The organism is Paenibacillus sp. USHLN196 (assembly GCF_037144955.1).
Lineage (GTDB): Bacteria > Bacillota > Bacilli > Paenibacillales > Paenibacillaceae > Paenibacillus > Paenibacillus xylanexedens_C.
This window is the reverse complement of sequence record NZ_JBBCYH010000010.1, coordinates 115,343-230,685: the sequence shown is the minus strand read 5'-3', so window position 1 is coordinate 230,685 and position 115,343 is coordinate 115,343. Positions and strand designations below refer to the sequence as shown.

Here is a 115,343-nt window from a genome sequence, read left to right as displayed (position 1 = left end):
CTTCATACTCTCATATTGTTCGGCCAGTAACCTGGCATCCCCGTACATCTCATAGATTGTCCATGGACAGATGACTGCTGCATCACCCCAAGCGGCAGAAGAATGACTGGTGTCTCCCCATCCTTCTGACGTGGAACTTCTCAGGTCCGGAACAAAGAATGGAATACCGCCATCTTCTCCCTGGTCCGCTTCCAGATCCCGCAGCCATTTAGTGAAGAAGGGAGCCGTGTTCATAAGGTAAGACGACGTGCGGACAAACATCTGCGCATCGCCGGTCCATCCGAGCCGTTCATCCCTCTGTGGACAGTCTGTCGGCACATCAAGGAAATTCCCCTTTTGCCCCCACAATATATTGTGGTGCAGCTGGTTCACCAGTGGGCTGGAGCATGAAAACTGACCTGTTTGCTCCATATTCGAGTGCAGCACTATTCCGGTGAATTCATCCAGAGGAACGTGTTCCGGGAAGCCAACCAGCTTCACATATCGGAACCCTTGGAACGTAAAATGCGGTTCAAATGTTTCCACTCCATCCCCCTTGCAGGTGTAGCGAATACACTGCTTGGCAGCGCGAAGATTATCGGTGTAGAAGTTGCCTTCATGATCCAATATCTCTGCATGATGCAACTCAACCGTATGACACGCCTCACCTTGAAGGCTGAATCTCACCCATCCCACCATATTCTGCCCCATGTCTATTACACGATCTCCCTGTGGGGTTGTTAACAATGCGATTGGCTGTAGCTGTTCGACTTGGGTAACGGGTACGTTCTCCTGCGCAACGATGATATCTTTCGGATGTTCCAGTACGTTCACGGGTGACCAATTCGTCTGAGATGAATCCAACCAATCGGACTCCAGTCGCGCATCATACGTCTCTCCCATATAGATGTCCGACATGAGAATGGCACTTGGAGCAGACGTCCAATCCCCATTAGATAAAATCCATTCCTCCGAACCATCTGCATATTTCATATGCAATTCCAACAGCAATGCAGATGTCGAACCAAATATCTCCCGTTCTTTGTTCCAGCCAAGATATCCTAGGTACCAACCATCACCCAGATAAGCGCCCAATATGTTCTGCCCATCCTGAAGTAGGTGTGTTACATCATAGGTTTGATATTGTAATCGTTTACGATAAGAAGTCCAGCCTGGTGTAAAATAATCTTCTCCTACTCTTGTGTTGTTCATATGCAACTCGTATAATCCAAGTGCTGTCACATATATTCTGGCAGACGTAACTGGTTGTTTCACATTAAACTGCTTGCGCATTCGCGGGCATGACCGTTCCGCATCGTCCGCTGGTTGAGCTGTAATCCATTCCGCTTTCCATCGGTTGTTGCTATCTATCAGTCCCATCTCGAAATAAGCCGTTTCGGACCAACCAGATTCCTTTCCTTCATCATCCCAGGCCCGAATTCGGTAGTAATATCGCGTTCGCGGAGAAGGCTGAAAATAGTTTAATTCCACATGTATGGATTGATCCGTGTTTTGTTCTCCTGAATCCCATGTAATCACTTTAAAATCTTCTGTCAACGACAGCTGAATCTGGTAAGCCGATTGCATACAGTTCCGACGATCGGATTGCAGCTGCCAGCTTAAACGCGGTGATTTTACGTCGAGACCAATCGGATTAATTTTGTACTCGCAACGAAGGTGACTAACGTTGAACATCAGCATATCGTCCTTTCCATCTTGGCTTCCCATTCGGGGTTACGATATAATTATATCGATCCTGTTGTCGTAAATACCCGGTAATCAGGACTATTTCATCCGGTAGTTCAGCCATCTCTGCAAGGAGGTTACTTGTGAATTCATCTGTACAACTTATGAAAAGTGAGTACTTTCTGCATAACCATCTGCAGCTTTTCGTCAATCGTTGCTCTGAAGATTTTGTACTTCCATTTCACGCACATGATTTTATTGAATATAGCTATGTTGCGGAAGGAAAGGGCTTTCATCATATCGGTGAAGATATCATTCCGGTGACGAAAGGGATGCTATTTGTCATTCCTGTCGGTGTCCCTCATGTTTTCCGTCCTGTGAGCACCAACGTAACCGAGCATCCGTTAATTCTATATAATTGCCTATTTAATGCTGAATTGATCAACACCCTGACATCCGTCATTCAGGAAAAAGAAATCATTCACCATCTGATGGATCTGGCACAAAATCAGATTCCTTATATATCCGTTGTGGATCACAACGACCAGATTGAAGAACTAATGGTGAAGCTGTATCGAGAATCCTCCGTTCCGGGAATCGGTTCGTCTACCATGTTATACACCCTTGTAAGCCAGTTGGTATTGATGACCTACAGACAACTCAATCAAGAGGTTCATGATGAAGAAATCCATTCCACCGATTTTGAGTACATTCTTCATTATCTCAAACAACACGTAAGCAATCGTATTCGAATGTCAGATCTCGTACGTGTAACCGGCTGGAGCGAAAAGCAGATCGGACGAATGTTTCTACGGCATACCGGACAGACCTTTAGCAGCCACCTGCAACATCTTCGTATACAAAAAAGCTGCGAATTGCTTAAGAGTTCAGGGCACAAAGTCAGCCTGATTGCAGAGCTTGTGGGATATCGGGATATGGATTCATTCTACGCTGCATTCAAAAAAATAACAGGCGAAACGCCACTGGCTTATCGCAAAAAATCCAGAGCACTGCGCTCTGGACAATAAAATTAACGTTTCAGACACTGACAACCTGTAACACTTCATCTATGTAAGCCTTGGCCTCTTTCCAAGAAGACATCAACGGAAAGTTGTATCGCTCACGCTCCTGTATGTTCCATGGATGCGGGATACAAATGACCTTCTTGCCATCCTCATGCGCGGGAATCAGGTTATGTGCTCCATCATCAATGAGCAGATCGAAGCTGAGCAGGTTTTTTCTTTTGCATGTGATAAACTGTTCTGCGCTTATAAAAGGCATGTGCTGCTGAAGCCAGTTCCACTTCTCAACGACTGTTCTTGGTTCTGCTGCCGTCACAACAATAACATCATAAGCATCGTTCAGCTTTCGCATCTCATCTACTACATACTCATCGTATAATTCCAATTCCTCGAACAGACCCGGCCGACCATAGAATACATCATGCGTGCTCTCCGGATGACGCAAATGGGATGTATCCCAATGGATCATATCCTCGTAGCGCAACGGATGGGTCGGGAAGTTGAGGTTGTTGTGATATATAGCCCGCTTGACCAGATGACATATCGTGTCATCCATATCTACAGCAATAATAGGCTTCTTCATGGTTATCCCTCCCCCAATACGAACACAGTATACCATCCAGAATGTTATGTAGTCATCTTTTTTACCTTGAAATGCCAATAGCGTTGATGAGGATACTACACAATCATATAAAAAAGGCGCCCCGGCGCCATAATACCAGCGACGCCCGGGGTGCCTATATAGGTTGATCTATTCAAATTTCTGATCTATTCCAAGTTCTCGCCATTCGAGGCAATGACTTTTTGGTACCAGCCAAAGCTCTTTTTCTTATACCGATTCAATGTGCCTTGTCCGTTGTCATCCTGATCCACGTAGATTACGCCATAACGCTTGGACATTTCCGAAGTGGATGCACTGATGATATCAATCGCTCCCCAGTTGGTATATCCCATCAGGTCTACACCATCCATAACGGCTTCTTTCATTTGTGTAATATGTTTTCTCAGATAATCAATCCGGTAATCATCGTTGATGGAACCGTCTGCTTCAACCGTATCTTTCGCGCCAAGGCCATTCTCCACCACAAACAGTGGCAATTGATAACGATCATACAGCTCTTTCAATGCAACGCGCAGACCGATCGGATCAAGCTGCCAGCCCCATTCCGTACGCTCCAGGTTCGGGTTCTTGATCGTACTGTACAGGTTGCCTCCAGTTACTCCATATTCCTCTGGATTAACTGCGGATACCAGGGATGTATAATAACTGAACGAGATGAAATCAACCGTATGCTCACGCAAGATCTGCTCATCTCCCGGTTCCATGGCAATCGTAATCCCGTTCTCTGCCCAGTACCGAGCCATAAACGTTGGATAACTACCGCGAACTTGTACATCCGTATGCAGCAGGTTTAGCTGATTATCGATCTGAGCTTGCAGCACATCCTCTGGTTTCGACGTCGCCGGGTAATGAATCATGCGAGCAAGCATACATCCGATCTGGAAGTTCGGGTTAATCTGACGTGCTTTCTCTGTCACCAGGCTGCTGGCTACAAATTGATGATGAAGTGCCTGATAAGAAGCTTGCATCGTGTTCTCAACTCGATCTTCAATAATACCGCCACCTGTAAAAGGTTCAATAATGGTTGTGTTAATCTCATTGAACGTCAACCAATATTTTACTTTGTCCTTGTACCGGGTCATCACGGTTTCCGCATATCTCACAAAATGTCCAATCACTTCGCGACCAGCCCAGCCGTTATATTTCAGGACAAGTGCCATAGGCATCTCATAATGCGAGAGGGTTACAAGTGGTTCGATATCGTATTTCCGGAGTTCATCGAACACTTCGTCATAGAAGCGCAGTCCCTCTTCATTCGGCTCGGCATCATAACCATTCGGGAAAATACGCGGCCAGTTGATGGACAGACGGAATGTCTTGAAGCCCAGCTCTGCGAAGAGCGCAATATCCTCTTTGAAACGGTGGTAAAAATCAATCCCGTAACGCTTCGGATAACCTTCTGCACTGTGATGTGCCATTGCTTTCTCAACCGTTGCACTGGTAACATGCATCAGTTCTCTAAGATTGGTGTAGTCCTTTTTCTCAAAATAAGGAACCATGTCGGCTGTGGACCATCCTTTGCCGCCAGCGTCGAATCCACCTTCAGCCTGATTGGCGGCAATAGCGCCGCCCCATAGAAATCCTTCTGGAAACCCTTGTCGATTGATCATTCGTATCTCTCCTTCTTTTGTTGATATTGTCCTTAGTCCGAAGACACAGTTTAGATTTCAGCTTTCAAGACGTCTTCACCCATCGTGATTTCACCCAATTTTACAGGTAAAACCGCCTTGTAATCAGCCGTATTAGTAACAACCATGGCGGTTGTAATGTCGTATTCTTTTGCAATCTCGGCCAGTTCAAATGTGAGTAACTTGTCTCCGGCCTGTACACGTGCTCCTGTAGCAACATATGCATCGAAGTACTGTCCACGCAGCTTCACCGTGTTAATTCCAACATGAATCAGCAATTCCATTCCGTTATCACTGCGGACAACGATCGCATGTTTCGTTTTGAACACATTCATGATGGTACCTGTCACTGGAGAAACCAATTCACCCACCGTTGGAACAAATGCTACACCTTTACCCATCAATTCATCACCGAATGTTGGATCATTGACTTCTTTAAGCGGAATCGATGTACCTGTCATCGGTGCAACAGCTACTGCATCACTCGTTGGTGTTGGAGCGCCCATCTCGTCCACATTTACGGTTGCTGCATCGTTGGAAACTACTTTTGCTGGTGCTGTAGAAGCACCCGGTGAGAATTGAGCCAACGCCTCTGCGTCGCCTTCTTCTTCTTTGATCCCGAACACAGTAGACATAATTGCCCCAACTACAAAGGCAAGAATCATACCGCCTAAGGAATACCAGAAGGTTTGTCCGATCAGGGCTGGCAGACCTGGAAGACCCCCATTACCCGCAAGCACATACGCTTTGGCTCCAAAAGCAAGAGCGAATCCGCCACCTACTGCACTACCAATCATCGCAGCGGCAAACGGTTTTTTATATTTCATGTTTACACCGTACATTGCTGGCTCGGTTACACCCATCAGAGCTGTAAAGCTCGTGGACAATGCGACGGTTTTAAGCTTTTTGTCTTTTGCACGGAAGAATACGCCCAAAGTCGCTCCGGCCTGACCCATATTGGAGATATACGTCAATGGCAAGAATTTATCGAAGCCCAGTGTGGCAATATTACTCAGGATGATCGGCACAAGTGCATAGTGCATTCCTGTCATAATAATGAGCGCCATCGCACCGCCCAGAACAATACCTGCAATCAATCCGCCTTCATTCAACAGCCAGTTGATACCGCCAGACAATCCGGTACCTACAAATGTACCCAATGGACCGATTGCAATCAGCGTCACCGGAACCATAACAAGCAAGGTAATCAGTGGCACAAGCAATAGCTTGAGTGCAGCAGGGATCACGCGGTCAACCCATTTCTCAACATAGGACATCAACCATACAGCGAGTAAAATCGGAATAACCGATGAAGCATAACTTACAGCTGTAACCGGGATTCCCAAAAATCCAACCGATTCACCGCTAGATAGCAATGCTGTCATGTCTGGATACATCAGTGCAGTACCTAGTGCAATCGCAACAAACGGGTTACTGCCGAATTTACGAGCAGCGCTGACTGCAATCAGTAAAGGCAGGTAGTGGAATACGCCGTCACCGATGGCTGAAAGAATACGATACGTATCCGTTCCAGCAGACATCCAACCTACGGACACGAATAGCGCAAGTAATCCCTTGAGCATACCTGCCGCAGTAATCGCTGGAAGCATCGGGGCAAAGACACCTGCGATTGTTTCAAAAATTTTCAGCACGACATTTTGTTTTTTATCCGACTTTGGCTCTTTATTTTCTGTAGTTTGCTGGATTGCCGGATTTTCCTTCACCATGGCATCGAACACTTTTGCCACATCATTACCGATAATGACTTGGAATTGATCGCCGGAAATATTTGTTCCCATGACCTTATCCAATTTCTTGAGTGAGCCATTGTCGACTTTCTCATTGTCTTTTAGATCAAAGCGCAAACGTGTGACGCAGTGATACACCGAGTTAATATTGCTTGTTCCCCCAACGGCTTTAATGATTTCCTGTGCCGTTTCCTGATGTTTCATGATGTTTTCCTCCTCATTTTTCCAATAAAAAATACCCGAACGAATCTAGCGCATATGGATGGCGCCATCTCATTCGGGTATTGCCTGATTGAACAGTAACAAGCCCATAGGATATCAAATTGTGGTTTAATCTATCGCGTTAACACTACATGTCCCGCTTGGTTTTCATCAAACGTTCCAGATGGAGCGTTAGATATAACTGCTCAGAGTGGGTCATGTCATACTGATAGTTCTTATGGATAAAAGTCTCGATCTTGCCAATACATTTGAAAGTCTCCGGATAGTTTTTCCGAACTACCTCGTACAAATACTCCTCGGCATCATCATGTGAAGAATGGGTAATAACCCGCTGACAGAAATATTTCAAATGGGTGATGAAGCGGAAATAGTTGACGCTATCTTCGTCCAATTCGATGTTGAAGTGATATTTGATGATATTCATGATCTCCTGCAACAGCTGCATTAGATGGGTGACATCGTTCATGGAATCATTCACTTCCGCATTGATGAAATGCAATGCAATATTACAGATTTCATCTTTGGGAAACTCAATATCCAGTCTTTCTTTCAACAAGGTCAATGCTTCTCTGGCTACATCATACTCCGCCTTATAGAAATGCTGAACTTCCCAGGAAAGTGGATTGCGAGTGATCATTCCTTTTTCCAAGCGTTGAACAGCAAAGTGAATGTGATCAGACAGCGAGACATAGATCCCGTCACTGATGGTTTTGTTCAATTGCGTTCGTGCCAGTGTCACAATATCATCTGTTGCCTGCAGAATCTCAATCGGCACTTCAGCTACGATGGATTTGAATTTCTCATAGATCGATGCATCCTGAAGACGAAATACCTTCTCAATCCGCTCTTCATCAATCTCATCGCCTGCTTTGAACTTGAATCCGATACCCCGGCCGAGGATCAGCAGTTCCTGATTTTTGTCATCCACGGTACTGACAATATTGTTATTAAATATCTGTTTAATAATCATTATGGACCCACCTGGTTTTTTTTGAGGAATAAAAAAGGGCAAAACCAAAACAGAAATAATAAAATCATTTCCATCGTGGTTTTGCCCGCATTACCGGTAACAAGCCTCGGATATAATTTATCATAACCTGAAAACGGTGTCAACCCAAAAATACTACTGCTGCTATTCCACTTCATTCCCTTACATGAGTCATTTCCCTAAGCTTCCACGTTTAAGGGTACATATGTTTTAATATTCACATTTTGATGCAGATTCAAACGGCGTCACCCAAGAACTTATCACTTGCTTCGAACAAACTGAAGACCCTTCTCTCGAAGGGCCTTTCATCATTGCTTGAAGGTCACATTAATCTGTACAATCTCCGAACGGCTACTCGTACGAATTGGAGGTCCCCAGAAGCCAAATCCTGAGGTTACAATGGAGTGCATGGAACCCTTTTGCAGATAACCCCAATCATTCTCGTAGATAGCCTGTGTGATGAACTGAGCCGGTGCAATCTGCCCACGGTGGGTGTGACCTGATACGACCAGATCTACGTTGTTCTGCTCCGCAATATCCAGGTCATACGGCTGGTGATCCATCATAAGTACCGGTTGGCTCAAGTCCGTATCTTGCATTAATGCAGCTACTTCTGCCCGATCCTTCTCTGTACGGTCTTTCCGTCCAATCAGAGTGATCTTGTCATCCAAAACGATCTTGTCATCGTACAGAACTTGCATGTTGCTCTTCTCCAGCGCAGCAATCAGATCTTCAATCGGACCATCGAACTTGTCGTGATTCCCGAGCGAAGCATAGACACCGTACGGAGCCTGAATGTCACTGATAATGTCAGCAATTCCGCTATTCAGATACATATCCAGATTGTCATCAATAATATCTCCAGGATACAGCACCAGATCTGGCTTCAGTGCATGGATCTCCTCCACCATGCGTTTGGCATGTGAAGGGCCAGATAGAAGTCCGAAGTGCATATCAGCAGCCATGACAATGTTGAGCTTGTCTACACCTTCTACTTTTTTATCAATCTGGATATTATATGTTCTCACTACCGGGGTGTAGGCGTTGAAAATTCCATAACCTAATGTGGACACTAACAACACCAGCGTAACGACACCTGCCCACTTCTGTGTGTGATGTCTTGGAATACGGGTTAATCTCAGCAGCCACATCGTCAGGTGAATGACGGGCAGGATCAGCAATAATAACGAGAAGATTGCCAGCCAGTAGGACCCGATGATACCGAGAAACGAGATGCTTCCAAATACTCGTGCCAAAATGAAGGAAGTGGCAAGGAATACAAGCGCTATAATATACAACCACCGAAATCTGGCGGACACGACTGGTTTCATCCAACTCCAACCGCTCCAGCCTATGTAGAACACTAATAAACCGTATACTACCAAAAACAATATACCCGCTAATACAAACATGCCCGGTCTAACCTCCACGTCAATAAGTTGTATTCTGAATTTTCAGCACGGACACAGGTCCGTCTGAACAAGTATAACGTAGTTGAAGGGTCAGATCACCTGTTTGAAAAAGCCATTTAGGTACATTTTATTACAATTTAATGATATTCAAATTCGAATCATTAACGAGAAAAAGCATTCCTGCAGTCGCCCTGAATTGTTAAATTCAAGGACAACTGCAGGAATGCTATATTTTCGGAATGAAATTTACTCGTTAGTGTCCATCCACTGGAAGTGGAATGAACCTTCTTTGTCCACACGTTTGAATGTGTGAGCACCGAAGTAGTCACGTTGTGCTTGCAGCAAGTTTGCTGGCAGACGCTCTGTACGGTAGCTGTCGTAGTAAGACAATGCGCTGGAGAATCCAGGTACCGGAATACCTTGTTTTACAGCAGCCGCTATAACTTCACGCCATGCGCCTTGATAAGATTCAACGATGTTTTGGAAGTAAGGATCAAGCAGCAGGTTTTTGAGTTCTGCATCTTTGTCATATGCTTCTTTAATGTTTTGCAAGAACTGCGAACGGATGATGCAACCACCACGGAAGATCATGGCAATGTTGCCGTATTTCAGATCCCAGCCATACTCATCGGAAGCTGCACGCATTTGTGCAAATCCTTGTGCATAGGATACGATTTTACTTGCAAACAGCGCTTTACGCACGTCCTCGATGAATGCTTTTTTGTCGCCAGAGAACGCTTCAGTCGCTGGTCCATTCAGGATTTTGCTAGCTGCTACACGCTCGTCCTTCATTGCAGACAAGAAACGGGAGAATACGGATTCTGTAATCATGGACAATGGTACACCGAGGTCAAGTGCACTTTGGCTTGTCCATTTACCTGTTCCTTTTTGTCCAGCAGCGTCCAAAATCACGTCAACCATTGGTTTACCGGTTTCTGGATCGTATTTGGAGAAGATATCTGCTGTGATTTCGATCAGGTAACTGTCCAGCTCTCCTTGATTCCATTCTGTAAAGATCTCATGCAGCTCTTCTACAGAAACATTCAATACGGATTTGAGCAAGTGATAAGCTTCACCAATCAACTGCATGTCTCCGTACTCGATACCGTTATGCACCATTTTCACATAGTGTCCAGCACCGTCAGGTCCGATGTACGTGCTGCAAGCGTCATCGCCAACTTTAGCGGAGATCGCTGTGAGGATCGGTTCTACGAGTTGATATGCACTTTCCTGACCGCCTGGCATGATTGCCGGGCCTTTCAATGCGCCTTCTTCACCACCGGATACACCTGCGCCGATAAAGCGGAAACCTTTTTCTTCCAGCTCTTTACTGCGACGTTGTGTGTCAGGGAAGTAAGCATTACCTCCGTCGATAATAATGTCGCCTTGATCCAGATGAGGAAGCAGTTGCTCAATCGTTGCATCTGTCGCTTTACCTGCTTGAACCATGATCAGAATTTTGCGCGGGGACTCCAAGGACTCCACGAATTCTTCAATGGTGAATGCACCTGACAGGTTTTTACCTTCTGCTTCTTTCAGAAGATCGTTCGTTTTCTCCGGGGAACGGTTAAAAACCGCTACCGAGAAACCTTTGCTTTCAATATTCAAAGCCAGGTTTTTACCCATTACTGCCAATCCAATAACACCAATCTGTTGTTTACTCATTATGTCCTCCCAATACTCCATTATTTATATAGTAAGTTGAAACGAATGAATGGTTATAGATTATTGTACTGTTTTTTTCCAGTCCGCTGCAAATTTGTCCATACCTTGATCTGTCAGCGGGTGTTTGGAGATCTGTTCGATGACGGAGAATGGAACAGTAGCAATATGTGCTCCAGCCATCGCTACACGTGTAACGTGATCCGGATGTCTTACAGAAGCAGCAATAATCTGTGCATCCAGGTTATGTGTACGGAACAATTCAGCAACTTTGGCAACCAATTGTACGCCATCTTCGGAGATATCATCAAGACGTCCCAGGAATGGAGATACATATGTTGCACCAGCACGAGCAGCCAGAAGTGCCTGGTTCACAGTGAAGATCAACGTTACGTTGGTTTTCACGCCTTTTTTGGTCAAGTAACGGCAAGCTTCAAGTCCTGCTAGTGTCATCGGCAATTTGATCGTGATGTTTTTGTCGCTGTTGTTAATTTTGATCAATTCGTCTGCTTGCGCGATCATTTCTTCAGCAGTAAGGGCATCTGGTGTCACTTCCGCAGAAACGGACTCAACTTCAGGTACCAAACGCAAGATTTCTTCGATACGATCTTCGAATTTCACGCCTTCTTTAGCTACCAAAGATGGGTTAGTTGTTACACCAGACAATACGCCGATTTTGTATGCTTTTTGAATATCTTCCACGTTAGCTGTATCGATAAAAAATTTCATGATTGAATTACCTCCAGATATATTTTTTATTATGGTTTAAAGATTTGCATTAACTGCCAAGGGGATGTTATCTGTAACTACAGACTCCTGATCCGCCGGCTCATCAAACCACCAGTGGTGACCTTCTGCTTCAAGCATAGCATCCGATTCAGTCGGTCCATAGCTACCCGCAGGATACAAGTGTAGTGGCAACAGATTTTCCTGGAATGCATCCAGAATCGGTTGCACCCAAGCCCAGGACAATTCTACTTCATCCCAGTGGGCAAAGAATGTTGGATCCCCGAGCAAAGCATCACGAATCAGGTTCTCGTAAGCTTCTGCGAGATCGCCTTTATCCGGAGAAAGATCAATATGAACCGGTTTGAATTCACCTTTATTCTCAGGATCACTTGCATTAAGCTGCAATGTCATGCTCTGATCAGGACTCATCTCGATAACGAGCAGGTTCGGCTTGGAGCCCTTGTTTTTCAGCACATTTGTCTGTCCTGAAGGTTCTTTGAATTCAATCACGATACGTGTTGACTTCTCCTTCATTCTTTTACCCGTGCGAATGTAAAACGGAACACCGCGCCAGAAGAAATCATCGATTTGCAATTTGGCAGCAATGAACGTGTCATTCATCGTATTCTCGGCTACACCCGGTTCAGCAGCGTATGCATTTACCGGTTTGCCTTGAATGTTACCTTCAGCATACTGTCCGCGGATGATGCTTGCACCTACAGTTTGCTTCTGTAATGGCTGGATCGATTCCATGATGTGTTTTTTCTTCAATCCAACTTTTTCGGAAGTACTGTTGTATGGAAGCTGAATCGCCATCATCATGAGCAATTGCAACATATGATTCTGGAACATGTCTCGCACTGCGCCTACATGATCATAATAGGATGCACGTTCTTCAACACCCACAGTCTCATTAGCCGTAATTTGCACATTGGAGATGTAACGATTGTTCCATAGCGCCTTCATGATCGGGTTACTCTGATGCAACGTCTCCAGACGCTGTACCATCGGTTTGCCCAAGTAATGGTCAATCCGATAAATTTCTTCCTCGGTAAACGATTCGCTTAATTTGCGATTAAGGTCTCTGGCAGACTGCAGATCGTGACCAAATGGCTTCTCGATGACGAGACGTTTCCAGCCCTCCGTGGAACCCAGTCCGCTTTCTTGAATGTTTTCGGCAATGGGTTCGAAGAATTCCGGACCAACCGAGAGATAAAACAAGCGATTGGACGGAATGCCAAGTTCAGCTTCTCTTTGTTCAACTAATCCTAACAGCTTTATATAATCTTCCTTATGACTTATATTCAATACACTGTAGCGAAAAGCTTTCACGAATGACTTCACAACTTCAGGATCAGCTTGGCGTCTGGAAAATTCATTTAGTGATTTTTCCACTTGTGCCTGAAAGAATTCATCAGACCACTCTCTACGCCCCAGACCAATCAATGAGAAGGTTTCCGGAAGCTTCTGCTCAAGATATAAGTTATATAAGGCAGGATATATTTTTCTTTTGGCTAAATCGCCAGTAGCACCAAATAAAACAATGGTAGTTGGTTCCATCTCACCGTTCTCCTTCCAAGTAACTCTGGTTTCTTTGTTGTAGTTACACTATAATACGTTTTATAGCCATACAAGTAATTAATATATTTCACAGGAGCTATAGACCACATCTATGACAACAAATTACGAACTATATAAAGTCTTTTATTGGGCCGCCAAAACAGGCAGTTTGACACAAGCTGCCAAAGCACTGTATATCACTCAACCGAGCGTCAGTCATGCCATCAAGCAGTTGGAAGAGAGCTTCGGTCTCACGTTGTTTTATCGAAATTCCAAGGGTGTAGCGTTGACACAGGAAGGTGTCAGTCTGTACTCCTATATTGAACAGTCCCAGATTTTGATCTCGCTTGCGGAAGAAAAGATGGCCGCACTGAAGAACCTCGACAATGGTGAATTGAGGATCGGTGGCAGCGACTCCCTGTTCAAACATTACATGTTGGCGTACCTTGAGGAATTCCACACCTTGTACCCTAACATCAAGCTGCATTTGAGCCATGGAACGACGCCGGAAGTTATTACTTTTCTGAAGGAGGGCAAGATCGACCTTGGTGTTGTTCGGATGCCCATTGTTGATCCACAGCTCGAAGTCAGGGAGAGCATTCAGTTGAAAGACTGCTTTGTAGCCGGGGAACGTTATGCTCAGTTGAAGGGTAAAGTGATGACACTTGAGATGCTTCTTGAGCATCAACTGATCCTTTTCTCCCGGAACAGCCGGGTTCGCATGGCTATAACCGAGTTGTTTAACAGCTATAATTACACGTTGAAGCCTGAGATTGAAGTCGGTAGCGTTGATTTGCTCATTGAATTTGCCCGTCGGGGATTGGGTATTTCCTATGTCACACGAGAATTCATCTCCAAAGAGTTGGAGGAAGGTTCTCTCTTCGAAATTCAGCTTGATGTTCCGCTTCCCCCTTCCCATGTGGGAATTATGACTAAACGTAATATGCCGATTTCTCTGGCAGCGAACCGCTTCATGGATCTTATTTTCAAAACGTGAATCAGCATAATCAAAAAAGTACAACAAAGAGCCTCGCCATCCAGTTATGGATGACGAGGCTCTTCAGCCTGCATAATATCTATAGCTAACAACTAATGACTAACCAGATAGGAAGCGTCCAATATAAGTGCAACTCTTCCGCTGCCCAAGATCTTTGCACCAGACAGATGGTTCATCGCACCCAGATACGTACCAAGCGTCTTAATCACCACTTCCTGATTCCCAATGATCTCATCTACTGCGTATGCTGCAATTTTGTCGACGGAACGCACGATCACCAGTGGAATCCGGTTCATTCCTCTCGAACTGTGCCACTTCATTTTCTTACAGTGAGTTTGGTATAAATTCTATGGATTCACACGAATAGAATTACGTGCCGTACAACTGCCCCAGTTCGACTAACCGGTACTTAATTCGCTGCGGGATAATACCAAACAATTGGTCCCAAGTCATAAACATTTCCGGTTTCAACAGATATTCTTCGAACTCCATGGCAGGCACAAACGCCTGGGTTTGCAGATAACGCATTACCTGAGCATCGATCTGCTCGTTCGTTTCAAAATACCCTCGGAATAACTCATTCACAAGTAGCCCATCACACCCAGCCCTGGCACCTGCTGCACTGTATAAGTCCGGTAATAATTCGAATACAACCGGCAATGGTGAGAAAGCATGTTTGCCAGGTTGCGAGTATAAACATACATGACGTCCAACCACATTGACTCGATCCTTCAGCAAACCCCGCAGCACTTTGCCATGAAAGCTAGCTTCACAGTCCACAACTTCACCGTCATGGCCCACATATATCCACACATGCTCCATCTCATACAGATGCCCAATCTCATAATCCCACCAGATGGCATATTCAATTACATATTGGACTGCTTCAGCCGGAAATTGAATATCCCTCCTGAATGAAGGCGAAGGACCTGAACGATCCAGCACAGTAATGCCAACAAAATCCGGATAGAAGGGTTCGTTCCGGTCAAACATCAATACAGGTGCATAACTCATAGCCGTTTCAAGCATTTCGGTCTCTGACATTGTCATGGATGCTATCCCCCATTTTCATCGATGTTAGAACTATATTAACAGAGATTTGTATAGGTGTTAACGTATAGAATAAGCCCGCAACTGGATGAGTTCCAAGCTGCAGGCGTGAATGTTTCTATTTTATTAGAGAGGATTTGCTCCTAATCTCTGGATCCTTCAGTTGGTTGGGGTGCATTGGATGGTTGAGTAGACAGGTCAGAAACAGCGGTATCACACCCTATAGGCGGTCCCAAAATAGCATCGTTTTTAATAGACGCAACGGCTCTGGCATATGCCTCTTCATCCAGACAATAGGCACGATGTGCCACTTCCGGTGGCGTTGCGGCTAGAAAATCAGCTCCAAAAACAATATCAGGGGTCGGCTGATCAAAAATAGTTAATACGTGTACATCATCAGTTTCGGCCACAAACCAGTGAAACCAGCCTTTGGGGAACACCGAAACCTGCCCCGGTTTCAACCGATACGTCAATCGCTCACGCGTGAATGGATTAAACACGGATGTTGTAACCTCGCCACTGATGACGATGACCATTTCTGTAACATTCGTGTGCCAATGAGGCTGTACAATAATCCCTTTGCTAAGATATACATTAAAGAAACCATTTTCAATCGTTGGCAGTTGCGCTCCGAACAGCTGGGTCACATAATTGCGCGGGTCCCTCCGATAATTAACAACAGCATTAGAATCAGCCGCCAGCTGCACGTTCGGGGATTGCAGAATGGGATTAATCATACGATTATTTCTCCTCCTTGGGCATACATCTCATTGTTGTACTGTATGCCGAAGAATGGAAAGATAATACCGTTGACACATGTTATACACGCTTTTTGATCCGAAAATGCAGGTTTCTTGCATCGTATCTTAAGGAACTAGACTTGACCGGGGGATCTCCCACCGGCTGCAATACCTTGGGGTGATATGCGATCAATCTGGTTCATCTCATCATCCGTAAGCGAAACCTGTAGCGCTCCCAAGTTCTCGTGAACTCTTTCCAGGTTGCGAGTTCCCGGGATCGGAACGATATGTTCCCATTTTCCAAGCAACCAAGCCAGAGCAAGTTGAGAGACCGTACATTCTTTTTGCTTAGCCATTTCTTGAATCAGTCCGACAACCTCCAGATTTTTCTGAAAGTTCTCACCTTGAAAACGTGGATAGTGACGACGATAATCATCTTCCGGCAAATCGTCCATAGATCGGATCTGACCTGTCAGGAAGCCACGTCCCAATGGGCTGTATGGAACCAAGCCAATGTTCAATTCATGCAGGACAGGCATGATCTCATCCTCAATCTCACGACTCCACAATGAATATTCCGTCTGCAACGCTGTAATCGGGTGAACAGCATGTGCACGCCGAATGATCTCTACTGGTGCTTCGGACAAACCAATATATCGAATCTTCCCCTGTTGAACCAGATCGGCAAGTGTGCCTACTGTCTCTTCAATGGGTGTATTGGGATCAGGACGATGTTGATAATACAGATCGATATAATCCATCCCCAGGTTGTAAAGACTCGCATCTACTGACTTCTTGATGTAGGCCGGATCTCCCTTGGGGCCCTGCGTGTGTGTTACACCAAATTTGGTAGCAACGATAGCCTCGGATCTTCGACCTTGAAGCGCGCGTCCAAGCAGCTTCTCATTCCCTCCAAATCGCTGTTTTTCATACTCTCCGTACAGATCCGCCGTATCAAACATGGTAACTCCTGCATCCAATGCACCCTGAATGGTATGTACCGATTCGTCATTATCCGGCATCATCATCACACCCAGGCCGAGCCCGGATATTCGTAATTTATCATTTCCCAGTGTTCTTGTTTTGAGCATGTGGCTCCCTCTTTTCATTTGAAATAGCAACGTTATATAGAAACGTTTGAACTTGAGTTCATTCTATTTCACTCCCGAGATTCCAACCACACGCTGTTTATGCTAGTAAAGAAATTACTAGGGTGATCGACCTTTTATACGGCAACAGGAACGTAAATACAACAATGAATGCCTGACTGGCTGTTCAGATTATTCATGGAAAAGATATCGTACGCATGCACAAAACCATCTACCCGATCTGTCGTTTCAAGCAGGACTCGATTGACTTGTTTCATTTCGACTTGGTGCAGGTTCCAGATCGTTTGGAAATCTACACTTTCTTCACTCAACTGTCTCACTATCCTGGAAAATTCGGGGTCATTCGGATACTTGTCATAGTACGTACGGAAAACAGCTACCGAGTGCCGCGCGAATTCCTCCCAATTGTGCATACGCTCCCTAAGCGCTGTATCCAGAAATAAAATCCGCATCATTAGACGCTCATTCACCTTCATCGAGGAAAAGTTGAAGAGTTTCGTATCTGCTGCTTCATTCCAGGCAAGTACTTCAGAACGTTCATTCGTAATAAAGGAAGGATGAGTTAACTGTCCAATAATGCTCTGCCACCCTGACTCCAGTTGAGAATACGAAGCAAGGAATTCATGTTCCGTATTGGGGTCCCATAAGTCAAACAGATGGCTCTTCTCTTCCAGCGTTAACTGAAGCGCGTTCGCTATGCTCTCCATCACTTCCCGCGAAGCCGCCAAATCCCTACCCTGTTCGAGCCACGTGTAGTACGTTGCACTCACACCAGCCAATACGGCCACTTCTTCCCTTCTTAGACCCGGTGTTCTTCGCTGTCCATAAGATCCCGACAACCCGACTTGTTCCGGTTGAATGCGGCTTCTCCGAGATTTCAAAAACTCACCCAATTTTTTGTTGCGACTCATACCTGTGTCCATAGACATCGTTCCTTTTTATAAAATTGCTCAAGCAAGACAGACTCTATCGCCAAATGGAAGTCTCTGAATGGCTTTGATATAATTCATCTATTATTAGTTCTGCAGAATACTAGGTTTACAAGTAGCTTAGCATCGATTGGTACAGAACGAAAGGAGCATAACATGATCCCCAAGGTTGGAGATGTATACTGTGTGTACGCGGAAGAATTACAACAATATGTCGCCTGCCAGGTAACTGGACTGAAACAAACAGAAGGTAAAACTTCCGATACGCTTGCCTCAGTCCTTCAATTGGATTGGACTGGTGATCAACTGCCTAATGAAATACAGCTTCACCAGATGAAGCCACTGATCTGTAATTTCTATTTCTGGAATGATCGAGTTGCCCACAGTTTCGTACATGCTAATGTTCCTCCACAGTATGAGCTCGCAGGCAACATCCCTCCTCTCTACACCGAGGAAACAAATACGTATGGCGGAGGCTGGCCGATTGGAGAAAGCTCTATCGCCAGCGTGAATGGGAAGGTATCGATGCGATCCGAAGAGCACAGTTCAAACAAGCTGCGAATGATGACGAAGAAGTCATGGTTGGCAATCGTGTAATACGGCGCAGTACGAGTACACTCCGCGATTTCAGCCCTGCATCTGCGGAAGATGTAGCCGAACTCGCCAAGCACCTTGTTTGACACATATTGAAGTGGATGGATATACGGAACCGATCTTTTCATTTATAGAGGAGAATCCATTCATCAATGAACTTCATATCATAAATCATGGTCAAACGATGCTGGATATCAGCAAGAGCCACCTGACCAAACTTATTGTAGATGTCAGCGGGTTGAAGGAGTTAATTTTGAACACGAAGATGAAAAGTCTGAATTTCACAGGAGAGCTGTCTCCTGATCTGCGTTGGTTGCTGGCGATGATGCGATTGCTCTATGGAATGAATTATCTGAAAAAGATAAAGAAGCTGTCCGTGATTTTGCTGAAAAGGGTGTTCCTTCAGTTGAAAAATTTGTGCAAGCAGATCTCTCTCAATCTACTCTTCAAAAGAATATTTCCGTTCTTTCTGAAGACCAAAGACTGGCTGTACTGATAAATCTTATCCAAGTTGGCTATAACGAGACAACAAACACCCCTATTTCTACACTTGCAACGGGCTATTCGGCAACGAAAACTTATACAGCAACTAACGTTTTTGGCGGTACTCTATATACATTGACACATAAGATCGCTTGGAACTCAGATGGAAGCTGGGTTGTATCTCCTGCTCTTCGAGAACGATTACTCCCCACAAACACAATTGGTTGGTCATATGAAGGGGCTACAGCTGATGATCAACGTGGCGGCGTAGGATACAATTTTTATGAATCTAACGTGGTTGGAAATTTCAAACTGACTGTTGTGTATGATGTACAAAATATCTACCCAAGAATTTTCCTTAAAGGATGGGCTAACGGGACATTCGACCATTCAGTTAGTGGATAATTTACTAATTATTGTAACATTTTTTACCCCAATAAATATAAAACTGTAAGTGTACTGAAGTTTTGGGCGGAAGGAGGGGCGAAATGAATTTAATTGGTTTCTTATTGCTTGCTGCTGCGCTAGTTCTGTTTTTTTCAAGTAACAACAAGCTAAAACGTTATGTTGCTTATGGTCTTGCAAGCGTTGCAGTAGTGACACTCGTGACAACTGGTCTTTTGATGGAAACAGGATTGAAGTCTAAGGAAGTTCAAGGTTTCGGTGAGAAGGCTACAGTAGTTGAACAAGTCGATACTGGCGAACAACAAAAACTAGCCTAATAAATCAAAAGGCATCTACTTCAGGAAGAGCACTGAAAAAGTCTTGGTTTTGTTGCCTGAAGCAACAAAGCCAAGACTTTTTTGTCATCCATTGCTTGCAGAGAACGGGGCTACCCAACTATCGAGCCACTTTTGGATTTGCCAGCTTCACCATTCGCTTCGCATTTACAGCATGGCGGTCAGGACTGCTTGTATTCGCATGCCAAGAAGGCCTCGGCTATAACTGTGAAATCGCCAGACCGTGATGGTTCTTCTGCTCAATCTTGTACCGCATCCGGTACCGTAGCTTGAAGGATTCAGATTCATGGTACTCCACCGCCTTTTGTTTAAAATCGGGCACGATGGGAACCGAGTATGTCTTGGAATCCGATCCTGGTTTGTAACAGCCTTTTTGAAGCGGACATGCCTTGCATTTATCAACGTCAAAAAAGAATGTCAACCTCTGGCATTCATTCCCATTTTTACGTCCCATTTTCGCTTTGCGAATACTGTGATGCCCTCTCGGGCATTCGACCGACTGCTATCTTTGTGGTAAACAAACTTCTCACGTTGCTCGTCTTGATGCCCGTACAGCATCATTTCATTCAGCCGAATGGTAGGAATTATGTTTTCCTTCGCGAGAAGTTTGAGGTTTGTAAAACTACCATAGGCCTTATCCGCGATTACTTCATCTACTACGAGTCCGGTTTCGGCGGTTTGCTTGATCAGGTCAGGGAATGCTTTAGGATCACTCGCGTTGCCCGGCTCAACTTTCATAGCCGTAATAATGCCATCTTCGGTCATAGCAATGCTTTCTTTGTAGCCGAAAAATGAGGTCGTCGCGCTTGTCCAGCCAAACCGGGCATCAGGATCAATTGCCGACTGTACCCCTTTCCAAGCTAATAATCGTTCATCGCTTACAATCTTCTTCGTTTCTTCCAGACGTGACCTCAACGATCCTTCGGCATCGGGAAGCAGTTGTTCCACGGTATCGCCGAGATCAGCAAGATAAGCAAGTGCCTGTTTTTCCTTATCCCCGGTTTCCCCCTCGAATTCAGGCATTTTGGGCAACTGCTTTAGCAGTTTGCTATTATGCTTTTTGACCGCTCGCTGTAAACGATTGGCGGCATGTTTCAGGACTTGAAGCGGTTTAGAGACTTCATATTTAGAATAGCTATGGGTTGCATCCACGAGGATAGCCGACGATTTCACAAGCCTTTTTTCTACGCATTGTTTAACGACCTCAGTCAGCAGATTTTCAACCTCACCGGCCCCAATTTTGTGAACACGAAAGATAGAAAGCAGCGAAGAGTCGGGCAAAGGATCTTCCGGGTAGCCCAATGAACCATTTGTACGCCAAATTAACTTTGGTTTCTTCAATGACTCTCTCATCGGAGAGGTTGTACAACTTTTGAATGAAGATCAATCGAAACAACATCTCGGGATCTTTCGCACACCTGCCATAAAAGAGGTTATATTGCTCTTGAACAAATTCAAGAATAAATGAAAAGTCGATAAGTTGATGAATCCGAATGAGTAAATGATCTTGGGGAATGAAATTATATAGCTCGCTATGAAAGGAGAGCGTTTGTTGTTTGTTAAGTTCTAACATTATGGTCACCTCAATTAATTATATCATATTGCCGCGGTGAATTAATAAAGCAGGCGGCAAAAAAAGAGACTGATGATTCGCTCATCAGCCTCACTTACATATTCTGTAATCGTTTTTCAGTGCTCTCCCTTCAGGAGATGCCTTTTTTACTGCGCTTATCTTCAGATAATAATGAAATATATGTCATCCAACATGCATTCTCCCTACAAGCACCCATTCCAGAAAATAGAATCTTCTGTTTTAAAATATATAGAGTTTGTTTCTATTGTGCTGTGTCCGGCTCTAACCTCAAATATCTTACTAATGCCCTTGAGCATCTGATAAACCTGATCAATTCACCTAAGATTCGCCGATTCATTTTCTTCCAGCTCCCTGACTTTACGCCATAAATACTGATTAAAGAGCATCAGATCCGCGCAGTGGCTTTCTAGACCTTGTTTTTCCATAAAAGACCATTAGACTTCTATATCCAATCCATCTTCCTGCCTTCAGGCTTCTATGATTGGCATAATTCGATCAGAAAGCCGATTTTATTCTCGGTGAAAGCTCCCAATGCTGTATATTATACAACCTATCTGTGATTCCTTTTTTTACTGTATACCTCAAATGTATTAATATTACGCCATATAATCAGGGAAACGATCTACGAAATCAAAGTCTGAAGTGATACTTTCACGTGTGATATCAATACCGTTATTGAGCACCAGTGATGATGTCAAAACGGTAAAGGAAATTGTAATCATCTAGATTCCGGAAACATTGGATGTTGTTTCGTGCGGGAAATATGGATAATACCGAAGCGGCTTACGGGTTATGAAATCACGGTCCAAGTAGTCTAAATGCAGTCCATTTTGAACGTGGCAGAAGAATTCCCGATGCAGACTGAAATGAAACGGCCAACTTCTCTACATCTAGTATTATTTTTTCAATTAGTAAATCATTGTTAAATGGTATGACCTCGGGTACCCCTACACCTTGGTTATATAAACAATTGGTCCACATCACTTCTTGCAATTGTTCTTGATATGTCTTGTAATTCGTTATTCAAACATAGAAACTACCCTTGTTTGATTGGCAACGGTACATTTCATTAGTTATGTCTTTTTACAGCATAAAAATGAATAGGATATGTTTCATTCAAAAACAGTAAGATTCTTTCATCCATTCGCTTCTCCTCCCCATGTTTCCGCATAAAAAACAGCCGATCGCGTTACACAACTACCTCATATTTTTATTGAGCTTCTATACCCTTACGTACATTGCATTACACAAATTACACGTTCAAAACATAAATTCGCAAGATCATCTTCATGGATCCAGTAATAAATTCTACCAACATCTCCCCACATCATCCCCGTCTTTTCTTCTTCCGAATCAATTTGGAGAAGTAATCGCCACTTTAGTGCAGAATGTATAACTTGATCTCGAATCTCTGGGTTATTGTTTTCAATCCACTTATGCGGTCCATAAGTTAGCTCACAACTAACTTGCATATCTCCCTGAATTGGATCGGGATGGCCCATAAGTCGGTTAATGTACCCTTTTGTACTCCAATATGGTAAAAATAATCTCCAATACTTCTCAAAATCCTCTAAGTTCCCATTCCAGCCGAGCCCTAGGCTCTCTAGATAAGCTGACTCAGAGGCTGGTACTGAAAATTTAGATTCAAATACAATCTCGTTAGGCTTTATTTTTTCTAAGGCAGTTAAACGATCGGGCGTGTCTCTTCGTACTAATTTTTTGAGACGGTCAGAGTCGAAGTAGAACACTCGGCATGTGGAGGGATCATGATAAAATTCCATGTCTTTATGCATAGGTTTAACAGCATAAAAAAAGGATAGGATCCCACTCCTAGGAAGAGACATGTGTTGTGGGCAATCTGCCAAATTAATTTGCGAGATAAAGGTCATATCATATTCTTTCCATTTTGGCCATTCTAGGTCTTCTGGAAGATCTGGATTACCGCCTACCTTACTTCCTCCCAAAGAAATATCAGAACCGGACATAGGCTTCAGGAATAGTTGAGCCGTCGGGAAAATCCAGTTGGCAATAGCATTGCTGTATGCTTTTAGACCCACTTGTTCGAGCTGTTGTATTACTTTTTCTTTGTTCATTATAAGGCCCCCAAAAGGTACTTTATTGTTTGCATGGTTAAATCATCGAAGCAGGGAACATTTCGGACTAAACGTTTTGCATTCATAATACAGTCCCAACAGCTTCGGGCAATATTCTCTCGTATTCTTTATGTAACACATAACGATGGACACCTCTTGAAGTATCAACTGCTTCCCTAGCATGCTGGATGGCCTTTTCGCGGCGACCTGCTTTAATTTCTATTTCCGCGAGTAATGCTGATCTCATCCAACGCTTTTTGATTGACTTAAGACGTTCTCGTGCTTCAGTACTTTTCTCATCCTCCGATAACAAAAGGGTTTCGTAATATGTACGGTAATCCGAAAAGCGGATATGCGGCACAGCTTCCCGAACATCATTCATATTCTTGAGATAAACCCCATAAGCTGCCTTGTACACTGCTTGTGCCTTTTCCTTTTTATGTTTGTTCATAATCTGCTCCATAACCATTCTTGATTCATCCTCGAATCTATTCGCAAGCACATAATTAATATAAAGTTCAGGCGTATTTTTCTGAATAAGTAAAAAGGACTCCACACGATCCATACGCTTTTCAAGAGCTAAAGGATAAAAGTAGTGGATGATAAACGCAATTAGGGCTGCACCCATACCAACCCCTACTGTCAGGATTCTTGAATACCCATTTAAACTCATAAATAGGACAAGCAGGAACACGGCAACATAAAAAGCGACTTCCCATCGAAACTTCATTATTACTCTCCTTTGAACATTGTAATTAACAAGTAAGTCTCTATTATATCAAAATAAATTCTCTTTTTTGTAAAATGTTAGGAATGACGGTTTTTGATAGCCCAGTCGCGTCAGGGGATGAGTCTACTCGTCTTCAGGTACAGACTTGTAAAGAAGTATCTCCACACAAAGAATGATAACAATGTGAGAAAAAAACTTGTTCACATGCACAACACCTATAAGATAAATCCCTTCACAGGTCGACTCTAAAAAAACTCCAATACCCTTAAATGTAGTGGGTCTGCGGAGTTCTTTTATTGTCGTATTCGATTGTCTACAGCGCATTGCTCGTCGTGACGTAGAAGACGTTGGGTCATTCATTGCAGACCTGTAAGGGGTCACATCCGTCTCCTCTATGTACGCTCAAAATTAATATATAGTAATATATCCATACCATAATAGATTTAAGGAGTGGACGTTATAAGAAAAAGTAAGTCTATAAATATATTTATTTTTGTTTGTGTTGTCCTAATCATGGGAGGTTGTTACTTTTTGTCTGATTCACACGAAAATACTCAAGCCATCAACAAGGCTAAAGAAGCAGGAAAAACGCACTTAAAAGAAAAGTACGATCTCAACGTTGAATTTACACGCCAAAAGTTGAATCCCCCCGATCTCGGAACGGACGTTGGGCTTTATGGACATTTAGCAGAAGATAAAGATACAGAAGTGTTCCTCCTCATTAACTATGAGACACTTGAAGTCATCACTGTTGGCGTTCCTGAAGAGATAATTCAAAATAGGAATCTAACGCCTTAATGATACTATTCCCCACCTCTAATGTGCTTTTCATCAGCCTCATGCATGCAGAGTTGGTGCAATGGACTAGCGATTGTATTGGTAAAATTTACTCATTAAACTGTATTCTCATCTTTGTTAAAGTGGATAAGCATTATGAAGACAAAGACGGGAGTTTTAATAGACATGAATGTTCGCACCAAATCCATCATTGGCTTGCTTTGCGTGACAACATTAGCGGGCACGTATTTCAGTTATACGGAACATCAGAATAATCAACAATGGGAGCAACAACAACAGCGAAATACGCAATACTGGTCGCATATGCAATCGATCTACCTGCGCGAATTCGACTATGCGCTTGCGAAGTCCCTTGCGGCACCTACGTTTACAGATCGACAAGCTGCCCTCCAATCTGCGATTGAAAGTGCCAATGTTATCTTGCAATATGTAAGGAGCGCATCTGCTACAATGAACTTTCCAACTTGGTCTTCGTATGAGTGGTTCATCACGGAAGGCAGCCGCTACTTGGCCTATCCCGCGAGCGAGAAGGGAATGTCGCTCAACCCGGATCAATTAGAACAAATTCAGCGTTTGAGAACGTTCGCGAAGACCGCCCTACCGTATCTCAAACAGATGAGAAAGAAAGCTGTTGATTCCTCTTCATCATATATACAACAGATTTCGACCGAAATGGAAGAGGCCTTGTCTCAACTCGACTCGGTCTTCACGTCCGGCAATAAAGCCTTTAACGAGTTCCTGTACAACCAGAATCCTTACATACCTCTGAAGCCAGGAACCGTGTTCGCCGGGGAAACCACGTACAAGGCTACGGAGCTTGCGGCCAAAGCGAAAATTTTCATGGGCGAGGCTTGGAATAAAGGAGTAGGTAAGCAAATCGTCCACATGTCCTCCGGCGGGATCGGCCCCGAGTTCGGAGAAGTCATGGATTTCAAGTTATCGGACACCGATGGGAAACCAACCAGCTCCTATATTGCAACACTAAGTAAAAGCGGACACGTGCTCCAAGTGAGACGCAAGGGCTCGATCTCCGAAAAAGAAGCTGCAGAGCAATCTATGGACTTAAAGCAGGTTATCGCGGTTGCCGACACTTGGATGGTGCGCTGGTCTGACGAACGTCTGACATTGGTAGCGAAAGAGATAAAAGATACCTCCATTTATCTCACGTATATTCCAGTAAGGGAGCAAGTCTCCATTCCGCAGATGAAAGTCGTATGGAAATTTGATCGCCGTTCCGGTGTGTTGAAGAGCTTTGATGCGTCTAAGTATTTTACCCATTACAATAAAACCTTCCCCATTCACCCGAAGCTGACAGCGGAGCAAGCCTCCGCGAAGCTTGGCCCAAAAGTTAACATTTCGGGTAAGCCAAAGCTAGAGCTCCGCAACGACAAGCTCGTATATGCATTTCCCGTCACTAGATCGAAGGCGTTTCTCATGTATACATCAACGCCCGCACAGGCGCTGGCGAAGGCATTAATTACAACTTATAACCACAATAGAAAAGGCAGCCCCGCGAATACCTTCGCTGCGGGCTGCTTTGATTTTTGCGTTCCAATCTTGAGTCACCACTTCTTTTTTTACTTATTTATGTCACCGACAGCCCAACATAGAAAATGAGGATCGGTTACCTTTTTAGAGTATTGAGCTATCGTTTCCCGTTAGCTTAATGCTCTAAAGCAAATGATCGAATCTGTTTAAAACAATTTGAGACAATAATACTCTCATTTATCTCTTGTAATGTTTTAAAAAATTCTTTGGTTTTTGAAATAAGTTCCTTTTCAAAATCTGCCCACTGTATTCTCTCATTAATAATTTTTTCTTTTATTGCATTTATAAATAATTCTCTGTCAGTTTGTAGCGACGATCCCTCATGAATTTCATAATTTAACTCACTAACAATAAGTTCATTTCCTTCTTTAATGAACTCAAGCCAAGTCCAATGGTTTTCATTATATTTTAAAGCGACGTAGTTGTTCTTTGGAAGTTGATAATACACATCGATAAGAAAATCAAAGTGAGTCAGTATTAGCTCAGAATATACGCGTTTTGTCTCTAGTCTCATTTCAGGTAAAGGATAAGGTAGATATTCAATCCCATTTACGATGAGGGTAAAGCAACCGTAAATTTGATTATACTCCTGGTTAAAGGTCTGGAAATCTATCTCTCTAAGTTCATGGATATCATCTTCAAAGATTTCATATTTAATTATAAACATTAGAAATCACTCCGAACTTATTTATATGTACATATATTACCACGGTATAGAGCAATAGAGTAATGTGTTTAAAGTTGAACTTGTTGCGCTAATCTGCCCGTTAGCTTAATGCAACAGATAAAATATTCTAATCGACAGTGATACCATGTTTCTAATCTTTTCAGCAATGGAACTGAGTTCTTGCCTTCAGAAAGTGAATTTGTGCTTTTATCTCGTTACATAAGTTCTGTCATGTTTATATTTAGATAACAATCTAATCCGAAATGACACAATGTTTGTCCCTAGACAATATCTTATTATCTTTTTATCACTGCAACAAAAAACCGTTAATCTTCATCTCCTCTTACCATCAAAATAGAAAAGGGCTAGCATAAATGCTAGACCTAAATTTTAATCAAATATATTTATTTCCCTTAGGGAATAATGTCTTGCTAGGGTTAACCTTTTTGAGAAGCCTTTTCCTTCTTATTTTGAAGGTACTCCTTCATCAGACATTTGTCGAGGTCGTTTTGAGGAGGAACGACAAATGCACCGTTTCCAATGTTCCCGGCCTCTTCAAAAGCCTCAATGTACTTATCTATCTTGTGCATGATGTGCACCTACCTCATTCAAAGTATTTGTTTACCAGTACATGAGCCTGTGGAGTTTCAATCGCAATAGGATGGCCCCCGATAACTACAGCGCCTAAGGTTTCCTGATAATGTTTAAGAAGTTTGGTTTTCACTGTGAACGCAACGACACCATCAAATCCTTATCGAAACTGTATTTACAGGCGATAGCAAAAGTCATACCTTAGTTCGAAATTATATCACATAACTAGAACTATACTGCCCGTGAGCTTAATCTTGACAATAGATCTTTTCCTTTAAAACGACCTCTCTTAAGCTGTAGGTTTCCATGGTATAGTAGTGAATTCAATCTTGACCTTCTTCAAATAACTCTCTGAGCATCCTATCCTTGTTATTCACAAACTCTTTCATAATCATAAAATGGTCGGTTTCTTCCAATACTTGGACCTCGATACCATCCGGCTTTAAATTGTAAATAATCGAATCTGGGTATGCCATAAGGATTGGAGAATGGGTCGCAATAATAAATTGAGAGTTTTGCAAAACAAGTTCATGGATTCGTGTCAGCATCGCCATTTGGCGAAGGGGAGACAATGCTGCCTCAGGCTCATCCAGTATATATAATCCATTCTCCCCGAATCGATGAATGAACGTGGAAAAGAACGACTCTCCGTGCGATTGCTCATGCAAGGACTTGCCACCGTACGAATCTTTAATAGGGCGAATAGGGCGACCCAATGAAGGCTGGCTGTCCAACTCATCGATCGTCGTGGCTAAATTATAATAACTTTCTGCCCGGAAGAAGAAGCCATCCCGCGGGCGTCGCGGTCCTTTGATCAATTGTATATATTCATATAAGCTCGAGTGAGTAGCCTGGGTTGAGAAGGAAAAGTTGATCGTCCCACCCTCCGGGTTAAATCCCCATGCAACAGCAATGGACTCCATCAGTGTTGATTTGCCCATCCCATTTTCACCTACGATATAGGTTACCTTGGGGTGGAAATCAAGAGTATTTAGGCTTCGAATGACTGCCAAATTAAAGGGCTAACGATTATAAGTGGGGACTTCGTGCCTTTTGAGCTGAATTTGTCGTAAATAGGCATGCTGTACATTCAATATAGTTCACTCCCTTAATCGTTATCCTCACCTTTGTTGGCCGATGCTGACTCATGTAGCACCTTTCGTTTACTCCATCAATCAAATCATACCACATACCGAAACTACTCTGCCCGTTAGCTTAACAAGTATCGCCTATCTAATATAGTTCTCCACCGTCCTCCCCATTTCTTAGTTATTCAGTGATTCTTAAGAACTATGATATGTGATACAATATTCCTAATCCTACCAGTGTTAGATGGATATCTTTAATGAAAAGATGAATTACATTTTCTAAATTGTGAGGTGAATTATCAGAGTAACAAGCTAGGTACTAAACATTGCTAGTACATAGAGTATGTTTTTGGGAGGCCGCTCTCAAAAATTAACGGTAATTAAGTATGAATAGAACGTACGGTGTAAGGCTTTTGTAGAACTTGAAGAACGAATTGATTTGAGGAGGAAATATGAAAAATATTTTAAAGGTTCAGGGTATTCTATTGGCTATTCTGCTGGTTATTGCGGTTCCTGGAAATGCATTGGCTTCAGGCTCTTCTTCCATCGCAACAAATGCACAAACATATCTGGAGTATATGGGTGAACACCTTAAAGATAGTTCAGCCTCTCCTACAGATAATTCCATGGGAAATGGTAAAGTTCATGGACAGACAAAACGATGGATTAGGAGCACGCTAAGAGAAATTGGCGTAGACTCTCGATATATTTATGAGCAAAATTTCAACACACAAAAAGACACTACTGGCGTAATTTCTGCGCCGTGGGGACATCATGTATTTTTTAAAGGCTCGAATATTGAAGTCACACTGAAAGGGAAAGATCCTAGCAAACAAATCATTGTTAGTGCCCATTATGACGGATCAGGATATTCGAATAACGCTTCGGGGGTAGCATTAATGCTCGCTCAAATCAAGGAGCTAGTAGACAAGAAATCTCCTCACGCAGTTAAATTGCCGTATACCGTAAAATTTGTTTTTTTTGATATTGAACAATTTAATAAGGGATCAGAGTACTATGCAAAGAAAATGACTGCAGCAGATAAGAAGAATACTCTTTTCATACTCAATATCGATAATATCGCCCGTGGTGATTACCCCAATGTTTATGGAGGCATAACCGATCCAAATAATAACTCTGTTGTACATACGGAAGCATATAAATTAGCGGTTTCCAAAGCCTTAGAATTAGGAATTAATGTATTTGATACAGAGGCGCTAGATGGATATTACAACACACATGGCAAAGGACCCGAAATTAGCGAAAATACGATATATACCAACCCATGGACAAGCTCAAACCCTTCTCCGGGCGTAAAGTATTCTGTACTTTCTCCTTCAAATGGAATAAGTAGAAGTCATATGCTCTTTGTAGAAGCAGGGATACCTTATGCAAGTTTCGAAGCCTCGAACTGGTTTGCAAAAAGCATGGATGGTACTTTATTTGAAGCTGAAAACGATGGATTAATATCTGACGTTATGCGAGATTTCTACATTTCAGGAGGGAAAGAGCATGATACGATGAAAATTCTAGAAGCTTATTTTCCAGGACGTTCATTGGCACATTACGATGTCTACGGCCCCTTGTTGAACAAAATGCTGATGGAGCCAGACATCAAAATACTCCGACCAAGTCAATAAAAGTACTCTACATCAAAAACAGTTACAGGGAGCTATGATTCTGAATTGTTCGGAGCTTAGTTCGCCTGTAACTGTTTTTGTTTGATTTTTCTCGACTCTGAGGTGTAATTTTAGCCGCCAAAAATTGAACGTTTGGTCACAATGTCTACTTTTAAACCTGTATGTAGGCATGCCGTCTTGTCATAAGGCTATTAGAGAAAACTCATAGTCTCATTTCTTATAAGAAACTGAAACCATTCTTCTTTTTCAACATCCGGAACTATTAACTCATAGTTCTTGCCGAAAACAAAATTCAAAAGAAACGTATCTAAATTTTCAAATTCTTGGAACCTCCCCTCATCTTTTATTAGAATTAATGAACCAGAAAACTTGTCTATAAAAAGCGGTTTATACATCACTTGTCCTATCTCAAGCCACCTATTTATAAACTCAGGGAATTCGCTTACCCTAAATTGATTATCAGGTAATTCTTCATAGGTCCAAAAATCAATCGCCCCACAGCGTGCACCATTTGTTTTTTCTAGAAATGAAATGTACTGAGTGAGATGAACAGAATTAAACTCAAACTGAATACCAGAGATCCCCTCATTTAACTCACCAACTATTATCCCATTTGGATCCTCTTTCAAGCTTATCTTTAACCTGCAAATTATATCTTTTAGATTCTTATTCATCTTTGGCTGCACTCCATATGTATATCTCATTAATAGACGTTGAATTTTCTTAATTATATCACGATGGCTTTGATTCATCGTATCATTAGCATTTGTAAATTGGGATAGAACAGGCTTAGCCGATACACTAATCATAATAACCACAAAATTACTATTATGACTCCTTTAGAATACATCTTCACAAGTGTTCACTTCGTATACTTACTGGCTCTTCACTCTTTATGAGCTCCATCTCTTAAACCCCAACAAATAATGGTGAGTTACGCTAATCTTCCTGTTAGTTGAATCAAAGAAGCAGCCGATTATATTCATCAGCTGCTTCTTTGGTTTTCCGTGATTTTAAATAACACAAGGATCTAGGAATAACCTAAAGCAACCTTTAAAGATGTTACCATTACATGATAGAGTACCTGGGTTTCATTATCGACAATAAACGTAATCGTATACACGTCTTCAATATTTTGGATTGGATCATAAATTGAAATATCCTCATAGGTGCCATCGCTCATCCTTTTATAAAAATACTCTATGATCCCTTTGCCGCTCACTCCAGCTGACCCATATCGATCTATAATATCTGACAAGGTGCTTTCACCCAACACAATCCCTTTTTTTGTGAGTAGTGAAAAAGCTCTATAAGGGGAATCATCCATGTATGAGTCAATACTCCAACCATCTAACTCTCCACTCTGGTTAAAGTGTGCGGTGAATAACGGATATGTATCAGAATCAAATATATTCTTTCCTTTAGATTCTCCGAATTGTTCATCAATTGATTTTTTCGAGTCTCCAAATCTAAGTTCTGGAACATCGCCAAGAATGTACAAACTAAAATCCTCATCAGTAACGGGCTCCGTACTAAAATCAGGAATCACTTCAGAATTTATGTCCATTAGATCAGGAAGAAGACTAATATCTGTAGGAACTTTTGGTCTCACATCGATCTTAAGTTTTCCATGAAAAGCAAGCTGACGTATCCATTGAAGTGCTTCTGCTCTCGTAAGCGTACTTTCCTCATCAAACTGCTCTGGAGAATTAGCTTCACTGTTGGATAATCCATGTCCGATCAGATAGGCAACAGCATATTGGCCAGTATAATGAACGCCTTGAGTTGCACTGATAATTTCTGCAGCACGTAGTTTAGTAATGGGCTTCATTCTCATCGCAAAGTTGTTTTCTCCCGTTGTCGGATGGTTGTATAGTTTAGCCACCCTGTAGAGACCTTCTGTCCAACTCTCACTGGGTAGATATGCACTATTTGCACTTGCATTTGGAATAGCCATACCCATTGCTCTGTATAACATCTTGAGGAATTCAGCCTCTGTTATTACTTGATCAGGCTTAAGGTTGTAATTCGAATATCCATTAATTATATTTTCAGAGATACCCCATTGAAAGAGACGCTTGGCCCAGTGCTCGTTCATGTCTACTGCTGGAATTCCTCTCCACGTCAAAGTGGCTATATCTTTGTCATTCTGCTCCTGCATCTCGGATTCGGCTATTGCAGTTGTAGAACCCAATAGTGATGCGGCTAAAACCAAGCAAGCAGTCATACGTGTAATACTTTTCATTATCGTACCGTCCTTCTAGGATTTAATCGTAACTATAATTATTTATCGGGTGCTTGGCTTATTATGTATAGAATAATAGTAAAATAGCACCGATTTAAGACTCGTAACACGCCTTCACCTCTCATTTATGGGAATCCATGTTTCCAAACAACTTTTGAATTTTTAATGTCAATTCCTCGTTGTGGATGTAATAATGTCCGCCCTGCGAATTCGGAGTGAATCCCAACTTACTCATGTGACCTTCCCGCAAAGATACCGAATACAGGAAGCCACTTCTCTCCTCTTGCTTCGAATCAGGCTCGAATTTCATGTCTTTTATTTGATCAATCCACTCTAGGATCTGTTTTTGGTTAAAGAACATTTTCCGCTCGCCTGAGCTACCATCCGTAATCTCAATGGAATCCACATTCGCAATATCCCCTGGATAGAGTTCTTGCAATGTCATTGTGTTCAGCTTCTCAGCTTGAGGTTTACTGCAAGCAACGATCGCAAACCCCATGAGTAGCACTAGTAGAATACATATTTTTTTCCTCATGTTCCTCCTCCTTTTTGCTACACAGACGCACCTAAAGTAACTTATGTTGCAAGCTCAACGAAATGTGGAGCAGCTGCGAACGGCAAACTGCTCCTTTTATTTTGCACACTACCATTATCCTTTAAGTTTATCTCAAACTTAAATTTGTCGCATCTGAGATAATGCTCCTCGGAGGACCAAATGATCTTATTGGATAGCGATAATGATTGGTTTAGTTAACCATTACGCATAGTTCTCTTCAAAAGACCGCTGTACAAAACCGGTAACCACTTCTAGAGAAACGTACAAAGTGCGGGAGTGGTAAATCCAACCCCAATACACGTTGAGCGTCAGTTGAAGGAGTATTGTAAGGAGTTGCCGAAATAATTAAACGTAGGTCGGGCTTAGAAAGGCTGAGAAGGTGTAGATATCGAATACATAAGTCCATCAGAAAATCGTGGTGCTGGTAGCTAGGTAGACAACCAGTTGGAAGAATTCCGGATGCTGCTACCCATTAAAAGAGTTTAAACTTGAATGAGGGGTTAACTGTTCTATGAGTAAAAAGATTAACGAAATTAGTGACTACGTTGGTGTGTTTTGTTTAGGTGCTTTAACATTATCACTTTTTGTATTATCAATTATGTTTATTATTAAGAGCTTTATCAATATTTATTGAAGATTAAAAGGTGTAAAAATAGACAGAATGACGGCTTGTACAACATGTCGACGTTCGATTTCAAACACTGCTATTATTTGCCCGTATTGTGGTGAACATTACGGTAAAATGAACGGATTAGGTGATTCCATATTTATCTGTTTTCTTTTTGGAGTAGGTCTTTTCGTATTAGGAATTGCGAGTCTAACAGAGTCCGTTGAATGGTTTGAACGAACTTATATGAACTGATCAACACATGTCGTATTCTCCATAACTTACCGCCTTAATCCTTTATAGCAAACCGCTATAATTAGGTTGAGGTGTTATTATGTACATCTCCATAATTCAAGATTACCCCGTACACCAGTGTATGATTATATTTTGTAAGCACAATACAGGAGGTGTTTTGTATGTGCGGTAGATTTACAATCACTGACCCTTTAGACTCTATCTTGGACAGGTACTATGCATCTATTGCTGATGGATTTGAGTACAAGCCTAACTATAATGCTGCACCCATGCAGTACATCCCAACTATTATCGGAAGTAAAAACGGTAATAGATTAGGCGCTCTCCGCTGGGGTCTGGTGCCCACTTGGGCAAAAGATGATAAGATCGGGAATAAAATGATTAATGCCCGCGCAGAAACATTAGCAGAGAAGCCGTCCTTTAAACGTCTGATCAGCTCCAAACGCTGTATCATCCCCACGAACGGATTCTACGAGTGGAAGAAAGAAGAATCAACAAAGCGACCGATGCGAATTCTGATGAAAGACGATAGTATCTTTTCATTGGCAGGATTGTATGACACGTGGACAGATCCAGATGGAAACAGACTGAGTACCTGCACCATCATTACAACGGAACCAAATAGTCTTATGGAGGTTATCCATAATCGTATGCCGGTCATCTTGCGCCCTGAGGATGAGGCTGAGTGGCTTGGAAGAGATAATGATGATGTCCAATCGTTGCTCGGTTTTCTTAAGCCATATCAAGCATCTGAGATGCGAGCGTATGAGGTGCCGAAGGAAGTGGGCAATGTGAGAAATAACAGCGTGGAATTATTGAAAGAAATAGTTTAGTGGTAAAGCTTTATCGACTTATTTAGGTCGGTAAAGCTTTTTCATATTTAAAAGTGCATCATTGTTCTTAAAATTAACTCTTATTCATATCGAAAATTCCTATACAAAAATAGACTGGCAGTTGATTTTAGTGGTAATGAATCTGGGCTATCAGAAATAGTAAGTCCAGAGTATCCAGTACAAGCATCTGGAGACCGCGCCATCCTTGTAGTAACCCTGACAACAGGTTGGGATAATGAAACGATCTTCCGATGAGTGATGTAAATGCATTCCTCAGATGATGATCGCGAGGCTGGAACTGGCCCAGCCAAGTTTGCTATCAACAAATACAGCAACAACAAAGGTCCTTTCAACAAGCGTACTGATTACGTGATATTCGATAATATTTTGACGTTTGAGATAAGTGAAAATACGACTAACTAATTACATGGATATGTGCTCATTTGCACAGAGTCTTTTAGATGTAAAGAAATAAATGGAAATAGATAAACGGGTTTGATAAAATAAATTGGATTACTACATAGATGGAGGAATAAAATGTTTGATAATATGGCATCTTACTCTCTTCTGGGTATTGCCGGTCTCATCACTACTTGTTTGTTTATATTTGGTATAGCTTGTTTAATAGCATTTTTTATCAATATCTTCAGATTGATCAAAGGTCGATTTAACCGCAAGTTAGAACAATGCCATTCGTGTGGTAATACTATCTCAATATCAGCTATCATTTGCCCTAATTGCGGCCACCACTATGGTAGATCTAATGGAGCTTTCAATTCAATTTTCGGGTCATTCGTTGGTTTCGTAATTTGCATTGGCGGTGGATTCATAGCATTAGCTGAACTTATGAAGATGTTTAATGATAATTAATTAAGTGAGAAAGAGCTATTTAAGGCTCCTATTTTTTTACCCTAAATTCAAACGCGTTACGGAAGTATCTACCGTCTATGCTCTTAGTTGATGCTTTTCTTATACTCAATAAGTATTCATTTTCTAACATTCATTTCTATAGAAAATTATATCTAGGTCTGATAGACTGTTCTGGATTGATTACATAGTTGGAGGAACGTCATGTTCGAGCGCATAAATAATGTAATAGGTAATTTATTCGGTATAGGGATCATTATCGCAATGTTTGTACTTGCAATCCTAGCTTTTAAAGCAATGTTTAGAAATATAAAAAGAAAGTTCAAACCTAACGCTAACAACTTAATGCGTTGCGAATCTTGCAAAAGTGTGATTTCTGCGGACGCTTTCATGTGCCCACACTGCGGGCAACATTACGGTAGATCAAGGGCTGGTAATTCTATATTTTACTGTTTATTGGCCGGATGTGGATTTTTGTTGGGGGCATTTTATGGTCTCCAACTCTTCTTAGAAGATGAGGAGGTACTTTTTTTTATCCGAACATACTTTAATTAATCGAATATCCAGTAATAAAAGGAGCCACATAAGGCTCCTATTTTTGTACCCTAAACTCAAATGTATTACGAAAGTACCTCTTCCCCATGATCTTAATGGATACTGTGCTATACGCTTCTACTAGTCCTTCTAACCTATTCTCGTTGAAAAACTTCGTTCGTAACTAGTGTCCCTATTTTAAATCCTTTCACAAATGCCTCACAAGAATTAGTGGAATTAATATTATCTATCATATCTAATAGTTCCTCCAACTGTTTAAAGTCATCCTCCGAAAGCTTTTTTTGAAATTTTTCGATATTAGCTGTAATCTCCTTATTAATAGATCGATACTCCGAATTTTTAGGAGTAATATTCTCTTCTGGTCTCAAATTACCATAATAGATTTCTTCTATTATATTCCCCACATCACAGCCCTGCTTTCTCTAACAAATGTCTTGTCCTCTTCTCATGACAATTATATAAGACTGACAGACAATGCTGGGGGTTTATGCAATATTCGCATGTGATTCTTATGGCTTTCATAAAATATCGTATTCTATATGCTTGCTTTGACATAATAATGTAGCGCTTGTTGAGCCCTACCTCGGGAGTATGCTAAGATAATGGACAACTATTTTCACAACAGTCTATAAAAATTAACCGCACAGAAAGGACACTATGAATCCTTCATCCCTGTCATCTAAGTTACAACAAATCATTCCGCCGCTGGATCTGCGAAGCTGCCTGGTCAGCGTACGCGGTGAGATCATGTACGAACACTACCGCAACCACGAAGCTGCGACTGATATTGCAAAAGTCAATTCCTGTACCAAGAGTGTGCTGTCCGCACTCATCTGTATAGCGATGGATAAAGGCTTGTTGCCAGAGGCATCGGCCCCAATCTCCACCTTTTTCCCACAGTTGACATCCGATCCTGATCCGCGTAAACCTGCGATCACGCTGGAACAACTGCTCACGATGACAGCTGGATTCAACTGGGACGAGTTCGGTGGACAGAATTCGTTCCCTCGTATGACCCGCACCGATCATTGGGTGGATTTTGCATTGGAACAGCGCTTAAGTCATGAACCAGGTACATATATGGAATACAATTCAGGAGTATCACAGATTCTATCCGCCATCCTGATGCAAAATGCAGGCATGGACGTACCCCAGTTCGCAGAACGTTATCTTTTTGACCCGCTCGGAATTAAGCATTACGAATGGGAAAGTGACCCTCAAGGTGTACATACTGGCGGATTCGGTCTAAAAATGTTACCCGTAGATCTGCTGAAATTCGGTCAGCTGTTTCTACAGGAAGGTACATGGGAGGGTGAGTGTCTCATTTCAAGTGATTTCGTCTCCTGTTCGACGCAGCCTTTCATTACAGTCACTCCACCGAATCACGGCAGTTATGCTTGGCATTGGTGGGTGGATGTCTATCCGAACGAAAGGTCTGACTCCGAAAATATTGCTGCTGAAGATGACAAACCCAATCTCCATTATTATTACGCGCGAGGATTTGGTGGTCAGTATGTATATATTGTCCCAGAGCTCGAACTTGTTACGGTGTTAACCAATGACAAACGAAAGAAAGAGAAACCTCCGCTGGATGTTTTCCCTCGATTAATCGCCCCTGAGCTATGGAAAATGTTATAAACGCAGGCATTCTTTTTATCTTGTCTGATAAATAAACCCCCAACCTTGTGGCCAAAACCTGACCATAGGTTGAGGGTTTATTTGTCATGCCAAAGCTTCTTCGATGGCCATCGTTAATGGATACGGGCCTGACTCTTGATTAGAGAGCACAACCAGTTGTAAATCTCTGTCTGGATACACAGAAGACATGAATGATACTCCTGGATCAAACCCCATGACATGAAATTTGAAAATGTCCTCTCCTTTCCGGTCAATCCAGATACCATGCCCATAATACTCTCCATCCTCTTGATGAGCATGTGGAGTTAATAACTGCTGCGTCGTCTCTTCATTCAACAATTGGTGACCTAGCAAAGCATCCCAGAATAGAACCATATCCGGTGCCGTAACATAGGCCCCACCATCTGATCCACCTTTGACAGGAATGGAGAAAATATTAGTGTTCCAAGAGCCATCTTCATGATCTATATACCCTAAGGCTGTGTTACGCGGAAGCTGATCGGTTAAGAAATAACCCGAATCCTTCATACCACACGGTTTGAAAATGTGCTCCTCCACATAATCTGTAAATGACAATCCGGAATGTTGTTCTACAATAAGTCCTAGCACAATGAAACCCGCATTGTTGTAGTGAAAACGTGCACCCGGAGTAGACTTCATCGGAAGATGCTGAAACATGGGCAGAAAGTCACTTAATCGCCGCATCGCGTAGACTGGTCTGTCTTTCCACAATTCCGAAAAGTCTTCCATCACTTCTTCATCGAAATAATCCGGAATGCCTGACGTGTGTGTTAATAACTGATGGATGGTGATTCCTTCGTTCCACAGTGGAAACTCCACATCCAACACATCCGTAAGCTTGGAATCCGCAGACAACTTGCCTGCTTCAATTAGTTGGCATACACTCACTGCCGTGAAGATCTTACATCCTGATGCAATTCCGAAGCGTGTGTCCACCTGATTAGCAAGTTCCTCGCTACGATTCGCATAACCACGTTTCATATTCAATAGGGGTTTTCCGCCTTGCTGGAGTAATACGACACCCGAAAAATTCACGCGTTCCATGACTTCTTCTACTTTTGTTGTCAGCTCTAATACATTCAACATTTTGTTGTTCACCTACTTGTCTATGTATTCATTACATTCTCATTCTTAATTCTTCGTCATATCCTGCATACCTGCAAATTTTCACAAAAAGGAGGGTCACTCCTTATAAAAGGAAATCACCCTGCTTTCAGACAACGTAAGTTTAAGTTGGACAAAGCATGCTCAAATGCTGCTCAATCACTTGTTCCACTCGTTTTACCGTAAGTCTATCTGGCTGCATTAGGATATGAATGGCGAGTCCATCCACAAGAGCATATAACTTCTCCGTCTCCATCTCGGCATCCAGATCAGGATGTGTCATGCCCTGCTTCTGCAACTCCTGGATCACCCACTGAGCAGACCGATACATCCCCTGATGCATCTGATCACTTAACTTTTTTAATTCGGGGTACACCAATAATTTGGCTGTAAACGAAAACCAGACCTCCATTTCCATCATTCTGTCTTCGTCCAACGGGAGAAATTGCAAGAGCAAATTCTTCATATCCAGCAGTACAGATCCACTCATCTGTAGTGCCTCTACCCTTTTCTGTACCCGTTCTGCAAAAAGATTCATGCAAAAGGTGAACAATTCGGCCTGTGTGGCAAAATAATGACGCATGGAACCTACAGATAATCCCGCTTCCTTTGCTATATTCCGAACTGTAGCATGCTCAAGCCCATGCTCTTGAATGACCCGGATGGCTGCATCAGCAACGACTTTCCTTTGACTTTCATGATCTACGATTTTTGGCATGACCTCATTATACATCAAGCTTCTCTTTTTGTAATACACTGTGCTATAATCTTTTTAATACATTGTATTAAAATAAAAACAGCCGTATGGAGAGGAATTAATAAGATCATGCATACCACGATCCCAGCCTCAAAACGCAAGAAATTCAGAGTTACCACCTTCATAATAAGGCTATTCTGCACCATGTTATTGCTGATCGGTGCAGCATTCTGCTATGAGTGGTTTGCTTCGTCACAGGCCAAAATGAACTTTCCGCCTCCCGGTACGTTAGTTCAAGTCGGCGGTTACCAGCTGCACATTCATAAACAAGGCAGTGGTTCGCCGACCATACTTATGGAGGCCGGAAGTGGTGAGACCAGTTTGTCGTGGAGAGACATTCCGACGGAACTCGCCAAACATGCAACGGTGGTCACGTATGATCGCGCAGGATATGCCTGGAGTGAATCTGCACCTACAGAACGCACAGGTGCGAATATCGTCAAAGAATTACATTCAGCTCTGGAGAAGGAGAATATCCGCGGCCCATACGTTATGGTAGGTCATTCCCTTGGGGGTATGTATGTTAGACTCTTTGCGCAGACCTATACAAGTGAGGTTCAGAGCCTTGTCCTCATTGATGCGAGACCTGAGGATGACGAGAAGAATACAAAGGCTTTGTTGGAACAGGCTCAGTTTCAGGGAAACCCACCTGCCTCCTTATTATCCTTACTGAAGGTATCTGGCGCTTTCAGATTATTCCCAGACTTTTTGCTTGATGGTCTGGTTGCCAAGCAAGATCGAGATACTTTTGTTAATGTGATAGCTACACCCTCCTTTTTTCACGCCAAAGTAGAAGAAGCCTTTCACGCCCATTCAACAGAAGATGCCATTCGTGGCCAAAATCTTGGATCAATCCCTGTACGTATCATTGCACGTGGACGTCTTCAAGACTATGCTCAAGCAGGGCTTTCGGCTGAGATTGGGCAGAAGCTCGAATCCATCTGGCAATCGGGACAGCGTAACATGTTGAATATATCGGAGGATAGTCAGCTCATCACGGCCACCCGCAGTGGTCATATGATTATTCACGATGAACCTGAACTGGTTGTGAAGACAATCCTTGAGTTAATCTCTGATAGGTAGAGAAAGTGTTATCGACTGTCGTTCCACCTGTGAGTATACTTACTTCCTCAAGTAAAACCTGACTTGTTAGAAATTTAAAGGGCTGTTCCACCAGCCATGTGTATGACTTGGAACAGCCCTTTTAGCAATATAAATTAAGATTAGAACTAATGAGTTCTTCCTCAAGAAATCATAAGTTAGCGTAAGGCTTGCAGGTTCGCCTCGGGATTTCCTGAACTTTTCTGCGTTTCACGGGGAGACCTCGTATTGATCAGATAATACAGTGTGGCATAGATCGTAATGATAAACGTTCCAAAAAACAGGCAAAACGCAAGAGACGGGCGGCTTACACTTTCGTGCATCAGCTGAATCAGCGTCTCGCGATTCGTCAGTGCATCCCAGCTATTCAGTCGATATACACGTCCAAGCAAGACCCCATAACTTCCCAAAGCACAGCCTGCTAGTACAAAGATCCAGGATGCCCAGCGTCCAATCCGGTGATAGATCACTTCCTGAAGCTGATACATCGACAGGAATCCCAGTAGAAGCCCAGTCCAGACAAACATTAATACAACACTCAAGTCGTACCAATACGTGTAATCGACCCCGTTACCACCATAATACCGGGAACTCCTAGCCGTCAGATGAACCAAATCCGTAACAATATAAGAAGAGTTCGGGAAGAATAACAACCACAGCAGCCCACTTGCTACTGCAAGCCATGCGGCACCTTTCCATCTCACATTACTTAGAAGATAGGATAGATAAGAAAACACAAAAGGAATCCAACCCAAAAACAGATTCCAGATCAGGAAGCGGAAATAACGCTGATCGAGCCAATCTGAGGCTACATAGTACAACCCAAGCGTTATTATAGTGACTACACTAAGGAAAATAAATATGCGAATATAATTCAGTTTTCTCAATGATTCTGACCTCACTTGATAAAATTCAATTAATTTCGAAAATAGCGGATGATTTCTTCCTTATTCTTTTCAACACGCAAATTCAATCCACGTTTATCCTTCAAACCATACTGCTGCAATTCATGGCCCGGATCAAGCACCAGCGGTTTAGTCGCCACATCAACCAGCAAATCCATTGTCAATTGATACGTTTCCCGTAACTTGTCCATCGGTAGTCGTGATTCGTACCGCTTAATCAGCTCAATCAGGCGTTCAGCATACACGAGACGAACCATACTATCCGCACTCTTCAACTGTCTCGAAGCAAATGATGTAATCCTCGTAACAATACCCGGTTCTGTCCGATGTTTGGCGATCAACGCAAGCTCATCCACCGCATCCCAATTCATGATAGACAGTTCGGAACTTAATTGTTGAATTCGCTCCCCTATCCATTGCTCTTCTAACTCTTGGGGTACGTCCCATCGCTTATAGTCCGCATACACACCTTCTCGATGCATCTGTATAGCGCTCCCGTAATGTTTGACGAACACATCCTTTGCTACACGCCAATCGGTATCTTCCATTTTAACCACCACCATACCTGTTTCTATTTGTGCATACGCTGTTATCCATACACTTATTACATAAATCTACTACTCTCCAAGCATACTATACAAGTTGAGAACTATACATTTGCACGAGAACGAAGAGGACAGAAAGAACCAGAAGAAGTGAAGCGTTCGCTAAAAGCTTTCTACAAGAAAGCTACGTCGGAAGCATACGCTTATCACCAGATTTTCACCTTTGTAAAATCGAATTAAAAATCTGGGGATAACAGCGATCGGAAGATTGTTCTGTCATCGGAGTGGCAAGTGTAAATATTATTTAGTTCAACTTAAATAGAATCATACCATTTACCAAAGGAGAATCAAATTTACAATGGATCCGAATTCCATGAACCCTCAGAATTTAGTACAACCTACACTGAATGCAAATCCAAATGTTATCCCTAACATGAATCATGGCGGCCATGAGATGTTCGATGTGCATGAGATTCTGGCCTCCACTATTAACGTGCTGGATCAATATATGATCTTTCGTACATTCGTGCAGAGCCAGGAACTGATTGGCATTCTGGACCGACAGTACAATTTCATTTTATCCCAGTACAATCTCACAGCGGAGTGTTTTGCATCCGGACAGAAGCCTCATGAAGAGACGGCAACCTACATGATCCCCAACATCGTACCACCGGTATATGGCCTTAAGCCAACAGCACCAAAAAAGCCAAATCAGAGCTTGGCTGATGTAAAGGATGCCGGAATTAGCGGTCATATGCTGGGACTGATCAAATCACATGCCAGTCTGCTCGGCATGTCCTGCAGCGAGATCACGAATGGAACGGTTCGCCGAGTCGTCGCTTCGCAGATCCAGCATTTTATCGAGATGGCCTATGAAATTTTCATGTTCCAGAATAAAAACGCCTATTATCAAGTCCCTCAGCTCAGTCCAAATGATACACAACAGATGCTTCAGGCATATATTCCTGCAACCGGAGCACCTCAGATGCCTATTAGCAATAAACCACTTCATTAATTAGAAAATCAAACCCGATTACCCAGAACAGTCTCTTCAACCCATTCGGGTTTTAGGGGCTGTTCTTTGGTTATTTAAAATCATTTTCCTGCTTAAGACACTTGATTCGGTTACCAGAAACTGGTTTAATCAAAGACAGACCTTACATGTTCAACTTATGGAACATACATATAAGATACGATAAAAAGCAGCTATACAAGAGTGCAACGACATATTTGTACAATACGGGAGGTATACGAATGAGATGGAAGCAACCTGCTAAACTTGCTTTACTGGCCATCGCTGTAGGCTGTACTGCCATTAACACAATACTCACACCTTCAACAACAGTGGCCGCCCCTGTTCCCACTTCCAAAGCGGTGTACCATCAATTCCAAACCTATCGTACAGCAGCTGTGAAATCCACAGAGAGTCTGGTTAAGGCACGAAAATATCTGATGAATCATATCGATAAAGTCAATCCTTGGCAAGCTACACTCATGACCCTGCAACTGGAGAACATGCAGAACGTGAAGCTGGCTGATGTGGATCACCAAATGTATACGGAGCAGTTTCAACAGGCCTTGTCTCAAGTCCATGAACAACTCGGTTACGAGCAGAAGCTTACCTATAGTCGCCTGCTCAAAGAAATTAAAAATCCGACCGTGAAGAAGCTTCTGCAGGAAGCATCTGATCTCGGGTTCAAACTGGAAACCAGTGAAGGCTTGTATTACCCCATCATCAATTATGAGATATACCAAAAGTTCAAACCTTTCGTTCAGGCTGATATTGCTGCTTACATTGACATTATGGCTACCGAGTCCAATCAGATGACGACTTCGGATGGTGGGATAATCATCTCTTGGAACGAATTAATTCAGCGTACATTGGAGAAAGAAGCCTTTTTAAACAACTTCCCGAATTCCAATCGCACAACCAAAGTAAAACAATGGATGTTTGTAGATTATCTGTTTTATGGAAGTGACAACACGCCTGCATATGACTGGTATACTGACGAAGAAATACGCACAATTGACCCTGAGGTGAAGAAGGCTTACGAGAAAGCACTGGCTAAGCGAGAACCCAACACGAAGAGTGTTCTTCTGGATACCATGGAAAAGATTTTGCTGGTTCTCAATCAGAACAATGATGAGCTTACACCTGAGATTAGAGCAATCATTGAACCTGTTCAACAACAATTTGAGTGAATAATCGGATGTTTGATAGCTAAATGTGATTGCAAAAAAGCGGCAATCCTCGTGACAGAGGTTGCCGCTTTTAAGGTTAAATATCAAATCCGTACGATTTAATCAAAGAGTTGAAGTGTCAATCGATGTAAGTTTGTTCGGATTTACGACGAGATATACTCCCTCAATCCGCTCACAGGAAGGGTCCAACTCCAGACAGAATACCTCGGACAACTGCCCTTCTTTCATCAACGCGAGTTGAAGCTCGCCATTGATCCACATCGGTACCCATTCTCTCTCACGCAATCGAGTAAGGACTCGCCGTGAGGTCAGGAGTGCAAGCACGCCTTTGTGAACGTTCATCGTTCTCATAACCGTATGCACAACGCCACCGCCATCTGCTGTAAATACAGGCTGATCCGCCAGTAACTCCAGCATGGCAGAGACATCATAACGAAGGAACGCCGTTGTAAAACGGCTCAGTAATTCGCCTTTGGCTATCATATCCGCATCACTCTGCTCGATCGGCGGTAGTCTTTCAGGCAGATTTCGTCTGGCACGGCTAAAGATTTGACGGCAGTTACTCTCCGTTTTGCCCAACCAATCCGCTATTTCGGAATAGTCATACAGGAACGCTTCACGAAGTACAAACACTGCCCGTTCCATGGGCGAAAGACGCTCCAACATGACCAAGTAGGCGTACGATATCATCTCTTTCTTCTGCATCGTTTCCTCTGGCATGTTACCCACTTCACGATCACCCATCGGCTCTGGCAGCCACTCACCAACATAACTTTCCCGCTGGTTGCGGGCGGAATTTAGCAGATTCAAGCTTCGGTTCACAACCAGTCTGGCGATGTAGGACTTGGGATTTCGAATATCCTGAGCAGATTTGCTCTGAATCCCCGCGAAGCAATCCTGCACAATATCTTCAGCTTCTACCACACTGCCCAGCATGCGGTATGCTATCGAAAATGCATATTTTTTATAACGAATATACAACTCACCAACATCCAGAGAAGACACTTCTGGCTCATTGGCGTGGAAATTAGAATTCATAAGAAGCCTCCTCTGGCATGGTGCATGTATTTTTAGTTAAAGCAACCCGGATACATCCCAGTTGTGATTGCAATCCGGTTCCAGTTATTAATTGTGTTAATGGCCAGGATCAGATCCACCAGTTCGGATTCACTGAAATGTTCACGAACCTTATCGTACAACGCAAGGGGTACGCCCTGTTCCGAGATTCGAGTCACAGCTTCAGCCAGCTCCAGCATAACACGTTCTTTATCTGTGAAGAAAGGCACTTCACGCCACACACTCAGTAAAAGAATATGATCCGCATAATCTCCCAGTTTCATCAGATCTTTGGCATGCATATCAAGACAAAAGGCACAGCCATTGATCTGAGATACACGAATTTTCAACAACTCGTATAACACTTTATCTTCAAATTGCCCGGATATATATTGCTCCATCGCCATCATCGCTTTAAAAGCACCTGGACTCGCTACTCTGTAATTCGTTCTTAAATTCATATCTCATTCGCCTCCGTCATTTGGTTTACATACTGTAGACAAACGACGGCCGGGATCTGTGACATTCTCTGCGAAAATCTCTTGTATTCCAGCAGGGATATGTTCGACTTAAAAATATTCATACTGAATTCTGATGACAGGACACACTTCACGGAGTCAACAATTGTTAATGGGAAACAAATTATTGGAGGATTTTTATATACACAAATAACATATAGCGTAAGATAAATTCGGGGTTTTCCGTATTCATGACCGCTTTTTACGATGCTGTTTGTGATTTTAACCAAAAATAGATTGGATATATTGATACATTAACCAAAAGAGTAGTAACATACGGCTAATCAAGTAACCTTTTCTGACATAAAAAGAGAGTCATTTATTCATATCGGCAAGGAGTGTTTTAATATGATAACTTCCAATGAAAACCGTACCGTGGCATCCGAATTGCCTAGAGGTTGCACGTTCACCGCTGAAGACTGGCATGTATTATCCCAATATTGGTACCCGGTAGCACAGGTAACCGAAGTAACCGACAAGCCGCTGGCTGCTCAATTACTCGATGTGAAGCTGGTACTTTATCGCAGTAATGATCAGGTAGTGGTAGCCAAGGATCTTTGTTTTCACCGTGGGGCTCCACTTAGCAAAGGCTGGGTAGAAAATGGTGAGATTGTCTGCCCTTATCACGGTTTCCGTTATAATTGTGAAGGAAAATGTACCGCAGTACCCGCGCACCCAAGTTCCAAAATCTCACCAAAGCTCAAACTCATTGTATACCCTGCAGTCGAACGTTATGGATTAATATGGACCACACTGGCAGGAACGGAAGAACAGATCCCTTCCTTCCCTGGATGGGATGATCCGGATTATATCAATATTTTGCCACCCAACTTTGACATTGCTGGTTCCTCTGGACGACAAATGGAGGGATTCCTGGATGTATCCCATTTTGCCTATGTGCATACCGAAACATTTGGTGACCGAAACAACACAGAAGTCCCCCAATACAAAGTGAAACGCGAGGGGAATGAATTGCTGGCCGAGTATTGGAGTACGGTAAGCAACTATGGCAAAGGGCAAGATCTTGTTGCGCCTGAAGGTTTTCAATGGCTGCGCGAGTTTCGGGTATTCCCACCCTTTGCGGCATCTCTTACGGTACACTTTCCAGGAGACGACAAGCTGAATATTCTGAATTGTGCTTCGCCAATCTCTGCTCGTTATACCCGTCTATTCTGTCCCATCACACGCAACTTTGATAAAGATGCACCGATAGAAGACACGATCAAGTTCAACTTGCAGGTATTCGAAGAAGATCGTGAGATGGTCGAGTCACAGAAACCGGAGGATCTGCCCCTTGATCTGCATGCCGAGGCCCATATTCCCGCGGACCGTACTTCGATTGCTTATCGTCAATTATTAACGGAGCTTGGCTTGGGACGAAATTACACATCGTAAATTAAATACTATATAAGTTCAACTAATGAATATTTACGCTGGCACTCCGATGGCAGAATAACTTTCCGTTATCGTGTAAATGTATTAGTTGAACATATATAGGTGTTCTTCAGCCTCAGGCAAGTTATCGATGATGTATGTCAGCGCCTAAAAAGTCTTGAAGCACTATCCTGCGGACTCTGGGGAAAGTTAGGCCATTCTCTAAGGAACACAGGACGTCTTATTTGGCCATCAGGTTCTCTATTTAAATTGTAAGGAACCTCAGACTCGTTATTTTCCAAAATCCCCTGATAAAAACACTTCATACGGCTTTTTATTCTGATATAACGTGTCTCAGATTCTTTAGATTTCTGGGCACGCTTCAAATCAATGATTAAGACACCTACGATTCGTTAGCACTCCATGCTCCGGACACGTTCAGGTATGCATAGGCTTTCAGCAGATTTGAAGACACCTTTAATTAAAAAAAAGAAGCATTCCTTCGCGGACGCTTCTTTTGTCTATACCTAATTTAATTGAAGTACCTATGTGTATTAGATAAACCTTGCCTCATAAACGTCATCTTTCCTCTTGATTATTCGTATTCACAGGAAGCTCTCTATAGTACGGACAGCCCGGCTCATGAATAATACGTGGATCAACCCAAGTGCCCCAGTACGGAAGACGGTTCACGTAAGGTTGCATATTTGGCTGCATGTTGGGTTGTGTGTTTGGCTGTACATTGGGTTGTACATTGGGTTGTACATTCGGCATTACGTAAGGCTGATGATTCACATTTGGAGCACTGTTAGAGGCAGGAGCAGTTGAAGCCTGGCAATCTGCCGGCGGGCCAATAATCACTGTTTTTTGGATGGGGGCGAGCGCTTCTTGAATTTTTTTCTCGTCCAGACAGTACGTATGAGCCAGAACATTGGCAGGGGTAAGACGCAAGATGTCTGAGCCAAATATCGCTTCAGGCACAGGTGCATCGAAGATCGCCAGTAAGTGCGTATGATCTACAGTAGCCATTTCATAGTGCCACCAACCTTGAGGTACATTAGCCACCTGCCCTGGAGTAATCGGGAAATGAAGCAATTCATTAGTGAACGGATTAATAAGGGACACGACGGCCGAACCGCTGATGCAGTATACCAGTTCAGTTGCATTCTGATGAATGTGTGGTTCAACCACATTGCCAGTGCTGAGGAAAATATCCAATAAAGAAGTATTGCCCAATGTGTTTAACTGTTTGATGGAAAGTGAGTTAATATAGTTGTTCTCGTCCTTCTTGAATAACGGATTTTTGCTCAAATCGTAAGTAAATTCGGTGGTTGGTAAAGTAAAATCCATGTAAGAGGTTGCCACAATAAAACGCCTGCCCTTCGCTCTCGGTTTAGGTCATAACCTATATGCCAGCTTATGCCCAGCGCCCAGATGCGTGAGCCCATTTCCGCCAAGTTATCATCGCATAACAAATATCCCTGACTTGGACATCCCGAGCAGGGCTCATTGGCTATTAAAATTCTTCTTCGTCGGAGATGTCATCCCAACTAATCCCTAATGGAGTGCTATTCAAATTTACACTTTGAAGCCAACTCATTCGTTTGACCATGTCTGGCATTCCCTCGATCAAACCATTAGTTACACTCAAATAACGTAGTTTTTTTAGTTTCTCCAGTTCAGGCGGAAGCTCACGTATGCCAGAGTAGCCTATATCCAGAGTTACGAGTTCGCCCAATTCACCAATCTCGGATGGAATATGTTTCAGACCAAGATCCGACTTTTCCTTTGGCTTCCACCCGGTAGGAACATGATAAGAACTACCGCAATAAATTCTAAGCTCTCGAAGTTGTTTCAATTTTCCAATGTCATGGTGAATACCTTCCAAATCCGCAGTCATGATCTCCAATTCTTCCAATGATGTCAGTTCAAAAAGAGCTGGAGGAAGCGTATAAACATCCTGCTCAAAAATCGTCAAACGTTTCAAGTGCTTTAATTCCCGAATACGTTCCGGAATCTCTTTCAAGTAATGTGAACTAATATTCAGCGCATCCGTCTGATGTCTAATCGCATCGTCCAGTAAGCAATGAATGTCCTGATGCCGATCTAATCTAAAAAACAACCCAGTGATTCGCTCCATTAGCTCAATTGCTTCTTCTTGTGTAATATGCATGCCATACATATTCTCATGAGCAACAGTGTAGAAGTAGTCACTTCCATCCTCGTTCAGAAAACATAGATCATCTGGCATTGACGGATATAACCAGTCATGAAAGCGATTGGCTTCCTCCTTAAGAATCTGCCCTGATTCCGGCGTGCAACGGTATATGTAATAGATACCCTCTGAGTACATGGCACCACTTTTCATCATCATTTCTTCCATATTACTGCTTTCAATCAAATACGGATCCAATCTCCGTAACACTGTGGTAACTCTTTCAGGTGTAGCTTCCTCAGCAAATTTTCTGTCAACCAGCATAAAACGATCTGCCTTCTCTATCAATTCGTCAATCAACAGTTCATAGGCAGTTCCTCTAGGATCGGTGTGAAAAGCTACGGCTACCATATGTTCCCCCTCATTAATCATTAATCTTCAATCTGCTGTATCATCTGAAACCATTGTGGCATAGGCTGATATCATCAATCCAGTTATTGGAGGCTTGTTACATGGCATACGGCCCTGGTTCAGTGTCATCCCCGCAACCTGCGGGTTATCCTTACCCTTATTATCCACCACCCCCACCGTATCCTTACCCTTATCCCTATCCATACCCGCCCATCGTTCCTGTTCCACTACCATATCCGATCGGCGGTCCTTGGTGGCATGGTGGATATCCAGGCGGTGGTTACCCCGGTGGTGGCTATCCCGGTGGACACCCTGGTCATTTTCCAGGAAGTGGTTATCCAGGCGGACCTCACGGCGGTGGACCTGGCGGGCCGGGTGGTCTTGGTGGACACGGAGGACCTCCAGGCGGAGGATTTCACGGACATCGTTTCTTTCAGTGGTAATCATTAGACTTATTCAAAGTATCTGTTCAGATAAAGGAGTTGCTTCGGCAGCTTCTTTATTATTGAAGGAATTGTCTAATCGTGCAGGACTTTTAATACGTGATCTCATCCATCATCTTTAGATTACGGTTCGACATGGTAATTAAATCCGTGAAGGTAGGCGTAAGATAATAGACAAAGTCCGGATCGTGCACATACATAATAATCTGCCCATACGTCCCTTCCGCCGTTGGATCAAAATCGAGCATCAGATACAGTGAACCTCCTGCAATCGTTGCAAAAGGTATCCATGGTTTGTGGAAGAGATACGGCTTGATCTCCGGGTCCAACTGGCTGATTTCCTCTGCAGAATAATACTCTTCCAACTTCTCATCCACTTCACAGAAGTATTGTTTGGTCTCTCGAATCTCTTCCAATGACATGAGATAAAATGGCGTACTTCGACCCTCCTCGGCATCCCCTGGGTATAGCACATGCAACCCGTAACCACTGCCATCTTTGCTTTGATAAAAGGTACGAAAATCGCCAGGTAGCCTGACGCCATACTCCTTTTCGAATAGATTCAGACTTTCCTCGGATGCACCTTCTCGATGTTGATATTCTTCGAACAATTGGCGAATCTCTTGATCCTGTATTCTCTTATCCAGCAAGCGATTCAGCTCGTCCATTAGCACGTTTAATGATACATTCGGCTCCAATCTTACCACACCTCCCCTATCTCAGTTCTTCTTTTCTTGTAGATATTGATGATATCCCCAAAACGCTTCTTCCTCTCCGCCGCCCTCAATCAGAATCATGACTGCGTAAGATAACAAATTAAGCCATTGTTCCATCAACGCCACCTGTTCGTCCGAGATGAGGTTGTTGCTGCGCAGCATACCCTCAGGTTCAACGGCCCAAGCACGTGCCATGTGAGTAATTCCCCATAGACCTGCCATGACTTCCCGATCCAGTGAAGGCCGTGCAAGTTCTGGTGCCAGAACCCGCAATATCTCCATCAGTTCATGAAAATTCTCCTCAATTAAATGTCCACGAAAAGGCCGCAGACTGCGAAGAAAACCGTTCTCCATCTTGGGATGACTCAGATCATCATAGGAAAAAGCATGACATTTTAATAAAATTACTGCCTCTTCACGTTCCATTCCTTCACCCCATCCTGGTTGTCATAGTACCTCACCAACGCAAAGGCTCTTCTCCACGCCACAACACATAACGCTCCAGCTCACGAAGAGTGCCTGTACCGATCCCGTATTCGTCCATCTCTTTCGAATGAAGATCGAGCACATGCAACATGCCACCATACGTACCTACTGCAAGTTTGGACCGCTCTGGTGATACGGCGAGAGAATAGATGGTACTGCCTACAAAATGACGCCATACTTCCTCACCCTTGTCATTCACACAATACAAATAACCATATGCATCCCCAAGCACCATACCCGCATCTATTTCCACCGCTGCATACACACGTGCATTCTCGTCCATCACTGGCCAATCTTCCTTCGTTTCGTTACCTGAAATTGATTCCAGCGGGACCTGTATCGTGACTCCATTATAGAAATGACATGCATTGAACCAGACGTACTGGTTATCACTCGTGAATGCCGCATAATGAGGATAGCTGGATGCCGGATAGAGGGAATATGTCTTGTTCAGCTGACGGTCCATCACCATATGATTGCTACCTTGGCTGCCATAGGCGATCCATCGACCACCCCGTGATACAGATGCATGTCCCATATCTATCTGTGTATCCTCAAGCTCATACTCTTCGATCTCTGCCAGATCGGGATGCAGCAAGGTCACCTGAGTTTGCGTTACCAGATATATCCCGTATCGCGAATGTATAAGTAGTGCTCTTCCTTCATCCATAGGTAAAAGTCCCTCTAGTGTGCGTTCGGGATGCTCACAATCCGCAAGTGATTCAATTCGAGGTAAGGACGACTGTATCCGGGCTTGAATATCCTCCCAACGATATATCGCTATCTCCTGCCCTTCCAACCTGCGATCAGGCTGACGGACAACATGAATGCCTTCCGGTCCTGCAAGCGCATAATCGAGCCCATCGGATGAGCAGCCTGCAAATGAATACGAAGAAAAAGACAGCCATCCGTGCTGATCCATCGTATAGATCTGACCATTCTCCGTGACAATCCCCGTATGACATACACACGTTTCTTCATTCAGATAACCTACAACATTGACCGCCTGCATGGAAGCTTGAAACTCCTCATTCAGAGGCCACGTCGCAGCGGGTAGCTCACGTCGAAGCACCTCCACGTCATCGTGAAGATTGGCCTGTCTTACCATACGAAAAACTTCAGTGCTCATTCCGTTTCTGGAGTCTCCCTCCAGCTCAGATTCATCCATTTGCTCTCCCTGCATACTTCTCCGTACAAACGCATTGACATCCCTTGCATAACGCTCGCCTTCATTGCGCCATTGTTCCGCAATGTCTGCCTTTAACCAGCTCATATGTTGTCCTCCACTCTGCCCCTATTCATATGCCGTACAATGATGTGCCTGCAAAAATAGACTGATATCGTAATCCGTTGCCTCCTCCGCACCGTTCTTTTCTTCATAGAACAGGGCAACTTCTCTTCCAGTCGCATAGTTAAAACGTAAGTATCCGCCCATCGAAGCCATAAACAACTTGCACATGTACTCATTCTCCAACACAGCGTCCCACTTAAATTCCGTTTTGCACCTATCGGCCAGTTCCTTCATGGAGCTTCCCTGTTCCGTTCCTGTAAAATGATAAAACGTATGCTTCCGCAGCTCATTCCACGGTTCATAGTATGATGGTGCGATCGGTTGATCCTGACGGTAATACCCGCAATAGATCCGGTCCAGCGTTTCACCAAATTCAGTCTCCAAGCATGTCCACAAGGTAATATTCTCATCATGACGCGGTAGCCACAACAGCCCCTCAATTTCTGGATGAACAGCCAGGAAATCTCCATCCACAGAACTACCAATGGTAATGCACTGCTCAAGTTGATGCTGACTTATGGGCGTTTCATCCGTATGTATCCAAAAATCATATTCAACAAAAGGCTTCAGTACTTCCGGGTCCGGTCTCTGTACATTCATCCAACCCGTGTATGTGCCCTCTCCGTATTGTTCAATCCAGGTACGGTATGACGAAGGTAGCGAGATGGCATGTTGCTGTTCAAATTGATTCAGTTCCTCTGCTGGAACTGGCTTAAGTGCACGGGACACAATATACATTTGTCGACATCTCCCATTCTCAGTTTGGTTCATTCGTTATCAGATCTAAGCCAGTTCTTCCTGTACAATGTCAGTCCATACCCCTTTACGATTCAGAATGCGAATGGCAAATGCATCATATCCATCACGCTTGACCTGATCAAATCCCATGCGCTCTCCCGTGATCAATTCATACGTACCATTTTCATCTACATCTTCGCCAAACTCTTCATCCCAAGGCACATTGTAGTAAGCTGTCAACTCTACCTCAAAGATGTCCTCTCCTTCAACATCCAGGTAAGGACGAAGGGGTCTGTCATTAATTTCTTTTTCCGAATAGGTCTCACATAACATGGCATCATATCCATGCTTGGCGGAATCAATGAGCAGATAGCGCTCACCCGTGACCGTGTGCTCCGCATATACAAGAAGCGGTGTCGAATCATACCAGGCAATCAGATCATCTTCCGTTAAGTCACCATAATAAAAAATATGGAATTTATCATGGCCATCCGTCGTTTGAAGTTTGCCTTTCCACTCTACCTCATCGGTCTTGGTGTCTTCGTGCTTCTTTGTTATTCCTTCCAGATACGCAGGTCCGTGTTGTACACCATACTGATTCATCGTCTCGCCTCCGATTTGTTCATTCGAATGGTAACCACTTTGTGCTCCTCATCCACCGTCAGTTTCACATCGATGTTCAGCTTGTCACGAAATAGTGCCGGACTATTGATGTAAGGATCGCGAACAGCTTCACCACCACCATTAGTGGAACGGCTCATTCCCTGATGAATGATGGATTCTACCAGCTGTTTATCTCCCTTGCCGGTGTTATTGTAAGTGTAGATCACCTGCCCATCCTGATCGTATAGATTCAAGACCGTTGCAATACACCCAGAATGATTGCAAAAACAGTAAGTTTCACGCGTAGTTTCATGTCCTCTCTCCTTGCGGCTTTAACTCTTCATCTCCATCTTCAACTTCATCCAGTCTTGTGCTGAAGCTTCGACAGTGTACGAACAACCACATCCCTGTTCTTCGCTTCCTTAATATAAGCAGGGATACTGTGTGAAGCCGTTCGTATAGGCATATTTCCGTATTTCACACGCAGATCTGCGGAAACATAAGCAATAAGATAACTCAAGTGCTCCCGGTTCACAGCCCATATTATTTTCCCTCTGAAATCATCCATGAAGTATAATTCCAGCCCGAATACAGGATCTTTCCCTGCACGAATCTCGGCAAAATACCTTTCATATGTCGGCTTGGCATGTAATTCAACCTGATTAACAGAACCACAATGCGGACATTCCACATGCGTCGATCGGTGAGACGTCTTCTTCTCGTCCGTGACTTCCACGTTAAACCAACGTTCACATACAGCACAATTACCCTTGGCGTTATACTGATACACTGGTTCTTCAAGAGCTTGAGCGTAACATTCGTAACACTTCCAACCCAGTTGATCATTCCGTTGTTCAATCGAAGCGTGCCCACCGCATTTGGGACATTTCACATCAATCCGCTCTCCCCGTCGAAGAACCGAATAGAAACTGTACTTATATGCACCTTCATCTTCGAAACGTTTCATTCCGTATCCACCCTCCTCCTGAAACTACGACACACACCGCGTCAGAATACTCAACATTTACCAATCCATCTCTCCAAAATTATATGAAACTCCGTTCCTCAGCACAAGGAACGAAGGTAAGACGATTGGGAATCACTCTAATACGACTTACCCAAGTGTGTGCCTCATCACACCCATTCCTGCTCTAATAACGTAATCTATTACTACATAACGAATGGAGTGAAAGAACGCCTGTTTTTTAGTTTGTGAAAAACACCACTTGAGTAAAGGTTGTGCAGCTATGTTTTCATTACTGAACCTGAATGTATATAAATGGTCACTCGTATTCACCATTTTCACAGCCACTCTGTCTCATTGTAGTTCAACCGATACAGTTCCACCTGTTCACCAGAATGAAATCTCACCTACGGCCATCAGCCAAGCCCCGGTGGACCCGATCATCCGCAAAGAAGGCACCACAGTATATATTGAAATGACTGCCCAGGTTACAGATATCGAAATCTCCAAAGGCGTGATCTACAACGCTTGGACATTTAATGGTACCGTCCCTGGACCCGTTCTACGAGTGACCGAGGGAGACACACTGGTGTTCACGTTGAAAAATAAAGATTCCAGCTTGCCTCACTCCATGGATTTTCACGCTGTACATGCTGCCCCCAGCAGCAAATTTATTGATGTTATGCCAGGCGAGGAAGGCACGTTCACCTACCCAACCTCCTCACCCGGTGTATTCATGTATCACTGTGGAACCAAACCTGTCCTTGCCCATATCGCGAACGGTATGTACGGCATGATTATTGTTGAACCCAAGGCTGGATACCCTTCTGATCACTTGGTTGATCGTGAGTATACCCTTGTTCAGAGTGAATGGTATAAAGAACATGATTACGAAGCCTTTTTGAACGGGGAACCGGAATATGTCGTATTTAACGGCAATGATTATGGATTGACCAAGCACCCGCTGCTAGCCAAAGTAGGAGATACAGTGCGGATCTATGTCAGTAATGCCGGACCCAATGAAGTCTCATCCTTCCACATTGTCGGGACAATAATGGACCGTGTGTATACCGATGGTAACCCACGTAACATCCAGTATGGAATACAGACAGTTATGCTTCCCGCAAGTGGTGGAGCCGTCGTAGAGTTCACCGTAACTGAAGAAGGCGATTATGCGATTGTAACCCATCAGTTCAATCATGTAGCCAAAGGAGCTTCCGCTGTTCTCCGTGTAACCAAGGACGGTATTGATCATGGCGGACCCGCAATGTCTCACTGAAACATGACAATGGCTATGACTATCCTGAACCATTCGAGGTGATTAAACGATGATCTGTGCGCACGAAGCGAAGGATGCCTGTTTCTCCAAAGTATCTCTGTTCCAGCATCTTGATCCATCCGAAGCAACATTGCTGACCTCCCTTCTGCATACCCGTACTTATAACAAAGGTGAAGTTATCGTCCAGGAGGGCGAACGTTCAGATACGCTTTATGTGGTTCATCAGGGATGTGTGAAGTTATCCAAATACAACGAAAATGGCAAGGAACATATTATCCGGTTTCTGTTTCCCGGAGATTTTTTCGGACAAGATTCCCTGTTACATCAAAAAGCACATGCGGCAAACGCCGAAGTTCTGGAGCCTTCGGCCATCTGCTCCATTAGCAAGCATGACTTTGACCAGTTACTTGAACATGATCCGAAGCTTGCTTACCATTTCCTGCTTGCCATTTCCAATCTTCTCCGCGAAACAGATGAATGGAACAGTTCGCTCAGTGCGATGACAACGGAACAGAAGATTGCCAAGTTGCTTTTGTATTTCCATACCCGAAATCATGCAAGGCATGAGATCCGCTTGCCTGTTTTCAAAAAAGATATGGCTCTGCTGCTCGGTATTACACCCGAAACACTTAGTCGCAAACTCGCCATAATGCAGACCCAGGGACTGCTTCAGGTTACAGGGAACTGCATCCTTATTCTTCAATTGGAGCAGCTTAGGGAAAAGGTTACCTACTGAACTAAAGATTTGACTATAAAACTGAGATGACAGAATAACAGCGTATTTGGACAAATAATGTAATACAGATCAGATGTGAGTATCGTCACAGTGCGGGCATACGTTAGCGTATACAGTTAAGAAAAGATCTACAGGAGGGTTTTACGATGAATACGATTGTTAAATTGGACAAACAGATCATTATGCACAAAATGCAGGAGCTATGTTCACTGCTGTTACAGGATGAAGGATACAAAGAGATGCGGGACATGATTGATCAGTTTGCAGCAGATGAGCAGGCCACAGCCCAGTATGAGCGTTTTATGGAGAAACATCAGGCACTGGAGGAGAAAGAACGGCAAAATATTGAGTTGCTTGCCTCAGAAATTCAGGTATATGAAGAGGAAGAACGTGCCCTTTATGATCATCCCCTCATTCGCCGGTTCATCTATGCACAGCGCGAGTTCAGCCAGCTGCATCAGCAGATCAGCCACTATTTCACGAAATCCGTGGAAATGAACCGTCTACCCGAAGCGAATGAACTGGGTAAAGAAGCTTGCGGGTGTGGAGGAAGTTGTTCCAGCAACCACTAAGATCATCTTTTGTCTAAATAATATAAAAAGAGTATCCGATCAGAAACCACTCTGTTCGGATACTCTTTTTATATCAATTTAACTAATATTTACACGACTATGTAGAGGACAGCGATCGGAAGCGTATTCTGTCATCTACAGATCCAACAACAGTGATACGAGCAATCCCATGGATGCAATCAAACCCACGACAGGTCCGCCTTCCTCAAAAGCCTCTGGCATCATCGTCGAGCAGATCATCGCAATGATTCCACCACCTGCAAATGCACCAATTGCTGCACTCATCTCCTCAGGAAGCTGCTCGAGAAACAGATATCCACCCAGAGCTGCAAACGCGGAGATCAGCAATACACTTAACCACATCAACATGATTTTCGCACGACTGTACTTGCTGCCCTGCAATCCAACCGTACTCGACAGACCTTCAGGGATGTTGCTGACAAAGATGGACACCACCAGCACCACACTGACACCGTTGCCGGCCAGCAAGCTGGCTCCAAGCATGATGGATTCCGGGATAGCGTCCATTACTGTGCCTGCAAAGATCCCCAAGCCGCTTTGATTCGAGTCTCCTGACCTTCCCGAGCGTTTACGCCCTGCCCCACCCTTTGCCGAGATGAGCAGGTCAAACAAGGTATACACGACGGCACCTGCCGTAAAACCAATGGCTGTAGGGATAATCCCCCCATCATTCAGCGCATCTCCGAGTAGTTCAAAGGTAGCTGCCCCGATTAATGTACCTGTCCCAAAAGCCATGATCCATCCGATGACTCGTTTAGGAATCTTTAGAAACAGGGCTGCGAGTGCACCAATGACAACCGCTGAGGCAGAGATGCCGCCCCACATGAATGCAGTCCACATCCGGGTCGACCCCTCTCTTGTTCAATAATCTTCTATCATTCCATTAACCCTTGCCGACGAATCAAAAACAATCCTGTGACGTTGTGACCTATATCACCTGCTGTGTTCAAAAATCAAGCTATGATGAAATGATGCGGTTTACAACAGAACAGACCAGATCAGGAACTGTACGGCTCCAATAATTTCAATGATACCGACCTTCACAGGGTGCAGTGTTCTGCCTGCATATATGAAGGTGCGTACAGCGGAATAGACATACGCCAAAGACATCCATGGATAACCGATCACCATCGGTATGATAATTAGAAGGATATGTACCATGCGAGTTAGCATCAGCCAACGCTTATTCGTTCGCTCTCGAAAGACCGATTTCACAAAGAACGTACTTCCTGTAAAATGTAAGAAAGAAAATAAAACGACGATCGCCATTCCATAGTCCCAGTGCCCGCCTCCTATGAGATAAGCAGCTGCTCCTCCTAGAGAGAATACGAGCATGGCACACAGGTCATTGGTAAGCGAACGTTCTACTTTGTGTCTCACATGCCAGATGTTCACCAACAACAAGCCAGCCAGTACCGGGCCAAAGAATAATAGTGAGATCTGACCCAGAACGGGTGGGATCAGACAGATTAGAGCCACTGTACCGTAGATTGCCGCCCATTTGTAGAGACGATGTCGATTGGCATTCTTTTTCAAAGACTGTAGTAAGGGATACGCTGTTAGATATAATCCAAGCCAAGCTACAAATAAGGGCGCATGCAGCCAGTGCGGACCACTTGCAATCACACCTACCAGAAAAGGCACACTGACCATGGCCCAGCCGCCATGTTCATGAGGGATAACGATTGAATGCGTATTGGTTTTCACTTCACAGTTAACCTCCTAGGATTAATGATGTCGAAGTTCAGAAATATGAACACAGAGAGGAAAGATTCTCATGAGCAGGGTAAACAAAGATTCAGCAGCGGAGTTTCTACAACAGTTCCCCATCTTTCAGGACCTTAGTCCAGAAGAATTAAAGCAGGTCGAAGATATCGCCATTTCCAGAAGCATTCATAAGAAAACGGTCATTTTTAGCGAAGGTAGCGAAAAAGAAGCTGTTTTTTTCATTCGTACCGGCATCGTAAAAGCATATAAAACGGATGAGAACGGCCATGAACAGATTGTCTCTTTTCTCAAAACAGGAGATATGTTCCCGCATACCGGCTTTTTTAACGCACACCCCTATCCGGCTACCGCTGAAGCGATTACCCCTACCGAACTGCTGGCCATACCCGTCAGACTGTTCGAACGTTTAATGCTGAGCACTCCATCGATTGCGATCAAAATCATGCGTGTACTCGGAGACAAAATACGAGAATTACAGGATAAATTGCAGGTACTCTCTGGTCAGGATGTGCGCAACCGTGTGCTCTCCTTCCTTCTCATGCTCGCAGAGCAACACGGGCAGACGCATGGAGACCAAATTATCATCAACCTGCCAATGACACACCAGGAGTTTGCCAACTCCATTGGTACAACAAGGGAAACAGCGAATCGGCTTCTAAATCAGCTTACAAAAGAGCATTTGATCGAAGTGGACCGCAGCCGAATTATCATTCTTGATTTACAAGCATTGAAACAACAAAAGGATGCATGATCACCAGCTCCACTGGGATTACCCCTAGTCCTTACACCAATCTCTGTGTGCAAAAAGAGACCTTAACGCCTGCAATCGATGTTAAGGTCTCTTGCTGTATGCACAATTACCGATACATGTATCAGGCGATTGTGAGCTCTGGCCTGCCCATGTCACTGAACATGCCCGCATAATATTTGACTTCGCCTGCCTCATTACGGATTGCCGTAATACTTAGCCATTCCTGATAGATCTCTCCGTTTTTCTTCCGATTCCAGATCTCGCCTTGCCAATATCCTTTTTCACGTAATTCCATCCATAATTGGTCATAGAAACGTTTATCCTGCTTACCGGATTTCAGCAGACTTGGCTTCTGTCCAACCGCCTCTTCAGCACTATAACCAGTGACCGCAGTAAAGGCCGGGTTCACGGATGTAATAACACTGTTCGTATCTGTGATCAGAATGGCTTCAATGGTACTCTCCAGAATGCTTGCAGATAACTGAAGCTTCTCCTGGTAGAACATCCAGATCACAAGTACAAGACTGACCAACGCGATCTGAGACAAAGCCATGAAACCAATGGCATAATGACCGGTCATGCTGTACAACAAAGTCAACATCAACGGAGGGAAGAATCCACCCAGTCCCCCCATAGCGGAGATCATCCCATTCGCTACACCTGGTTGTTTAACGAAATACATTGGCACTAATTTGAAAATGGTTCCGTTACCTGTTCCTGCGCATAATGCCACAGTCAGACATCCAATCGTATAGATATAGAATGATGGCGCGAAGGATAATACAATCGCTGCGATCGTTAACCCGCCGAACACAAACATTAATATTTTGAATGGATTAAATCGATCTCCAAGCCAACCTCCTACGGGCCGCATAATGGTTGCAACGAGAATGAATCCCGCTGTACGAATACCTGCATCGACTTTATCCATCTGAAAGTGACTAACCAGGAAATTCGGCAAGTACACCGTAAACGCCACGAACGAGCCAAATGTCAGAAAATAAAACAAGCAGAGCAACCATAGTTTATTGTTGCGTGATATGGCCTTCAGTTGCTGCATCAATGGAGCGTTAACTCGTACTTCCTGTTTGTCACCCAGAACGAAATTCAGCGCCGCCATCCCTAATAGCAAAATACTGTAGAGCAGAACCGTCGTAGACCATCCCATACGATCAGCGATCAGCGGGGCTCCGAATGCAGACAGTGCTGTACCCAGGTTACCAATTCCGTAGATCCCGTTAACAAATCCATGTCGCTCTTTCGGATAATATTTGGGCAGTGAAGTTACACCGACGGAGAAGACAGCTCCCCCAATACCGAGGAACAATCCACCAATCACCAGATCACTGAACGACGTCGCACGGCTAATCCACCATACCGGGGCCAGCAACAGGACAAAGCTGATCATGAAAATATTGCGTGCTCCATATCGATTCGTCCAATAACCAATCGGAATACGGGCAATCGATCCGATCAATACGGGAATCGCTGTCGCCCACGCAAGCTGGGAAGACGTAAGCGCAATATCCTCTTTAATAAATGGCATCAGAGATGACAGGATAACCCATACCATGAAACCCAGAACCAGACTTGCGGTTTGCAAGGGCAGTTGAACCTTTCCTTTATGTTGCATTTACATCGCCCTTTCCTTTTTTTGTTCCTGATTCGGATACACTGCTCCATCTCTTCTGCGATACAGCACATAACTGCGTTTCAAATACCCCAGTGGCATACTCAGCATGTGAACCAGACGTGTAAATGGAAACACGCAGTACAGTACAAAGGTAAGCAGAATGTGTACTTTGAAGTTCATCGGTACTGTCTGCATCAGAACGGGATCAGGCTGGAATACGATCAGACCGCGCAACCACGGATTAATCGTTGTTCGATAGTCAAAACCTGTGTGATTCACCGCATTAGCCGAGGTCGCCAGTATTCCGGTGACAATGACAATGATCAACATGGCAAGTGCCATCCAATCCCCGATGCTGCTTGTCGCCCGCACTCTGCGAGCAACATAACGGCGAACCAGCAAAATGACAGCACCTGCCAATGCAATGATCCCCGCAGGAAGTCCTCCTGCAATAGCCATCAAGTGATATCCTTCATCACTCAGGCCAATCCAGCGATAGAACTCCACTGGAACAAGCAAACCGGCAATATGTCCACAGATTACAGCGAATATCCCGATATGAAAGAGTAAACTGCCCCATTTTAGCATGCGTTTCTCCAGCATCTCACTGGACTTGGACGTCCAACTGAAAGGATTCGTCACATAACGCCAGATCGTCGCCGTAATGCAGAAAACGATGACCATATAGGGAAGAGCGCCCCATAACAACAGTTCCAGTGTACTCACCGATTCCCCCTCCTCATCTGGGCAGCGATCTGCATAAGATCTGCTGGTTGTTGGTTAACTGTTTCTTCTTGTTCTGGCACATCAGGAGCAGGAGGCTCAGGAATGACCTGTAACATCAGACTGAGCAATGGTCCATATGGACTGTTCTGTCCCGTAATGCTTTCGCTCATTGTGACCAACGCCTTATGGCAATTGGAGAGCACCCCTAAGGCATCTTCTTCGGGAGCCTCAGCTACAAATTCAAGCACCATAGGCAGATAGTCCGGCAACTCACTTACTTCCATGTAAAATCCCGCAGCTTCGTATCTGCGCTTCAATTCAATCAAAGCCGGACCTCGATCCCGCTCATCGCCATGAAGAGCATATGTGAGATAGAGGTTAGACTTTTTATCAAAATCGAATGTTCGAACATAGGAATCCTGCCACTCAATCGAGCTAACAGCCTGTGCATCATCTACAAATGTCAACAGAATCTGCTTCCCCGTCTCATCCGAAATGGACTGTATAGCTTCCTTCACTCCCTGCAGCCCTTCTCTCCACGCTGTATCGGGATATTGCAACAGGTAGGAGATCAGTTTGCAGACCATTCTTCTCGTATCCGTATCGTAAACCAGAGCCTGACCTGTTCCCTCATTGGGTTCGATCGTCATCGTTGTCATTGTCTCCTTTCCCATCAAAATACCCCACAAGAACCTGGACCACCTGCAAAATCAAGTCCGCAGCTGCCCTGTTCGCTGAAGAGATCTTCCACTTCCTCACGGTGGGCTGGCGGGATGACAAAACGATCATTATACTTCGCAATCGCGAGCAGTCGGTACATGTCCTCCACTTCCTGTGCATCCATACCCACTCTTTCCAACAATGCCGATTCACTGGTCTTACCCGTCTGCTGATTACGCATGTGAATGCGCATAACTGCCATCTTCCGCAGGACCTCACGAATTCGATCCGTATCTCCTGCTGTAAGCAGATTGGCAAGATACTCCACCGGAATACGCATGTTATCAATCGCAGGGAAAATATCATTAGCCTCCAGTGAACTTCCCTGTCCCTCTACCCGATTGGTAATCGGGCTAAGCGGTGGAATGTACCATACCATTGGCATGGTACGGTATTCAGGGTGAAGCGGGAGCGCAATTTTCCAGTCGATAACCATTTTATAAATAGGGGACTGCTGCGCTGCAATAATCCAATCCTCGGGAATTCCTGCCTCACGCGCTTCGCGAATCACCTCAGGGTCATTCGGATCAAGGAAAATATCCATCTGGGATTCATAGAGATCCTGGTCATTTTCAACGGAAGCAGCAGCTTCAACACGGTCTGCATCATACAGCATCAGGCCGATATAGCGGATACGTCCCACACAGGTTTCGGAACAGATCGTTGGCAGACCCGCTTCAATCCGCGGGAAACATAGCGTACATTTCTCGGCTTTGTTTGTCTGCCAATTGAAATAGACCTTTTTGTACGGACAGCTCGATACACAGAATCTCCATGCGCGGCATGCATTTTGGTCAACCAGTACAATCCCGTCTTCTTCCCGTTTGTACATCGCTCCGGAAGGACAGGAGGACACACAGGCTGGGTTAAGGCAATGTTCACATATCCGTGGCAGATACATCATAAATACCTGTTCAAAATCCATTTTGATCGAATCCTCGACACCCTTCATGTTGGGGTCTTCCATCCCGGTTACATGGGCACCTGCCAGATCATCCTCCCAGTTAGGTCCCCACTCCAGATTCATATATTCACCGGTAATCTGGGATTTCGGTCTTGCTACAGGCTGATGTTTTTTCTCCGGGCTGTTCGTCAGTTTCTCATACTCGTAGGTCCATGGCTCGTAATAATCATCAATGGTAGGCTGATCCGGGTTATGGAAAATGTTAAGCAAGCGTCTTGCCCGTGTGCCGGACTTCAATTCCAGTTTGCCATTCTTCATCTCCCAGCCACCACGATAACGCTCCTGGTCCTCCCATTGTTTCGGATAACCGACCCCTGGCTTGGTCTCTACATTGTTCCAGTACATATATTCTGCACCTGGACGATTGGTCCAGGTGTTTTTGCACGTAACACTACATGTATGGCACCCTATGCATTTGTCCAGATTCATGACCATACTGACTTGTGCTTTAATCTTCAAGCCAATCCACCTCCTGCAGTTTTCTTATGATGACATTGAGGTCACGCTGATTACCTGTCGGGCCATAGTAGTTGAAGCCATAACTTAACTGGGCATAACCACCGATCATATGGGTAGGCTTCACATGAATACGTGTCGGACTGTTATGCGTACCCCCACGTGTCTGTGATATTTTGGTGCCCGGAACATTAATATGACGGTCCTGAGCGTGATACATGAATGCCATGCCGCGAGGAATACGGTGTGTCACTACAGCTCTGGCAACGACTACCCCGTTACGGTTGAAACATTCGATCCAGTCGTTGTCAACCAGTCCGGCTTCTTCTGCATCTTCGTAATTCATCCAGATTGTCGGGCCACCTCGGAACAGCGTCAGCATCGGCAGCGCATCATAGTACATACTGTGGATCGACCACTTATTATGAGGTGTCAGGTAGTTCAGGACAATTTCCTTGCCACCTTCGATCGGACGTTTGCTGTTCGGATGGAACGGCGTATGCTTCAGCACAGGTTTAAATGTCGCTAATGTCTCTCCGAACTCGCGGAGCATCGCATGATCAATATAGAACTGCTGTCTGCCCGTCAATGTACGCCATGGAATCAGGCGCTCCACATTGGTGGTGAATGGCGAATATCGGCGTCCTCCTTTTTCCGATCCGCTGAATGCAGGCGAGGTAATGACCGTTTTCGGTTTGGAAGTGATCTCGTCAAACGTAAAACATTCCTCAGACCGTTCCTCAGCCAAATCTTTCAGATGCAATGCTGTTTTCTGTTCAAGCGCTTCCCACGCACGCACAGCCATCTTGCCGTTCGTTGTACTGGACAAGGTCAGAATGGCCTCTGCAACATTACGGTCTGTGCTCAGATCCGGACATCCTTGTCCAACGCCATCTTTACGGTTCACGCCCAGGATGCCCTTGAGTTTTTCATACTCTTCACTGGCTGACCAGGATATGCCTTTGGTACCGATTGGTTTATCCTTCACTACAGGTCCAAGGCTGATCATTTTGTTATATACCGCAGCATAGTCACGTTCCACGACCTGAAAATGCGGCATCGTTTTGCCCGGGATTGCTTCACATTCTCCCGCACTCCAGTCTTTGATCTCTCCGTACGGTTGAGCAAGCTCATCTGGTGAATCATGCAACAGCGGTGTAGCTATGATCTCCTTCTGTGGACCATCAAATTGCTGCGCAGCCATCTCGGAGAATACACGTGCAATTTCCTTGAAGGTATCCCAGTCCGAACGGGATTCCCACTGCGCGGCTACAGCCGGATTAAATGGATGAACGAACGGATGCATATCCGTACTGCTCAGATCGCTTTTTTCATACCAGGTCGCTGCTGGCAGCACAATATCGGAATACATCGCCGTACCTGCCATCCGGAAATCCATATTGATCATCAGGTCGAGTTTGCCTTCCGGTGCTTCATCCACCCATTCCACATGCTCCGGGCGCAGTCCATGATCGTCATCATTCAGCAATCCGTTCGTTGCACCGAGCAGATGCTTGAGGAAATACTCATGTCCTTTGCCGGAACTTGAGATCAGATTCGCTCTCCAGACAAATAGTACACGCGGGAAGTTCGCTGGATCATCGGGTTGCTCGATTGAGAACTTCAGATTTTTGTTCTGCAATTCAGAGGCTACATAAGCACCGATCTCTTCCTTCGTCGTTGCTCCAGCCTGCAGTGCATCCTGATGCAGATCAATTGAGTTACGATTGAATTGTGGATAAGATGGAAGCCAGCCCATACGCGCAGCCATCACATTATAATCAGCCACATGCTGGAACCGTGGTTCACCCTCAAGCGCCGAAGTCAATTCTCCTACTTGGGTCTCCTCGTATCTCCATTGATCTGTTGCAAAGTAGAAGAAAGATGTTCCGTTCTGCAGACGTGCAGGTCCGGTCCAGTCACGAGCAAAGGCAATCGTCTGCCAGCCTTCAGCCGGACGCAGTTTTTCTTGACCAACATAGTGCGCCCAACCTCCACCGTTCACACCCTGACAGCCTGTCATCAGTATTAAGTTAATGATGGCGCGATAGATGACGTCGGAGTTGTACCAGTGATTAATACCAGCTCCCATGATGATCATGGAACGCCCTTTGGTATCGATCGCATTTTGTGCAAACTCACGTGCAATCTGTACGACAGTCTCTTGGTCCACACCAGTGATTTTCTCTTGCCACTCCGGAGTGAATGGTTTTACCTGTGGCGCATGTAAGATGTCGTCTCCACGGTGAACACGTACACTCCACTGCTCCGCACCAGTGACTACTTCTGCTGAATCCGCAGAACGTGTCATTTCACGTTCAATTCCGTATTTGGCAAGTACCAGATCGTATACGGCTGTTACTGTAATCCATCTGTCCCCCAGCCAGATCTGGCGTACAGGAATCTGCCGCTTCATGACATGTTTTCCTTCATCATCAAAGTACGGCAGTTGAATGGTTACGAGATCATGATGGACTCCGAGCATGGATAGTCTTGGATCAATCGGCTCACCGTTCTCCACCTGTTCCATTTTGAGATTCCATGTGCCTTCTTCCCCCCAACGGAAGCCCAAACTTCCTTTTGGCATCGCATAGGTTCCACTGTTCTCATCGTACACAAGCGTTTTCCATGCCATATTGTTGCCCGTAATACCCAGGTCTTCCCCTACGAGAAATCTGCCTGCTGTGTGTATGCCGTCCTTTTCTTCCACAATCAGCAGATTTGGAAAGTCCGTATACTGTTTGGCATATTGCATGAAATAGTCCGTAGGCTTTTCAATATAGAACTCTTTCAGGATGACATGGCCCATAGCCATCGCCAGAGCGCCGTCCGTTCCTTGTTTTACCGACATCCATGTATCTGCAAATTTCACATATTCCGCATAGTCCGGGCTGATCGACACCACTTTCGTTCCCCGATAACGTGCTTCAGCCAGGAAGTGGGCATCCGGTGTCCGCGTCATAGGCAGATTCGAGCCCCATACCAGAATGTATCCCGAGTTGTACCAGTCACTGCTCTCCGGCACATCCGTTTGATCGCCCCAGATCTGAGGTGAAGCCGGCGGCAGATCCGCATACCAGTCATAGAAGCTGAGCAATGGTGATCCCATTAGGGAGAGGAAGCGCGACCCTGCTGCATAACTGACCATCGACATGGCAGGAATCGGAGAGAAACCAATAATCCGGTCCGGCCCGTATTCTTTGATCGTATGAATTAGCGAAGCGGCAATAATCTGTGTCACTTCACCCCATGACGCCCGAATTAATCCACCTTTACCACGTACCGATTTGTATCTTTTCACTTTGGCCGGATCATCCGCAATGCTGGACCACGCTTGAACCGGGTCACCATGTGTCTGAAGCGCATCACGCCACATGTCCAGCAGCGCACCACGTACGTAAGGATGTTTGACACGCAGCGGGCTGTACAGATACCAGGAGAAGCTCGCTCCACGCGGACAACCTCGTGGTTCAAATTCCGGCATATCCGGTCCGGTTGAAGGATAGTCGGTAGCCTGCGTCTCCCAAGTGACAATGCCGTCTTTCACATAGATCTGCCAGCTGCATGATCCGGTACAATTGACGCCGTGTGTGGAACGCACCACTTTGTCATGCTGCCAGCGGCGGCGGTAGATATCTTCCCAATCCCGGTTGACCGGGGACATCTCACTCCAGCCCTCCGCACTTTTTTCACGTTTGGCAAAATATTTGAGTTTGCCCATCCAGGGCATGCTTTTGTTACTCATTGTTGTCCTCCCACATATATGACCTGTTGATGCAAGTCGAATCCTGAACCGCTGTTGCTAACCTCCGATTTGCGACATATGTCGCAGCGTTGGTGTGCCGTCAATCTGTTGCCCATTTAAGGCTTTTAACATGTCATGTGTCTCAGGTTTGGCTCCGAGCGCCTTGTAAAATAAATCCTGCACCGCCTTGTCATCACCTACGAGTGGACGAACATTGAACTCATCTGACCAGTAGAGACAAGGTTTGATATTTCCGTCTGCTGTCAGCCTGAGCCGATTGCAATTTCCGCAGAAATGGCTGCTCACCGGGTGAATCAGACCAAAGGTTCCGGCAGCTCCCACAATGCGATAACTATCTGCTGGTCCATTCCCATAAATCTCTCCACAGCTTTCGTACTCCCATTGTGCTCCGCATGTTTCCAGCACATGTTCGAGGGGCATATACCCAGATCTCCAACCTTCTCCACTTTCACCAATAGGCATGTACTCGATAAAACGAATATGAATGGGTTCATCCCGGGTCATCCTCAGAAAATCTTCCACTTCATCGTCGTTCACGCCTTTCATCAGCACCACGTTCAGCTTGATCGGATGAAATCCGGCTTTTTGGCTGGCCTTAATGCCGTCCAGCACACGCTGCACCTTGCCGCCTCGGGTAATGCTTGCGAATCGTTCTGGCTTCAAAGAATCCAGGCTTATGTTCACCCGTGTTAGCCCCGCAGCCTTCAGCAGATCCGCATAAGCTGCCAAATAGATGCCATTGGTGGTCAATGCGATATCTTCAATTCCTGGAATAGCGGACAACATCGCAATCAGTTGATCCAGCCCCTTACGAACAAGAGGCTCCCCTCCAGTTAAACGCAATTTCCGAATGCCCAATGGAGCAAGCGCCTTAACGATGGACGTGATTTCTTCATAGGACAGGATTCGTTCTGTCGGTTCAAACTGCATTCCTTCCTCTGGCATGCAATACACACAGCGGAGATTACAACGATCCGTAACCGAAATTCTTAAGTAATCATGTTTTCTTCCAAACGGGTCCATTAATTTTGATTCCATACACATACCTCCCTTCTCTAGGGTGCTGTATTCACATCAGCCGAAGGAGAAACCTGTTTTCTCTCATCCAGTGTCATCTTGACGCTAAATATAAGGATGTCTCACTCGCTGAACTGTGCAAAATATCACAAGAAGTGAAACATAGCGCACAGTTGCACATCTATATATGCTCACCAGCCCTTTTCCAAACAGGATTCTGGTCTAAATAAGTCTAAATTATGGCAAAAAGAAATGTGTGAGCCTGCTCACACAGACCCCTCTTCACGTTTTCTATAATCAAATTGCAGCACCACACTATCCCTATTTGGAGGAATGACACATGAACACATACGCAGCAACCATTAATGCCACGGAGTATCCACCGCATTTGAAACATAAAGTTATTTTCGAAACGTTTGATCAGTTGCAACCACAGGAATCCATGCTGCTCATCAATGATCACGATCCAAAGCCACTTCGATTCCAGTTCCAGTCCACACATCCTGATGGCTTCAACTGGGAGTATATTGAGCAGGGCCCTACAACCTTCCAGGTCAAGATCAGCAAACTATAGATTGGAGCTGAACCGCTATGGCCCACGTTGAAATCATTGACGATACTACACTTCGCATCACGCTGAGGTTGGAAGATGCCACAACCATGGTGCAGATAGCACAGCGTGAGCAGGCCGAGTATGCGCAAGAGATTATCACCATTTACGAAAAAATGCCTGTGTTCGAATATACTCATTTCTGTTTTTACGCCTATGACAGTGCAAGACTTTTTGAGCGTGTGCTCGGCATGGACCCCAAAGCCTATCTGTCCTTCTCCCTCGATGCGCCGGACTCATTCTTCTATGCGCTGTACGGTGGTATGGCCGCCCTGTATGAATCATCTCTACAGTTGGTACAGCAGACGGATGTAGCTGGCGCAGGATTGGATGTGAACGCACATGTCTCCATCTGATGTCCGTATGGTTGAATTGGATGTGCGCCCTCATCTGAGTAAAAAGCTGGAGCCGTTTCAGCTGATCATGGACACGGTCAAGGGCCTTCAGCATGAAGATGTGTTTGTCCTACATGCTCCATTCAAACCAACGCCTCTGCTCGGTATTCTCAAGCTGAAAGGATATTCCAGCACATCTGAACGCAGGAGTTCAGATCACTGGGTTACCACATTTGTGCACAAAAAAAATAAAACCGGTGCAAAAGCATTATCTGCAATGGTTTTATCTGGATTAGAAGTTAATTCGGAACCCGATTCAGATGAAGAATCCGCTTCATGCAAAGGACATCCGGAGGAGCAAGCTGTTGCGATTGCAAACATTGAAACTCCACAGGCACCCAAAGTTATATTGGACAATCGCGGATTGGAACCGCCACAGCCCATGATGCGAACACTTGCCGCTCTGGAGCGTTGCAAACCTGGGGAAATCGTACTGATTCACAATGACCGTGTACCTGTATTCCTGATTGAAGAGTTGAACAATCTCGATTGCACCTACACGGTTGAAGATCAAGCCGATGGCACATCCAAAGTGAGAATTGAAAAAGGGTAAGGAGGCGAGAGCCATGTCCAGGTTGCCGTTTCTGTTTATCATCACGGGCATCTTTGGATATGTAATGTATCACGCCTTCTCCCTGCTCTCGCTGACAGGCTGGCTTGGTGATGAACTAAGAGGACCCGAAGGCTGGTTTCATGCCCATCTGTTTGTGCTCGGGTGGGCAACCATGCTGGCCATGGGTGCGGTATACCAGTTGATACATGTTATTTTGCAATCCAATATCTACAGTCTGGTGCTCGGTTATTGTCATTATTTCTTGTTCAGTATCGGAATCGCGGGCATGTTATTGGGCTTCATTCGTGCAGATGTCATCTGGATTGCCGGTTCTGCGACACTCGCGCTCTCTGGCATCCTGTTGTTCGGTTGGAATATGGCTGTTACCCTCTTCCGTGCCTCACAATGGAATCCGGTAACGATTAGTGCAGCATGTTCGTGTCTTTATCTGGTTCTTACCGGACTATCCGGTATGCTGATGGGTCTGAATTTTGCCTTTGGTGATTGGAATGGTCTGCATGAACGCTTGTTCGGCGCACATATCTGGATGGGAACACTTGGCTGGTTTGGCATGTTAATTACCGGATTCAGTTACAAAATGCTGCCCATGTTCTACCTGTCCCACGATTATTCCATTCGCTTACAGAAAGTGGTCCTGGTTCTATGGAATGCAGCTGTAATTACAGGCGTTGTCGCATTTCTCACAGGTATCATGGGAGGCTTGCTCTGGTTCGCTCTCTTGCTCCTAACTGCAGCCCTACTCTTCTATGTGTATCACTTGGAGCAGATTCAGGAAAAACGTCACAAAAGCAACCCCGGCCCGGGCATTCGCTGGTCTGTCTATGTAAGTCGTGCCTTTGCCGTATATGCTGTCGCCCTACTGATCTATTCCGCGCAAGGAACCGAACTGCTGCTCCATCCACGTGTTGTTCTATTGTCTGGATGGGTATATCTCGGGGGCTGGGTGTCCCTCACCATACTCGGATATGCCTCCAAAATCGTACCTTTTCTGTGGTGGACCCATAAATATGGCAAGCAGGCAGGCAGACCCGGAACACCGCTAATGGCTGGTATGCTGAGTGAACGGAACGTCCATTGGGGGATGATCGCCATGGTGGCTGGAAGCCTTCTGCTAGTCAGTGGAATTCTGATTAATCTGGCAGAGGTTATGATGTTTGGAGGAACAATCTTATCTCTGGTTTCCATCGTTTATATAGCGAATATTGCTTTGGTATTCAGACGTTAATGTTAAAAAGGTAGATTGGAGAGTGAACATGATGGAACAAACAACGCATTTACTGGAATGTCTCAAGGAAGTATATGACCCTGAATTAGGTGTCAATATCGTTGACCTTGGTCTGGTGTATGAAGTAAGGGAAGAAGCTGAACGAGTACATGTACGGATGACGTTAACTACACCAGGTTGTCCGCTGCACGATACCATCGTTGGTGCGGTGAAATGGGTTTTACAGGAAAATACGAATAAGACTGATATTGACGTTCAAGTGGTGTGGGAGCCACAATGGTCTCCACAGCTGATGTCGAATGAAGCCAAGGAAATGCTGGGATACTTCTAGGCAGAATGACTATAGACCGGATGAATGAAAGTTGCTGGCGGAATATGAAGAAGCGTACTTAAATCTGATGTTCTCAGACTCAAGTATGCTTTTGTTTTGCGATGGGAAACACTTGATATACACCCCGGAGATTGCTAGAAGGACGAATGTTGGAGCAGAGTATTCTTGAATTAAAATAAATAAGGAAACTCCAGAATAGAGTTCCCCTTATATTGGTGTCGATCAGTGAATCGTTGTATCGCTTCCTTGATATTCGATGTTAGATGTCCTTTGCATAGGATGCTGCTGGTACTTTATTTAACACCACGAACAAACGAACCTCCTGATCTCCTGTATTACGGAATGCGAACTCCACTTCACCGCCGCAATGAATTACATCCTCTTGTTTTACCTCTTGTTCTTTTCCATCCAGCATAAGTGTGCCTGTGCCTTCGACCACCAGCAAAATAACGTCTGTGCCCGGATGTTTATGAACGGGAAGCTGCTGACCTGGCAGAAAATGAAGTACAAAGGTAACTCCATCACCCTGTTGGAATAAAACACGTTTCGTAAAACGGTCCTCGCTGAATGTTTTAACTTCTTGCAATGACGTGATACTCATCATAATCGTCCTCCTCGATAATATAATCTGTGAATGCATTCATCTTAACGCAAAAAAGCCCGCATTTCCTTGATCTGAATCAAGAAATACGGGCAATGAACAGATCATGGTCGGTTCCTTATGATCGTTTGTTTCTAGGATGGTTACACCATCATTTTGCGTAGAGAAATGATATATCTCGAACGTATAATGATGAAATAAAACGTCTGTGCAAGTACAAAGGCACCAAATACTGTCAACACCGGCATCGTATAATTGGTAATACCGAATTCAGTAAGAAATGGCTTAACCACGACCAACGTTTCAATGATAGCTACCCCGATCGGTAAAAAGAACAGAATGGCAATCTGAACGGTGGATGATCGTTTCATCTCCTGGAAGCTGAGACCCATTTTCGAAAGAGAATGCACCATCTTTCCATCCGCTTCAAGATCGGTGTGCAGCCTGAAGTACAAAAAGCTTGCAGAAGAGATCGAGAAAATTAATCCGATAAATATGCCCAAGAAGGTAAATAGTGCTGTCCCCTGTCTGAATCTCTCAAAATCACCGTACCGCGTACTCAGATATCCAGAGTTGTTATCCGTTGAAGCGTTGCTGCTTCCAATGGAATTCAAGGAGAATAGAAGCTGATCGCTAACCATGGCTTCCGAGGAGTGGCGGTCAGGTACAGCATGGCCCCATGCAGGGATCTGATACAGATATTTTCCTGATATCATATTCTCTTTGATCTGTTGGGCAATCTCTTCATACTTCTCATCCGGTAGAACAACTACACCTGTAGCATAGAGAAGGGTTCCAAACCGTGGATCGATATCTGTATCCGTAACCCGGGCTTCCAGAGGGCTATCGTTCAGATTCAACGTCAACTTGTCTCCCTTCGCATAATTACGAAATCTGTTGCGCTCGATCTGACCCTGATCCTTCTCATTGCGGGTATCCACAAATAAGGCGGATTCGGCATCCAATTGGAACATCTTTCTCCCTTGTGTCCGATTGTATTGGTTGTAGTGACTAAGCGGCATAACCGAGACAGCACTCTGATCTGCAGAGGACCACAGATATTCCAGATATATCTGTTGATAATCCAAGCCTGCAGCTTCAAGTTTCGAATCAATAGCGCTCATATCCAATTGCTCCGCTGGTCTGAAGACGTTGTATTGAATTGGAAAATCGTTGTTTGTAAACTGCTCCCGGTTCTCCTGATCCAGTGACAAAATTACAACTGCACTCATTGAAGCAATCGCAATCACCACAGTCACCATAAAGAGCATGCGGGCATTATCCTTCATTTTGTAACTCATCTCTGAGATCCATAACAGACGTGTACCCTGCCATACGGTTTTACGATTACGTTTCAATAAGCGAATGATCAGCACAGACAGTTGAGAGTAGAAAAAATACGTTCCCGCTATCCCTGTTACAGCTGCAATCATGATTGTTCCGCCATTTAACTCGCTACGGAGTACCACAAAACCTACTGTTAGTAATGCAAAACCCAGAAGTGAGAAGAACCATGAAGCTTTGGGCTCTTTTTTAGGCTTGCTGGTTCCCGTCAAAAGTTCTAACGTTCGTTTGTTCCCGATAAAAACCAATGTGAAGAGTGATATGCAGAAAAATAATAACAGAAAGGCCCCGATCGTAATCAGAATCGCTTTCACCGGAAAATAAAAGGGCAGATCATCCATCCCGATGAAACGAGTAGTTAACATCAGGAACAGCTTGGACAACAACATACCTCCGCCGATCCCGGCAATAATGGACAGGCAGCCAATCAACATATTCTCCAGAATGACCAATCTCCGAATCTGCCTAGGCTCGGCACCAAGTATGGTCAGAATGCCAAACTCTTTATTCCGTGATTTGAGAAAAGCACTGATGGAATACATAACAAAGAAAAATGCAAACACATAAACGATAATCGAAGCGATCTGCATGCCCGTAGCGGTTGTGTCACCCATTGGCAACTCTGCCACATATGGATGATAGATAAATACTGCGTAAGCGAAGAATATCATGACCATAAACACACTGCTAAGAAAAAAAGCAATATACGCTCGCCCATTCCGGCGAATGTTATTAAACGCGAACTGAGGAAAGCTCATGTGAATTCCCTCCCCAGAAGGATAAAGTATCAATGATCCGCTGGAAGAACGTCTGTCGATTATCTCCGCGGTGTACCTCGGCTGCCAGTTTTCCGTCCTTGATGAACACGATGCGGTTGCAATAACTTGCAGCAAGGGGATCATGTGTAACCAGCATAATGGTTGTTTTCTCCTGCTGGTTAATCTGTTCAAGTGACTCCATGACCGCTTGGGATGACGTAGAATCCAGGGCACCGGTGGGTTCATCCGCCAAAACAATCGAAGGCATATTGATCATGGATCTCGCAATGGCTGTCCGTTGTCGCTGTCCGCCTGAAATTTCGTAGACTCGTTTATCCAGAATATGATCAATCCCGAGCTTGGCTGTAATGCGATGAAGTCTGCTCTCCATCTCCTTCAGTTTGACCTTGTCCAGTGTCAATGGAAGCACAATATTCTCAGCAACAGTCAGCGTGTCCAACAGATTGAAGTCCTGAAAGACAAATCCGAGTTCCCGACGTCGGAACATGGCAAGTTCTTTCTTTTTCATATCAAACGGGTTCATGCCATTAATCAGCACCTTGCCTGAGCTGGGTTCATCAATGGTGGAAACCATGTTTAACAATGTGGTTTTGCCACTACCCGACGGGCCCATAATACCCACAAATTCACCTTGCTTGATTGTCAGATGAATATCACTAAGGGCTTGCGTCTGCACTTTGCCCTGATATACTTTGTTCAGTCCCGATACCTGTAACATTTCCATACGTAATTCCCTCCTAATCCATCATTCTTTATACGCTAATTCTATTCTTATCCTAACCGACCTCCCCTAACGGTGCTATCGAATTACCTTAAACTTCTCTTACAGCCCGTTTAAGGTTCTGTTCCCCTGCCTCCATCACTCTTTACATTAAAAAAAGCACCTCGCCCATGGGCAAAGCGCTCTTTACTTCGGATATTTCGATTGAACCCAGCTGAATCTGACCAACGTTCCCTCATTCGGCTCCGAAAACAACTCGACACGGTTATCCAGGCGGGCACTGATCTCACGGACCAGATATAATCCCATTCCCGTAGATTCGTGGTATTGCCTGCCCCGTTCGCCTGTAAAATAGGGATTGAACACCCGATGAATATCTTCGGACGAGATGCCGATTCCCTCATCCTGAATATCCAGGATGGTACGTTCATCCTGTTTATAGCCGGTAATGATCACTTTTTTGCCTGATTTACTATCGGAATAGTTCACAGCATTGGTCAAGATCTGGGTGAACATGAACCGCAGCCACTTGGAGTCACTATATATCTGAAGATCGCTTTCCATCCGGATATCGGGCGTAATGCCTCTACGAATAAATAAACGTCGGTTCTCCGCTATACTGCTCCGGAGCACCTCATGCAAGGATAACAGTTCCACCCTGAAATCCCCTTCGAACTGTTCAAGCCGTGATGAATGCAAGACCATTTCAAGTCCTTTGCGCAGCTTATCCAACTCATCCTGGATACTGCCCGCCGTCTCATCGTCCACATCTTCCAGGGTCAGCTGGATAATGGACAAGGGTGTCTTCATCTGATGAACCCAGCGATTCATGAATACCACCTGTTGTTCCTTACTAGTGCGTAATTGACTTATCTCATTCTGCCGATTACGCTCCAGTTCATGTAACAATTCCTGGACGGCTTCCGCCACGACCGAATTTCCAAGCGCTTGGAAAGGCTCGTTTACCAGTTTACGTGGATGTTGAAGTAGACGATAATACGCTCGCAGCTGGAGGTAACGTATGACCAGATAGACCAACAGCACAACAGTACTGATCAGCATGCCATAGAGGACAATCTTCATCGGGCGGCCCTCACCAGAGAGCCAGTAGACACACGGAACCAGCAGCATCTGTAACACATAAAATCCGACTAACATCAGGTGGTCTTTCAGGAAAAGTCTCATTTGCCTTTCCCCTGTGAGGATGAATCCAGTTCCAATACGCGATAACCTGCTCCGCGAACCGTCTCCAAAATCTCTTCTGCACCCAGCTCCTTCAACTTCCGGCGAACACGTGTAATATAGACATTCAACGTATTATCATCAATAAAATGCTGATCTTCCCACATCTGTTCCAGCAATTTTTCCCGGCTGACAACTCGGCCTGCCTTTGCCATTAGTGCTTCCACCAGTATCGCTTCCTTCTGTGTCAGCTCTGTTGAACGTTCCTCATACTCCAGTACATATCGCTCAGGATAGAGGATCATGGGACCATTCTTCACTGTTACTTCCTGCTGAACAGCAGCGTAAGAACCATAGGCTCGGCGCAACTGACTTCGTACTTTGGCAAGAACGACTTCATATTGAAAAGGTTTCGTAATATAATCATCCGCCCCATGTTCCAACGCCATAATCTGATCCATACCGCTATCACGAGCCGATATGAATAAAATGGGACATATGGAATGTGTGCGTATCTGCCTGCACCAGTAGTATCCATCATATTGAGGCAAATTCACATCCATCAGCACAAGGTCCGGATTCATTTCCACAAATTCATCCAGTACATGACGAAAATCATCTGTGACCTGTACCTGGAATCCATTTCGGGTCAGATAAGCCGCCAGCAATCCTGCTAGCTTGGCATCATCTTCAACCAACAATATCGACTGCATCGTTAACCCTCTTTCCGTTTCCTGACGTCAGTGTATCACATCTAGTTACCCATTCTAGTCGGAAACGGCTTGAAAATAAAGGGTCAGACCACGAGACGTCCCCTCTTCTCTGCCAACCCAATGATAGCTTCCACTCCTGAATTAAACTCAAGAAAGTCCTGCTCGACCCCATCGCTGAAAATAACACCATCCTCTGGCATCTGGGACACAATGTGCAATGGTTGCTTCGAATGGATCTGTCCAAACACCAGGTTGGCAGCTGTCGTTCGGCTCGGAAAAGGTTCACGTACTGAAAAATATAAGTACGGCGCATCCCAGTTAAAATGATTCAGCTCTTGCCTGCTTCCATGAATGGATGCCGATACTGTAGCGACCTCTGCTTCGGAATTCATGTTCTGCCATGCAGCCGATCCTACAATTCCGGTGGCTCCGGCCAGCACACTTTTGAACCAGCCTGTCGATCCCATACCTGTGGATACAATGATGCCACTGGAGGATTGTTGTTCTGCGGATGTACCCAAACGCACTTCATAACGTGCCGATACATGCGTCTTCCGTCCAATGAACAGATCATTCACACCATATAGATACTGTCCATCATTGAGTTCCACTTTGGCGAGAGTGACTTCTTTCAATGTTCGTTGCTTTCGAATGACATCAGGAACAATGAAGCTCAGATCCTCCACGGTAAAAGGTAATAACACCCCGTCCCAACGCATCGGGTCCGGATTCACACCGATGAGCGGCTGCTCGGTTACGTATTTGAGGGTATTGGCTACAAGTCCATCCTGTCCAACCACAACCACGATATCCTGCTCTCCAAAAATGAAGTTGGGCACATGTTCCCGATCAATCGTCTGAACCCGGCCCAATTGTCCCAGCTGCTGCTGTGCCTGCTGCACGGATTGTCGATAACGACGGTCTTCCTCCATGTAATCACTGAAATCTGCGCCCAGACGTTCAATATAGAACTGCGCTTGCTGCACCGTGTTATATCGAACCACCAGTTCCTCCAGTCGTGTCCGGCGCTTCACCAGAATCAGCTTGTGTTCGGTCATCCGATCGCCCGTTTCAGCCTGCTGACGTACTGATTTCCCTGCCTGTTCAGCTTGTTCTCTTCTTCCTAATCTCATCTCGCTCGACCTCCCTGATCTCTGCCCTGCGCAGGAGACATCAATCCCTGCAACAGATCCGGCGAGATATTAAGCTGTCCAATCTTGCCCGCATTTTCAGCCAGTTCCTGGAACGCGAGTGCGATCAGCTTATCAGAATTCATGCCCATGTTCGCCATTGCTTGCAGTACATTCGGCTGTACATTTTGCAATGAATTCATTACGGCAGCAATCTCATAGGCTTTGGCATCCGCTTCGGCATTGTGATTAGCAATGGTTAACTCAATCAGTTGCTGCTTGCGTTCCTCCATCGCTGTATTGAACTGAAGCTGCTCCTGCTCCATCTCGTTTTGTTTCTGTTTCACCGAGCGCTCAGCCTGCAATTGGGTCTCACGAATCTGCTGTTTCTTCGTCTCTACGGCAATTTCGGTGTTCAGTTCGTTCTCTTTCACTCGTCTTTCCTGTTCAATGGAGGCATTGCGACGCACATAGAGCGCTTCATCTGCCTGACGCAAAATCTCTTCCCGCGCTTGTGCTTCCAATGCACGCATCGTCTCTTTATTAGGCAGAATGGCCAGTATCGATAGACTCATCAGCTCAACGCCCAGTTTCTCCAATGCTTCACTTTGCACGACTTCTCGTTTCATGCTGCTCGCCAGACGTTCACTGGATTGAATAGCTTCTTTCAGCGGCATTTGTTCCAGATGTTTCTTGGTCAGTACTTTGGCTGTGGTGATAACCCGTTGATCCAGCTTGCCGGGGTCGTCGGAAATATACCGATTCTTGCGCAGATTGTACGTGTAATTCAGGCTCTGGGTTATTTTCAGGTAATCCACAATGCGATAGCTTAGCTGTCCTTGCACAGTAACCGTCTGATAATCCGCCGTAATCTCTTCGAACATGAATGGTACATCCACCGAGGACACGGGTAATACCACTACCGATGTGGTTGGCTCATAATAATAGAAGGACAATCCTACACCTTGACGTTGTACCTCACCATTTTTCACCTTCATTACATACTCACTGGGTTGAAATTTCGCGAATCGGAATCCAAACATGGCTCATTCCCCATTTCTTGATATTGTCGTTTTGATATTATCGAAATGATAACAAATGAAAATGATATTGTCAATACGACATTAACAAAATGTTCATATGCCTATTTAGAGAAAGGGAATCCGTCATAATCTCTTTTTTTCGCAAAAAAATAAAGAGATCGAATCACATGATCCGATCTCTTTTGCTTTGTTATTTTCTATTCATGCGTGTTAATGATGCCATCAGGCACCTTTCGTAATCAAAAGCGGACTTTTTGAACTACCTCTAATACAGTTGTTCCATCAGTCTGGCGACTGCCACAGCCCCCTGTGCACGGTTTGCTGTTTCTTTCGGAGCAAACGTGCCATCAGGCATGCCATTTAGCAGTCCAAGTTGTTGCATCGAGGCTACAGCTTCTTTGGCGTATGCTGCGATCTCGGCGTTGTCTACAAACACCATATTTCCTTGTACAGAATTGGTCGCATCCTCACCCTGCAAAACCTTCAGTGCTCTGTTCAGCATAACGGCCATATCTTCTCGCGAAATACGGTCATTGGCTCCAAAGCTTCCATCTGCCCGGCCTTGAATAATGTTCAATTCAATTCCAAGTTGTACTGAATCGGCATACCACTGCCCTTCCTTCACATCCGTTAGGACCGAAATAGATGGATCGGCTTGGCGTGCATCACCAATAGCTTTAATAATCATTTGCAAAAATTGTGCTCTGGTCAGTTCACCTTGCGGGGCAAAACGAGTTGCGCTCATCCCCGAAATAATCCCTTTACCATAGAGGTTCTGTACCTCTTGGATTGCCCAATTGTGATTTTTCAGATCATTTAATGGCACTTCAACTTCTGCAATGACATAACTGCCGGATTTCAGAGGTTTGAACACCATCATTTTCATCTTGTCATCGTACTTGGAATACGTTACAGGTTTCATGTCTCCGCTTGGAGACATGGAATGTACAACCATAACAACATCATTCTTTTTAGGTTGCTCCACATTGGATAGCACAACTTCAACCGCTCTGTTCGTCCATTGCAATGGCTTATTGTTCAGCATCAAATTCACATCAACAATAGTATGATTACCGATCGCTGCTTTTTGCGATGTAGTCAGTGTATCTGTCGATCCTTTTGCCACTACGATGTCAAACGTTCCAGCAGTCTCCGCAATGGTTAACGGGAGTGCTTTCAGAGGAACACGAACGGTAGTCGGTCCTACGACTACATCCAGGGATTGCACATCCTCGGAACGAACCCATGCTGCCAGTTGACTTGCAGCCAATTGGAATGTGACTGTTTTGGCTGTGTCAGGCACATCTGCAATCAGCTTCAACGTACGATTTCCTGCGTCCATGGATTGTAGTGCCTGAGTTAATTGGGATGCATCTGGACGAATGGAATACTGCTCATCCCCGGCTGTCGTTCCTTTTAACGTGATTGATCCCTTCTCTGGTGCAGTACCCGTTCCAACTGGTGGGGTTACAACCGGATTCCCCGGCGTTGGAGCTGTTCCCGGGTTGGAAGGCTGTGATGGTACGCTTGGTTGTGATGGCTGGCTAGGGCCAGGTGTTACATCTTGACGTACAAGCTTACTCACAGCATCTTGTAACGCACGATCCGCCTTGCTTATGTCTAGCGTTGAAGATTCAACATCCTGAATGAATGCCTTCGCTTCAGACAACGCCTTACTGAATACATTCCAGCTTGAAGTGGTGTATTCGGTCTGCTTTAATTTCTCAGCGGCATCTACCGTAGCTTGCAGTGCAGATTTGTCCGCCGGGAACGTACCATAGGCTTCAAAATCCATAAATCCTACCCATTCTGGACCTTCTGTAATCGTTACAAGAATATAACGCGCTTCTGTATTATTCAAAAACACATGTCTTGGCGCTGTTGAAACGACAACGTCGTTAGTAGTATCGACTACTTTCACAAAATTTTTGTTATCATTGGACACTTCAATCTTGTATTTGATTCCACCACTCCACATCGACATTTCGATCTTACGGAGGTTAGCAACCTGTCCCAAATCCACTTGCCACCAGCTACCCTTACTCTGGTCTGTTCCCCATGAACTGTTTGGATTGCTGTCAATTGCTCCTTCTGGGGAGTTAGGTTGATTGTCCCCCGTACCTGCACTTGTTGAAGCCGTCGCCGTCTTATCTGTAGTTAATGCTTGCAACTGAACGAGACTCTGATTGGCTTGTTGCAGTGCTTCGTGTGCATGATTCACCTCAGCTTGTACTGCATTTTGATTATCTCTCACTGTGATTGCATTCTCTAATGCATCTATTAATGTTTGCCAGCTACGATGAGTATACGAAGATTCATTTTGCTGTTGCGTCTCACCGATAAGCAGAGCCAATTTTGTTTTATCTACATCCGATAATCCGCTGATCGCATCCTGCAACCGTTTCTCAGCAGCATTCACTTCAGTCTGGGTTGCTCTATGATCTGTCATAACCTTATCTGCATTAGCAAGAGCCTTGGCAAAAATATCCCAAGTTAATGCTGACCAATCCGACTCCTTGTATGTCTGAGCATCTGTCAGCTTGGATTGGAGAGCTTCTCGCTTCGCAGGGATCACATTCATTTGCAACATAACTTGCTCGAGCGCAGCTATTGCAGAATTGGTGTCCGATTGCGTCACTCCAGTTGAAGTATAAGCTTGGTTGTAGACATCCTCTGCTGCCTGAATCGCAGGAGCAAGTGAATTCCAACTCGCTTCTTCAAAATCTGTAGCTACCAACCTTTTTGCACGTGTAATTGCAGCCGCCAGATGCTGACGATCCGCAGGTAAATTTTCTAGCCCTCGCTTGTAGACATCCAGTGATGGCAAGGCGCGTCCTTCGTAGGAGTATCCACCATTCCCCGGAAATTCATCATAGTCGAACATGGCATGATTCTCCCATGCATCTCCCTCGGAAGCAATCCAGCCTACATTCGCTGCAATCCATGCGGGCTCCCAATAGAAGAAGCCGGCTCCGCGGTTTTCCGGCACGTCAGCAATCATATCCATTATGCCAGCGATAGCATCGTATTGACCTTCTACCGTTGCAGGGAATGTTGCTCCCCCAACATGAAGCGCTTCATCCGATCCAATGATATTACCGTGTGCATCCCCGTTTTTATACGAAAATGGATACGATGTCTCGGCAATGATCACGTCTTTTTCGAACTTTTCAGATACTTCATTCATCGTCTTCTGCACATCGGCAAATGTCCCATGCCAGAACGGATAATAGGATAACCCGATGATATCGTAATCAAGCCCACGACTCTCTAGCTCACTAAAGTAGTCCTTAAACATTTGTGCTTTACCACCCTCAGCCAGATGGATCATAATCTGAACATGCTGGTCTTCTTCTTCGAGGGCACGCACAGCATCAACGCCTCGTTGTAACAATTCATAATTTTCCTGATGGTTTACCCTGCTGTTGAATCCATTCAGCACACCGCTGTTGATTTCATTACCGATCTGAACCATATCAGGCATAGCGTTCGCAGCTTTCATCTCTCTTACAACTTCATGCGTATAATCATATACAGCTTGTTTCAACTGTTCAAAAGTATAACCTTCCCAAGCTTTAGGACGAAGTTGCTGTCCCGGATGAGCCCACTCGTCAGAATAATGGAAATCAAGCAGCACTTTCATGCCTTTTGCTTTCACCCGTGCCGCTAGCTCAACTACATCCTCTTTATCGTTATATCCACCGGATTTCTGTGGATCATTCCACAGACGAATGCGCACGTAATTGACGCCGCGGTCCTTGAGTATATCGAGCAAGTCCCTCTCTGTGCCATTACTGTCTAAGTATTTGCCGCCGTTATCCTCAATCGCTGTTAAAGTAGAGATATCTACTCCTCTAACATAATCCGTTCGATATCCCCCTACCGTTACATTAGCCTCTGCTGGTAAGGAAGCACCATATACTGCACCCGTCACGGTAAAGCTGCCCGCATGTGCGTACTTTGAAGGGTCGATACTGTCCCATTCTACTGGAACCGAACCCGATTTTTCGTTCAGATACTGCGCTCTCACTTCTGCCGGCAGAACAGGGGCTACCCCAGCCAATGTTTTGACCTGAACTGAATCGTATCCGGTAATATTTGCCGGATCATTGACTACCTCTTCTCCCCAGACCTTAAGCTCGGATATCCCGGGCCACCAATTTGCTCCCGCATAGTACGGAATCGTGATCTTCACATACTGGACAGGCGTACTGGTCTGGAATTCTTCACTGGCAACACTCTGTTTTATTTCGTTAGCCGTTTGGTCCAATGAAGTTGACCAGTTACTTCCGTCAACAGATACTTCAATCAGATATTTTACAACTTGGTCTTTGTCCTTCCAAGTCAACTCCGCTCCGGAAAGCTCATATGGCGCACCTAGGTCTATGGTCAACCAATGAGGATTGCTTTCAGAAGAAGGTGAGCTCGCACTCCAGTGAGTATTCACATCACCATCCACCGCCTTTTCTTTTTGCCCCCCATACAATAGATCTTCTTCACTTACCGTAACCGACTTTTTAAGTGCCACGTTCACTTTCGCATCTTCTGCAGCCGCTGGACGAACCATCAAGCCCAGATCACAGAACAGCATCAGCAATACCAGACACCCGCTTATGTACCTCTTGTTCACTCTTGATCTCCCCCTTTTTGTGTTTGATTGTGCATGGATCAATGAATGTTATGAATCCTCCTCATTGTAAGCGCTTAATAGTGTTGGGTAACACGGCATTATCCAAAGGAAACAGCAGTTATTTTAACAATATGATCCTGTAAAAGTTATATTCGAGCTATAGCAATCACGCTATTTTGCCAGAAAAACAAAAAAATCTGTCCGTCCACCCTAAGGCAGAACAGAACAGATTTTGTAAATATATAATCGTTGTACACTTATTTGGTGAGTTTCAATTCAAGTTGTACCTGGATATCATTTTCTGTCGAGAGCACAACGGAGTGCGGGTTTTCCATTCCAAAATCTTCGAACGTTACCATGGATGTTGCCGACAACAACACATCGTTATTCTCATAAGCGGCTTTTGCATCAAAAGTCACTTCTTTTTCAACACCTCTAACCGTAATGGTACCGTTCATTTTAATATCAACCGTTTGTCCGACAGACCATTCTGCAGGTACACCTTCAAATGATGTCGCTGTAAATGTTGCCTGTGGATATGTGGCAATATCGAAGAAGTCGGCTTGCTTCACGTGACCATCACGCTGTCCATTTCCGGAATCAATCCCGTCCATCTCGATCTGTCCTTCAGCTTTCATCTGAGAACCATCGTCTACATTAATTGTCCAATTGCCTGTTACCTGCTCGTCCACAAAGTTAACGGTCTCCTGCGATGTGGTTACGGAGAAGTATACTTTGGAACCTTCGCTGATGCTCCAGTCTCCATTCAATTGTTCTGCTCCCGCAGTTTCATTCGCTACAACCGCTCCTGTGCTATCTACTGCTGTGGTGGAAGTCGCCGTGCTGGCAGGAAGGACCTGCTCAATCTCAACGTTGTTCCCCAAGTAACTATTGGTGAGATAGTAACCACCGCCACCGATTACGACAACCGCCGCCACACCTGTAATAAGCCATGCTTTTGCTTTCTTGTTCATCTGTATGTTTCCTCCAGTATATTATGGTTTAGATTGCTTGTTGATATGGATCATATCAACCGAATGTGTCAGGAAGAAGTCAAGATACGACAAGTTCCTGATTTTTTTCTAAACGCTAATACAGGATTGGCTTTATGCTCTTGCTCATGTAAAATCAGTACACAAGCTTATGAAATGAAAGGAGACCGCTTTTCTTGAAATCCATACTCATCGTTGAGGATGAGCAAGCTATTGCACGAGTACTGGCTGCTTATCTGAGAAAAGCAGAATTTGAAGTTCATCATGCTGCAGATGGACCAACTGCACTTACCCTTTTCGATTCCGTAACGCCTTCCCTTGTATTACTTGATGTGATGCTGCCAGGAATGGACGGATGGGATCTGCTGCGAATTATTCGTGAAAAAAGTGCTTGTCCCGTGATTATGCTAACCGCACTCGATGACATTTCAGACCGTCTCAACGGACTGAATGCCGGTGCTGACGATTATATGAGCAAACCTTTTGTACCGGAAGAAGTAGTCGCCAGAGTTAATGCTGTACTCCGCCGTAATCCACATTGGTCCTCAGGCGGTGAAGAGAAGCGTTCCTTTGGCAATCTCGTCATTGATCTTGCGGCCAAACAGGTGCTGTTGAACGGTGCAGAGGTTGCACTCACACCTCGTGACCTGTCGTTACTGCTATTCCTGTCCGATTATCCGAATCGGACATTTACCAGGGATCATCTTATTGAGCAGGTATGGGGGATGGATTATGACGGGAGTGATCGTGCTGTGGATTTATCAATTAAACGACTGCGTCAGGCCCTCTCCCACTGGTTGCCCGAAACAGGAGAAATTCGGACGTTACGAGGAATGGGGTATCAATTTTGGATCGCCAACTGAAACAAAAGAAACCCAAACGATCCATATCCATTCTGTCACACTGGACACTGCGATATTTTCTAATTTTGTGTATTGGTTTCACGATTATTGTGGCAGGCGCACTTTACTGGATTCGAACAACCTCTATTGAAAAAAGCCTCAAAACCGCAGAACTGCTTGGTCTGGAGATCGCTGATCAAGTCACTAGTGAAAACAATATGCTTCAGGTTCCACCCGATCTTGACAGACTGGTAACCAAACGAGAAAAACTATTCAATACAGATCATTATTTCTGTGTCATGATCTTGGACAACAACAATCAATTGATTTTTTCCCAGCCTAAAATGGAGCAAAAAGATGTGCATTATCGACTGTCAGATGACTATCGTGAACCGCGAAACAACAAATATGCGGGCGTAACGGTCAACATATCCGAAGGCGATCAAACTTTGGGCAAAGTGTGGGTCATGCAGTCCAAGCAATCCATTACATTTGGTCCAGAGACCCTATGGCTTGTTGCTCTAATTCTGGGAGGATTAATCCTCTGTGGATGGTTTACAATCTATCTCCTGTCCAGTAAGTTATCCAGACCGATTCGTCAGGTCGCCTATGCGGCTGAGCAGATTCGAGGTGGTAATTATGATGTGAGTCTTGATTTGAATACACGAGAACGTGAGATCAACGAACTTGTAAATTCATTCCGCGATATGGCCACACGTCTACAACAACTCGAAGAGTGGCGTACACTATCGCTGGCAGGGGTAAGTCATGAACTCAAGACACCGGTAACTTCCATCAAGGGGCTCGTTATGGCGGTCCGTGACGATGTCGTGAGTCCACAGGAAGGTAAAGAATTTTTGGATATCGCATTGAAAGAATCCGAACGTATGGAACGGATGGTCGCAGATCTGCTTGACTATAATGCAATGGCTGCAGGAAGTGTTGCCGTTCGCAAGGAACGGACGGATCTGAAGCTGTTGGTCGGTGAGATCATCTATCAGTGGAAGATTGCTTATGAGGACAAAATGCCAGAGGTTCAGCTGCACTCCCCTCCCGTTACGTTTTTCACCATGGGGGATGCTCTCCGCATTCAGCAGATCATTGTTAATTTGCTCAATAACGCACTTCATGCCACAGCTCCTGAACAAAAGGCTGTCTTCGATATTTATTTACGCGCAGAAGAACAGATGCTGTACGTTGATGTTAAGGACAACGGTACAGGCATCGCGGCCGAAGACCAACCTAAGATCTTCGAACGCTTCTATCGTGGAGAACTCAAAAAACGCCGTAACCGTGGCCTGGGTCTGGGATTAACATATAGTCGATTACTTGCCCAGGAACAGGGCGGTGAACTGACACTTGTCTCCAGCAGCCCGGAAGGGAGCACGTTCAGATTAAGCCTGCCACGCTGGACAGCAACACAAGAAGCCATGACTACAGAAAAGGTATACGGTGCAGCCCTTGAAGTGTAACGCACCACGCTAACATGCCAAATAGCCCACGACTCCACTCAGGAGACTGGGCTATTTCATGTTTGTTCCTTGTTGCTTTATCCAGAACGGAAGCGCTCAACACTCTAATACACGTGGCCTGTACTCATCGTACGCATCTGAGATCAATTGCTTATGAAGCACACTGCTGGCAATGATCGCTTTCCGCTTTGCTTTTAGAACAATTTGCTCTATATCCGCATAACTGCACCCTGCCAAGCGTTCACATATGTACTCTTCCATCTGGCTCTCCTGCTCAAATGCCCCCACCAACTTGCTGATATACAATCTGCGACTCGAATCATCAGGCATACCGTAGGTCATCTTGGTATCGAAACGTCGCCATATGGCGTGATCCAGTTGCGTTTCCAGATTCGTAGCAGCCACCAGAATACTGTCCCCATCGAATTCGTCCAGACATTGCAACAACGTATTGACGACACGTGCCATCTCTTTCACCTCATCATTGCTCTCACGTGTACGGCCTATGGCATCAAATTCATCCAAGAATAGTACACAGGGATTAATACGTGCATATTCGAATAACTTGCGTACATTACTTCCGGTCTCCCCAAGATGACTATGAATGATTGCATCTAACCTCACGAGTACCAATGGTAGATCAAGGCGCTCAGCCAGATGTGATGCGGTTAATGTTTTACCCGTCCCCGGAGGACCGAACATGACCATCTTGTTGGGGATTGACACATCATGTTCTCTGAACTTCTCTTTCATACCCAGAATAGTTATGAATTCATTAATGATACGCTCATTTTCAGCGGAAAATACAATATGCTGGGCTTTGCGCCTACACTCTTTCGGTGTGTAAAAAGCGGCCATATCAATCCCTTTCGCTCGGGGAATCCGATTCATATGATTTATTTTACTCATGTATTCACATGCTCCTTCATTTATAGTTTCAGTCCGTGATTCAAGTTATATAAGTTGAACTAATGAATATTTACACTGACCACTTCGATGACAGAACAACCTTCCGATCGCTGTTATCCCCAGATTTTTTGATTATTTCCTAGAGGGGAAATCCGGGGATAAAGGCGAACGCTCCGCTTCTTCAGGTTCTTTCTGTCCTCTCCGTTTTCGTGTAAATGTTTAGTTCAATTTATATAGAATCAATTAGATTTAATCGTAATTATTACTATTAAATAATAACATACTACCACCTATTTGCAAAGATAACTATAGCAGGGGCACTATATTGCCCTAGAAGGTGGGGTATTTGGTTGCAAGCTTCAAGGAAATTTGCTATTCTAAATATGCATCGTTGTGTATAACGCAAAAAAGCCCTCTAAATTTCATGAGAGCATCAAAATTTTCCAGATTTCGCAAGCGGCAACTTGCTATTTCCGGAATCTTTATACCAACGAATGTAATCCAAATTAAAAGTGAGGTTAACAATCATGGCAAAAGACGTATTGTGTGAAGTTAATTCCTGTCGTCACTGGGCTGATGAAAACAAATGTAACGCTTCTTCGATCTACATCGTAAGCCACATTCCCAAAGATGAAGTTCGTCAGTCTGCTGAAACAGACTGCAAAACTTTCGAAGTGAAATAAGAAATTGCATAAGATTCACTAAAGGAGCCCTTACCGGTTCCTTTTTTCTTTGTCTATTGTAACAAGAATGATAATTATTATCAAGCCCTAATCTGCAAAAATCCTGCACACCTCTTAAATGCACATTGGACAGATCACCCACGTACACTACGTAAGAAGTCAGTCTGCCTATGAACGATTAGAACCAAGAGGTGAATAACAATGCCTGTTAAAAGTGGCTCACAGTATCGCGACCGAATTAATGCCCAGTCCGTCCCCTGCTGGTACAAAGGTAAGCTTATTACTGAAAAACGCTCTGAACATGTTGCATTTGCTGGTTTGATGGATACTCAGATGTACATGTATGATCTGCAATCTGATCCAACATTGGCGGAAACGATGACGTATGCCTCCCCGGCAGACGGCAAACCTGTGGGCATATCTTTCCTGCCTCCAACCAGTGCCGACGACCTTCGTAAACGACGGGAAGGAATGAATGTCTGGGCGAATGTGCATCATGGCTTTCTTGGTCGCTCACCCGACTATATGAATACAGCCATTATGGCCTTTTACACAGGTGCGGATCTCCTGAATGAATTATCTCCCCAGTACGCAGAAAATCTCAAAAATTATTATGCTTACTGCCGTGACCATGATATCACACTATCCCATGCTTTCATTCAGCCACACGCCAGTAAAATCTCAGGACAAATGGATGCTACTGAGGATGCGATTGCTGCAAAGGTCGTAGATCGCACTGAGGAAGGTCTCATCATTAGCGGTGCATTCATGATGGCTACACAAGCTGCAACTTCAGATGAGATTTTTGTCTATCCTTCACCTTCGCCTGCCCCTTTTGATGATGAGAATCCATTTGCCTTTTCCTTCGCTGTCCCGAATGATCTGCCAGGAATCAGTCTGGTATGTAGGGATACCTATGCAGCCGAATCTCACGCCAACTATCCTCTGAGTTCCAGATATGAAGAAATGGACAATATCGTCATCTTTGAGCAGGTTCTTGTTCCGCATGAACGAATATTTTTTGCAGGAAGTGAGGAGATGTCCTCCCGTCTCTTCAGTGGTAGTCATTTTCATATTCATGCAGGCCATCAGGTATTGTGTCGTTATATTGCCAAGACGGAATTTGTTCTCGGTACACTCCAGCTTCTCACAGATACCCTGGATCTGAATACGGAAACACATGTTGTCGAGAAAACCGCGCGTGTGTTCGCAGGTCTTGAATCGTTAAAAGCATTGGCCTTGGCCGCGGAGGCAGGTGCCATACCGGACGGGCGCGGATTTGTGTTACCTGCACCCAAACCATTGATGGCAGCCAATCTCCTTTTCCCGAAACTATATCCTGAAATGATTGAAATCCTGCAACTCTTGGGTTCGAGCGGGGTGATTATGGTCCCTCAGGAAGAAGACTTCCATTCTAACATTGCTCCTTCACTGAATGTATATCTTAAAGGAAACGATATGGCTTCTCACGAACGCAACGCTCTGTTCCGTCTGATCTGGGAGCTTGGGGCAGGTTCATTCGGGGGCAGACAGACCCAGTTCGAACGATTCTTTTTTGGCAATACCATTACGGTATCGAATCGACTGTTCTCCGCCTGCAATAAGGACCAAACGAGTCGTCAGCTCGTTCGTGATTTTCTATCCAACAGCAGCAAATAAGAAAACTTATGGATCATTTTATGTTCATACCAGATGGTCATAGACCGTCATCAGTTCAGAGGCTGGTCGGCTTGCATCCATATCCCGCAATGCAGGCTGGTCTCCGTAACCGATATGAAATACCCCGAGCACCTTCTCTTCACTTGTCAAGCCCATCAGATTCATAAACACAGGATGTTGTTGATAATCATTGATCTTCCAGACGGCGTTCAAGCCCTGTTCCGCAGCCAGGATACTAAATCGTTTGCTCCAGGCTTTGGCGGGTAGCAGATCATCCTCACGAGCATTCGTTGGCGCCACAACAACCAGATGGGCGGGAATCGCTTCCGTGTATTGATATGTAGCCCAATCGCCGTAGCGATCGGCCAGATGGGGTGGGTAACTCTGTCTGACCGCCTCCAGATAAAGCTGCCTTCCTTCGCCTGCGAATAACATAAACCGCCAGGGTTCTGAACTCATGACATATAATGAAGGATCTGCATCATCAAGCAGCTTTCGTATGACTGACTGTGGTACTGGCAACGGACTGAATTCGCAAGCTCCTGTACGTCTCTTGCCGCTGCTTATATCTTGACTTAGACCGGTAGACATGACAACAGCCCTCCTCTATCTGCGTGATATATGGTTATCCTTCGATCGCCTTCACATCAACCATGTTTTCTTCGGTTCGGCGGCATCCGTTTTCCAGCGATCTACCTCTTCGTGAATCCGTGCTTTGTCACGCGTTGTAAACCGCTCCGATTCCACCGCTTCTGCTTGTGGCATACTGTCTCGGATCAAACGAATATAGTCCATGGAACGAATCAAAGATTGGCGTCCAGGGATGTATCTTATTTTGCGTCCTTCCAGCAGGCAATAAATCTCGATCATACCCGGTAATTGACCGAAGGCTTCCCAGCAAAATGCACTGACCATATGCTGAAATGCCTCAACCACATTCGGATCATGGACAACCATATATTTCTGAATAAGCAGTGAATCCCAGCCTTCCGGTTGCCAGGCCGCCTGAAATATCATTGATAAGTGCATGGATAAGGAAGGCAACTCCGTTCTCCACTGTTCAAAAAGAATCGCTGGATGCTTCAGATCATCGTTCATTGCAGCAACGAGCGACAATTCATCCGTAATCTTGTTCTTTACATCCCAGTAATGGAGAACAGATTCGAAACCATTGGTCTTCCTGGGCCACCATTTCTCAAGTAAATATTGTATGGGTACCTCTTTGCGAACATCAGGATCGAGACTGTAAAAAGCATTGACCGCGTGACTCACCGCATATTGTACACGATGCCTCCATTGCAGAGGAGAATGCTGTTCTGACGAAGGTTCAGGGCGGATGAACCGGTGTGGGCTGCGCAGCATCTCTTCCAATCTGTAATCTTCAAGCAGATGTCCAGGAAGGTCATTCCTTCCGACCGGCATCGCTGCCTGAACATTATGTCTTAACATGACCTTTAGGACACCTGTAATCCGGCAGCAGCGAAGCGTTTGCCAAAGTCACGGCACGTATCCTTCTCCTGCTCCAGCGGACTATATTCAATCTTTAACATCTCTGGAGATACCTCCGCCCCACGCTCTTGCAGCTTGGCAGCGGCGAGATCAACCGCTCCGCAGAACTGCTCATAAGAGGTGTCACCACTACCGAACACTGCTGCTCTCTTGCCGCTCAAATCAAGCTCATCCAACTCTTCATAGAAATCAAGGAATTCATCTGGCAACTCCCCGTCCCCCCAAGTGTAGACGCCGATCATGAATCCGTCATAGTCCATTACATCGGATGCATTACAATCCGTAACGGACTTCAGGTCTGCCTCGTGACCTCCCTGTGTAATTCCTTCCACAATCAGTTCTGCAATTTCTTCTGTATTTCCGGTCATGCTTGCATAAGCCACTAACAATTTAGCCATCTATTTTTCCCTCGCTTTAGTTTGATCATGTTAATATTCTCTCCGAAGAAGGAATGAATTTGAATTAACAAAATCATATGTGATAATGATTATCATTGTCAAATTAAATTTTTGGTTATCTTTGTTTTTCAGTATATGGTGCACTCCCGTCCCCCAACTGGCGTACAAGCCCTTTTTTGTTGTACAATAGTATCCAAATGACTTTTGAAGGATGGATAAATCATTATGTACGTAGCTAAGAATTGGAAGGACTATGAAGTAATCGATACAGGAGGCGGCGAGAAACTGGAGCGTTGGGGAGATGTGATTTTACGCAGACCCGATCCACAGATTATCTGGCCCCTTGAGCAAGAGACTAATGAATGGCGTCAGGTGCATGGCCACTACCATCGCAGCTCTTCCGGTGGCGGTAACTGGGATATGAAAAAGCCCATTCCCGAGCGCTGGACGATCGGATACGAAAACCTGAAATTCCACATTAAACCGACCAGCTTCAAGCACACTGGCCTGTTCCCTGAGCAAGCTGCCAACTGGAGCTGGATGATGGATAAAATCTCCAATGCAGGACGTCCTATTTCTGTCTTGAACCTGTTTGCCTATACAGGCGGTGCTACTGTTGCGGCTGCTTATGCCGGTGCTTCGGTGGTTCACGTAGATGCAGCCAAAGGAATGGTTCAATGGGCCAAGGAAAATGTTCAATTATCCGGACTGGCTGATCGCCCTGTTCGTTTTATTACCGATGATGTATTCAAATTTGTACAACGGGAACAACGACGCGGGAATCGTTATGACGCCATTATTATGGACCCTCCTTCTTATGGCCGAGGTCCTAATGGAGAGACTTGGAAGCTGGAAGAGAACCTTTATCCTTTCTTGAAGTCGTGTATGACGATCTTGTCGGATAATCCATTATTCATGCTGGTTAACTCCTACACCACGGGCATCTCTTCCACGGTTCTGCGTAATATGCTGACCATGACGATGTCTGCTCAGTACGGTGGTGAAATTACTGCAGGTGAAATCGGTCTGCCGATCACACGCAGTGGTCTCGATCTGCCTTGTGGCATTTTGGGCCGCTGGGAGTCCTAATCATGTCAGAACATCGGCATGATCACGATGCGATTCCGATTCTGTTCGAAGACAATCATCTGTTAGGTATTACGAAGCCGGTCAATGTACCTACTCAGGAAGATGCATCAGGGGATCCGGATTTGCTTACATTGCTGAAGCAGGATCTGAAAGAACGCTATAACAAGCCCGGCAATGTCTATCTTGGGTTAGTGCACCGACTTGACCGTCCTGTTGGAGGGGCAATGATCTTCGCCAAGACATCCAAAGCCGCTTCAAGATTGTCCGAGACTGTGCGGGGACGTCATTTCCGTAAAATATATGCGGCTGTTGTACATGGCAAGTTGCCTGCACAGCAGGGAACGTTAAAGCACACGTTGCTGAAAGATGCACGTACGAATACCGTTACTGTTGTACCCAAGGGTACGGCTGGCGGTAAGGATGCCGTTCTGGATTATCAGGTCATTGGTGAGACGGACCGATACAGCCTCGTTCATATTGAACTGCACACCGGCAGATCTCATCAGATTCGAGTGCAGATGAAAGAAATCGGCTGCCCGCTGTACGGGGATCAAAAGTACGGCGCAAGCGTGAATAAACCCGGGCAACAGATTGCTCTGTGGTCTGTGATTGCAGCTTTCCCTCATCCAGTTACCAAGGAAGAAGTTATTTTGCAATCTTTGCCTGCAAGAGAATTTCCCTGGGCAGAATGGCCAGACGCTGTGTACCAAAAAGCCTTTGAACAACCTCAATAAGTGCGTGTTCAAAAAGACTGGTTTTCAGTACCGAGAAGATGGGATAAAGGTAGAAATGGAGTAGCGGAGCGTAGGGAAAACTACGTGAGTAACTACAATGTTTCCGAAGGAAACAACCTTCGTAAGCATATGCTTATTCGGCTGAAAGCCATATTCGATGCTGATGATGCCAGTAGGCATCATTCGTAATCAAAAGTGGTTTTTTTGAACAACCTCTATAAGTGCACAGGAGCAGGTCACATCTGTCCATATCACGTGTCGTTCAGATTCTGTATCTGAATGACACGTTTTTTAATATTTCCTGCTATATGCGTAAGATACAGAAAGGAGCCATAAAATGACCCCATTTACCAAACAAGTCGTTGCAATCATCGCGGCGATTCCCGAAGGTAAAGTGATGACTTACGGTCAGATTGCCGCCCACGCTGGAAGTCCAAGAGCCGCGAGACAAGTCGTACGGATTCTACACTCCCTGAGCCGCAAGGAACGGCTTCCCTGGCATCGTGTCGTCAATGCAAAAGGCGAAATCTCCATACAGGATGAACACTCGCGCATGATGCAGGAAACAGAACTTATTAGCGAAGGTGTTGAGTTCCAGATGAACGGAACCATTAATCTCAAACGGTTCGGACATGAACCCGATCCTGTGTTTCTTCTCGATCTATCGGTCCAGCCCGAATAAGACGACTCTCCTCATATTGTGCACACACAAAAAAGAGAACTCAGGCAGTTAGGGGGTATACCCCTTTTCAACTGCTAGAGTTCTCTTTTTTGGTTTTTTATCTGATGTTCGTTATGCTGTAGCCGTCGCTTTTTCCTGTTCTACAGTAACAGGCTCAACAGCTGGTTTTGTTTTCCGAATAAAGAATGCCATGATCAACGCGACCACGGTCATTCCCGTTGCAACGATGAATGCATAGTTTACACCGTAAATGGTTGCATCTGCCGTAGCACGCACCATTGCCGCCTGATCATCTGGATTAACCTGACCCGCAGCCAGTGTCTCTGCCAGATGTGTTTTGAGCTTGCTGCTCATAATGGTAACGAGAATCGCTGTACCGATCGCACCGGCAACTGTACGCAATGTGTTAGACATCGCTGTACCATGCGCGTTCAGACGTTGAGGCAGTTGATTCAGACCTGCTGTCTGGATCGGCATCATCAGCATCGACATACCGAACATACGAGCCGTGTAGATAAACATCATGTAGCCGTACGTAGTATCGATTGCCAGACGACTCAGTCCAAAAGTTGTAATTGCCGTAATGGCAAGACCTGCAACCGAAAGCCAGCGTGCGCCCACTTTGTCAAATATGCGACCTGTAATAGGAGACATAATCCCCATCAATATTGCACCGGGCATCATCAGAAGTCCTGATTCAATTGGTGAGAATCCACGAATGTTTTGCAAGAAAATAGGAAGCAGAATCATACCTGCAAACATCGCCATAGTCACGAGCATATTGATAATCGTTGTTAATGTATACATGTTGTATTTGAAAATACGGAACTCAAGGAGCGGATGATCTGTTGTCAGTTGACGAATAACGAACAGAATCAGGGATATCGCACCTACAACGAGGCATCCAATGACAATTGCACTGCCCCATCCATCGGTACCTGCATCACTGAATCCGTAGAGCAAACTACCAAAACCTAGTGTAGATAAAATAACGCCTGGATAATCCAGTTTGGGTCTGGATTGACGTGTTACGTTTTTAACAAAAGCAATACCAATTGCCGTTGCAATAATAGAGAATGGCAAGATGATGTAGAACAACAATCTCCAGGAATAATGCTCAACCACATAACCTGAAAGTGTAGGCCCAATCGCAGGAGCCAGAATCATCGCGATCCCCATGGTTCCCATGGCCTGACCGCGTTTCTCAATCGGGAAGATGGTCAGGAATACAACGGTCATCAGAGGCATCAGGATACCTGCACCTGCCGCTTGAATGACACGGCCTACCATCAGAATGGTAAAGGTCGGACTAAGACCACAGACTAACGTCCCTATGGTAAATAGAGTCATGGCTGTAATGAAAATTTGACGCGTTGAAAATTTGGCAATCAGATATGCCGTAACCGGAATCAGTACACCGTTCACAAGCATGTAACCCGTGGTTAACCATTGGGCTTTGTTTGCATTGATCGCGAGGTCTTCCATGATTTTAGGAAGTGCTACGTTCATCAGGGTTTGGTTCAGGAATGCCACAAAGGCACCAATTAACAATGCCGCTACAATCGGGCCTTTCTTGATGTTGTCCATCGCTGAGGATGGAGCTGCAGCAGTAGTCGTACTCATATGTTGTTCATCTCTCTTCCTTCTAACTTTTCAATCATTTGACTATGAATTCTAAGTAGGTGCTCAAGGTCTTCCTTCGATATATCCAGAATGGGTGACACTCTTTCCATCCACAAATGGTGCGTCTCCTGCTGGGCCTGTTCCCCTTTGTCCGTAATCTGAAGCTTAACGGATCGGCGGTCAGCATCTGAACGTGTCCGAACGATATACTCGCCTTTGACGAGCCGCTCCACAACAGCGCTCATGGAACTGCTGCCCATATGGCATAGCTCAGCCACTTCGTTGATGCCAATGGAAGGACGCTCCCTCAGGATGGATAACACCATAAACTGGATCGAAGTCAGCTCGATCTCCTTGTTTTCATTCCAAAATGCTCGAAAAAGCATTTGATTCACTTGGCGGAACGAATTGATAATATAGAATACTTCATACGTATCAGTCATTGATTCACCCTTTTACTTTTGGAATATAATATTTCGTACACGAAATATCAGGGGAACAATTATTTATTATAACAAAAATATTTACATAGTCAACTCTTTACATATGAATTCTCCAAAATAAAATTAGGACATACTACATGGTTATATCTCAGCCTGAATCAACTAACCCGGATACAGTGAGTAGCATATGTATTTTGTAAATAAAATAACCATAGGGCTCCTGCACGAAACGAGCAGGCACACCTATGGCTATTCAAAAAAATTAACATTTTATCATACCGAAGTGGATAATGCAGGCTCTTTGGTCTTGGGGGTTGTCATTTTGCCTAACAGATATACCAGCAGTTGTTGATTGTGCATTGAAATGTTACTGAGCACGGAATTCATGAATTCATTACGGATGGTAATTCCCCGCTCTGTCTCCATTCTTCCTTTGTCGGACAGCGATACCCATACAATGCGTCGATCCTGATTATCCCGATTCCTGCGAATCAGGTCGTTCTTCTCCATACGATCGAGCAGCATCGTTACAGCTGCTGGCGTAGTCGCCAGAAAAGGAATCAGATCCGAAGGTTTCATCTTCTGATGATCTTCAAGTACCTCCAGAACAGCCAGCTGAGCCTCCGTTAATGAGGGTGCCAGCTCTTGATCCATATGCAATTTATAATCTTTGGTCAACCTGGACCAGCACTTGGCAAAATCGGAATTATACATCTTCCATCGCTCCTCTCTGCAACCGGTTATCACTTCACCTGCTTAAGTTTTCGCCCTCCAAAGCCGCATTCCTGCTGCCTTTTTTCATTTTCCTAGCGATCGACCGTAATCGACGAAGGTTGTTAAACTTCGCATGGATGTGCTCTTCTAATCCGCCTTTGAACAACAAAAAAAGACTCCTCGCATGACAGGATTAGCTGTTCTGCGAAAAGTCTCGTTTGCTTATTTTTTATGAAGATGATGCTGGTTGATTCTCATTAAAGTCCTTCAGAAGTTCAACGATCTCATCCTGTTTGTCCACATGAACGAGCAGCTTACCAATATGTTTGCGTTCGGTTATTGGTACACCTTCTGAAGATATCGGAACCACTTGACCTTCTTTGGTCATGACGGTGATATTACGTTGCTCTTTGCAATAAAACGCTCCAGCCAAGCGGCTGCCATTCGGCTTCACACGTTTGCCTTCCTTGAACTCGAATGTGGCAAGGCCCTTGCCTCCGCGACTTTGCAGAGCGTAATCCAGGAGCAATGAACGTTTACCATATCCCAGATCGGACAACACAGCAACTTCACCTTCATCTCCTTCTACCCATAGGGCAGATACCACTTCGTCTGAATCTCTTAATTGAATACCACGAACGCCACCAGATACACGTCCCATTGGATTGACTTCATCCTCTCGGAAACGAATCGCCATGGCTTCTTTCGTAATCAACATAATATCTTGTCCGCCTGTACTTAGATGTACAGATAACACTTCATCGTCCTTGCCCACTTTGCACGCCGCAACTGCACCGGAACGCTTGGTAACGTAATCCTTCAATTCCGTTCGTTTCACCTGTCCTCTGCGTGTCACAAAGACCAGACTATGATTTGGCTCTTCGAAGGATTTCACAGCAAGCACACTTGCAATACGGTCATCTTTCGCGAGTGGAATGACGTTCACAATGGCTGTACCTGGATCTTTCCACTTGAACTCAGGCACCTGATGAACAGGTAACAGGAAATACTGACCTTTTCGAGTAAAGACAAGCAGATTCTCAAGCGTATTTACTTCCAGAACCTGAGCGATATAATCGCCCTCTTTTACCCCACTTCCGCTCCGTTCACCACCAGAACGTGTAAAGGACTGCATGCCTGTACGTTTCACGTATCCCTCTTTGGATAATGTGACAAATACATCTTCGGCATTCACAAGTACTTCGAGATTTACCTTGAGTTCTTCCACTTCACCCTGGATCGTAGAACGACGGTCTATGCCGTACTTCTCACGAATCTCCATCAATTCTTTGCGGATGACTCCGATGAGCTTGCGGTCACTATCCAGAATGGATTGTAATTGTGCAATCTTTTTCATCAGTTCACCGAGTTCCTTTTCAAGAGAATTGATCTCCAGATTAGTCAAACGGTACAATTGCAAAGTTAGGATGGAATCTGCTTGGCGTTCGGTGAATCCAAACATCCACATCAGGTTATTTTGAGCATCCTGACGGTTCTTCGACGCTTTGATGGCCGCAATGACCTCATCGAGGATGTTAAGTGCTTTTACCAGGCCCTCGAGTACATGAGCACGGTCTTGCGCCTTCTCCAGCTCAAACCGGGTACGGAATGTCACAACTTCCCGCTGATGGGCAATGTAAGCCTCTAGGATTGATTTCAATCCTAATTGGTGAGGTGCTTTATTCACAATCGCAACCATATTGAAATTATAAGTGACCTGCAGGTCCGTTTTCTTCAGCAAATAAGCCAAAATACCTTGTGCGTCCGCTTCTTTTTTCAGCTCAACCACGATTCGCAGACCTTCACGTCCGCTCTCATCACGCACTTCGGCGATACCTTCAACCTTTTTCTCAAGTCGAATGTTCTCCATCGCTGTAACCAGACGAGACTTCACGACCTGATAAGGGATCTCGGTAATGACGATCTGTTGTTTGCCACCGCGCATGTTTTCAATCTCGGTTTTGGACCGGATATAGATCCGTCCTTTACCTGTGCGATAGGCATCCAGAATACCGTCACCACCCATAATCAATCCGCCTGTCGGAAAATCAGGGCCCTTCATGAACATCATGATCTCATCCAGCTCAATGGACGGCTTTTCCATTACAGCGATGGAAGCATCAATGACTTCACGCAGATTGTGTGTAGGAATCTCCGTTGCAAAGCCCGAGGAAATTCCGCTGACACCATTAACCAGCAAGTTCGGATAACGAGATGGCAATACAACCGGTTCTTTGGCCGTATTATCAAAATTATCCTTAAACAGAACGGTCCGTTTCTCGATATCGCGAAGCATCTCCATCGCGATGGGCGACAAACGGGCCTCCGTATACCGCATTGCCGCTGCCGGGTCATCATCCTGTGATCCCCAGTTACCATGACCATCCACGAGCATATGGCCCATTTTCCATGGTTGTGCCATCCGCACCATACCCTCATAGATCGAGGAGTCACCATGAGGATGATAATTACCCATTACGTCCCCAACGGTTTTGGCAGACTTGCGGTAAGTCTTGTCAGGCGTATTACCTGAATCGTACATGGCATACAAAATACGCCGCTGTACAGGCTTCAACCCATCCCGAACATCCGGAATGGCTCGATCCTGAATAATATATTTGGAGTAGCGACCGAAACGGTCTCCAACGACCTCTTCGAGAAAGGCCGGCATAAATTGTTCTGATGGACTCATTCCAAGCACCTTCTATTCTTCGTACTCTGTAAAGTCGACGTTCTCTACAATCCAGCGTTTACGCGGATCAACCTTATCACCCATGAGCGTAGATACGCGACGTTCTGCTTTTGCTGCATCAACAATCTGTACCTTCAGCATCGCACGTGTTTCCGGATTCATCGTTGTCTCCCACAATTGATCCGGGTTCATTTCACCAAGTCCTTTATAACGTTGAAGCTCAACATTATTTCCAAATTCCTTCATATAATTAGCCAGTTCTTCATCCGTCCATGCATATCGAACTGTCGCAAGCTTACCAGACTTACGCGTAAGTTTGTATAATGGCGGCTGAGCTATATATACTTTGCCTGCATCAATTAATGGCTTCATATAACGATAAAAGAAGGTTAACAACAGTACCTGAATATGTGCACCATCGGTATCAGCATCGGTCATAATGATAATTTTGGAATAATTGCTGTCTTCTACTGCAAATTCGGTTCCAATGCCCGCACCGATCGCCGCTGTAATAGCGCGGTATTCTTCATTTTTGAGAATATCAGCCAGCTTCGATTTTTCCGGATTGAGCGGTTTTCCCTTAAGGGGCAGAATAGCTTGAATCTTCGAGTCGCGTCCCTGTTTGGCAGAACCACCTGCGGAATCTCCTTCGACAATAAATAACTCATTCCGGGTAAAATCCTTCGATTGTGCCGGCGTCAGCTTGCCGTTCAGGTTGGAACTTTCACTGCGCTTTTTGCCTGTACGCATATCATCCCGTGCTTTGCGAGCCGCTTCTCTGGCTCTGGAAGCTTGAACCGCTTTGCGAATTAACGTTTGCGCGACCTGCGGGTTTTCTTCCAGGAACCTTTGAATATTTTCGGACACGACCGAATCCACAGCACTTCGAGCGGAAGCGCTGCCGAGCTGATCCTTTGTCTGACCTACGAACTCAACCTCTGACATTTTGACACTGATGACGGCCATCATGCCTTCACGCAAATCATTGCCTTCGAGGTTTTTATCTTTTTCCTTAATCATACTGGTACGCCGTGCATAATCATTCATCACACGGGTGTATGCAGCCCTGAATCCGGTCTCATGAGTACCGCCACCCCGTGTGGGGATTGAGTTTACGAACGAAGCCAGCGTTTCCGTATAACCTGCGTTATACTGGATCGCTACTTCGACCTCAATGTCATCCTTCTCCGCATAGAAGTGAATGACATCATGCAGTACATCTTTATTTTCGTTAAGAAAAGCAACAAACTGGCTTGCTCCGCCTTCATACATGTATTCGTCCTGATTGCCCGAACGTTCATCCTTGAGCACAATTCTCAGGCCCGAATTCAGAAAAGCAATCTCCTGAAGTCGTTCTGCCAGTGTATCATAATTGAATTGGATACCGTTCTGGAACACCCGAATATCCGGTTTGAATGTAACTTTTGTACCTGTCCGATTGGTATTGCCCAATACTTCGAGACCAGATACCGGTTCTCCGACATGTTCAATCCCTTTTTTGTCTTGCCAATACTCAAATCGTTGACGATGAATCTTGCCATCACGGAAAATCTCGACTTCCAGCCATTCGGACAATGCGTTTGTAACTGACGCACCTACACCATGCAAACCGCCGGATTTTTTGTATCCTGATCCACCGAACTTTCCGCCTGCGTGCAAAATCGTAAACACGACCTGGGGAGTAGGAATCCCTGTTTTATGTATACCAGTCGGAATTCCCCTTCCGTTATCCTGAACCGTAATAGAACCGTCCTTATGCAGCGTGATATCGATTTTGGAGCAGAATTTGGCGAGATGCTCGTCGACAGCGTTATCCACGATCTCCCATACCAAATGATGTAGACCCGAAGTGCTGGTGCTGCCGATGTACATCCCCGGCCGTTTCCGAACCGCTACCAGCCCTTCAAGTACTTGAATGTCGTCCGCGTCGTAGCCTGAAGACCCCTGTCCTCCGCCTGTCGAACCTGCCGACATATCGATTTGCTCGACCATTCATGCTCCCCCTTCTTAACTTGCAACTAAAAAAATGCCTAAAATGCAAACAGATGTTTTCTTATCCTTGTCCATTTTAATTCAAGATATCCCGTTTCGTAAAGACAAGGAATGACACAATGAGTGAAGCAATGCCCCAAACACTAAGCACAATAAGGGAAAAACCTAAATTCATTCCCTCGATTGGTGGTAATCCGCCAGACAAATAATCAGGAAGTTCGAGATTAACCATGAACAGATACTTCGCCGTCTGCCAAGAGGCTGCCATACTGGTCAAGATTGTTCCTGCAATCAGAGCCGCCATCATGATGACGATACTTGCAGCAGTACTGCGCACAAGCACGGATACCATAAATGCAAGCATGGCTACGATTATACTCACAAACCAGATCAGTCCTGCCTGCATAAGCATATACAGCCACTGGTCCACAGCATGCACTGCCGACATATCAACATCTGTTCCCACAACCTTGAATCCTGTGAATATAGGCATGTTGAAGCCTTTATATCCGAACACGGCACCCGATATGACATAACAGATAATGTAGGCTGATACCACTATGATGGACACAAACATAATCAGCGTGATTAGTTTGCTCAGAAGCACTTTCCAGCGTCTCACCGGACGTGTTAAAAGCATTTTAATTGTACCTGTCGTACGTTCACCTGATACAAGATCTGAAGCAATAGCCATGATTAACAGCGGAATGAACAATCCGACTGCGTTGTTCATGAACTCCCTCGTAAAGGTAACACCGCCCGGTTCTTTGGGATTGATGTCATTTTCAAGATAATACTGCATCTGCTGGATATATACTGTTCTAAATTTCTTGTATTCTTCAGGTACCCGATCACTACCGAGCGAGTTTTGATTGTCTGTGATGGCCTGTTGCAGTTCAAGACGCCAATCGCCACCGAACTTGTCCCGATTATTTTCCGCAGATTTCATCTGTGCATACGTAAACATCGGTACAAGTATTGCAAGTACAATAAATATAATATAAAGCCTTTTTTTCTTCACCATCTTAATCGTTTCATTGCGAATCAGCGGCATGATGTTATTCAATGGATTCACCTTCTGTCATTTTTAAGAATAGTTGTTCGAGTGTAGGCTGAATCCGTTGTACCCCTTCAACCTGTACACCAGCTTGAACCATCTGTTGCACCATATCAGGAATTCGATCTTCATGCATCTCGGCAACAACAGCGTTTGGACCAAGGCCCGCAACAATGGTATCATCCATCACATCCGCAGGTCGACCGACCAGAACAATGCCTGCATCCAGCAACATTTGTTTGCCCTGCTCCAGAGGTGAAACATGCCATATAGCCAACTTGGAATGATCTTCAATCAGTTCGCTAACGCCTCCAACGGCAAGCACGCGTCCAGCACTGATAATCGCTACTCTGTCACAGAGAAGCTGGATCTCACTTAACAAGTGGCTGCTGACAAATACAGCCATACCTTCACTGGCAAGTTGTTTAATAAAGACACGAAGTTCCTTAATGCCTTTCGGATCAAGACCATTCGTCGGTTCATCCAGAATGAGCAGACGCGGACGCCCAAGCAATGCTTGCGCAATACCGAGACGTTGACGCATACCGAGTGAGTATGTTCTGACTTTATCATGAATACGCTGATCCAGACGCACAATATCCACGACTTCCTGAATTCGTTCGTTATCCACCCCTGGTTGCATGCGAGCAAAATGCTCCAAGTTCTCCCACCCGGTCAGATATGTATACACCTCCGGATTCTCAACAATGGAACCTACATACTTCAAGGCACGCTCAGGATCCCGATTCACATCATAACCACAGACTTTAATTTTCCCTTCTGTCGGTTTGATCAGATCCACCAGCATCCGAATCGTTGTTGTTTTCCCAGCACCGTTGGGTCCGAGAAATCCAAAGATTTCACCAGGTTTCACGTCAAATGTAACGTCCTTGATAATCCACTTGCGCCCGATCCTCTTCTTCAGATGCTGTACGGACAGGACGGAATCATACTGCTTCTCTGCCATTTAATTTCCGCTCCCTTCTGCAGGTGTAGCCGCCTGGAATTCCTGTGCGATTCGAACTGCAATCTGCTCGTAACCTTGTCCGTTAGGATGAAAATGATCTGACGAGAGATACTCCCCCAGATGATTCTCAAATAAATCGAATGTAGGGACGAGTGTCATTTTGTCCTCATTGTTCAAAATAGCCAGTGCAGCATCGTTCCATGCAGCAACAACTGCATTACCTGGCTTCTCCAGTTCGTTCACATCGCCAAACGGATTGTACAATCCTATGTACGCAATCTGTGCATCGGGATTGATTTCTTTAACTTTCTTCAAAATCTCTTGAAGACGTTTCGACGTTTCCGGCAAAGCCGCTGCTAATTGTTCTGCTGTTGGTGGATCTTCCCCCTGCAAAACCTGTCCGCCCTGGAACAGATCATTCGCGCCGATGGAGAGCAAAATAAAATTAGACTGTTGCAATACGTAACGCACACCTTGTTCATCCAGTTTTGTCAATAAAGCATCTGTTCTCAACCCGTTAACACCCAGATTATTAAGAACCTGAACGTCATATCCTTTATCTTTGAGCAAGTTCCCTGCACGTCTTACAAAACCAAGTCCTTCATCATCCCCCGTGCCTCTTGCCAGGGAATCGCCGATGACGGCCATCCGAATCTTGCCATCTTCCACGACAGCGGGTTTCCCCTCGATCTCCTTAGATGGAGCAGTTGCCTCCTGGCCTGTAGTTAATGCGGAATCACCCTCGGGGAAAATCACGTCTTTTATGGCGTATCCAAATCCAAATAACAACAGCAAAGTTGCCAAGATGGATACTGTACTGACAGTTCTCCAGATCCATGGTGCTGAATCAAGGCTTTTTTTCTTTTTCATCATCACATCTCCGCTCATGTACACCAATCCGGGTGCTTTATAATTTATAATGACTTTACATTAAGGCGTGTCTGAAAATCCGCTTACTTCGGAGTTTTCAGACACGCCTTGATGATGCTATTCCTAAATAACATAAATGTTCTGTCGTTAATTTGCAAACTTTGGCGCTGCATTCGCAGAATTCATTTTTTATATGTCATTTTACGGAAAAAAGGTTATACCATACACAGATATGAACTGTGTACTGGCATAACCTTGTGGAAAAGAAAATCATACTTTCTTCATTATAAATCGATTACTTACCGATAAACTCTTGTGCCCAGTATCCGTTATAGAAACCTACACCGATATGTGTAAAGTTTTTGCTCAAGATATTAGCGCGGTGACCTTCACTATTCATCCAAGCTGTAACCACTTCCTGTGGTGTTTTTTGTCCTTGGGCAATGTTCTCACCTGCATAGCTGTAAGTTACTCCGAATTGTTTCATCATATCAAACGGAGAACCATACGTAGGTGACTGGTGATCAAAATAGTTGTTGTTACTCATATCTTTTACTTTAGCAACAGCTACTTTGTCCAGAAGTGCATCTGAAGTCAGTGCGTTCAGACCTGCTTTAGCACGCTCAGCGTTCACAAGTTTTACAACTTGAGTAGCAAAGTCGGATTGTGTGCTTTCGCTACCATTATTACTTGTATTTTTACCTGTGTTTGAAGGATCTTTTGCCGGTGTAGTTGCCGGTTTTTCTTCTTGAGCTGGTTGTGCTGGTTTAGTCGGTTGCTCAGGCTTAGTTGTAGGCTCAGCAGGTTTTGTTGTTGGCTGAGTTGGTTTTGTGGTCGGCTCAGCAGGTTTTGTCGTTTGATCAGGCTGCGTAGCAGGTTTCTCTACAATTTGCCCCTCGGATACGGTGTATCCATTTTGTTTGAGCCATTTCTCAATATAAGCTTTCAAGCTGTCTGTACTTGTAATTTTGTACGTTGTGATAGTCTTATATGTTGAATCTGCAGCAGAAGCGGAAGCAGGAAGCATTACCCCTACGGCCAGTACGGCTGTCAGACTACTCGTTACGACAGTTTTCATCCATTTCTTTTTCAAATTCATTCATCTCCTTAAGATTAGTTATTACAACTTTGTAATTAATACTCTAGCAGTATATCAATTCAACAGGAGATTGTGAACCTATAAAATATGGAAAAGTAACTTTTTTGTCATTTTTTAGAATGTTACAGATTTGACTGAGGGCTTATCCTGTAAGGCTCTACCCCCATCGACAAAAGCATAAAAAAAAGACATTCGGACTAAAAATGCTAGTCGAATGCCGCTTCACCATCTATTTATCATTCACCACACCAGAATGTGCAGATCAGGATATCATGAGAATTTCCATGCAATAGAAGAAACTTTATTTATACTATAGAAGAACTTTACTGAACCGATAACCTCTCTTCTGAAAACCAATGTGCTCATAAAAAGAGTACGTTGTTGAAGTCACTTCACGGTTTGCACCCGTGACAAACAGTTGTTTACCACCTTGCTGTCTGCCCCAATCTTCGGCACGAGCCATCAGACGACGGGCAATCCCACCACCACGATGTTCTTGACCTACAATCAGGGAAGTAATTTGTGCGGCAGGTTCTGGATAGGCATGACTTTGCACACATTGCAAGCCAATCACACCAATAATTTGTTCATCCACTTCGGCAACAAGCATGCATGCGTTTGGATTGGTTTCCAAACATTCAATACGTTCTTTCATGACATTGGTTGTTGTCGGATAGCTGACCTCTCGCATCAGTCCCGTTACCGCTTCAGCATCTCGCAGCTCACACTCTCGGATCATCAGTACAGGGGCCTCAACATTATTGGACATGATTTACCTCCACTTTCAGCATATTAGCGGCTTGCACCGCTGTTTTACGAGCTTCTTCCACATCTTGGCCAGCACTTAAGGCTACAGCCATTCGGCGTCCTACTTTGGTCTCAGGTTTGCCAAATACACGAATCTGAGTACGAGGAAGAGCCAGTGCTTCTTCAATCCCGCCTACAGTAAAGTCAGATGTTTCATCATTAGCCTTCAGCGTTGCTGAAGCTCCCGGTGTCAACAGATGTACACCTGTGACCGGAAAACCAAGAATTGCACGTACATGCAGCGCAAACTCGGAACTGTCTTGCGTCACCATTGTAACCATACCCGTGTCATGCGGACGAGGAGATACCTCGCTGAACACAACCCCATCCGATGTGAGGAACAATTCCACTCCAAACAGTCCATACCCGCCAAGTTCATCCGTGACGGATTTGGCAATATGACAAGCTTGCTGCCATTGCTCAGGAGTCATTGCATGAGGCTGCCAGGATTCGACATAATCCCCATCCTTTTGAATATGACCAATCGGAGGACAAAATACGGTGCCTGATACAGACCTAACGGTGAGTAATGTAATCTCACTGTCAAATTGCACAAAGCTCTCCACGATAACACGAACGGATTTGCCACGAGCCCCCGAAAGAGCAATGTTCCAGCAATCCTCCACGTCGTCCGGTGTTCGGCATACACTCTGCCCTTTGCCGGAAGAACTCATCAATGGTTTAATGACACAAGGTGTGCCAAGCTTACGTACGGCTTCCTGAAGTTGTTCCAGGTTGTCCGCAAAAAGGTAGTCAGCTGTCGGAAGTTTCAATTGTTCGGCTGCAAGCCGACGGATGCCTTCGCGATCCATCGTTAAACGTGCAGCTCGGGCAGTAGGTACTACACAAAATCCCTCTTCCTCAAGCTCCAGTAAAGCTTCTGTTGTAATAGCTTCAATCTCAGGTACGATGTAATGAGGTTTTTCTTTACGGATCAATTGTTTCAAAGCTTCGGCATCCAGCATGTCGATGCAGTAAGACCGGTGCGCGACCTGCATCGCAGGTGCGTTCTCATAACGATCAACAGCGATCGTCTCTACTCCCAGTCGTTGGGCCTCAATAACGACCTCTTTTCCCAATTCTCCACTGCCTAGTAGCAGCATTTTTTTGGCTTGAGCCGTAAAAGGAGCACCCCACATGTTCTTTCCAATCCTCCCAAAGAGAAATCTTCTATATCTGTCTCTCTATTTTCGGGGTTTTGGTTAAAGATTGCAAGAGTGTCCCCTATTTTTCTTGTGAATTTTACAAGATTTTTTGTGTTTTTTCGATCAAATTTTACAATTACCGCTTACAGATTCGATACTCCTTCCATTCCTCCCATAATTAAGGAAATGTTAAAAGAACAGATTTTAATACTCCAGCGAATCGAAATACACAAAAAAATCCCAAGTTTAAACCCTTGGGATTTTTCGTTTCTTCTCTGAAGGTTTCATGTAATCTTTATTCACCCTTGACCACTGGTTACAAATAATAACATATGGTTTCAAAGAGGTGTTCCTCACAAACCACTCCGGCTATCCTCTCACCTGTCTTCAATGAATAAGATGCACTTATTATTGAAGGATCAGGCGAAAGAACGCCAGAGTGTTACAAGTTCATAGGTGTTCAGACGCTTCACAGGCGTCCAAGGATATCATCACAAAAATCTGTATTGAGCCTCTATTAATCCATTATAAACACCTTGTTTCTGGATCAGTTGCTCATGGTTACCCTCTTCTTTAATTTCTCCATGATCCAGGACGATAATGTTATCTGCGTTCCGGATTGTCGATAGACGGTGAGCGACCATAAAGGACGTTCTTCCCTGCAACAGCACCTTCAACGCTTCCTGGATTTTAAGCTCTGTTTCGGTGTCGATGCTGGCTGTAGCTTCATCCAGGATCAGTATGCGTGGATCGGCAAGAAGCGCACGTGCAAAGGATAATAATTGCCGTTGTCCCATGGATAATACGTTTCCGCGTTCTTCTACTTCAGTATCGTATCCACCAGGCAGCTTCATGATGAACTCATGTGCATTGACTGCTTTTGCCGCGTCCTCCACCTCTTCATTCGTTGCATCCAGTCGTCCAAATCGAATATTGTCACGGATGGTCCCCGAGAAGATGAAGGTATCCTGCAATACAATGCTGATCTGGCTGCGTAAACTCTCTACCGTTACATCCCGCACATCCTGTCCGTCAATGGTGAGACGTCCACCGGATATATCATAGAAACGGCTGATTAGATTGATGATCGTACTTTTACCTGAGCCCGTATGACCAACAAGTGCAATCGATTGTCCCGCAGCCGCAGAGAAGCTGATTCCTTTCAGCGCCTGTCTACCCTTCTCGTATTCGAACACAACATTTTCGAATGCGATATCTCCTTTAATAGAAGGAAGCGGCTTGGCACCTGGTTTATCTGCGATACTTGGCTTTTCATCCATGAATTCGAAGATGCGCTCTGATGACGCCATTGCAACCAGCAACTGATTGTACATCTGTCCCAGACGGTTGATTGGGTCCCAGAAGTTGCCGACATAGTTGGCAAAGGCAACAAGTAATCCCACGGTCAACTGACCTTCCTGAATCAGGTAAGCACCAAACCAGAAGAGAATCAATGTACCGAAACCACCTGTAATCTCAATCAGTGGTCCGAAGCCTTGGTTCATCGCTGATGCTCTATCCCATGACTTTTTGCTGGACAGGTTCATGTTGTCAAAATACTTCATGTTCTCTTTTTCCTGTGTATAAGCCTGAGTCACTCGAATCCCCTGAATGGATTCATTCAAGTGGGAGTTAATACGAGAGTTCTTCATCCGTACATCCTGCCAGGCACGACGGATCAGGACCCGCAGTTTGGTCGAGATGATAAACATGATCGGCACCGTAATGATCACGGCAAGACCCAGTTTCCAGTTAATCAACAGCAAGATCACAATGATCCCGAGCAGCTGCACGCAGTCGATCATGACGTTAACTGCACCGTTGGTGAACAGATCCTGAAGGGAGTTAATGTCATTCGTAACACGCACCAGTACGGAACCTGCCGGTCTTTTGTCAAAAAAGTTAAAGGACAGCTTCTGGATATGCTTGAACAGATCCGAGCGAAGATCGTAGATAACGCGCTGTCCAATAATGTTCGTCAGTTTGATCCGGTACGTATTGGCAGCCCATTGAATCAGATACAACACGAATATGGAGCCCGCTATAAGATAAAGCATGGTCATACTCGGTAACCCCGTTGCCGGTGCGATGGCCCGGTCAATCGCCAGACTGATCAGAAACGGTACGGACAATTTCGTAATGGTACCCAAAATCATCATTAGAATAACGAGTGGTAACAGTTGTTTCGCATAAGGTTTCATGTATGCAAATAAACGTCCGAATTCTTTCCAGTTAAACGGCTTTTCAATAATTTCATCGTCCTGATAAACAAATCGTTCATTCAGTTTCTTCTCAGAGGCCACTTTTGCCTCGCGCCTGTCTGCTATCGTTTCGGCACTCATGAATTCACCTGCTCCCCAGCCTCCCGCTTACCGCGGGCAATATAATCTGCATATTGAATTTTATAAACATCCTGATATGGTCCAGGCACCTCAATAAGTTCGGTATGTTTGCCACGTTGTACCACGCGACCCTCATCGAGTACCAGAATCTCATCTGCATGTCGTAGTGAAGATATCCGGTGTGCAATAATAAATGTCGTTCTGCCGCGCATGACTTCCTGGAAACCGGACTGAATCTCGTGTTCCGTCTCCATGTCCACGGCGCTGGTTGCATCATCAAGTACCAGAATTTTTGGATTTTTCAGCAAAGCTCTTGCGATCGCAATCCGCTGTTTCTGTCCTCCAGATAATCCCATACCACGTTCACCAACCACCGTGTCATATCCGTCCGGGAACTCCATAATGAATTCATGTGCCTTGGCCAGCTTGGCTGCACGGATAATTTCATCCATGGTGACGTTCTTAAGTCCGTATGATATGTTATTGCGAATGCTGGATGAGAACAGGAATGTTTCCTGGAAAACAGAAGCGATCTGACTCCGCAAACTACGGATACCTATATCTTTGATGTTTTTGCCATCCAGCTTGATCGTTCCCGAGTTCACGTTATAGGCACGCATCAGGAGCTGAATAATGGTCGATTTACCTGACCCTGTTCCCCCGAGGAAACCGATTACAGAACCGGGTGCAGCATCAAAATTAATATCGGTTACCGCTGGCATTTTATTGCCGTAGGCAAAGGTAACGGATTCAAACGTTACATGGCCGTTGACCTGATCTGCCTCCACAATGACCGGATCTTGCGTTTCTTCCACATCCACTGGTGTATTGAGCAGTTCGAGCACCCGTTCACCTGAAGCTTTGGATTGCGTATAGTTGTTGATATGGAACCCAAGGTTCCACATTGGACCGATTATGTACCAGATCAAACTGAAAAAGGCAACGAGTTCACCGAGTGTCAGCGTCTTCTGTATAACCATTCTTCCACCGATTATCAGCAACAGAACGATACTCACCGAAGCAAGAATCTCCATGATTGGAAAATAGCGACTCCACAATGTTGCGGCATGAATCTGATTCGTCTTGTAACGCTCATTGCGTGTGGAGAATTTCTCCACTTCATAAGGCTCACGTGCAAAGGATTTTACCGTACGTACTCCAGTGATATTCTCCTGTACCGCTGTCGTCAGTGAACTGAGCGCCAGCCGCATCTCCTGAAATGCAGGGTGAATTTTGGATTCGAATCTCAGCGCAACGAAGGCAAGTAATGGGATGCATATGAGCGTGAACAGTGTAAGCTGCCAACTCATGGTCATCATCATGATTGCGCCGAATACGACCATCAAAACCATGTTAAGAATCTGGGCGAAACCAAATCCGATAAAGTTACGGATGGCTTCCAAATCTCCCGTGAGGCGGGACATCAGATCACCTGTCTTGGCCGTATCATAATAACGGAAGGATAAAAATTGAAGCTTTTCGTAACATGCGTTACGAAGTCTGTACGCCAGGAAGTTACCCAAGCGTCCTCCAAAAAAGCCATGTAAAAACTGCATTCCCGCTTTCAAAATAACTACACCTAACACAGTCAAGGCAATTATGGGAACGTCTTCAAAAGTGCGCGGAACAATAATATCATCAATCAGTATCCTCAGCATGTACGGATACACCAACCCAAGCGCGGTCGCTAAGGCGAGGAACAAGATTGATACAAATAAATACGTTCGCTTTTCCCAAAAAAAGGTTTGCAGTTGCCTAAGAACATCCATGTTTCTCCTCCTCTTATGTCGTTCAAAAATACTATGAACATTTATGAAGTTTATCACCGTACCCCATTCGCGGCAAAGCGAATAACTGACCATATTCTGCCTGCTTTCAGCTTATTGACGCATTAACGAAGGTAAATGCCCACCTTTCAATCAAATGTTTGAATATTCTCTTTATTTCAGGTTGTTCGTATCAAAAAAAGGCTCCCTATATGCCTTTTCGGCAGGAGCCTTTTTGAGTTGGTTTACGCAACATTTTCAATGTGTTGCTGTATCCATCATTTTGTTTTACAAAGACTTCCAGAGAATACGCACTAAGCTGCGATTTTAACTGCGTTCAATCTGTTCCAGTTGTACAGACAAGCTCGACCATTGCTCGGCCGGAATTCCGCTCTCCAGCGTATCTTGAATTCCGCTCACTGCCTCGTGCAGACGTTCTTCCAACTGACCGGATTGGTGCTGCAAGGATTGACGAAGCTGGTTGTCATAAAACTGAATCAGCTTGTCTTGCGCAGCAGGAAGAACTTCAATGATCATCTGTTTGAGGACAGGATCCAGTGCCTCTTGTAGCCGCTGACGTCCATCCCCTTCGAAGAACTGCTTCGGATTACGGAAATAATTCAAATAGTTCTTCCAACCCGACGGTTCTTCCAAACGGACTTCTTCGAGCACAGGTGTACTCCAACGTTCGTTTAGTGGCAAAGATACATCCATGCCCCCAGATAACTGTCTCACCTCGTCTATACATTCCGTAACTTGCTTCATCAGCCAGGTCTGACCTGCCTGTTCGAGTCTGAGGGTTGTGGCGAGCAGTTCCTGCTCCAGTTCAATCGCAATCATGCGTAACAGTTCACGTCCACAGGCTGCAAAAGCCGCCTTCAGATTGCCCCGATCCTCCCGAAGTACGGATGGATGGAATGCCTCTGCCATGAATAGACCAAGGCGATAGGCGAGTCGCTGCCGCACATGGAAGAGCAATTCTGCTGTTTCCTGTGACAACTCTTCCTTCATGGATCGCTCTGAAAGTCGCTGTATGCGCTGACGTGACTGTCCCTGAATAGCCCCTAGTTCATCCCGCCGCTGCTGCAATACTTCTTCGCCCTGAGCCGCATCCTCTGCACGCTTCTTCAGCCGCTGAATGACACGTGCCATCTCTTCGGAAGCACCACCGACTGCCAGATCGGCTAATTCTCTGCCTGCAAATTGATTGAACTCTTCCTCAAAACGGATAAAACCGGATTGCTCAAGCAGCTTCGAATCGCCGGCGATCTTGCCTTCCATCGCCAGTATACTGGACACCGGGAAGAGTCGTGGTGCCCGAATTCCATTACTGCGTAGTTGGGTGCTCACATGATCGAGAACCTGCTCCAGTTCTTCCTCGGAGGAAGACAAGTCACTGGCATTCACGACAAAGAACATCTGATCCATGGCAGAACTGTCTTTGACACGTCCCAGCTGGTTCAGGAACTGGCGATCTCCTTGTGAGAAAGCATGATTGTAATACGTTACGAAAATGAGTGCATCCGCATTCTTCATATAATTGAAGGTCACACCCGTATGACGAGCATTCACGGAGTCTGCGCCTGGCGTGTCCACCAACACAATTCCTTGTTCA

At 44.8% G+C, this 115,343-nt stretch carries 106 protein-coding genes and 1 pseudogene (2 of these 107 running past the window's edge); 31 read left to right on the top strand and 76 right to left on the bottom strand.

The features are described from left to right. Positions 1 to 1,674: the 5' portion of a family 78 glycoside hydrolase catalytic domain gene (locus tag WFI24_RS23295; protein ID WP_336764526.1), read on the bottom strand. It extends 1,047 nt beyond the left edge of the window; the window shows 1,674 of its 2,721 coding nt (coding positions 1-1,674); the start codon lies at positions 1,672 to 1,674; the stop codon falls past the left edge of the window. Between the two features lie 134 nt (positions 1,675 to 1,808). Between WFI24_RS23295 and WFI24_RS23290 the strand changes: the two genes are divergently transcribed. Then, a complete protein-coding gene (locus WFI24_RS23290) occupies positions 1,809 to 2,693 on the top strand; it encodes an AraC family transcriptional regulator (protein ID WP_336764525.1) in 885 nt (294 codons plus the stop codon). Positions 2,694 to 2,703: 10 nt separating this feature from the next. On the opposite strand, the gene WFI24_RS23285 is transcribed toward WFI24_RS23290, so the two are convergent. The 8 genes from WFI24_RS23285 to zwf all read right to left on the bottom strand — a co-directional run bounded on the left by WFI24_RS23285 (position 2,704) and on the right by zwf (position 13,258). Continuing rightward, positions 2,704 to 3,270: a 5' nucleotidase, NT5C type gene (locus tag WFI24_RS23285; protein ID WP_336764524.1), complete on the bottom strand. Its 567-nt coding sequence runs from the start codon at positions 3,268 to 3,270 to the stop codon at positions 2,704 to 2,706. Between the two features lie 185 nt (positions 3,271 to 3,455). Further along, positions 3,456 to 4,919 (bottom strand): glycoside hydrolase family 1 protein, encoded by a 1,464-nt coding sequence (locus WFI24_RS23280; protein WP_150365525.1) that lies wholly within the window; start codon positions 4,917 to 4,919, stop codon positions 3,456 to 3,458. Positions 4,920 to 4,969: 50 nt separating this feature from the next. Further along, complete coding sequence (locus WFI24_RS23275) at positions 4,970 to 6,889, bottom strand: beta-glucoside-specific PTS transporter subunit IIABC (protein ID WP_336764523.1); 1,920 nt, start codon at positions 6,887 to 6,889, stop codon at positions 4,970 to 4,972. 145 nt (positions 6,890 to 7,034) lie between these two features. Beyond that, on the bottom strand, positions 7,035 to 7,877 hold the full coding sequence (licT, locus tag WFI24_RS23270) for a BglG family transcription antiterminator LicT (protein WP_336764522.1): 843 nt from the start codon (positions 7,875 to 7,877) through the stop codon (positions 7,035 to 7,037). 326 nt (positions 7,878 to 8,203) lie between these two features. Beyond that, on the bottom strand, positions 8,204 to 9,307 hold the full coding sequence (locus tag WFI24_RS23265) for a metallophosphoesterase (protein WP_336764521.1): 1,104 nt from the start codon (positions 9,305 to 9,307) through the stop codon (positions 8,204 to 8,206). Positions 9,308 to 9,553: 246 nt separating this feature from the next. Then, positions 9,554 to 10,972, bottom strand: a complete 1,419-nt coding sequence (gndA, locus tag WFI24_RS23260; RefSeq protein ID WP_336764520.1) for an NADP-dependent phosphogluconate dehydrogenase — start codon at positions 10,970 to 10,972, stop codon at positions 9,554 to 9,556. Between the two features lie 60 nt (positions 10,973 to 11,032). Beyond that, on the bottom strand, positions 11,033 to 11,698 hold the full coding sequence (gene fsa / locus WFI24_RS23255) for a fructose-6-phosphate aldolase (protein WP_076210039.1): 666 nt from the start codon (positions 11,696 to 11,698) through the stop codon (positions 11,033 to 11,035). Positions 11,699 to 11,734: 36 nt separating this feature from the next. Further along, positions 11,735 to 13,258 carry a glucose-6-phosphate dehydrogenase gene (gene zwf, locus WFI24_RS23250; protein ID WP_336764519.1) on the bottom strand — a complete coding sequence of 508 codons (1,524 nt, stop codon included), beginning with the start codon at positions 13,256 to 13,258 and terminating at the stop codon, positions 11,735 to 11,737. Between the two features lie 112 nt (positions 13,259 to 13,370). Here zwf and WFI24_RS23245 point away from each other — a divergent pair, with 112 nt between their 5' ends. Continuing rightward, positions 13,371 to 14,255, top strand: a complete 885-nt coding sequence (locus tag WFI24_RS23245; protein ID WP_336764518.1) for a LysR family transcriptional regulator — start codon at positions 13,371 to 13,373, stop codon at positions 14,253 to 14,255. Positions 14,256 to 14,347: 92 nt separating this feature from the next. On the opposite strand, the gene WFI24_RS23240 is transcribed toward WFI24_RS23245, so the two are convergent. The 5 genes from WFI24_RS23240 to WFI24_RS23220 form a co-directional block, all read right to left on the bottom strand. Beyond that, complete coding sequence (locus WFI24_RS23240) at positions 14,348 to 14,575, bottom strand: chemotaxis protein CheW (protein WP_336764517.1); 228 nt, start codon at positions 14,573 to 14,575, stop codon at positions 14,348 to 14,350. A gap of 49 nt (positions 14,576 to 14,624) precedes the next feature. Beyond that, positions 14,625 to 15,305 carry a hypothetical protein gene (locus WFI24_RS23235; protein ID WP_336764516.1) on the bottom strand — a complete coding sequence of 227 codons (681 nt, stop codon included), beginning with the start codon at positions 15,303 to 15,305 and terminating at the stop codon, positions 14,625 to 14,627. A gap of 143 nt (positions 15,306 to 15,448) precedes the next feature. Beyond that, positions 15,449 to 16,042 carry a cupin domain-containing protein gene (locus WFI24_RS23230; RefSeq protein WP_336764515.1) on the bottom strand — a complete coding sequence of 198 codons (594 nt, stop codon included), beginning with the start codon at positions 16,040 to 16,042 and terminating at the stop codon, positions 15,449 to 15,451. Positions 16,043 to 16,179: 137 nt separating this feature from the next. Further along, positions 16,180 to 17,136, bottom strand: a complete 957-nt coding sequence (locus WFI24_RS23225; RefSeq protein WP_336764514.1) for an aldo/keto reductase — start codon at positions 17,134 to 17,136, stop codon at positions 16,180 to 16,182. 134 nt (positions 17,137 to 17,270) lie between these two features. Continuing rightward, positions 17,271 to 18,077 carry a helix-turn-helix transcriptional regulator gene (locus WFI24_RS23220; RefSeq protein ID WP_336764513.1) on the bottom strand — a complete coding sequence of 269 codons (807 nt, stop codon included), beginning with the start codon at positions 18,075 to 18,077 and terminating at the stop codon, positions 17,271 to 17,273. Between the two features lie 162 nt (positions 18,078 to 18,239). Here WFI24_RS23220 and WFI24_RS23215 point away from each other — a divergent pair, with 162 nt between their 5' ends. The 3 genes from WFI24_RS23215 to WFI24_RS23205 all read left to right on the top strand — a co-directional run bounded on the left by WFI24_RS23215 (position 18,240) and on the right by WFI24_RS23205 (position 19,882). After that, the gene (locus WFI24_RS23215; protein ID WP_336764512.1) at positions 18,240 to 18,680 is read left to right on the top strand and encodes a hypothetical protein; all 441 of its coding nucleotides are present in this window, start codon (positions 18,240 to 18,242) and stop codon (positions 18,678 to 18,680) included. A 306-nt stretch (positions 18,681 to 18,986) separates the two neighbouring features. Beyond that, complete coding sequence (locus WFI24_RS23210; protein WP_336764511.1) at positions 18,987 to 19,565, top strand: hypothetical protein; 579 nt, start codon at positions 18,987 to 18,989, stop codon at positions 19,563 to 19,565. Between the two features lie 83 nt (positions 19,566 to 19,648). Next, positions 19,649 to 19,882, top strand: coding sequence for a hypothetical protein (locus WFI24_RS23205; RefSeq protein ID WP_336764510.1), 234 nt, complete (start codon positions 19,649 to 19,651; stop codon positions 19,880 to 19,882). Positions 19,883 to 20,099: 217 nt separating this feature from the next. Here WFI24_RS23205 and WFI24_RS34560 read toward each other — a convergent pair whose 3' ends face one another. The 5 genes from WFI24_RS34560 to WFI24_RS23190 all read right to left on the bottom strand — a co-directional run bounded on the left by WFI24_RS34560 (position 20,100) and on the right by WFI24_RS23190 (position 24,317). Further along, positions 20,100 to 20,354, bottom strand: a complete 255-nt coding sequence (locus tag WFI24_RS34560; RefSeq protein WP_442956252.1) for a transposase — start codon at positions 20,352 to 20,354, stop codon at positions 20,100 to 20,102. Next, entirely contained in the window at positions 20,318 to 21,241 is a 924-nt protein-coding gene (locus WFI24_RS23200) for a transposase (RefSeq protein WP_442956251.1), read from the bottom strand. The genes WFI24_RS34560 and WFI24_RS23200 overlap by 37 nt, the downstream gene beginning before the upstream one ends. Beyond that, entirely contained in the window at positions 21,126 to 21,473 is a 348-nt protein-coding gene (locus WFI24_RS34555) for a transposase (protein ID WP_442956250.1), read from the bottom strand. Before WFI24_RS34555 ends, WFI24_RS23200 begins: the two co-directional genes overlap by 116 nt. Before the next feature lie 1,250 nt (positions 21,474 to 22,723). Beyond that, entirely contained in the window at positions 22,724 to 23,587 is an 864-nt protein-coding gene (locus WFI24_RS23195) for a YwqG family protein (protein ID WP_336764509.1), read from the bottom strand. A gap of 82 nt (positions 23,588 to 23,669) precedes the next feature. After that, on the bottom strand, positions 23,670 to 24,317 hold the full coding sequence (locus tag WFI24_RS23190) for a hypothetical protein (protein ID WP_336764508.1): 648 nt from the start codon (positions 24,315 to 24,317) through the stop codon (positions 23,670 to 23,672). 531 nt (positions 24,318 to 24,848) lie between these two features. Between WFI24_RS23190 and WFI24_RS23185 the strand changes: the two genes are divergently transcribed. Together WFI24_RS23185 and WFI24_RS23180 are read left to right on the top strand one after the other, a co-directional pair. Further along, the gene (locus WFI24_RS23185) at positions 24,849 to 25,115 is read left to right on the top strand and encodes a hypothetical protein (protein WP_336764507.1); all 267 of its coding nucleotides are present in this window, start codon (positions 24,849 to 24,851) and stop codon (positions 25,113 to 25,115) included. Between the two features lie 204 nt (positions 25,116 to 25,319). Then, positions 25,320 to 26,732 carry a hypothetical protein gene (locus WFI24_RS23180; protein WP_336764506.1) on the top strand — a complete coding sequence of 471 codons (1,413 nt, stop codon included), beginning with the start codon at positions 25,320 to 25,322 and terminating at the stop codon, positions 26,730 to 26,732. A gap of 46 nt (positions 26,733 to 26,778) precedes the next feature. On the opposite strand, the gene WFI24_RS23175 is transcribed toward WFI24_RS23180, so the two are convergent. From WFI24_RS23175 to WFI24_RS23165, 3 genes and pseudogenes are all read right to left on the bottom strand, one after another. Then, entirely contained in the window at positions 26,779 to 27,330 is a 552-nt protein-coding gene (locus WFI24_RS23175) for a hypothetical protein (protein WP_336764505.1), read from the bottom strand. A 437-nt stretch (positions 27,331 to 27,767) separates the two neighbouring features. Beyond that, positions 27,768 to 27,920, bottom strand: a complete 153-nt coding sequence (locus WFI24_RS23170; protein WP_336764504.1) for a hypothetical protein — start codon at positions 27,918 to 27,920, stop codon at positions 27,768 to 27,770. A 324-nt stretch (positions 27,921 to 28,244) separates the two neighbouring features. Then, positions 28,245 to 28,985: pseudogene (locus WFI24_RS23165) on the bottom strand (AAA family ATPase). A 476-nt stretch (positions 28,986 to 29,461) separates the two neighbouring features. Here WFI24_RS23165 and WFI24_RS23160 point away from each other — a divergent pair. Further along, positions 29,462 to 30,649, top strand: a complete 1,188-nt coding sequence (locus WFI24_RS23160; protein WP_336764503.1) for a M28 family metallopeptidase — start codon at positions 29,462 to 29,464, stop codon at positions 30,647 to 30,649. Between the two features lie 191 nt (positions 30,650 to 30,840). Here WFI24_RS23160 and WFI24_RS23155 read toward each other — a convergent pair whose 3' ends face one another. The 3 genes from WFI24_RS23155 to WFI24_RS23145 all read right to left on the bottom strand — a co-directional run bounded on the left by WFI24_RS23155 (position 30,841) and on the right by WFI24_RS23145 (position 33,429). After that, positions 30,841 to 31,323, bottom strand: coding sequence for a hypothetical protein (locus WFI24_RS23155; protein ID WP_336764502.1), 483 nt, complete (start codon positions 31,321 to 31,323; stop codon positions 30,841 to 30,843). Between the two features lie 356 nt (positions 31,324 to 31,679). Then, positions 31,680 to 32,894, bottom strand: coding sequence for an S-layer homology domain-containing protein (locus tag WFI24_RS23150; protein WP_336764501.1), 1,215 nt, complete (start codon positions 32,892 to 32,894; stop codon positions 31,680 to 31,682). 121 nt (positions 32,895 to 33,015) lie between these two features. Then, positions 33,016 to 33,429 (bottom strand): hypothetical protein, encoded by a 414-nt coding sequence (locus WFI24_RS23145; protein WP_336764500.1) that lies wholly within the window; start codon positions 33,427 to 33,429, stop codon positions 33,016 to 33,018. 1,044 nt (positions 33,430 to 34,473) lie between these two features. Between WFI24_RS23145 and WFI24_RS23140 the strand changes: the two genes are divergently transcribed. Continuing rightward, the gene (locus tag WFI24_RS23140; RefSeq protein ID WP_336764499.1) at positions 34,474 to 35,145 is read left to right on the top strand and encodes an SOS response-associated peptidase; all 672 of its coding nucleotides are present in this window, start codon (positions 34,474 to 34,476) and stop codon (positions 35,143 to 35,145) included. Between the two features lie 1,556 nt (positions 35,146 to 36,701). Here WFI24_RS23140 and WFI24_RS23135 read toward each other — a convergent pair. Next, entirely contained in the window at positions 36,702 to 36,971 is a 270-nt protein-coding gene (locus WFI24_RS23135) for a DUF6809 family protein (RefSeq protein ID WP_336764498.1), read from the bottom strand. A 253-nt stretch (positions 36,972 to 37,224) separates the two neighbouring features. Between WFI24_RS23135 and WFI24_RS23130 the strand changes: the two genes are divergently transcribed. Continuing rightward, entirely contained in the window at positions 37,225 to 38,205 is a 981-nt protein-coding gene (locus tag WFI24_RS23130) for a serine hydrolase domain-containing protein (RefSeq protein ID WP_336764497.1), read from the top strand. 84 nt (positions 38,206 to 38,289) lie between these two features. Here the strand turns inward: WFI24_RS23130 and WFI24_RS23125 are convergent, their stop codons facing one another. Then, on the bottom strand, positions 38,290 to 39,312 hold the full coding sequence (locus tag WFI24_RS23125) for a serine hydrolase domain-containing protein (protein ID WP_336764496.1): 1,023 nt from the start codon (positions 39,310 to 39,312) through the stop codon (positions 38,290 to 38,292). Positions 39,313 to 39,454: 142 nt separating this feature from the next. Beyond that, a complete protein-coding gene (locus tag WFI24_RS23120; protein WP_336764495.1) occupies positions 39,455 to 40,048 on the bottom strand; it encodes a TetR/AcrR family transcriptional regulator in 594 nt (197 codons plus the stop codon). A gap of 108 nt (positions 40,049 to 40,156) precedes the next feature. Between WFI24_RS23120 and WFI24_RS23115 the strand changes: the two genes are divergently transcribed. Beyond that, positions 40,157 to 41,170 (top strand): alpha/beta fold hydrolase, encoded by a 1,014-nt coding sequence (locus tag WFI24_RS23115; RefSeq protein ID WP_442956249.1) that lies wholly within the window; start codon positions 40,157 to 40,159, stop codon positions 41,168 to 41,170. Between the two features lie 176 nt (positions 41,171 to 41,346). Here WFI24_RS23115 and WFI24_RS23110 read toward each other — a convergent pair whose 3' ends face one another. Further along, positions 41,347 to 42,075: a DUF1361 domain-containing protein gene (locus WFI24_RS23110; RefSeq protein WP_336764494.1), complete on the bottom strand. Its 729-nt coding sequence runs from the start codon at positions 42,073 to 42,075 to the stop codon at positions 41,347 to 41,349. Positions 42,076 to 42,104: 29 nt separating this feature from the next. After that, on the bottom strand, positions 42,105 to 42,641 hold the full coding sequence (locus WFI24_RS23105; protein ID WP_336764493.1) for a hypothetical protein: 537 nt from the start codon (positions 42,639 to 42,641) through the stop codon (positions 42,105 to 42,107). Positions 42,642 to 43,011: 370 nt separating this feature from the next. On the opposite strand from WFI24_RS23105, the gene WFI24_RS23100 reads away from it, so the two are divergent. Both WFI24_RS23100 and WFI24_RS23095 read left to right on the top strand, forming a co-directional pair. Beyond that, positions 43,012 to 43,653 carry a spore coat protein gene (locus WFI24_RS23100; RefSeq protein ID WP_442956254.1) on the top strand — a complete coding sequence of 214 codons (642 nt, stop codon included), beginning with the start codon at positions 43,012 to 43,014 and terminating at the stop codon, positions 43,651 to 43,653. 239 nt (positions 43,654 to 43,892) lie between these two features. Further along, positions 43,893 to 44,840: a hypothetical protein gene (locus WFI24_RS23095; protein WP_336764492.1), complete on the top strand. Its 948-nt coding sequence runs from the start codon at positions 43,893 to 43,895 to the stop codon at positions 44,838 to 44,840. A gap of 102 nt (positions 44,841 to 44,942) precedes the next feature. On the opposite strand, the gene WFI24_RS23090 is transcribed toward WFI24_RS23095, so the two are convergent. Both WFI24_RS23090 and WFI24_RS23085 read right to left on the bottom strand, forming a co-directional pair. Then, the gene (locus WFI24_RS23090) at positions 44,943 to 45,878 is read right to left on the bottom strand and encodes a sigma-70 family RNA polymerase sigma factor (RefSeq protein WP_336764491.1); all 936 of its coding nucleotides are present in this window, start codon (positions 45,876 to 45,878) and stop codon (positions 44,943 to 44,945) included. A 32-nt stretch (positions 45,879 to 45,910) separates the two neighbouring features. After that, positions 45,911 to 46,357 carry a carboxymuconolactone decarboxylase family protein gene (locus WFI24_RS23085; protein WP_145322272.1) on the bottom strand — a complete coding sequence of 149 codons (447 nt, stop codon included), beginning with the start codon at positions 46,355 to 46,357 and terminating at the stop codon, positions 45,911 to 45,913. Between the two features lie 405 nt (positions 46,358 to 46,762). Here WFI24_RS23085 and WFI24_RS23080 point away from each other — a divergent pair, with 405 nt between their 5' ends. Beyond that, a complete protein-coding gene (locus WFI24_RS23080) occupies positions 46,763 to 47,809 on the top strand; it encodes an aromatic ring-hydroxylating dioxygenase subunit alpha (protein WP_336764490.1) in 1,047 nt (348 codons plus the stop codon). A gap of 558 nt (positions 47,810 to 48,367) precedes the next feature. Here WFI24_RS23080 and WFI24_RS23075 read toward each other — a convergent pair. Both WFI24_RS23075 and WFI24_RS23070 read right to left on the bottom strand, forming a co-directional pair. Then, the gene (locus WFI24_RS23075) at positions 48,368 to 49,153 is read right to left on the bottom strand and encodes a cupin domain-containing protein (protein ID WP_336764489.1); all 786 of its coding nucleotides are present in this window, start codon (positions 49,151 to 49,153) and stop codon (positions 48,368 to 48,370) included. A 151-nt stretch (positions 49,154 to 49,304) separates the two neighbouring features. Continuing rightward, positions 49,305 to 50,354 carry a leucine-rich repeat domain-containing protein gene (locus WFI24_RS23070; RefSeq protein ID WP_336764488.1) on the bottom strand — a complete coding sequence of 350 codons (1,050 nt, stop codon included), beginning with the start codon at positions 50,352 to 50,354 and terminating at the stop codon, positions 49,305 to 49,307. A 101-nt stretch (positions 50,355 to 50,455) separates the two neighbouring features. On the opposite strand from WFI24_RS23070, the gene WFI24_RS23065 reads away from it, so the two are divergent. Beyond that, positions 50,456 to 50,797 carry a hypothetical protein gene (locus WFI24_RS23065; RefSeq protein ID WP_336764487.1) on the top strand — a complete coding sequence of 114 codons (342 nt, stop codon included), beginning with the start codon at positions 50,456 to 50,458 and terminating at the stop codon, positions 50,795 to 50,797. A gap of 92 nt (positions 50,798 to 50,889) precedes the next feature. Here the strand turns inward: WFI24_RS23065 and WFI24_RS23060 are convergent, their stop codons facing one another. From WFI24_RS23060 to WFI24_RS23030, 7 genes are all read right to left on the bottom strand, one after another. Then, the gene (locus tag WFI24_RS23060; protein ID WP_336764486.1) at positions 50,890 to 51,495 is read right to left on the bottom strand and encodes an SMI1/KNR4 family protein; all 606 of its coding nucleotides are present in this window, start codon (positions 51,493 to 51,495) and stop codon (positions 50,890 to 50,892) included. 21 nt (positions 51,496 to 51,516) lie between these two features. Continuing rightward, positions 51,517 to 51,939, bottom strand: a complete 423-nt coding sequence (locus tag WFI24_RS23055) for a hypothetical protein (protein WP_145322282.1) — start codon at positions 51,937 to 51,939, stop codon at positions 51,517 to 51,519. Between the two features lie 31 nt (positions 51,940 to 51,970). Continuing rightward, positions 51,971 to 53,272, bottom strand: coding sequence for a hypothetical protein (locus WFI24_RS23050; protein ID WP_336764485.1), 1,302 nt, complete (start codon positions 53,270 to 53,272; stop codon positions 51,971 to 51,973). Between the two features lie 21 nt (positions 53,273 to 53,293). Continuing rightward, complete coding sequence (locus WFI24_RS23045; RefSeq protein ID WP_336764484.1) at positions 53,294 to 54,028, bottom strand: SMI1/KNR4 family protein; 735 nt, start codon at positions 54,026 to 54,028, stop codon at positions 53,294 to 53,296. 45 nt (positions 54,029 to 54,073) lie between these two features. Continuing rightward, a complete protein-coding gene (locus WFI24_RS23040) occupies positions 54,074 to 54,631 on the bottom strand; it encodes a hypothetical protein (RefSeq protein WP_336764483.1) in 558 nt (185 codons plus the stop codon). Further along, entirely contained in the window at positions 54,628 to 54,885 is a 258-nt protein-coding gene (locus tag WFI24_RS23035) for a hypothetical protein (RefSeq protein WP_336764482.1), read from the bottom strand. Before WFI24_RS23035 ends, WFI24_RS23040 begins: the two co-directional genes overlap by 4 nt. Positions 54,886 to 54,989: 104 nt before the next feature. Next, positions 54,990 to 55,598, bottom strand: a complete 609-nt coding sequence (locus WFI24_RS23030) for a hypothetical protein (protein ID WP_336764481.1) — start codon at positions 55,596 to 55,598, stop codon at positions 54,990 to 54,992. A gap of 280 nt (positions 55,599 to 55,878) precedes the next feature. On the opposite strand from WFI24_RS23030, the gene WFI24_RS23025 reads away from it, so the two are divergent. From WFI24_RS23025 to WFI24_RS23015, 3 genes are all read left to right on the top strand, one after another. Next, positions 55,879 to 56,874 carry a multicopper oxidase domain-containing protein gene (locus tag WFI24_RS23025; protein ID WP_221820448.1) on the top strand — a complete coding sequence of 332 codons (996 nt, stop codon included), beginning with the start codon at positions 55,879 to 55,881 and terminating at the stop codon, positions 56,872 to 56,874. 49 nt (positions 56,875 to 56,923) lie between these two features. Continuing rightward, positions 56,924 to 57,610 (top strand): Crp/Fnr family transcriptional regulator, encoded by a 687-nt coding sequence (locus WFI24_RS23020; RefSeq protein ID WP_336764480.1) that lies wholly within the window; start codon positions 56,924 to 56,926, stop codon positions 57,608 to 57,610. Between the two features lie 146 nt (positions 57,611 to 57,756). Then, on the top strand, positions 57,757 to 58,182 hold the full coding sequence (locus tag WFI24_RS23015) for a YlbF family regulator (RefSeq protein WP_145322296.1): 426 nt from the start codon (positions 57,757 to 57,759) through the stop codon (positions 58,180 to 58,182). Positions 58,183 to 58,317: 135 nt separating this feature from the next. On the opposite strand, the gene WFI24_RS23010 is transcribed toward WFI24_RS23015, so the two are convergent. Then, positions 58,318 to 59,043, bottom strand: coding sequence for a ZIP family metal transporter (locus WFI24_RS23010; RefSeq protein WP_336764479.1), 726 nt, complete (start codon positions 59,041 to 59,043; stop codon positions 58,318 to 58,320). Positions 59,044 to 59,181: 138 nt separating this feature from the next. After that, positions 59,182 to 59,910, bottom strand: coding sequence for a YwiC-like family protein (locus tag WFI24_RS23005; RefSeq protein ID WP_336764478.1), 729 nt, complete (start codon positions 59,908 to 59,910; stop codon positions 59,182 to 59,184). A 70-nt stretch (positions 59,911 to 59,980) separates the two neighbouring features. Between WFI24_RS23005 and WFI24_RS23000 the strand changes: the two genes are divergently transcribed. Further along, positions 59,981 to 60,682, top strand: coding sequence for a Crp/Fnr family transcriptional regulator (locus tag WFI24_RS23000; protein ID WP_307411036.1), 702 nt, complete (start codon positions 59,981 to 59,983; stop codon positions 60,680 to 60,682). 121 nt (positions 60,683 to 60,803) lie between these two features. Here WFI24_RS23000 and WFI24_RS22995 read toward each other — a convergent pair whose 3' ends face one another. Genes WFI24_RS22995 through moaA form a run of 6 tightly spaced genes read right to left on the bottom strand, consistent with a single transcriptional unit; the run spans position 60,804 to position 69,985 of the window. Further along, complete coding sequence (locus WFI24_RS22995) at positions 60,804 to 62,315, bottom strand: nitrate/nitrite transporter (protein ID WP_336764477.1); 1,512 nt, start codon at positions 62,313 to 62,315, stop codon at positions 60,804 to 60,806. Continuing rightward, positions 62,316 to 63,041 (bottom strand): respiratory nitrate reductase subunit gamma, encoded by a 726-nt coding sequence (gene narI, locus WFI24_RS22990; protein ID WP_336764476.1) that lies wholly within the window; start codon positions 63,039 to 63,041, stop codon positions 62,316 to 62,318. Continuing rightward, positions 63,038 to 63,715, bottom strand: coding sequence for a nitrate reductase molybdenum cofactor assembly chaperone (gene narJ / locus WFI24_RS22985; RefSeq protein WP_336764475.1), 678 nt, complete (start codon positions 63,713 to 63,715; stop codon positions 63,038 to 63,040). Before narJ ends, narI begins: the two co-directional genes overlap by 4 nt. Then, complete coding sequence (gene narH / locus WFI24_RS22980) at positions 63,715 to 65,184, bottom strand: nitrate reductase subunit beta (protein ID WP_076210001.1); 1,470 nt, start codon at positions 65,182 to 65,184, stop codon at positions 63,715 to 63,717. Before narH ends, narJ begins: the two co-directional genes overlap by 1 nt. Then, positions 65,174 to 68,926, bottom strand: coding sequence for a nitrate reductase subunit alpha (locus WFI24_RS22975; protein WP_336764474.1), 3,753 nt, complete (start codon positions 68,924 to 68,926; stop codon positions 65,174 to 65,176). Before WFI24_RS22975 ends, narH begins: the two co-directional genes overlap by 11 nt. Positions 68,927 to 68,983: 57 nt before the next feature. Further along, positions 68,984 to 69,985 (bottom strand): GTP 3',8-cyclase MoaA, encoded by a 1,002-nt coding sequence (moaA, locus tag WFI24_RS22970; protein WP_221820435.1) that lies wholly within the window; start codon positions 69,983 to 69,985, stop codon positions 68,984 to 68,986. A gap of 319 nt (positions 69,986 to 70,304) precedes the next feature. Here moaA and WFI24_RS22965 point away from each other — a divergent pair, with 319 nt between their 5' ends. The 5 genes from WFI24_RS22965 to WFI24_RS22945 are packed head-to-tail and all read left to right on the top strand — an operon-like array spanning position 70,305 to position 73,099. Then, the gene (locus tag WFI24_RS22965; protein ID WP_036613358.1) at positions 70,305 to 70,538 is read left to right on the top strand and encodes a DUF2249 domain-containing protein; all 234 of its coding nucleotides are present in this window, start codon (positions 70,305 to 70,307) and stop codon (positions 70,536 to 70,538) included. Between the two features lie 17 nt (positions 70,539 to 70,555). Beyond that, on the top strand, positions 70,556 to 70,930 hold the full coding sequence (locus WFI24_RS22960) for a hypothetical protein (protein WP_237174775.1): 375 nt from the start codon (positions 70,556 to 70,558) through the stop codon (positions 70,928 to 70,930). Continuing rightward, the gene (locus tag WFI24_RS22955; RefSeq protein ID WP_336764473.1) at positions 70,917 to 71,522 is read left to right on the top strand and encodes a DUF2249 domain-containing protein; all 606 of its coding nucleotides are present in this window, start codon (positions 70,917 to 70,919) and stop codon (positions 71,520 to 71,522) included. Before WFI24_RS22960 ends, WFI24_RS22955 begins: the two co-directional genes overlap by 14 nt. Positions 71,523 to 71,535: 13 nt before the next feature. Beyond that, positions 71,536 to 72,768, top strand: coding sequence for a hypothetical protein (locus tag WFI24_RS22950; RefSeq protein ID WP_336764472.1), 1,233 nt, complete (start codon positions 71,536 to 71,538; stop codon positions 72,766 to 72,768). Between the two features lie 31 nt (positions 72,769 to 72,799). Continuing rightward, positions 72,800 to 73,099, top strand: a complete 300-nt coding sequence (locus WFI24_RS22945; RefSeq protein ID WP_076210332.1) for a metal-sulfur cluster assembly factor — start codon at positions 72,800 to 72,802, stop codon at positions 73,097 to 73,099. A 259-nt stretch (positions 73,100 to 73,358) separates the two neighbouring features. Here the strand turns inward: WFI24_RS22945 and WFI24_RS22940 are convergent, their stop codons facing one another. The 9 genes from WFI24_RS22940 to WFI24_RS22900 all read right to left on the bottom strand — a co-directional run bounded on the left by WFI24_RS22940 (position 73,359) and on the right by WFI24_RS22900 (position 86,216). Continuing rightward, the gene (locus WFI24_RS22940; protein WP_336764471.1) at positions 73,359 to 73,703 is read right to left on the bottom strand and encodes a cupin domain-containing protein; all 345 of its coding nucleotides are present in this window, start codon (positions 73,701 to 73,703) and stop codon (positions 73,359 to 73,361) included. A gap of 140 nt (positions 73,704 to 73,843) precedes the next feature. After that, the gene (locus WFI24_RS22935) at positions 73,844 to 75,802 is read right to left on the bottom strand and encodes an ABC transporter permease (RefSeq protein WP_336764470.1); all 1,959 of its coding nucleotides are present in this window, start codon (positions 75,800 to 75,802) and stop codon (positions 73,844 to 73,846) included. Continuing rightward, entirely contained in the window at positions 75,777 to 76,547 is a 771-nt protein-coding gene (locus WFI24_RS22930; RefSeq protein ID WP_017687815.1) for an ABC transporter ATP-binding protein, read from the bottom strand. The genes WFI24_RS22935 and WFI24_RS22930 overlap by 26 nt, the downstream gene beginning before the upstream one ends. Positions 76,548 to 76,730: 183 nt before the next feature. After that, positions 76,731 to 77,729, bottom strand: coding sequence for a sensor histidine kinase (locus WFI24_RS22925; RefSeq protein WP_336764469.1), 999 nt, complete (start codon positions 77,727 to 77,729; stop codon positions 76,731 to 76,733). After that, complete coding sequence (locus tag WFI24_RS22920) at positions 77,726 to 78,439, bottom strand: response regulator transcription factor (protein ID WP_237174770.1); 714 nt, start codon at positions 78,437 to 78,439, stop codon at positions 77,726 to 77,728. Before WFI24_RS22920 ends, WFI24_RS22925 begins: the two co-directional genes overlap by 4 nt. Before the next feature lie 83 nt (positions 78,440 to 78,522). Further along, positions 78,523 to 79,497, bottom strand: coding sequence for a sugar kinase (locus tag WFI24_RS22915; RefSeq protein ID WP_336764554.1), 975 nt, complete (start codon positions 79,495 to 79,497; stop codon positions 78,523 to 78,525). 71 nt (positions 79,498 to 79,568) lie between these two features. Further along, complete coding sequence (locus WFI24_RS22910) at positions 79,569 to 80,612, bottom strand: SPFH domain-containing protein (protein ID WP_336764468.1); 1,044 nt, start codon at positions 80,610 to 80,612, stop codon at positions 79,569 to 79,571. A 265-nt stretch (positions 80,613 to 80,877) separates the two neighbouring features. Next, the gene (locus WFI24_RS22905; protein ID WP_336764467.1) at positions 80,878 to 85,242 is read right to left on the bottom strand and encodes a glycosyl hydrolase 53 family protein; all 4,365 of its coding nucleotides are present in this window, start codon (positions 85,240 to 85,242) and stop codon (positions 80,878 to 80,880) included. A gap of 257 nt (positions 85,243 to 85,499) precedes the next feature. Next, positions 85,500 to 86,216, bottom strand: a complete 717-nt coding sequence (locus WFI24_RS22900) for a YceI family protein (protein ID WP_336764466.1) — start codon at positions 86,214 to 86,216, stop codon at positions 85,500 to 85,502. A 194-nt stretch (positions 86,217 to 86,410) separates the two neighbouring features. Between WFI24_RS22900 and WFI24_RS22895 the strand changes: the two genes are divergently transcribed. Both WFI24_RS22895 and WFI24_RS22890 read left to right on the top strand, forming a co-directional pair. Continuing rightward, positions 86,411 to 87,097 (top strand): response regulator transcription factor, encoded by a 687-nt coding sequence (locus tag WFI24_RS22895; protein ID WP_145322328.1) that lies wholly within the window; start codon positions 86,411 to 86,413, stop codon positions 87,095 to 87,097. Continuing rightward, a complete protein-coding gene (locus WFI24_RS22890; RefSeq protein ID WP_336764465.1) occupies positions 87,082 to 88,548 on the top strand; it encodes a HAMP domain-containing sensor histidine kinase in 1,467 nt (488 codons plus the stop codon). Before WFI24_RS22895 ends, WFI24_RS22890 begins: the two co-directional genes overlap by 16 nt. Positions 88,549 to 88,644: 96 nt before the next feature. Here WFI24_RS22890 and WFI24_RS22885 read toward each other — a convergent pair whose 3' ends face one another. Then, a complete protein-coding gene (locus WFI24_RS22885) occupies positions 88,645 to 89,457 on the bottom strand; it encodes an AAA family ATPase (protein ID WP_336764464.1) in 813 nt (270 codons plus the stop codon). 527 nt (positions 89,458 to 89,984) lie between these two features. Here WFI24_RS22885 and WFI24_RS22880 point away from each other — a divergent pair. Beyond that, positions 89,985 to 90,140, top strand: coding sequence for a DUF1540 domain-containing protein (locus WFI24_RS22880; RefSeq protein WP_336764463.1), 156 nt, complete (start codon positions 89,985 to 89,987; stop codon positions 90,138 to 90,140). A gap of 201 nt (positions 90,141 to 90,341) precedes the next feature. Continuing rightward, positions 90,342 to 91,799: a 4-hydroxyphenylacetate 3-hydroxylase N-terminal domain-containing protein gene (locus WFI24_RS22875; RefSeq protein WP_336764462.1), complete on the top strand. Its 1,458-nt coding sequence runs from the start codon at positions 90,342 to 90,344 to the stop codon at positions 91,797 to 91,799. A 24-nt stretch (positions 91,800 to 91,823) separates the two neighbouring features. Here the strand turns inward: WFI24_RS22875 and WFI24_RS22870 are convergent, their stop codons facing one another. Genes WFI24_RS22870 through WFI24_RS22860 form a run of 3 tightly spaced genes read right to left on the bottom strand, consistent with a single transcriptional unit; the run spans position 91,824 to position 93,706 of the window. Beyond that, entirely contained in the window at positions 91,824 to 92,390 is a 567-nt protein-coding gene (locus WFI24_RS22870) for a nitroreductase family protein (RefSeq protein WP_336764461.1), read from the bottom strand. 51 nt (positions 92,391 to 92,441) lie between these two features. Next, positions 92,442 to 93,248: a hypothetical protein gene (locus tag WFI24_RS22865; RefSeq protein WP_336764460.1), complete on the bottom strand. Its 807-nt coding sequence runs from the start codon at positions 93,246 to 93,248 to the stop codon at positions 92,442 to 92,444. Between the two features lie 5 nt (positions 93,249 to 93,253). Next, positions 93,254 to 93,706, bottom strand: a complete 453-nt coding sequence (locus WFI24_RS22860) for a flavodoxin (RefSeq protein ID WP_145322341.1) — start codon at positions 93,704 to 93,706, stop codon at positions 93,254 to 93,256. Between the two features lie 225 nt (positions 93,707 to 93,931). On the opposite strand from WFI24_RS22860, the gene WFI24_RS22855 reads away from it, so the two are divergent. From WFI24_RS22855 to WFI24_RS22845, 3 genes are all read left to right on the top strand, one after another. Beyond that, positions 93,932 to 94,795: a class I SAM-dependent methyltransferase gene (locus WFI24_RS22855; RefSeq protein WP_036613317.1), complete on the top strand. Its 864-nt coding sequence runs from the start codon at positions 93,932 to 93,934 to the stop codon at positions 94,793 to 94,795. Positions 94,796 to 94,797: 2 nt separating this feature from the next. Beyond that, the gene (locus tag WFI24_RS22850) at positions 94,798 to 95,529 is read left to right on the top strand and encodes an RluA family pseudouridine synthase (RefSeq protein WP_145322343.1); all 732 of its coding nucleotides are present in this window, start codon (positions 94,798 to 94,800) and stop codon (positions 95,527 to 95,529) included. Between the two features lie 337 nt (positions 95,530 to 95,866). Beyond that, positions 95,867 to 96,211, top strand: a complete 345-nt coding sequence (locus WFI24_RS22845) for an MGMT family protein (protein ID WP_336764459.1) — start codon at positions 95,867 to 95,869, stop codon at positions 96,209 to 96,211. A 111-nt stretch (positions 96,212 to 96,322) separates the two neighbouring features. Here WFI24_RS22845 and WFI24_RS22840 read toward each other — a convergent pair whose 3' ends face one another. The 14 genes from WFI24_RS22840 to WFI24_RS22775 form a co-directional block, all read right to left on the bottom strand. After that, complete coding sequence (locus tag WFI24_RS22840; RefSeq protein WP_336764458.1) at positions 96,323 to 97,834, bottom strand: DHA2 family efflux MFS transporter permease subunit; 1,512 nt, start codon at positions 97,832 to 97,834, stop codon at positions 96,323 to 96,325. After that, complete coding sequence (locus WFI24_RS22835) at positions 97,831 to 98,277, bottom strand: MarR family winged helix-turn-helix transcriptional regulator (RefSeq protein WP_036613308.1); 447 nt, start codon at positions 98,275 to 98,277, stop codon at positions 97,831 to 97,833. The genes WFI24_RS22840 and WFI24_RS22835 overlap by 4 nt, the downstream gene beginning before the upstream one ends. A 273-nt stretch (positions 98,278 to 98,550) precedes the next feature. Beyond that, positions 98,551 to 98,991 (bottom strand): MarR family winged helix-turn-helix transcriptional regulator, encoded by a 441-nt coding sequence (locus WFI24_RS22830; protein ID WP_062835119.1) that lies wholly within the window; start codon positions 98,989 to 98,991, stop codon positions 98,551 to 98,553. A 229-nt stretch (positions 98,992 to 99,220) separates the two neighbouring features. Continuing rightward, positions 99,221 to 101,683, bottom strand: a complete 2,463-nt coding sequence (gene gyrA, locus WFI24_RS22825) for a DNA gyrase subunit A (RefSeq protein ID WP_336764457.1) — start codon at positions 101,681 to 101,683, stop codon at positions 99,221 to 99,223. A gap of 12 nt (positions 101,684 to 101,695) precedes the next feature. Continuing rightward, a complete protein-coding gene (gene parE, locus WFI24_RS22820) occupies positions 101,696 to 103,675 on the bottom strand; it encodes a DNA topoisomerase IV subunit B (RefSeq protein ID WP_145322351.1) in 1,980 nt (659 codons plus the stop codon). Between the two features lie 76 nt (positions 103,676 to 103,751). Further along, complete coding sequence (locus tag WFI24_RS22815) at positions 103,752 to 104,741, bottom strand: ABC transporter permease (protein ID WP_336764455.1); 990 nt, start codon at positions 104,739 to 104,741, stop codon at positions 103,752 to 103,754. Next, positions 104,734 to 105,699, bottom strand: coding sequence for an ABC transporter ATP-binding protein (locus WFI24_RS22810; RefSeq protein ID WP_336764453.1), 966 nt, complete (start codon positions 105,697 to 105,699; stop codon positions 104,734 to 104,736). The genes WFI24_RS22815 and WFI24_RS22810 overlap by 8 nt, the downstream gene beginning before the upstream one ends. Continuing rightward, on the bottom strand, positions 105,700 to 106,587 hold the full coding sequence (locus tag WFI24_RS22805; RefSeq protein ID WP_336764451.1) for a GDSL-type esterase/lipase family protein: 888 nt from the start codon (positions 106,585 to 106,587) through the stop codon (positions 105,700 to 105,702). It abuts the gene before it with no gap. Positions 106,588 to 106,864: 277 nt separating this feature from the next. Continuing rightward, the gene (locus tag WFI24_RS22800; protein ID WP_336764449.1) at positions 106,865 to 107,662 is read right to left on the bottom strand and encodes a CAP domain-containing protein; all 798 of its coding nucleotides are present in this window, start codon (positions 107,660 to 107,662) and stop codon (positions 106,865 to 106,867) included. Between the two features lie 316 nt (positions 107,663 to 107,978). Continuing rightward, complete coding sequence (locus WFI24_RS22795; protein WP_036613284.1) at positions 107,979 to 108,437, bottom strand: GNAT family N-acetyltransferase; 459 nt, start codon at positions 108,435 to 108,437, stop codon at positions 107,979 to 107,981. Beyond that, on the bottom strand, positions 108,427 to 109,614 hold the full coding sequence (gene purT, locus WFI24_RS22790; RefSeq protein WP_336764447.1) for a formate-dependent phosphoribosylglycinamide formyltransferase: 1,188 nt from the start codon (positions 109,612 to 109,614) through the stop codon (positions 108,427 to 108,429). The genes WFI24_RS22795 and purT overlap by 11 nt, the downstream gene beginning before the upstream one ends. A gap of 497 nt (positions 109,615 to 110,111) precedes the next feature. Then, a complete protein-coding gene (locus tag WFI24_RS22785) occupies positions 110,112 to 111,962 on the bottom strand; it encodes an ABC transporter ATP-binding protein (protein ID WP_036613270.1) in 1,851 nt (616 codons plus the stop codon). Beyond that, a complete protein-coding gene (locus tag WFI24_RS22780) occupies positions 111,959 to 113,731 on the bottom strand; it encodes an ABC transporter ATP-binding protein (protein ID WP_145322364.1) in 1,773 nt (590 codons plus the stop codon). Before WFI24_RS22780 ends, WFI24_RS22785 begins: the two co-directional genes overlap by 4 nt. Before the next feature lie 324 nt (positions 113,732 to 114,055). After that, positions 114,056 to 115,343 carry the end of a dynamin family protein gene (locus WFI24_RS22775; RefSeq protein WP_336764446.1) on the bottom strand. 2,399 nt of this gene lie beyond the right edge of the window, so the window shows 1,288 of its 3,687 coding nt (coding positions 2,400-3,687); the start codon falls outside the window, past its right edge; its stop codon occupies positions 114,056 to 114,058.

Excerpts from the sequence above, each read along its gene's own strand:
- WFI24_RS23225 (WP_336764514.1), bottom strand. The coding sequence starts at position 17,136 with ATGCTCAAAACAAGAACACTGGGAAATGATAAATTACGAATATCCGGG.
- WFI24_RS23125 (WP_336764496.1), bottom strand. The coding sequence starts at position 39,312 with ATGTTGAATGTATTAGAGCTGACAACAAAAGTAGAAGAAGTCATGGAA.
- WFI24_RS23040 (WP_336764483.1), bottom strand. The coding sequence starts at position 54,631 with ATGAATCAGTATGGTGTACAACACGGACCTGCGTATCTGGAAGGAATA.
- WFI24_RS23215 (WP_336764512.1), top strand. The coding sequence starts at position 18,240 with ATGATCCCCAAGGTTGGAGATGTATACTGTGTGTACGCGGAAGAATTA.
- WFI24_RS22870 (WP_336764461.1), bottom strand. The coding sequence starts at position 92,390 with ATGTCTACCGGTCTAAGTCAAGATATAAGCAGCGGCAAGAGACGTACA.
- WFI24_RS22835 (WP_036613308.1), bottom strand. The coding sequence starts at position 98,277 with ATGACTGATACGTATGAAGTATTCTATATTATCAATTCGTTCCGCCAA.
- WFI24_RS23280 (WP_150365525.1), bottom strand. The coding sequence starts at position 4,919 with ATGATCAATCGACAAGGGTTTCCAGAAGGATTTCTATGGGGCGGCGCT.
- WFI24_RS22960 (WP_237174775.1), top strand. The coding sequence starts at position 70,556 with ATGGCCCACGTTGAAATCATTGACGATACTACACTTCGCATCACGCTG.
- WFI24_RS34560 (WP_442956252.1), bottom strand. The coding sequence starts at position 20,354 with ATGGGACGTAAAAATGGGAATGAATGCCAGAGGTTGACATTCTTTTTT.
- WFI24_RS23015 (WP_145322296.1), top strand. The coding sequence starts at position 57,757 with ATGAATACGATTGTTAAATTGGACAAACAGATCATTATGCACAAAATG.
- WFI24_RS34555 (WP_442956250.1), bottom strand. The coding sequence starts at position 21,473 with ATGTTAGAACTTAACAAACAACAAACGCTCTCCTTTCATAGCGAGCTA.
- WFI24_RS22965 (WP_036613358.1), top strand. The coding sequence starts at position 70,305 with ATGAACACATACGCAGCAACCATTAATGCCACGGAGTATCCACCGCAT.
- WFI24_RS23145 (WP_336764500.1), bottom strand. The coding sequence starts at position 33,429 with ATGAGGAAAAAAATATGTATTCTACTAGTGCTACTCATGGGGTTTGCG.
- WFI24_RS23025 (WP_221820448.1), top strand. The coding sequence starts at position 55,879 with ATGTTTTCATTACTGAACCTGAATGTATATAAATGGTCACTCGTATTC.
- WFI24_RS23245 (WP_336764518.1), top strand. The coding sequence starts at position 13,371 with ATGACAACAAATTACGAACTATATAAAGTCTTTTATTGGGCCGCCAAA.
- WFI24_RS22780 (WP_145322364.1), bottom strand. The coding sequence starts at position 113,731 with ATGGATGTTCTTAGGCAACTGCAAACCTTTTTTTGGGAAAAGCGAACG.
- WFI24_RS23120 (WP_336764495.1), bottom strand. The coding sequence starts at position 40,048 with ATGCCAAAAATCGTAGATCATGAAAGTCAAAGGAAAGTCGTTGCTGAT.
- parE (WP_145322351.1), bottom strand. The coding sequence starts at position 103,675 with ATGGTCGAGCAAATCGATATGTCGGCAGGTTCGACAGGCGGAGGACAG.
- WFI24_RS22925 (WP_336764469.1), bottom strand. The coding sequence starts at position 77,729 with ATGAGACTTTTCCTGAAAGACCACCTGATGTTAGTCGGATTTTATGTG.
- WFI24_RS23055 (WP_145322282.1), bottom strand. The coding sequence starts at position 51,939 with ATGGAACGTGAAGAGGCAGTAATTTTATTAAAATGTCATGCTTTTTCC.
- WFI24_RS22840 (WP_336764458.1), bottom strand. The coding sequence starts at position 97,834 with ATGAGTACGACTACTGCTGCAGCTCCATCCTCAGCGATGGACAACATC.
- purT (WP_336764447.1), bottom strand. The coding sequence starts at position 109,614 with ATGTGGGGTGCTCCTTTTACGGCTCAAGCCAAAAAAATGCTGCTACTA.
- WFI24_RS23235 (WP_336764516.1), bottom strand. The coding sequence starts at position 15,305 with ATGACAATGTCAGAGACCGAAATGCTTGAAACGGCTATGAGTTATGCA.
- WFI24_RS22805 (WP_336764451.1), bottom strand. The coding sequence starts at position 106,587 with ATGAGCGGAGATGTGATGATGAAAAAGAAAAAAAGCCTTGATTCAGCA.
- WFI24_RS23070 (WP_336764488.1), bottom strand. The coding sequence starts at position 50,354 with ATGGTAGCCGTAGCTTTTCACACCGATCCTAGAGGAACTGCCTATGAA.
- gndA (WP_336764520.1), bottom strand. The coding sequence starts at position 10,972 with ATGAGTAAACAACAGATTGGTGTTATTGGATTGGCAGTAATGGGTAAA.
- WFI24_RS23140 (WP_336764499.1), top strand. The coding sequence starts at position 34,474 with ATGTGCGGTAGATTTACAATCACTGACCCTTTAGACTCTATCTTGGAC.
- WFI24_RS22875 (WP_336764462.1), top strand. The coding sequence starts at position 90,342 with ATGCCTGTTAAAAGTGGCTCACAGTATCGCGACCGAATTAATGCCCAG.
- WFI24_RS22955 (WP_336764473.1), top strand. The coding sequence starts at position 70,917 with ATGTCTCCATCTGATGTCCGTATGGTTGAATTGGATGTGCGCCCTCAT.
- WFI24_RS22910 (WP_336764468.1), bottom strand. The coding sequence starts at position 80,612 with ATGTTTGGATTCCGATTCGCGAAATTTCAACCCAGTGAGTATGTAATG.
- WFI24_RS22935 (WP_336764470.1), bottom strand. The coding sequence starts at position 75,802 with ATGAGCTTTCCTCAGTTCGCGTTTAATAACATTCGCCGGAATGGGCGA.
- WFI24_RS22830 (WP_062835119.1), bottom strand. The coding sequence starts at position 98,991 with ATGTATAATTCCGATTTTGCCAAGTGCTGGTCCAGGTTGACCAAAGAT.
- WFI24_RS22785 (WP_036613270.1), bottom strand. The coding sequence starts at position 111,962 with ATGAGTGCCGAAACGATAGCAGACAGGCGCGAGGCAAAAGTGGCCTCT.
- WFI24_RS23275 (WP_336764523.1), bottom strand. The coding sequence starts at position 6,889 with ATGAAACATCAGGAAACGGCACAGGAAATCATTAAAGCCGTTGGGGGA.
- WFI24_RS23130 (WP_336764497.1), top strand. The coding sequence starts at position 37,225 with ATGAATCCTTCATCCCTGTCATCTAAGTTACAACAAATCATTCCGCCG.
- WFI24_RS22945 (WP_076210332.1), top strand. The coding sequence starts at position 72,800 with ATGGAACAAACAACGCATTTACTGGAATGTCTCAAGGAAGTATATGAC.
- WFI24_RS23050 (WP_336764485.1), bottom strand. The coding sequence starts at position 53,272 with ATGAGCTGGTTAAAGGCAGACATTGCGGAACAATGGCGCAATGAAGGC.
- WFI24_RS23230 (WP_336764515.1), bottom strand. The coding sequence starts at position 16,042 with ATGATTAATCCCATTCTGCAATCCCCGAACGTGCAGCTGGCGGCTGAT.
- WFI24_RS22930 (WP_017687815.1), bottom strand. The coding sequence starts at position 76,547 with ATGGAAATGTTACAGGTATCGGGACTGAACAAAGTATATCAGGGCAAA.
- WFI24_RS23100 (WP_442956254.1), top strand. The coding sequence starts at position 43,012 with ATGAACCCTCAGAATTTAGTACAACCTACACTGAATGCAAATCCAAAT.
- WFI24_RS22880 (WP_336764463.1), top strand. The coding sequence starts at position 89,985 with ATGGCAAAAGACGTATTGTGTGAAGTTAATTCCTGTCGTCACTGGGCT.
- zwf (WP_336764519.1), bottom strand. The coding sequence starts at position 13,258 with ATGGAACCAACTACCATTGTTTTATTTGGTGCTACTGGCGATTTAGCC.
- WFI24_RS23195 (WP_336764509.1), bottom strand. The coding sequence starts at position 23,587 with ATGAACAAAGAAAAAGTAATACAACAGCTCGAACAAGTGGGTCTAAAA.
- WFI24_RS23000 (WP_307411036.1), top strand. The coding sequence starts at position 59,981 with ATGAGCAGGGTAAACAAAGATTCAGCAGCGGAGTTTCTACAACAGTTC.
- gyrA (WP_336764457.1), bottom strand. The coding sequence starts at position 101,683 with ATGAGTCCATCAGAACAATTTATGCCGGCCTTTCTCGAAGAGGTCGTT.
- WFI24_RS23105 (WP_336764493.1), bottom strand. The coding sequence starts at position 42,641 with ATGGAAGATACCGATTGGCGTGTAGCAAAGGATGTGTTCGTCAAACAT.
- WFI24_RS23045 (WP_336764484.1), bottom strand. The coding sequence starts at position 54,028 with ATGTATATTGTGTCCCGTGCACTTAAGCCAGTTCCAGCAGAGGAACTG.
- WFI24_RS22850 (WP_145322343.1), top strand. The coding sequence starts at position 94,798 with ATGTCAGAACATCGGCATGATCACGATGCGATTCCGATTCTGTTCGAA.
- WFI24_RS22885 (WP_336764464.1), bottom strand. The coding sequence starts at position 89,457 with ATGAGTAAAATAAATCATATGAATCGGATTCCCCGAGCGAAAGGGATT.
- WFI24_RS23170 (WP_336764504.1), bottom strand. The coding sequence starts at position 27,920 with ATGCACAAGATAGATAAGTACATTGAGGCTTTTGAAGAGGCCGGGAAC.
- narJ (WP_336764475.1), bottom strand. The coding sequence starts at position 63,715 with ATGGGAAAGGAGACAATGACAACGATGACGATCGAACCCAATGAGGGA.
- WFI24_RS23175 (WP_336764505.1), bottom strand. The coding sequence starts at position 27,330 with ATGTTTATAATTAAATATGAAATCTTTGAAGATGATATCCATGAACTT.
- WFI24_RS23095 (WP_336764492.1), top strand. The coding sequence starts at position 43,893 with ATGAGATGGAAGCAACCTGCTAAACTTGCTTTACTGGCCATCGCTGTA.
- WFI24_RS22940 (WP_336764471.1), bottom strand. The coding sequence starts at position 73,703 with ATGATGAGTATCACGTCATTGCAAGAAGTTAAAACATTCAGCGAGGAC.
- WFI24_RS22860 (WP_145322341.1), bottom strand. The coding sequence starts at position 93,706 with ATGGCTAAATTGTTAGTGGCTTATGCAAGCATGACCGGAAATACAGAA.
- WFI24_RS22795 (WP_036613284.1), bottom strand. The coding sequence starts at position 108,437 with ATGTCCAATAATGTTGAGGCCCCTGTACTGATGATCCGAGAGTGTGAG.
- WFI24_RS23085 (WP_145322272.1), bottom strand. The coding sequence starts at position 46,357 with ATGAATTTAAGAACGAATTACAGAGTAGCGAGTCCAGGTGCTTTTAAA.
- WFI24_RS22810 (WP_336764453.1), bottom strand. The coding sequence starts at position 105,699 with ATGGCAGAGAAGCAGTATGATTCCGTCCTGTCCGTACAGCATCTGAAG.
- WFI24_RS22950 (WP_336764472.1), top strand. The coding sequence starts at position 71,536 with ATGTCCAGGTTGCCGTTTCTGTTTATCATCACGGGCATCTTTGGATAT.
- WFI24_RS23010 (WP_336764479.1), bottom strand. The coding sequence starts at position 59,043 with ATGTGGACTGCATTCATGTGGGGCGGCATCTCTGCCTCAGCGGTTGTC.
- WFI24_RS23205 (WP_336764510.1), top strand. The coding sequence starts at position 19,649 with ATGAATTTAATTGGTTTCTTATTGCTTGCTGCTGCGCTAGTTCTGTTT.
- WFI24_RS23220 (WP_336764513.1), bottom strand. The coding sequence starts at position 18,077 with ATGGACACAGGTATGAGTCGCAACAAAAAATTGGGTGAGTTTTTGAAA.
- fsa (WP_076210039.1), bottom strand. The coding sequence starts at position 11,698 with ATGAAATTTTTTATCGATACAGCTAACGTGGAAGATATTCAAAAAGCA.
- WFI24_RS23150 (WP_336764501.1), bottom strand. The coding sequence starts at position 32,894 with ATGAAAAGTATTACACGTATGACTGCTTGCTTGGTTTTAGCCGCATCA.
- WFI24_RS23090 (WP_336764491.1), bottom strand. The coding sequence starts at position 45,878 with ATGAATTCTAATTTCCACGCCAATGAGCCAGAAGTGTCTTCTCTGGAT.
- WFI24_RS22865 (WP_336764460.1), bottom strand. The coding sequence starts at position 93,248 with ATGTTAAGACATAATGTTCAGGCAGCGATGCCGGTCGGAAGGAATGAC.
- moaA (WP_221820435.1), bottom strand. The coding sequence starts at position 69,985 with ATGGAATCAAAATTAATGGACCCGTTTGGAAGAAAACATGATTACTTA.
- WFI24_RS22975 (WP_336764474.1), bottom strand. The coding sequence starts at position 68,926 with ATGAGTAACAAAAGCATGCCCTGGATGGGCAAACTCAAATATTTTGCC.
- licT (WP_336764522.1), bottom strand. The coding sequence starts at position 7,877 with ATGATTATTAAACAGATATTTAATAACAATATTGTCAGTACCGTGGAT.
- WFI24_RS22845 (WP_336764459.1), top strand. The coding sequence starts at position 95,867 with ATGACCCCATTTACCAAACAAGTCGTTGCAATCATCGCGGCGATTCCC.
- WFI24_RS22900 (WP_336764466.1), bottom strand. The coding sequence starts at position 86,216 with ATGAACAAGAAAGCAAAAGCATGGCTTATTACAGGTGTGGCGGCGGTT.
- WFI24_RS23115 (WP_442956249.1), top strand. The coding sequence starts at position 40,157 with ATGCATACCACGATCCCAGCCTCAAAACGCAAGAAATTCAGAGTTACC.
- WFI24_RS22855 (WP_036613317.1), top strand. The coding sequence starts at position 93,932 with ATGTACGTAGCTAAGAATTGGAAGGACTATGAAGTAATCGATACAGGA.
- WFI24_RS23080 (WP_336764490.1), top strand. The coding sequence starts at position 46,763 with ATGATAACTTCCAATGAAAACCGTACCGTGGCATCCGAATTGCCTAGA.
- WFI24_RS23160 (WP_336764503.1), top strand. The coding sequence starts at position 29,462 with ATGAAAAATATTTTAAAGGTTCAGGGTATTCTATTGGCTATTCTGCTG.
- WFI24_RS23190 (WP_336764508.1), bottom strand. The coding sequence starts at position 24,317 with ATGAAGTTTCGATGGGAAGTCGCTTTTTATGTTGCCGTGTTCCTGCTT.
- WFI24_RS23155 (WP_336764502.1), bottom strand. The coding sequence starts at position 31,323 with ATGAATAAGAATCTAAAAGATATAATTTGCAGGTTAAAGATAAGCTTG.
- WFI24_RS23265 (WP_336764521.1), bottom strand. The coding sequence starts at position 9,307 with ATGTTTGTATTAGCGGGTATATTGTTTTTGGTAGTATACGGTTTATTA.
- WFI24_RS22920 (WP_237174770.1), bottom strand. The coding sequence starts at position 78,439 with ATGCAGTCGATATTGTTGGTTGAAGATGATGCCAAGCTAGCAGGATTG.
- WFI24_RS23020 (WP_336764480.1), top strand. The coding sequence starts at position 56,924 with ATGATCTGTGCGCACGAAGCGAAGGATGCCTGTTTCTCCAAAGTATCT.
- WFI24_RS23065 (WP_336764487.1), top strand. The coding sequence starts at position 50,456 with ATGGCATACGGCCCTGGTTCAGTGTCATCCCCGCAACCTGCGGGTTAT.
- WFI24_RS23285 (WP_336764524.1), bottom strand. The coding sequence starts at position 3,270 with ATGAAGAAGCCTATTATTGCTGTAGATATGGATGACACGATATGTCAT.
- WFI24_RS22915 (WP_336764554.1), bottom strand. The coding sequence starts at position 79,497 with ATGACCGAACACAAGCTGATTCTGGTGAAGCGCCGGACACGACTGGAG.
- WFI24_RS22995 (WP_336764477.1), bottom strand. The coding sequence starts at position 62,315 with ATGCAACATAAAGGAAAGGTTCAACTGCCCTTGCAAACCGCAAGTCTG.
- WFI24_RS23030 (WP_336764481.1), bottom strand. The coding sequence starts at position 55,598 with ATGAAACGTTTCGAAGATGAAGGTGCATATAAGTACAGTTTCTATTCG.
- WFI24_RS23240 (WP_336764517.1), bottom strand. The coding sequence starts at position 14,575 with ATGAAGTGGCACAGTTCGAGAGGAATGAACCGGATTCCACTGGTGATC.